This is a genomic window from Paenibacillus sp. FSL K6-1122, from assembly GCF_037977015.1.
In the GTDB taxonomy this organism is placed as follows: Bacteria; Bacillota; Bacilli; order Paenibacillales; family Paenibacillaceae; genus Paenibacillus; species Paenibacillus amylolyticus.
Map to the genome: position 1 here is coordinate 3,105,623 of NZ_CP150272.1, position 115,343 is coordinate 3,220,965.

Consider the following 115,343-nt stretch of genomic DNA (forward strand, 5'->3'; position numbering starts at 1 on the left):
CAAACAGGATGAGATTTGAATTGACCCTCCGTGAAGACAACGGTTAGAGGGATGAATAGGTATATAAGATGAACTGAACATTTACACGAGAACGAAGAGTGCAGAACCGATCTGAAGAAGCGGAGCGTTCGCCTGAAAGCTTTCTGCAAGAAAGCTGCATCGGAAGATGGTACTGCAATTGGAGTGATCTAGTGTAAATTTTATTGGTTCAACTTATATAGATAGAGATAAATGGAATATGAATGGGCGATAGAATGAGAGACAGGAGGAACCAATGATGTATACGGACAAACAGGAATATTCGTTCTCAACATGTTGGAATATCAAACGTCATACGAACGGACAAGGCATGATCGAAGAGATCAAGTCTCTTGGATTCAAACAAGTTGAACTGAATTATAACGTTACGGAAGAGATGCTGCAGACGATAGAACCGATGATTGAACGTGGCGAGATCGGTGTATCCAGTGTGCATAATACATTCCCGCATGTGGCTGATCCCGATTACGGGACGGATTCCGTACTGCTTGGGTTCGATGATGAACCGCGCCGCAAACGGGCGATTGAGCTGTTACTTCGCTCAGCCGAGTACGCACATCGTTATGGGGCCAAGGCTGTCGTTGTACATCCGGGTGAGGTTCCGTTTGAATACAATATAGATGAAGTATTGAAAAAGATATACCACGATCAAGGACCGGATTCACCGGCATATCAATCTTTATGGCAAGAGATGCTGGAGAAGCGGGAAGATGGCAGCGCACATTACCTGAGCCTTATTCAGGAGAGTCTGGAAGAGGTATGTAACTTGTCGGAGCAGCGGGGATACGGGGTGAATTTCGGTATTGAGACCCGTTCACGCTGTTATCAGATGCCGACTTTGAACGAAGCGGGAACGATTATTGGACAAATGAAGGGCGCACCGCTTGGTCTTTGGTACGATATTGGTCACGGCATGATGATGGATCGAATGGGGCTGTACGATAATGTACGTGAGGCTAACACGTTGATTGATCACGTGGTTGGCGTGCATATTCATGAAACCGTAGGGTTGGCAGATCATTGGTGTCCATACATTCATAGCAAAGACATGACATTTTTTGATTCGTTTTTGGATATTATCGACCGTTCTCCGGTGAAAGTATATGAGCTGAAAGCCGCGTGCACACCGGAAGAGATTGATGAAAGTCACGGAATGATTAAGTCTCGCATTGCTGAACGTCAAGCGGCACGTCAGCGCGGGTAAAGGAGCAGACGTATCAAGCATGAATGCTCCTTATAGGAAAACCTCATAGTAAAGTAAATCAACAAATAGAGCGGTTCAGAACAAACCTCAGGTTGCGTTAGAGGGTGTTCTACTGCTCTTTTGTTGTTCTTTTAAACGGGTACATGTTTTTACCGTTTCTCAGGGAGTGTTACGTCACCGAGAATCCCTGCCTGATAGCCTTTGACTACAGCACCAATTCTGGACTTCACACCAAATTTCTGCGTAATAGAGGTTATATGATACTCCACTGTACGTTGACTGATCGCCAGATCCTGTGCGATCTCCTTATTGGTCATCTCCAGTGCAATGCGGTTAAGCACTTCCCGTTCAGTTGCTGTGAGTGATTCCTCCAGATTAGGGGATAACATGGTCTCTGGAATAAGAACATGTCCCAACATACTTTGGTGAATGGCGTTGATAATCTGTCCATACGTTGCTTGTTTCGACAAGTAGGCATGAACGCCCAGATCATAAGCTTTTAACTGGAATTCGTGATAGTTGTATCCGGATAACAATATAATTTTGACGGATAACCCGTATTGATCTTTCAATCTTCTCACAACCTCGAACCCGTCAAGCTGGGGCATGCGGATATCCATCACAACGACATCTGGTCGCAACGCCTCTACTTCGGATAAAAAAAGCAATGGATCGCTGAATGTTTTCATTACCTGTATGCCGGGTTCGCGGTTTAAGCGGTTGTTGAGACCTTCCATGACCAGGGGGTGATCATCAAGTAGTACGACTGTAATGGGTTCGCTCATTGTTCAGTTGCTCCTTTGGTTAAAGGCAAACGGATGTTGATTGAGGTTCCTTTGCCAAGGCTGGAATGTATGGTGAATTCTCCACCGAGATGTTGAATGCTGCTCTGTATGGATATCAAACCGAAGTGCCCTGTTGCAGTATCAAATGTGGTATGAACATTAAACCCCAAGCCGTCATCCTCTACTTGTAGAATCAAGTCAGTATCCCTTGTATGTACCTGAATGGAGCAAAACGACGCCTGTGCATGCTTCATCACATTCATAATGAGTTCGCGGATCGTCCGAAAGACGGTGGACTTCAGAGGTTCGTGCTTCAACTCTTCAGAGAGGGCGTTGTAGTTTAGTTCCATTCTGATGCCACTTTGTATTTGAAGTGTACGGATGAGCCATTGCAACGCTTCCTCGAGATCACTTCGATCCATAATATGAGGGTAGAGATCATCACATAATTGACGTATATCTCTCTGGGAAGCATACAGGCACTCCAGCCAAACAGCCGTTTGATCCTTATGCGTCTCTCCGGTATCGTGTAATTCCTCCAAATCACGAGACAGGAAAATCAGGTTTTGAAGCAGTTGGTCATGAAGGAAATAAGAGGTTTTCATACGCTCTGCCTGTTGGGCTTCCATCATAATATCATTGAACTGCCGATGACGGCGTATCTGGTGTTCATGAAGAGCTGTCTGGTCTACACGGTATTCATATCGCTTCTGCAGATCGGATAAGAGTCTGCCATTGACGAGCATTCGAATTGCTTCCAGCCTGCCTTTATCAATGATATCCTGTTCCTCTGCTGAAAAAAGGGTGCGATTTTCTTTGTGACCAATGCCCAGAAATCCTATCGTCTCCGTAGTGGGCTCACCCGACAGCTCCCAAACCTGTGCCAAATCAACTTTCTGTCGTAAAACTTCAATATCCAACGCCTGGTTATCTATATTCTGAATGGAAGCAAAAACCCCTGTACCTTCCTGAGAATATCTGTGCTTATCATCAATCCATATGACAATTACACCTTCAATATCCAGCATCTTGTGGAACATCTCGGCAAACACGTGAATCATGTCCCGCATGTTTTGCTGCTCAGCCATTCGCACAGTCAACCGAAGTTGCTGGTGTTCCAACCAGTCTTTGTTAAGTTTGTTTTTCTTGCGTGAGCGTGTGAGCATGTACTGATATACCCAAGTGATCAGCAAAAACGAGACAAACAGTAAGCTGATATGAATTAACGAATGCAGGTGAGAGGCGGCCAGAAACAGTAAAAAAACGATTAAAACATATTGTCCATGAATCATCAATCTTGGAATAACCAGTTTCAAGTCAAGCATACTCCGTTGTACAAGTACATAAGTGAACATCCATGATAAAGGCAGAAATCCAATTAATGTGTACTCTACAGGCAATAATGGTTCACCTTGAAGCAGGGTTGGAATAGCAAAACATATGATGAAGGGAATCAGGCTAACAAGTATTCCTGTTAACATGAGCAATAGCTGGTTCTGCTCCTTGCGATTGTAGCTTTTACGATAAACCCATGTCATCCAGATTAAGATCAGAAGGGTTGCACAAAGTATAAAGTTAAGCAGATTGGTTGGACCAGACGGCGCAATAGGAGTACTGACGGTGGTAATGCCTTGGTTGATCTGAACATAGGTCATCATCCACTGCTTGATGTACAAAAATACTAGGCCTGCAGAATAAGCAACTGCAATACCTCTGCTGATAAATAGTAACCACCGGAAACGATGCAGACGGGTACGGAATACAAAAGACACATAAAAAGCAGTTAGACAGTAAGGTAACCATGCCGCACAAAAGGCCAGAATATAATTGGATAAAGGCAACTGGGATGTGTATATCGTCAGTATACATATGGCCATGGACAGGTTAAGGAGGTAGAACAGGCGCATCACTCGTGAACCGGGTTGGTTAAAGAAGGCATAGGTTCCGGTCAACAATAGCAATAATTCTACTATGGATGAGAAGCCGATGTTGAACCATTCACGTGGTCCAGGCTTCATGGTATGTTCGGATGCCTGACCGTGAGAATTCTCAACGCCGATGGTGTAGGCTTCAGTCACTAAGAATACACCTTTTTGATGGAGTAACCGGACTTCTCTTTTGGGTTCCAAGGAGATAACTGTGTCACCTGATCTAATCCCGGATGCATATGCTAAACCTTGCGAATCTACATCATGTACTGCCCAAGAATTGGAGGCATTTGGTGTCAACGAAAGTCCGATATAAGGATTCATAAATGAAGAGATATGGATATACGTGGCTGTCACTATAAAGCACAACATTGTTACAAACCACACGATATTAAATTTAGTTTTCATGAATCTATGTAATGAGAGTCCTAGTCGCATGGTAAAATCATCCGTTCTTATAAAATGTATCATTGGTAAAATGAAGTGGAAAAACAAGCCATGTAGCAATGACATGGCTTGCCGAGCATCACTCTATGTTAATGTAGCAGAGTGCCTAACATTTTGTACATCAAAACTGATGATTCCTGCCTGAGCATAGGTTGCTTCGATCTATAATCCACAGCACCGGTGCTAGATACAGATACTTCCGGACCGTATAGACCTAGAGCAACCACAAACTGGACACCTTCTTCAGCCCAACGATCCTGTGAACCGATGAGATCGGCAGTTACGGCAGGTGCGCCAAGGAGTTGTTGTGCCGTTCTTGATATGATCACCGCGGCCTCTTGCCTTGTTATGGCTTGCTCGGGATGGAACAATCCACGAGTATTACCTTGTACAATGCCCAGTTCAAGGGCAGTTTGAATGTAGGCGGCGTAGGGACTTGATTGGGTATCTTTAAATTTTGGTGGTTGAGCTGAAATGGACATCCCGCTTATGCCCACAACCTGTGTTACAAACTCCCCACGACTTACAGGCTTCTCTGGTTCAAATAGGGATTGATCCTGGGGATACAGGCCAATCTGTGTTAAGCGATAGATGTACGGAGCATAGGGATGGTCTTCTGGCACATCTTCATAAGGTCTGGCTTCTGGCAATTTCTCGGACCAGCTATCTGACTTGTTGTAATAGAAATACGTGATTTCACCTGACTGATTTTTTTTGAAACCAGCAAGCTTGCCGTCCTCATCCATGAACAGCATGTCCTTAACGGGGGTTAAGGTGTGAGTGCCATAAGCATCTATAACCTGAAGACCTTTCTCTGTTGCTGAAATATCATACAACCATGCGGGCAAGCGGATATCCCGATATAGTCCCTCATAGGTACGAAGTGAAGACTTGGGTACGCTATAATCACTATAATGCGTCTTGTTGTTTGGATAAAAATGATCCATAAATGCTTGGAAAAGCGCTTCTCTCACATCTGGTCCATCACTGTTGGAGACGATAAATAGTCCAGTCTTCTCGTTAGGCAACAGCCACAGATTGGAGTGGAATCCGTCAAGATCACCTGCTTTACTCACCACTTTACGTCCATGATTATACTGCGAATAGGTGGATTCGAATCCGTAACCTGTGCCAGGTATATCCGGGTGTATGGAGACATCCAACGTTTGCATCGCTTGGACGGATGACGGTTCGAGTATACGTGCACCCTGGTACGAACCTTGATTGAGTTGCGCAAGCATAAAGTGAGCCATATCCCGTCCAGTTGTGATTAATCCGCCCTCAGGGGAGCTGTCCGGTATATTGGGATATTGCGGAAGCTCCTGTCCTTCAGCGCCATAAGGAGTTGCGAGTTTACTCAGTGTGTCTTTGCTTAGTGTAAAATGGCTATCCGACATATCAAGAGGGTTGAATATATGCTGTTGTACATAAGTCTCAAACGGAAGTTTGGACTGTTTCTGAACAATGTAGCCCAAGAGTGCATAGCCGTAATTGTCGTAACGGAAAACTTCTCCTGGATTGCGAACAACGGACGGTTTGTTGTCCTGGATGAATTGCTCAAGCGGATAAGAATGATTCAACTCCCTGGGTATAGCTGCTGCATCTGTAAAATCAAACCCGCTGGTGTGGGTCATCAGATGATCCAATGTTAACGCTGTTCCGGTATGGTTGGTCAGATGCAAAGCGTCTGTGTATGCGCTGATATCCTGATTAAGTTTTACTTTACCTTGCTCTGCCAATTGCATAATAGCGGTTGCTGTCAGCGTTTTGGAGATGGAGGCTACACGGAATAGAGTAGAGTCGGCGTCGACTGGGATTTGTTTTTCCACATTGGCATAACCATATCCTTTATTCAAAACGATCTGTTGATCGTGAACAACGGTAACTACGGCACCTTTCAGAGCAGACTTCACTTCAGGTTGGGCGAAGAATTGATTGATGAACGATTCAGTTTCCTGAGGACTTACCTGAGGAAGAGGGAGACTGCTCTCTGCCGATACACTGGTTATTGTGGTGAAACTTAGAGATGTCACCAGGAGGATGTTGGCTACGGCACGTTTCCAATTAGGATTTGATTTGTAGCTGTGTTGTTGTTGTCGAGTTGGACATGTTGCTACGTGAGATTTCATGAAATTCTCCTTTGAGTTGAGATATGTTCGTTCTCTTACATTTAAGTACATCTATAATTTATCAGTTCGAATGTAATGGCGATTCCGTAGTACGCACTTATTACGGCAGGACTTCCGCAAACCTTTTTGCGTGATCCCGCAATTGTGGAGGATGAAGAGTGAGTTTGGAATGATCTTAAATATATGAAAAGAGGTATTTGTCATGATGGACCCAACGGGGATCTCGACAAATACCTCTTTTTGTTTCGTCTTTTATTTTCCATGCAAAGCGACATAGTGCAAAGGAATTGGGAAGTAGATTTTATAAAACTACTCGTACATCCGTCGTTCAAGTTCAGCATAGGCAATCGCAGGATCATCACTGGAATTATCAATATAAGCGACGGATGAAGCAGGGAGAGGCCAGGCTATTTCTTTACGGACGAGAGAAGCTGTGAAGGCATCCCAGTTGGCTAACTTCCATTCATCTAGTGGGGATTGTCTTGCTGAGATTCGTTTGTGATACAACGCTTCATTCTCAAGATAAATATAGGCCACACGCACATCCGTATCATCCAGGGTATGTCTAATTCGAGCGAGTTCCTGCTCGATCCAGTCAGGGGTACCGATTTCTTTGGTAAATGGCCCCACAACAATCGTATCGATACCCAACTGAACGTTATCCAGAGCGGCGTCCATCGTAATGCGGTACCCAAGATCACGGCACAACCTTTTGTATTCAGGCGAATCTCGGTCGGAAGGATCAAGTCCCTGAAGGGTCATGATCGCCTCAGCCGCGGGACGAAGCAAAATATCCATATCAAAGAAAGCCGCTTTATGTTTACGGGAAAGGGCTTTGGCAAGGGTGGTCTTGCCACTTCCGGCCCCGCCGAGAAAGAAAATTAGTTTGCTCATGAATGTAATGCCTCCTTAGTATGGTGCAAGTGCGTGTAAGATGTGAGCTAATATCATTTGCTTATTTTAGCACAATCCATAACAATCTCACTTCATCACCTGCGAAGGAAACCAGATATGACGCAGGTTTACCCAGCCCTGGCTGTTGAAAGATAGACCACGCACGGAAGGCAGATAAGCGGTTTCTACCGGTTTTTCGGATAAATGGAACAGTAAATTCTGACCAACCAAAAATTGCTCAATTCGATCTAATTCACAAGTTCGATCCGCAGCGATGGGAGAGGCGATGATGGTTTGCAAGATCTCATGGATCGTTATACGAGTAGAATCTTCCAGATGCTCAGACAACGTGGAGTAAAGATCATACCTGCGCAGTTCTTCGTCCCTGTCCCGAATGAGAGAGAAGAGAATCAGATCAGATTCCAGCCGCAGATTTCCTTTGAACTGCTCCATCGTAGCGGTTCGGACGGTACAGGAGAAACCGCACAGCTCCAGTATGGACGCCAGATGTTGGGCATCCCTGCGATACTGTGGGATGGTCGCAATTTGCAGTGAGATGGGAGTGGACGAAGTAAGTCGTTTAGTAATATCTCTAAATCCCTCTGGGTCAACCATCCCGGTATTCACCGCACTAAAATCAGTCTCCACGACTTCAGAGTCAACTGCATGTCCGTCATCTCTATACATTCCAGCAAGGCATGACTGAAGGTGTGCTCTTACTTCCGGATCGTTTAACGGTCCGGTTTTTTGTGTATTACACGTGAGTAATTTATGAACCATTACACCTGCACTAATCTGTGTCCATTCTGCACCCGCAGATGAAGACGGATTATGAACAAGATGAAAGAACGGAGTTTCGATATCTTGGCTATCGTCCATTTTTGCCGAGGCACTCCACGGAATCTGCAGGATATCTACCCGGTCCATATGTGCTCTACCCTGAAAATACGATGAAAAGGCTTCAAGTCTGCACAAGTGATCATCCCAAGCGGTGACCTTGAACGGTCCCGTCCCAACAGGTTTTTGCATCCCATGCACATCACCCGAATGCTTCATCTTATGTTCGTTTGTTCCTGGTGAGGGTACAATCGCCGCGCGACTTGTTGTCAGGAAGGACAAAAACAATTCATGAGGATCTTTAAGCTGGAAACACACGGTTAAGGAATCGACCGCTTCAATAGATAGAATCTGTTTACTTACATCACGGTACAGTGTCCGGCGATCTGTAGATTGCAGCCGTTCAAACGTATGAACAATATCATGGGCTGTCAACAACTGACCATCGTGAAATGTAATACCTTTTCGCAAATAAAAGATCCAGGTCTTTCGGTCTGCACTGACATCCCAGGTATGAGCGAGACATGGGAGGATCTCTCCCTGTTCACCCCGCTGAACCAACCCGTCAAAGACATGGCTGGTAACAAAGGATTCAGCTAATAGATTAATGAACAGCGGATCAAGCGCATGAAGCTGTTGGCGCAGGGGCAACCGAAGCGTATCAATCTGCTCATTATTGGTGCCGGCTTCCGTATGATGTCCTGAATATCCAAGCAACCACTGGTTTAGATGATCCTGCATGATTGTTGAACTGGAGAATGCGCTCACCTGCTCGGCAGCTTCCTGTAACTCCCGGCGATTCATGGCCTGCATCATATATTCTGCGGCGATTTGATCAGCCGGAACAAGCAAGGTCAGTGAAGAACGTCGACCCCGGCCACGCTGGGAAACCCAACGAATCCAATCATGGGCAACCATCTTTTTGACAATCGTTAACGTATTGCGGTGTGTACAATTTAGCAACTCAGCGAGATCGGCGAGTGTAAGTTCATGTTCTGTGTGGTGACCGTAATGACGATGTAACAGCAGATATTGCTGATGTAATTTCAAGTGTTGATTCCCTCCTGGAGGTGAACTCTGACGTATTCCTCTAAAATAAGAAGTTTTGTCGATTTTAATTTCTATTTATATTCCTATTTTATCATCTAGAATATAGCATAGAAAGGTTAATGGAGGTTTTTCCCATGATTGATAAAATAATGGCTTCACCGCAACGCGCTCTAATCACGCTACTGTCTGCATGGATGCTGGCGATCATTCACCAGTATTTATTCTATGGTAATGAGATTGGCGTATCGTATCCTATCTTTGTAATTCTCTTTTATGTGTTCATGTATCTGTTTGCAAGGGATCGCATGAGGTCTTTCAAGTTCATTGATGCTTTTGTAGCGGCTGTAGTGCTATTGTTGTCGCTAACGTTCCTGTTATACGACAATGAACTGCTGTATGTTCTTAATTTTCTGGTTGTACCCGGCGTAGTTATTTTACATATGACGTATCTGATGGGCAGAAAACAGAAGCAGTGGTGGGAGATTGGTTTGATTGGTACGGCTATTGACCACTTGCTGCCTCAAGCCATACGTCATTGGGGGACTGTTGCTGCTATTGCTGTGAGAGCAGGCGGGCGTGGCATGGGCAAATCCCAGAAAACAGTTGTTTTCAAAGTGCTCATTGGTCTTGTGGCGTCCTTGCCTATCCTCATTGTAGTCGTTGCATTACTGTCCTCCGCTGACGGGGTCTTTGATCAGTATTTAGCCGGTTTTCCGGAGTGGCTGAATCAATTGGCTTTTACTCCAGGGATACCGAGAATCATCTGGATTGTCATCGCAGGTGTATTGCTGTTCGGTTATGTATGGGGATTTGTACAGCCAATGCAATATGAGGCAGAGAAGAGAGCGAACGCACATTGGAAAAATGGAGTAGCATCCACGGTTGATAAGCGTGATCACACCTATATATTCTCTCCTGTGGACCCGGCCACTGAAGGTAAGGTTACAAATAAGATTACACCCGAGCCCGAACGCACTCCGATTCAGCGGGAACCATTCAGATTGGACCCCATCATTGTGGGGACGATGCTGATTGTCATTAACTGTGTGTACGTTTTGTTTGTACTTGTACAGTTTTCGTATCTGTTTGGTGCAGGAGAGGGGCATCTTCCGGTAGATCTGTCTTACGCAGATTATGCTAGAAGTGGATTCGCAGAGTTAATTCTCGTCACAGGTATTAACTTCTTTATTCTTATTGTTGCTTTGCAGTATACCCGTTCGAGTGGCAAAACGGGTTCCATCGTGCATCAGGTACTTCTCTTGATTCTGGTCAGTTGTTCAGCAATTATGTTGTATTCCGCGTTTATGCGCCTAAATCTGTATGAGCAGGCATATGGATATACGTACATCCGCTTCCTGGTACACGCATTCATGATCTTCCTCGCACTCCTGTTGCTGATTGCTGGCCTTCGTATACGGTACACATCAATACCGCTGATCCGCTGGTATATCGTGCTGGCGCTCACAGCTTATGTTGCAGTCAACTATGTGGGCATGGATAAACGGATTGCCGAGCTGAATATTGAACGTTATCATCAGACTGGCAATATTGATGCAACCTATCTGGCAAGTCTGTCGGCAGATGCAGTTCCGTTACTTCGAGAGTTTGCTCAGGAGGAGTATCCGGATCTTAAGAGGGAAATGCTGGAACGTCAAGCCTACCTGGACGAGGATGCATCAGATCGTTCATGGCCTTCTTATAACGTGGCGAGACACCGAGCTGAGCTAGAAATGTCCAAAATGAGAACGGAATAGCTGAATAGTCGTTGTTTTCACGTACGGATTTATGCAAAAACAATATGTAAGTGTTATAATATAAAAACTAACCTATAAAGGGGGTGAATCCCTTGTTTGAACTGCAGGAGTTATTACCATATTTATTCTCAATTGGACTCATCTTCACCGTCAGTTATGCCTATATTGCCCATCTTCACTGTGGCATGACGGAGTACTGGATGGAAGGTGGCGCCGGTGGTGGACTTGAACCTGTTCTTCCCGCCCTGTGTTTGGACAGACAGCATAGACAGGAAGACTGGAGCCGCATGATTAGACGAAGAGAAGCGCCCGATGAAGATGAACCAGATTGTCATTCCTCGTTGAACGATTGGTCAACAAATCAACGAGGAGGATATATATGGAACATAAGACTAACAAGGGATTCACTTTTACTTCGGGCAAGGGACGGATCTATGGCCTGATTGTCATTTTGTTTGCAGTCATGCTGCTTGCCGGATGCAGCAACAACGTGTCGGAGATTACTTCATCGACACCGGGATTTTTTAATCACTACATTGTATTTCCACTGTCGTATCTGATTCAGCATATTGCTACCATATTTAACGGAAGCTACGGGGTCGCGATTATTGTAATTACGCTGGTCATTCGTTTAGCACTGTTGCCCTTGATGATGCGTCAAGCCAAGTCCCAGCAGGGAACACGAGTCATCATGAACGCCATGAAACCCGAGATGGATGCGCTCAAGAAAAAATATGAAGGCAAAAATGATCCTGCTGATAAGCAAAAGCTGTCTCAGGAAACGATGGAGCTATACAAGAAACATAAGTTCAATCCGCTGAACATTGGTTGCTTGCCGATGCTCATTCAGTTGCCTATACTTTCAGGTATTTACACAGCCATCCGACTTACACCGGAGTTGTCCTCCCACTCGTTCCTGTGGTTCAAACTGGGAGCGCCGGACTACGTACTCGCTGTGGTGGTCGCGGTCATATATCTGATTCAAGCCAAGGTATCACAAGTCAATATGGCGCCTGAGCAGCGAAAACAGTTCGCCATTATGGGTTATCTCTCCCCATTGATGATGGCATTCTTTTCTCTTACAGCTCCGGCAGCGATGCCGCTCTACTGGACAGTTGGGGGTTCATTCCTGGTACTACAGACATTATTGTTCCGTAAAATGTACCCGGTGGAACATCCACAGGAGCCTGTGGTTGTGGAAGTAAGTAAGAAAAAGAATAAAAAATCCAGCTCCGCCAAACCTTCTCGGAAACCTGCAAAGTCTTAATAAATTTGGTCGCAGGTGACAAGAGAAACATGGTGACTACGTAATCTTGTTAAATACAATAAACATAATGAAGAAGCCTGATCCATATGGATCAGGCTTCTTTTTTGTACTATCAGGTGTTCCTTTTTAGTTTTTTACGAAAACGGATGGAAAGCATAACGTCCACTGCCTGTTCCCCAATATCACTTAATGATATATACTTACCTGATCAAATGTGATATTGATAATCAATATCAATTATTGAGTGATGTATACATTGGAAAAAGTGAAACGAGGAGTGCGGATAGATGCAAGAGGAAGAAGCAAGACAGGGATTTACACCGGAGATGATTGATATGATGGCCAGTATCTGGACACGTTCGATTATTACATTAATAGATGTACGCTTTCAGAATGTAGCGTCACAATACCCGTTGGAGCAATATAAAATGCCTAGTAGCATGTTTATCTATGCATATGGGGGTGAAGCGCAAATCCAACTGAATGAAACCACATTTGCACTGGAACGCTTCGGTTTAGTTCACGGCGGGAAGGGGAGCCTGCTCAGTATTACACCTAAAGAGGAGATGGTGAAGACCTTTATGGTGTTTTATAGAGCAGAATCACCTCTCTTTTTCAAGAAACATCTGCAACAATTACTGGAGCAAGTAAATCCATTTGTTCAACAGTTTGGTTATACGCCAAGTAATCCCATCTTGTTACGTGATTGGTTCCAACGAATGATGAATGGCTGGAAACGTGGCAAGGCGATGGATCAGCTACAGGCCAAAAGTTTTCTATATCAATTGATTCATGAGGTGTATAGGGATTTGGAGGGTGGTGAGATTCGGTATCTCCAGCCAGACCCAGCTTGTTCTGCCAAGATATATCTCGATAAACATTACAGGGAGCCGATTATGTTTCAACAAATTGCCGATATGTTTGGGATCAGTGGTGGACAATTGACGCGTTTGTTCAAAAAAAGGGAAGGGATGAACTTACAGGAGTATCTCATTCAGAGAAGGATTGAAGCAGCCTGTCATGACTTGAAACATACAGAAGCGACGGTTAAAGAAATCGCAACTGGAGCTGGTTTCGCAGATGAGAAAAACCTGTTCCGCATGTTTAAGAAGCATTACAAGATGACGCCAAGTGATTATCGGAAAATAAACGCACTATCCATGCAGGTTGATGGTATTGATAATGATTCTCATCTCCCTTACGATGAGAGGGAACTAGCGAGTCTAGTCAAGTCTTATAGAGATGGGGAATCAACGATGTTTGGAACATTAAGAAGTAAAGAAATGATTTTGGCGGCGGCGATAAGCATGATGCTCTTATTGACGGCATGTACGTCGGGGACGCCAGCGAATAATGGGGGAACGGCAAATACAACACCTGCGCAGACACAGCAGGCGACACAACAAGAAGGGTCGGAGACAAAAGCTTCAGAAGCAGTCTCGCAGACCAGAACGATATCCACAGTTAAGGGTGATGTTGAGGTACCTAATAACCCTCAGCGAGTTGTAGTCGATTATTTGGTTGGTGATGTGGTAGCCCTAGGTGTAACTCCTTTAGGTGTGGCTAGAGCTGCACGGGGAGAGACAGAGCCTGTTTATGCTAACCAGATTACAGACTCCATAAAAGTAGCCATGGAGCCGGAAGATATCATGACGCTTGAGCCGGATCTTATCATTTTGGCATGGAGTGATGAGTCGTATGATGATTTATCCAAAATTGCCCCCACCATTTATGTTCCCTATGGTGATATGACTACAGAAGAGCGGATACAATTTATTAGCGATGTTTTGAACAAACAGGAAGAGGCTAAGGATGTTTTGAATGCTTATACCGGAAAAATTGAAGAAGCAAAGCTAGCTTTTCAGAATGCGGGCCTATCCGATGTAACCATTACGGTTGGAGAATTCAGTGATAAAAGTAACTACATAGCTGGAGCCAAGCATGCCGTTGGCGAGCTTGTTTACGATGAACTTCAATTGCAGGCACCTTCAAAAGTCCAAACGGATATTATCGATGCAGATAAATATTGGGGCGATGTCTCCATGGAAGTATTACCCGCTTACTCTGGGGATTATATGATCTTCTTAGGAGATGGAAACGTTGCTTCTGATAATGCAGTGTGGAATGCCATACCTGCTGTGCAACATGATCGGATCGTAAAGGTAGATTCTTCGCTATCTTGGTCCACCGACGTAATGACTTCCAGTGCATTGATTGATTATATTGTTAGTCAATTGCTGGCATTAGCTAAATAAGAGTTAAAATGAAATTTTAATTGAGCACTCCAAATTTTCAAACATGACCAGTCGAATTTATGGACGTTACTATCCATATTCGTTTGGATTGTAAATAGGTGATGAAAGGGAAACGAGATGAAAAGCAAGCCTGAACAAAAACGCCGTGGGGCGATGAACTTCACCATGTACATGGTAGTAGGGCTTGGATTAACGGTTCTCATGTCGGCGGCATCAATTATGTTTGGTGCTGCTGATATGAGGTTAGCAACGGTATGGGAGGCTATTTTCCGATTTGATCCAATGCTCACTGAACATCAAATTATTCAAACCATGCGTCTTCCGCGTACCGTAGCTGATCTGATCGTTGGGTGCAGCCTTGCGGTATGTGGCGCTATCATGCAGGGGACAACGCGTAATCCGCTGGCCGACTCCGGGCTGATGGGGATTAGCTCTGGCGCAGCATTTGCAATTGCACTATGCCTGGCCTTTCTGCCGGGTTATTCGTATTGGCAGATGATGATGTTCGCTTGTCTGGGAGCAGCGATCGCCACCGGTATGACTTACTTTACCGCGTCATTGGGCAATCGCGGAATGACGCCTCAGCGACTTGTACTGGCAGGTCTGTCTATTTCAATGTTGTTTGGCGCACTCAGTCAGTACTTGGCGATCAATTATAACCTGGGCCGAGCATTGACATTCTGGACAGCGGGTAGTACAGCGGGGGTCAAATGGGGAGAATTGCTGATTATCTCACCGCTCTTTGTTGGTGGTATACTGCTGGCACTGGCGCTGTCCCCTTCCGTTACATTGCTCAGTTTGGGAGATGATGTGGCAAGTGGACTCGGCATTCGTAGCGGACTGGTCAAGATTTTGTCGACAATTATTGTACTTGTGCTGACTGGATTGGCTGTTGTTGTTGTTGGCCCTGTTGGTTTTGTGGGTCTGATCACCCCGCATATTGTGCGATATATGGTAGGTGTCGACTATCGATACATTATTCCGGCAGCGGCTTTATATGGTGCGTTGCTGACCGTATCGGCTGATTTGGCTGGACGTTTGATCAATAAACCGTTCGAAACGCCGATTGCCATTATATTTTCTATCATTGGTGTGCCGTATTTTCTCTTCTTGGCTCGAAGACAAAGGAGGGAATATGAATGATCAAGCGGCGTTATACGATGAAACGAGGCATTATCATCAATGTAGTGCTTATGGTGCTCATCCTTGTGTTTGCGATCATTAGCATGAATTCTGGCAAAATGAATCTTTCACCGCTAGAAGTGCTGAACGTTCTCATAGGAAACGGTACCGATAAGCAAAATCTGATTGTGTTTGATTTTCGTTTGCCACGAATTGTACTTTCGATCTTGGTAGGTCTGGGAATGGGAGCGGCGGGGGTCGTGATGCAGAGTTTGCTGCGTAATGACATGGCTAGTCCGGGAACACTGGGAATTAGTTCGGGATCGGGTTTGTTTGTCCTGTTCTTCGTTGTATTCATTGCATCCACAGGCAAGAGTTCCTTTATTGCTCTGCCTCTGTTGGCTTTTGTTGGCGGACTATTGGCAGCGGGTTTGATCTTCTTATTATCGTATCGCCGCGGACGAGACATCTCGCCAATCGGTTTGATCTTGACCGGGGTCGCGTTAGGAAGCGGGTACGGGGCGCTGACGACCTTCTTGACACTCAAGCTGGATGATTCGCAGATGAACTTCATGCTGTATTGGCTGGCGGGAAGCCTATGGGGCGATGATTGGGGTTATATTTCCATACTGACACCATGGGTCTTGATCTTACTCGGCTATATTTTTTACAAGGCTCGCATACTGAATGCCCTCCATTTGGGCAATCAGACAGCACAGGGGCTTGGTGTTTCCGTGAAGCGACAGTTCTTGGGGTTGTCAATCGCTGCTGTTGCTTTATCCTCTGGCAGTGTAGCTGTGGGAGGCAGCTTCTTTTTCGTTGGATTGATCGCTCCGCATATGGCCAGAAAACTGGTCGGTCCCGATCACAAATTGCTCATTCCGGCTGCCAGCTTGGCTGGGGGACTAGTCGTGGTGTTGGCTGACACGATTACGCGCACGGTTAGCCTCGTAGGAGATGTGCCAACAGGAATCGTTATTACAGTTATTAGTGTTCCATATTTTCTTTATTTACTAGCAAAAGCCAAATAACACAATCAATGATATAAAGTTACCCTGTATTACCGTTATGCTTCTTAATCAATAGCATATAAAAAAGGATGCCATTACGAAGATATCGTATTGGCATCTTTTGATTTTTTCTTATTTGATAGTCAAGTGGATTACTAGAAAATTACATCAGGATTTATATGGCAGGTTCATCCGACAGCTGAAAACGGGAAACGAAATACCAGATGAGCTCGCGACGTGAGGATACCTTGGTTTTGGCGAAAATGGATTTTAAATGATCCTGAACCGTGTAGACGGAAATATGCATCGCAGCAGCAATTTCCTTGGACGAATAGCTGCGTAGCACATATCCGAGCAGTTCCCGCTCTCGACTGGATAATCCATGGCTTTCAGCGAGCAAGGGCAGTAAATCCTGTGGCATCGCCTGCTCCAAACGGATAGCAATCTGATCCGGCCCTGTAAGCTGTTGCATGAGACTAGCATGAAGTATGAGGTAACGCCCATCCGGAAGTTGGATGCAAACTTTGGAGGGTGATTCGGGAGCGATCTGAGTATCCACGACCAGTTCTGCCCGATTCTTGCGCTGCAGGTGGGAACTCACTGCACGTACCGGACGGGGCAGAACATCAGGCCCTACATGTTCCAGCTTGCGCAATTGGGACAGCCAATATTGAGCGGAGGCGTTCAGGGATAAGAGCTGGAACGTGTCTGAGGTGATCAAAATTCCGGGTTCCTCGGGACTTTCACTCGTGATCTCATCGATCAGTGTCAAGCTCGTGGACCGCAGCATCGATGCAATAGAAGCGGTCCAGGACTGAATCATCCACCGCTCCTCCTCTGTAAAGACAGCACTTTCTGTCTTACGATACAGGGTCAGATATCCCCAGCAAGCGTCTCCACTAACCAATACAGCACGTAGTTCATCACCGAACCCCGCTGGCTGAAGAATGTTGATATAACGTTGGCTTTGTTCAAGCTGTGAGTTCATAGACGTATGAAGTGTAGCTGTATGCTCACCGCTGCGAATTAATTCAGCGTATTTATGTATATCTTCTTCCATGTATTCATTGATGAATAACCGATCATGAATGGCCTCAATGCCATCTTCTGTCACAGCTCCTGTGGAGAGAAGAGTCAGAGGATCAACGGTAGTGAAACAGTATGCGTCGTAATGTACAACCGTATGGATCTGCTTGAGAACAGCTTCCCGATAGGTATGTGAGGTCCAGGTTCCTTTTTCAAGAGAAGTGATAAGTCTGTGGTTCCGATCAATACGTGATGTCAACAAGATTACTCCTCTCTCTGTGCGCATATCCCAATGTTCTGGGATTGTAGGCTCGCCGTATCCTTCTATAATGAAATTAGACGAACAACGAGTCAAGTCTAACTTCAATTCAAGAGGAGTGCGGTGTCCATGAATCACAATCTATCACCGATGAGCTGGGAAACAGCAGATGTTCATCGTTACGAACAATCGATAGCCCTGAAAATTCCGGGTTATTCTCATATGCATGATCTAATGGAACGGCTGCTTTCAGCATCTTTCGCGAATAACAACGATATTCATATCCTTGTTGCCGGTGCGGGAGGGGGAAAAGAAATTGCTCTGCTCGGATCACGTCATGCCGGTTGGACATTGACTGGAGTAGATCCATCACAGCCCATGCTGCAACTTGCTGAGAAACGAGTCACGGAAGCGGGCATCGGTTCCAGAGTGAAACTGCAACCTGTCACGGTTGAAGAATTGCCGGAGGATATTGTATATGATGGGGCGACAAGCATGCTCATGTTACATTTCCTTCAGGGGATGGAGACCAAGAGAACGTTTCTGACCAGCCTCGCAGCTAGACTTAAACCGGGTGCACCACTGATCATTGCGGCTGTAAATGCCGATCTTCGTTCACCTGCACATCCAATCATGATGCAAGCTTGGAAGGATCACATGTTGAGTGTGGGCGTCCTTCCTGAAGAGTGGGAGCGCTTTGCTGCTTCCCTGGGCCGTGAATCCGATCCAATATCCTCTGAAGAGATGACTCAGCTACTGACCGAATGCGGTTTCTCACATATTACACGTTACTTCGGGGCGTTCTGGGTGGAGGGGTATTATGCAATTCGAAACTAACGTGAAGCCTATGAAAGATCAGATCTGGGTGGTTGGTGGTTATGGTCAAGTGGGGCAGATGATATGTACTCAACTGGGGAAATTGTTCCCGGGTAAAGTATGGGCTGCGGGTACACGCATGAACCGTGCGGAAGAGTTCAGCAGGTCTACAGGTGGTGCTGTGCTACCACTTCAACTGGATGTAACACGACCTGTAGAGCCATCCATGTTAAGGCCTGTGAAGCTGGTCATCATGTGTGTGGATCAGAGCGATACCCGGTTTGTTGAAGCCTGCGCACAAGCCGGAACCGACTATATTGATATTTCTGCAAAATATGATTTTCTCGCCCAGGTGGAACAACTGCACACCAAAATGCAACGTTCCAAATCGACCGCGATCCTCAGCGTTGGATTATCACCTGGAGTGACTAATTTGCTTGTGCGCGAAGCGACCATGCATATGGATCAGGTGGAGGAAGCAGACATTACCGTAATGCTGGGACTTGGAGAGAAGCACGGAAAAGCTGCCGTGGAGTGGACCGTTGATCAGATGAATGCCACCTACCAAGTGATGCAAAAGGGCAAACCTGCTGAGGTACAAAGTTTCGGAGATGGCAAACGTATTGATTTTGGAGCAAAACTTGGGCAGCGGAAGGCCTATCGATTTAACTTTTCGGATCAGCATGTGGTTGCTCGGACGTTACGTATTCCAACCGTATCTACCAGACTCTGTCTGGACTCCCGCTGGATCACAAGATCCATGGCAATCTCCAAACGTGCAGGGTTGTTTGCATTGTTGCGTATCCCGTCTATTCGGAATGGAACGGTTAAGGCATTTGGCTTTATTCCTGGAGGAGAGCCAATGTACGCGGTCAAGGTCGATGCCCTAGGTTGGGAAAATGGTGAGCAAATCCGCGTCGAACAACTACTGGTCGGCGCAAAGGAAGCAGATGCAACAGCGGCCGTGGCAGCAGCCGTGGCGGAACGCGTATATAGAACGGAGTCAGAGTTGCCTCATGGTGTGTTTCATATTGAACAGTGTCTCTCTTTGCAGGACATTCAGGATGCACTTCATACGCCACTAAAGGTGACGACCAAGATCACCTAGTTTCATGTTCTTTTGCTGGGAACCTCCGATCTGCTATGATGGAACAATAATCATGGCATGAATGGAGGGAGATCATGAACTGCGTTGCTGTATTACCTTATTACAAAGTACAGAGAGAAGTGACGGGTCTCGCCCAAGAGATTGAGATGAATGCCCGCTCCATGATTCTGTATTCCGATAAAATTGTGACCAAATACCGCGAGTTCAACATCACGGAAGTGTTTGATATGTCATTTCGCCGTATGGGTGATGAAGGTGGATTTTTCTATTTGCACACAAGCACAGGAGTATATCCATATATGGTCGAAATCGACCCGAAACCGTTTATACAACATTTCAGAAAGATGACGATCCAAAAATTAAAATGACTTGACCTTGCCGTTACGTGAAGGCTTACCCTCGGATATGGCAAGAACCATAACCAATTCAGAGGAGCCGTGAATGTAATGAGTATACTGATTCAGCAAGCTACGATCCTAACGATGAAAGATGCCGATGCCCCCTTTACGGGGGATATTCGTGTTGAGGGTGATCGCATTACTCATATTGCTGATCACATTCTGCCTCACCCGCAAGATGAGATTATCGATGGACGTAATAAGGTTGCCATGCCAGGACTAATTAATGCCCACCAACATACACCAATGAGTCTGCTCCGGGGATTTTCGGATGATCTGAAGCTGATGGACTGGCTCGAACGCAAAATGCTGCCCGCCGAAGCACGGATGAACCCGGAAGATATCTATTGGGGTGCCAAGTTATCCATCGCGGAGATGATCCGTTCGGGTACCACTGCTTTTGCGGATATGTATATCCATATGAACGAAATTGCAGAAGCGGTTAAACAAACGGGTATGCGGGCATCGCTTACACGTGGGATGGTATTCATGGAGGAGGATGGGGGACGCAGGTTGCAGGAGGCGATTGATCTTGTAGAGCGCTGGTCTGGAGCGGCCGATGGGCGGATAACAACCATGTATGGGCCCCACTCACCCTACACTTGTCCCATGGAGCCGCTACGTGAACTCATTGCTCTGGCAGTCACGGAGGATATTCCGCTACATATTCATCTGGCTGAGACAAAGGAAGAAGTTGTGAAGATTCGTGAGCGCTATGGCATGACACCGACAGAGTATTTGGAAGAGGCGGGGATGTTCGAACAGGCACATGTGTTGCTTGCACATGGTGTGTACCTCAATCGAAGGGACATCGGCAGATTGAAGGGCATGCGCGGCGGTGTAGCACACAATCCAGTCAGCAATCTGAAGCTGGGCTGTGGAATTGCTCCAATTACCGAGATGTTGGCTCAGGGAATTAACGTTGGAATCGGAACGGATGGAGCGGGAAGTGCCACAACCGTGGATATGTTCGAGGAGATCAAAGCCGCGACCTGGCTGCAAAAGCTGGATTATGGCGACCCAACTCGCTTGCCAGCCAAGGACGTACTAAGCATGGCTACACGCGGAAGTGCTAGTCTGCTTGGTCTACAGGATGACGTAGGGATGCTTGAGGTGGGGTGCAAAGCTGATCTGATCCTGATCGATCTGGCGAAACCACATCTTCAACCGGTACATGAGGTAGAATCGTTACTGGCTTACAGCGTAAATGGGGCGGACGTGGACACCATGATCGTGAATGGTCAGATCCTCATGAGAGGCAGAAAGCTGCTCACGATCGATGAGGATGAACTTTACCGTGAGGTGAAGGTTAGAGCCAAACGGATTGTTGAGGGAATTTAATTTTAGGTGAATATGATCCGAACTGGAAAATGATTTGTGTTCAAAACGCTATGGAGGCATACTCCATAGCGTTTTTTGTCGAATTACAACTGGAAATAGTTCCATAGTCCTGTTCAGAATCGGTTCAGAATGACTCGTTATACTGAGCATGTAGTTGTTCAAATTTGAAATGTATACGAGGAGGAACATGAATTGAAGGGGATACAAAACAAAAAACGGCTTAAGCCGATATTGAAAAAAAGCATGTTGACTGCACTCGGGCTGGGCATTGCGTTGCCTATAGGTGGAGCGCTTCCACAAGCTAACGCAGGAGAAATTGGTCCAGAGATTAACATTTCACGGCCTGTGCTCAACGACGGCATCCATTGGTTAAATTATTCATCGGAACAAAACGATCCTTCTTTTGTGTCCGGTGTACCCATCGAGGTAACGAACAATAGAGTTAGAATTGATTTGAGTACCCATTTACGATCTGATGAGTTTAGTATGCTCACAGCCAACTCAAGTGATAACAGTATAGCTAGGGTGTACGTAGAAACGATAGAAAATGAAAATACATTGGTTGTTATTCCTTACAAGAGCGGCAAGATCAATATTGAATTGAAAGCTCAATATACTGTATCTGATGTACCGGAAACGGTTACGGATAACTTTGAACTTAACATTAGTAAAAAAGGGGATGTAAATGCAGACGGAAAAGTGAATTCTGCGGATGCAGCAGAACTTTTGACTTATCTTCGTAATATGGTCAGTCGCCGCGGTTATTCTTATGTAGAGATGAACCGAATGGACGTGGATCGTAATGCAGAACCCACTTTGGGGGATATGAATGCGTTGTTAAACGGATATGCCAATAAAACACTTGGCGCGAAAAACAATGACTATGTGTTGACCTTTCAACAAGTGGACGATGCGCCGTATGTGCTGAATGGTCAATTGAAGAATTACATGGAGAACACAATTGCCACAGATTATTATTTAGTGGATGTTGATGGTGATGATATTGATTACATTATTACTCCATCTTATCAGTGGTACCGCTCAACAGACCCTTCAGGAGAAGATATGGTTCTAATAGAAGGGGAGACACGAGAACAGCATACCGTTACATCTGAGGACGAAGGTTATTATCTTGTGCTCGAAGTGACTGCTCATTCCACTTCGGATACGAATACGGAGTCTAGACGAGTATACATTGTTGGAAAAGAAAAAATACAACGCCCTGATTAATTCATATTTTTTAATTTAAATAACGAATAACAATATTCTTTCTATCGTCACCATACGATCTATCAATTGATACAGACATGGAGGCTATCACATGTTTCAACCGAAAAAGAAACGTCCTAGAATCAGAAAAACAATGTCAGGTCTCATTGCACTGACGCTACTCTCGTCTATCGTATTCCCGAGTATAGCTGGGGCAGAGCCGGCAGAACCATCACAAGTACAATTTGCAAATGTGAGCGTACAGGCAGGGCAGACCGTTCATGTACCTGTTGCATTGAAGAAGTCCTATTTCGGGGTGAAAGCTTATAATATGCAGATTGATTATGATACGTCTGCACTGGAAATTGTTCGGATCACGCCTAAATCTGTCAACGTCATCAGCACATCCCCAAATGAAGATGGTGTAGCAGACTTCCAGTACCAAATTAATAATGCGGAAGGCTGGGTACGGATCATCTGGGTTGATTTTACTGGGGGTGACCACTCAATTGTAGATGAAACCCAATTATTTGATATGGAAATCAAAGCCAAAAGCAATGCGGCGCCTGGAACGAAACAGCTATCCGTAGATCAAACTGATTCAGAACATTGGCATTTTACAAATGTAGAACACAATAGTGGTGCTCAGTTGTCTGGTGGAACAATCACAATTACAGCAGCAAACTCAGGTGGCGACAATTCCGGCTCGACACCTACACCGAATCCTGGTAACTCTTCGGGTGGAGGAGGAGGTAGCGTATCGCCAACTTCACCAGTCGTTACCCCAGTTCCATCGACTCCGGCGGTAACTAAAGGTGTAGACATCTATGTGAACGGTCAGAAACAGGAACAGTCTGCTACGGCTAGCACATCAACGGTAAACAATCAGGTTACCACCACGGTTCATGTGGATAATGACAAAGTCATCAATCAGATTGGAAGTGGACTAAAAACGCTTCTGCTGCCTATTACAGGTACTGGCAAGGGTGCGGTCGTTGGTGAACTGAACGGCAAGCTGGTCAAAACGATGGAAGGAAGTAATGCCGAAGTTGTCATTCAGACTGATAGCGGTACGTACACACTTCCAGCTAACCAGATTCAAATGGATCAGATTCTGAACCAATTCGGAAGCACGGTTCCATTGGAAGATATCACAATCCAAATCGCTATTGTGCCTAGTGCCACATCTAAACAAACAGCAATTCAGGCTGCAGCGGATAAGCTGGAGAACACAACGGTGATCGCAGCTCCGATTGATTTTGAAGTAAAAGCGATCTGGAATGGACAGCAAGTTAATGTAGATCGTTTCAACTCTTATGTAGAGCGCTCCATTACTTTGCCAGAAGGTGTCGATGGTTCAAAGATCACGACAGGAGTTGTGCTTCAGCCAGATGGCAGCCTTCTGCATGTACCGACAAAGGTTATCAAAGGTAACGTGCAAGATTCTGCTATTATTAACAGCTTGACGAACAGCACTTACGCCCTGATCTATCATCCGGCAACATTCAGCGATGTATCAAGTCACTGGAGTCGTGATGACGTACAGGATCTGGCATCCCGTCTGATCGTACAAGGTACCGGTGAGAACGTGTTTGCGCCAGACCGGAGTATTACACGGGCAGAGTTTACGGCTGTTCTGTTAAGAGGTTTGGGGCTGCACTCCCCGCGCAGTACAGAAGCGGCATCGTTCACAGATGTGAAGACTGGCAGCTGGTATGAGGATGAGGTTCAGACGGCTGTGTCCTACGGCCTAATCTCAGGTTATGCTGACGACAGCTTCCGTCCGAATAGCGAAATTTCTCGTGCTGAAGCGCTGACTATTGTGTCACGTGCGATGAAACTGGTCGGTCTGGCACAGGCCGACGCGTCAGAGACAACAAGTCTGCTTAGCACATACAGCGATAGCGCTAAAGTACAGGCTTGGGCAACAGAGCCAGTTGCATCGGCGATTAAACAAGAGCTGGTACAAGGTACCGATGGCAAACTGATGTCAGATGCAGACATTAGTCGTGCGCAGTCGGCAGCGATTGTGAAAAGGCTGCTGGCAAAAGCGGGATTAATCTAAACTTTATAAGTTGAACTAAAGATTATTTACACTGACACTACGACGACAGAATAACCTTCCAATCGCTGTTATCCCCAGATTTTTTGAATCCCTTTTCCAAAGGTGAAAATCCGGGGATAAAGGCGAACGCTTCGCTTTTTCAGGTTTTTTCTGTCTTCTCCGTTATCGTGTAAATGATTAGTTTAACTTATATTATCAAATGCAATAACGAAATAAGACAACCCGAGTCCTTATATCTAAGGATTCGGTTTTTTTGTATATAGTTCTTTTGAACAACCTCTTGTAGGTGCGATGGTCCAGTTCATTATCAGTTCATACTGATTTGTTACGATATGAACATCAAATAGATAGATATCGTGCATGATCAGGAGAGGAAGAGATCCATATGAAAATACTAGAAGTTAAAAATGTGAAGAAATCATACACCTTATATGGAAAAGAAAGAGTTCCGGTACTCCACGGTTTGAACTTAAGTTTTGAGACAGGGGAATTTGTCTCCATCCTCGGCGAATCTGGCTGTGGTAAGTCGACACTGATGAATATCATTGGTGGCATGGACTCCGATTATGAAGGGGACGTCGTTGTTCGTGGCAAGAACTTAAGTGCCATGACAGAGAAGGAAATGGATGATTATCGGAAGAATAATATCGGCTTTGTCTTTCAAAATTTCAATCTGATCCCGCATCTGTCTGTCCTCGAAAATGTGACGATTGCGATGCAAATGACGGATACGAATGAGAAGGATCGCAACCAACGTGCCGTAGATATATTGACAGAGGTGGGACTGAAGGATCATCTGAACAAACGTCCCAACCAGTTATCTGGCGGTCAGAAGCAACGGGTTTCCATCGCACGGGCGTTATCCAACAATCCCGATATTATTCTTGCAGATGAACCGACGGGTGCTCTGGATAGGGAAAACGGAGATCAAATCCTCGCTCTGCTCGACAGTATAGCCAAAAAGGGAATGCTGGTGATTGCCGTTACTCACTCGCAGAAAGTCGCTGACTCCGGTACACGTATTGTGAAGGTTGAAGAGGGGCGCATTAGTGATGATATTCACCTGAAAGATCCTTCTACGGCTGTTTACGAGAGTGGTCAGGATTCTTCCCGGAGCCTGAGCTTGCTTGCTTCATTCAAGATGGCACTTAAAAATATGAAACTCAACGGCAAGCGTAATGTACTGGTAGCATTGGGTGGATCTATAGGTATACTAAGTGTACTCCTGATGCTCTCCTTGGGGAATGGAATAACGACGTATATGAATGACGAAATCAATTCAAGTATGGACCCTTTGCTCGTGGATATAACAAAGCCGAGTGAAGAAGCCAAGGATATGCAAGGTCCCGAGGCCTTGATGGCACCAGGTGAACCGTTCACCGAAGCTGATGTTGAGACGATTCGCAATTTTCCTAATGTGGATCATGTAGAGACAATTACGACCATTACAGGCCAATCGACTATGGTGAATGAAAAACAAAGTGTAGGACTCACACAGTTAACAACGTTAACGGATGCTTTTGATCCAGCACTGATGACAACTGGTGTTCTGCCGGTAGAAAATCAGATGCTGTTACCTCTCGATACAGCGAAACAATTAAGCGGAAATGATCAAGCTGAAACCATGATCGGCAAGTCCGTGTTCCTATATATCAATGAGATGGATAGTAATAATAAACCAGTGACTTTGGAAAAAGAAGTAACCATCTCAGGGATCTACGAAGCGGCAGATCCACGATCTCCAATGCAACAATCCCCGGGATACATTTCATCAGAGACGTTGGAGCAAATGTATGCGGACGAAGGAATAACGATTGGGCCAATTCAAGTTAATGCCTATGCAACCGATATGAAATATGTAAATGATATCAATGAAGCTGCTGTAGACGCTGGTTTCGCAGGCTCCCAAATGGCCAAGGTCATGGAGAATATCACCACATATGTAAGTATGGCTTCCATTGTACTCGCGGGTATTGCAGGTATTTCGTTGATTGTATCCGGTATTATGATACTGGTAGTACTCTACATTAGTGTCGTGGAACGGACAAAGGAGATCGGCATTCTTCGGGCGATTGGAGCAAGAAAGAAAGATATCAAGCGGATATTCTTCTCCGAATCTGCCTTATTAGGCGTATTTAGTGGTATTATTGCGGTAATCTTTGCAGTGATCATTAGTTATGTATTAAACATTCTTTTGGACAATGCGTTTGGAGCCAAACTCATTAATCTTTCGGGATATTATATCTTGTTTGGTATCGTGGTAAGTACAGCGATTAGTATTGTTGCCGGTTTGATGCCATCATCAAAAGCGGCGAAGCTGGACCCGATGGAATCCTTACGATATGAATAAATATCAATTTTGGAAAGGATAATGGCTACATGAACACAATTCTGGTGGTGGACGATGATTCCCATATCCGCAAATTAATCCGAATCTATCTTGAAAAGAATCAATTCTCCGTGCTGGAAGCACCAGACGGTCAAGAAGCGTTAGATATCCTCTCTCATACGAAAGTTGATCTGGCGATTGTGGATGTGATGATGCCGCGAATAGACGGTATTGAACTGACGGAAGATATCCGGTCTTATCTGGATATTCCCATCCTGATGGTGACTGCCAAGGGAGAATCCAAGGACAAAGTCAGAGGATTTAATGCCGGGTCAGACGATTACCTGGTTAAACCATTTGATCCTGTGGAGTTAATCCTGCGTGTAAAATCATTACTGAAACGATATAACAAAAGTTCATCAAACATGATTCAGATCAGCGGTGTAACGATTGATTTGGGCAATCTGATGGTTGTTTCGGATGGACAAACTATCGAATTGAAAAAGAAGGAATGTGAATTGTTATTTTCTCTGGCGAGTTCGCCAGGGAAAATATTCACACGTACACAGCTTATAGATGACATATGGGGCATCGATTACGAAGGAGATGAGCGTACGGTTGATGTACATATCAAACGGTTAAGGGAACGCCTTGAACATGTTCCTGAGTTAGTGATCTCAACGATAAGAGGACTCGGTTATCGGCTGGAGCGGGTATGAAAATGTTTAGGAAAAGCCTGCGACTTCGTATCGTAGCTACGTTTATCGGGATTGTTCTGGTGAGTTTAATTCTCTCCTTTATGATAAATAACGGGTCCCAGGAAAAGACACCGAATCGTTTTATGGTTACTTTTGCTCAAGATCTCGCTACACTGATTAACCTGATCGATGATCCGGAAAAAGTGAAATCAAGCTTGGATATTTTTGCTCGCTACGGCTTAAATATCACTCCTGTGAATGAACAAAGTGAAGTGTTATCTTCCTTGCCAGAGGACAAAGTTCATTCGTTATTTGAGGAAGGTACAACGGATGCCATTTTTCTGTCCAGTAAAGATGGAATCGCGACCATAGGTGTTCCCGGAACAAACGAGGGGATCGGCACATTTCTGATTCAAAGCGATTTCTCCTCTCTTTTTCATACACTGCGAAACACGCTCTTAACCTCACTGTTAACGGTTCTGGTGATTGGCAGCTTATTAATCCTGTTCATGTCCGGGTACATTGTGAAACCGATTAAGAGATTAACGATTGCAGCGAAGGATATGTCCTCAGGTGACCTGTCGGTCCGCTTGAAACATAATAATCAGGATGAGTTTGGCGAACTGATGGAGAGCTTTAATCATATGGCCAGTGAGTTGCAAAAAATCGATTCGGTTCGTGATGACTTTGTCAGCAACGTCTCTCATGAAATGCAGTCTCCGCTCACATCAATTAGAGGATTCACCAGAGCACTTCAAGATGGTGTTATTCCATTAGAAGAGCAGAAAGAGCATTTGGATATTATCTATGAGGAAACGCTGCGCTTATCGAGGCTCAGTGATAATCTGCTTCGGCTAGCCTCGCTGGATTCGGAGCATCATCCGGTTCATTTCACCACATTCCAGGTAGATGAACAATTAAGAAGGGCGATTTTACTGGCAGAGCCGCAGTGGTCACAGAAGGACATACAGATCGAACTGGACTTGTTGCCCTGCGAGATCACAGTGGACAAAGATTTGTTTGATCAGGTCTGGCAAAATTTAATAAACAATGCGATCAAATACACCGGTCCACAAGGTACCATTCATGTTGAAATTGAGACGTCATCTTCATTTGTGAAGGTATTGATTAGAGATTCTGGACAAGGAATACCTGAGGAAGCTCTCCCGTATATCTTTGATCGATTCTACATGGTGGACAAAGCGCGAAGCAGCTCGCTTCGAGGGAATGGATTGGGTTTGTCCATTGTCATTAAAATATTGAAATTGCATCAATGTACAATTGATGCAGAGAGCGAAATGGGAAAAGGTACACAGTTTATTGTCACGATCCCCAGATCGACCATTACACCTTAAGGCAACCCAGAACAGAGAGAGAGCAGTATGGAAACAATCGGTCCCTGTGCGTTCAGGATTCAGATTGCTGCCATATTGCTTTTTTGATATCTGTATTCGCGACAAAATTTCACATATAGTTTTGTTTAGCAGTGGATCATTTGATAAAATAGAAGAGACGTTATGTGAATCTATGAACTTAATTAATTTAATCATACAGAGAATGGAGCCATCCAATGAAATATCGCAATATGGAAGATTGTATTAACGATCTGGAGCAGCATGGTCATTTGATTCGGGTCAAAGAAGAGGTTGATCCTCATCTTGAGATGGCAGCGATCCACATGAAAGTGCACGAGGCTAAAGGCCCGGCGTTGTTATTCGAAAATGTAAAAGGCTCAAAGTTCCAGGCCGTATCCAATCTGTTCGGCACGGTGGAACGAAGCAAGTTCATGTTCCGCGGTACGCTGGAAGGCGTACAACGGGTCATGGCAGTTCGTGACGATCCCATGAAGGCGCTTAAGACACCATTTCAGCATGTCCAAACAGGTCTTGCTGCGTGGCAGGCGCTGCCAAAACAGAAGTCTATTAGTCTACCCGTGTCCGCGCAAGAGATTCAAATCTCGGACTTGCCTCTCATCAAGCACTGGCCTATGGACGGTGGGGCATTTGTGACTCTACCGCAGGTTTATTCGGAAGATCCGGACAAACCAGGAATCATGAATTCAAACTTGGGGATGTACCGGGTTCAACTGGATGGCAATGATTTTGAAATGAACAAGGAAATAGGGTTACACTATCAGATTCATCGCGGAATCGGTATACATCAAGCCAAAGCTGTCAAAAAGGGAGAACCACTGAAAGTTAGTATTTTCATTGGGGGTCCACCTGCACATACACTTTCAGCGGTTATGCCTTTGCCTGAAGGACTAAGTGAGATTACATTTGCCGGTTTGCTCGCCGGACGTCGCTTCCGGTACAGTTACAAGGACGGGTATTGCATTAGCAATGATGCCGATTTTGTCATCACGGGTGATATCTACCCAGGCGAGACAAAACCCGAAGGTCCGTTCGGTGATCATCTGGGTTATTACAGTCTGACCCATGAATTCCCGTTAATGCGTGTGCATAAAGTCTATGCCAAACCTAATGCGATCTGGCCGTTTACAGTTGTTGGTCGTCCACCGCAAGAGGATACGGCTTTTGGCGATTTGATTCATGAGATTACTGGAGACGCGATCAAACAGGAGGTTCCAGGTGTCAAAGAAGTGCATGCGGTCGATGCAGCAGGGGTTCATCCATTGCTGTTTGCCATCGGCAGTGAACGTTACACCCCATATCAGGCGGTGAAGCAGCCGACAGAGTTGCTTACGATTGCCAACCGTATTTTGGGTACGGGTCAGCTGAGTCTGGCGAAGTACCTGTTTATTACTGCTGAGGATCAGCAACCTCTGGATACCCACAAGGAAGTTGAATTCCTGACCTATATCTTGGAGCGTATGGATATGCAGCGGGATATTCATTTCCATACCCATACAACGATTGATACACTCGATTATTCGGGTACAGGACTGAACAGCGGAAGCAAGGTCGTTTTTGCAGCATATGGCGACAAGGTTCGAGAGTTGTGTACGGAAGTTCCGGAGTCTTTGAAAAACATTCGTGGTTATGAGAATCCGCAGCTCATCATGCCGGGTATCGTTTCGATCCAGACATCGGCCTTTACGAGTTATGCAGATACAGCACAGGAGATGCAAGCATTCACGTCTCTATTGAAAGAACAGGGAGGTCTGGACTCGTGTCCGATGATCATTCTATGTGACGACAGTTCGTTCCTGAGTGCTAACCTCAGCAACTTCTTATGGGCAACCTTTACTCGCAGCAACCCTTCACATGACATGTACGGGGTTAATAGCGGATATGACCACAAGCATTGGGGCTGTGATCAGGTGATTATTGATGCACGTACCAAACCTCACCAGGCACCGCCACTGATTCCCGATCCTTCGGTGGAGAAAAGCATTGAACGTTTATTTGTTAAAGGGGCTAGTCTGGGTTCGATCAAAATCTAATTTGAGATGTCTTGAAGAAGTTCAAACGGAGCGTTTGAACTTCTTTGGCTTACTCTGATACGGCGATGAGGCACAAAAGTGTGTAAAAGTTTAAAACCGGGACTAATTTGGATATTGGAGTGAGGATAAAGTCTTAGGCGTTCGTATTTACCATTGTGATTAAGGTCGTTTGAACTATGTATGAAATGAAGAATTATAACGATATAAAGAAGTATAGGTATTTTTGTGGCCCCGTTCCGTTGGGTGCTGTTACTATAATGAATTGTTCAGGGGGAATACCGATTTGAGAATCCATATTATGAACCTGCAAGACGGAGACCGTCTAACTGCGGATACATTCAGCGATGCAGGATTACACGTTCTCGGGAAGGGAACTGTGATCAAAGGTGAGGATATCACCTTGCTTATGCAGCACCGTGTAGATTATGTAGATATTGAATCACGCGAAGAGGAAATCACTGAAGCAGAATTTTTTGCAGCAGCCGCAAAGCATGCTTCGGGGATAACTACGAAGGAAGAACCGCCTGAAGAAGAGCTGAAGTCCCAATTTATTCAGACTGTACATAATTATCAAAATGCTTTTCTCGAAGCTCTGACCGTTGGCAAGTTCAACGCCACCATGGTGGATGATGCACTGCAACCGATGGTTGAAGGACTGGATGAGCAGAAAGATGTCGTTCATCTCCTGATGATGCTGGAGCGGGATGATGTCAATAACTATACACATTCAATCCAGGTAGGATTGTTGTCCTTCTACCTTGCGAATTGGCTTGGATATTCTCAGAAGGAGAGTTATCAGATTAGTCGCGGTGGTTATCTGCATGACATTGGAAAGTGCAAAGTTTCCCACCGGATTCGGAACAAAACAGAACCGTTGACGGCTGATGAGCAGCTTGAAATGCGGCGTCACACTATATATGGCCATGAAATTATCAAAAATTCGATGACGGATGAAGCGACAGCACTGGTTGCTCTGCAACATCACGAGCGGGAAGATGGGTCGGGTTATCCGATGCAACTTGAGAAAAGTGAAATTCATCCATATACACAGATTGTATCTGTAGCGGATATCTATATAGGCATGAGATCCGGGAACCACGGAGGAAGCAATCCAAACCTGATCAACAACCTTAGAGATATCTATGGAATGGGATTTGGTAAATTGAATGAAAAACCGGTTCAGGCATTGATGCAACATTTGCTTCCTAATTTCATCGGGAAACAGGTACTGCTCAGCAATGGAGAAAAGGGTGTTATTGTCATGAACAATACATCTGATATTTTCAAACCACTCATCAAAGTGGAGTCTGAAGAATATCGCGATCTCTCCAAAGAGCGTACGCTTGCCATTGATGAATTGCTTATTTAATCTAAGTATTATCTGTATTCCTTATTTATATTGAGAACGGGCCTCCTGTACGAAGACAGGGGACCCGTTTTTTGTTATAGCATCCTAGATGTGTTGTTCGACCAAGGAAGCAAGCGTATACTTTGCAAAGACCTTATTTTTCCTGCCAAGGAGCGATCGCCATGATTGAAGTGACAACCGAGATTAGGATACATGCCTCGATTGAACGATGCTTTGACTATGCCCGGGATATTGATGTACATACTCAGACCGTCTGGCAACATACAAGAGAGCGAGCAGTTGCAGGAGTAACCACAGGAAGAATTGGAGCAGGGGATACCGTTACATTTCAGGCTACTCATTTTGGGGTCAGACAGAAGTTGAAGTCCCGAATTGTGCAGTTTGAACGACCTTTCCTCTTTGTGGATCAGATGGAGAAAGGGGCTTTCAAGAGCATGCGACATGAACATCATTTCAGCGTAATTGGGGATCAGATGACTTGCATGAGAGACACACTTCGATTCGAAGCTCCACTTGGATTGCTGGGATGGGCAACCGAACGACTTGTGCTGAAGAGATACATGCAGGCATTTCTGGAGGATCGTAATCGTAAGCTCAAAGATATGCTTGAGCAGTAGCCAGAATTAAATGGATAGAGGAGAGAAGACATTTGATGGATAATGAATATTTTGTAGGTTGGGGCACACTTGCCTTGATTAATGCCGGACTGGCTCAGGGAAAAAACAGAAGTGGTCGGAACTGGTTTCTGATTTCCCTGTTATTTGGTCCGTTGGCAACTCTTTTTATTGTGGTGTGGAATAAACTGGACTAATTCAACGATCGATATTCCGATGCATACAACGATCGATCATCCAGAATACAAGGGCTGCTGCACTAACGCCAGCACCTAACCAGCAAACGGCTGTCCAGCCTGCCCATGCATACACTTGGGTAGAAACGATGGAGCCAGTTGCACTGCCGATGGAATAAAAGATCATATAAGCTGCCGTCAGGCGGCTCTGCGCTTCGGGGCGAACTTCGTAGATCAGGCTCTGGTTGGTAACATGTACGGCCTGCACGGCGAGATCGAGCAGGATAACACCCAGGATCAGAAACCAGAGAGAATGATGGACATAACCGATGGGCAGCCAGGACAAGAGCAGAATGACAAGGGCGACACCGGTTGTTTTCTGCCCAAGGCCCCGGTCGGCAAGTTTACCTGCACGGGCAGCAGCCAATGCTCCCGCCGCTCCTGCGAGACCGAATGCACCTATGACTGTATGAGACAGGGACAGTGGAGGGCTACTTAGTGGCAGTACCATAGAAGTCCATAAGATGCTGAAGGCTGTAAAAATCAGCATGGCCAGCACACCTCGTACTCGTAACACACGCAACTCACGGTACAGTTGCAAGACGGAACCGAGTAATTGGGTATAGCTTTGTTTTACCTGTGGGGACTGCTGCTTTGGGAGAACAAGATATAAGGCGACAACTCCGAGTAATGTAAGGCTGGCGGAGAAGAGATACACCGATCTCCACCCGAGCCAATCGTTCAGCGTACCTGCAACCGTTCGTGCAAGTAAAATGCCAATGACGATTCCGCTGGTTACCAACCCGACAATGCGACCACGTTCGGAAGGGGCTGCCAAGTGTGCAGCAAAGGCAACGAGCGTTTGCGTAATGACGGCTAATAAACCAACGACAGCCATGCCCGTGAATAAAAGTGAGCTGGATTGTGCGGTTCCTACGAGAACCAGTGCAAGCACGGATAAGAGCATTTGAATGATGATCAACTTGCGACGATTTAAGAGGTCACCAAGCGGAACAAGAAGGAACAGCCCCAAGGCATAACATATTTGAGTCACTGTGATGACAATCCCTATGGATGATGGAGAGAGGCTGAATTCTTGAGCGATGGAGTCCAGCAAAGGCTGAGCATAATAGATATTGGCGACCGCAAGTCCGCTGCACACGGCAAAGAGAAGAGCAACTAACCGTGACATGGCAGGACGATCCTTATTGGATAATTGTGCATCTGGAGAAGAAGTTTGCATGAGTATTTGTCACCTTTCTATTCTGTACTGAACGGTATGTTATGTTTCGGGATAACCATACTTTATTTGCGTGAATTTTGTCAACAGAGAAATGGGTGAGGGTTAAATTGAAGATTATTTACCAGAGAATACGACGATAAATAACGATGCGATCGCTTCTATTCCAGATTTTTTGATTCATTTATAGCTAATATAGCTAAAAACTCCTTTTCGGTTATTAGGTTTTGACTTTGTAATAAGAGTGAGGTTAAAATATATAAACATACTGATCAATACATAAAGAGGTGAATTGTATGGTTAGACAACGGGAATTTGATACGGATAAAGCACTCGATGCAGCGATGCATACGTTTTGGGACAAAGGGTTCGAAGCGGCATCTTTGAATGATTTGACGACCGCAATGGGCATACAACGTCCCAGTCTGTATGCGGCTTTTGGAGATAAAAAGGAATTATTTGAAACAGCACTTCGCAGGTATACCACTCAGCACGCGGCTCAAGTCAGAGCCAGACTTCAACAGGGCTCCTCCGTGCGGGAAGCCTTTCGTGGATTGTTTGAACATATTGGAGCAGAGGGGAGTGTGACCGAGCCTAGTCATGGCTGTTTTTGTATTAATACGATGGTTGAGCTGGCTCCACATGATCCCAAATTCGCTGTCCTTACACGGGAGCATCAGATGTACTTGGGTGTTCTTTTCGAAGAAACGATAGAACGAGGGCAACAGAGCGGGGAGTTGTCCACTGACATGAACGCGAGTGCGGTCGCACAGTCTCTGGTTGTATCCATGATTGGACTGACTGTACTGATGAAATCAGGACCGGACCGCTTATTTGTAGAGCAGAGCATCCAAGTTACGCTGTCTTTGCTGCAGTAATAGGGATTTATTCTGTTTAAAGTGATGCGGAGTTGCTACAATATAGACAAGAATTGAGCAGATATAGGAGGAGATCAGAAATGAATACGAAGTTGCGCTGTGCCGTTTTGGATGATTATCAGAACGTTGCGCTGACGTCGGCGGACTGGGGTCCGTTGATGGATCAGGTGGAGATTCAGACATTCAACAACTATATGGGCTCGGAAGAAAAAGTCATTCAGGAATTGCAGGATTTTGATATTGTAGTCCTGATGCGGGAACGTACACCGTTTCCAGAGAAGGTCATTTCGCAGCTCCCTAAGCTAAAACTTCTGATTACAAGTGGTATGCGCAACGCATCGATAGATCTCAAGGCTGCAGAGAAGAACGGGATTATTGTGTGTGGAACCGAGGGAAGCTCTAATCCGCCGACGGAGCTTACATGGGCACTGATTCTAGGGCTGTCCAGACAACTGGTTACGGAAAATAATGCACTTCGCTCCAATCGAAACTGGCAGAGCACTGTAGGGTTGGATTTGCATGGGAGAACACTTGGATTGCTCGGTTTGGGCAAGATAGGAACTCGCATGGCTGAGATCGCACAAGCATTTGGCATGAATGTGATGGCCTGGAGCGAGAATCTAACACGTGAGAAAACCGAAAAACATGGTGTGATCTGGTGCGAGACCAAGGAGCAACTGCTTGCACAGAGCGACATTGTATCCATTCATCTGGTATTGAGTGATCGTACGCGGAATTTGATCGGACAAGCCGAATTTCAACAAATGAAATCGAGTGCGCTATTAATAAATACGTCGCGAGCGGGCATTGTCGATCAGGAAGCTATGGTGGAGGCATTGCAGCGTGGTGTGATTGCTGGTGCAGGTCTGGATGTATATGAGCAGGAACCGCTACCTGTTAACCATGTGATGCGAACATTGCCCAACGTTCTGGCCACACCGCATCTGGGTTATGTGACTCGTGGCAATTATGAGATCTATTATAATCATACCGTAGAGAATATAGCGATGTTCCTGAAGGGAACACCGATCAGGCAACTGCATTCTTAGAATGAACGTATGCGGAGTATGACTCTGCTATAGTTATATAGAATCAACGACAAATAAGGTGCTGCCAGGAAAGAGTTAGACCTGAGCAACACCTTTTTAGTATATCTGTGTAGAAAACAAATGAAGGGACGGATGTAAAATACATTTTATCCCAGTGACCCATCCCCCTCACCAAATTTAACTGTGTGGTCCTCGCTGGGAAGAATGAATCATGGCGAGGCTTGATTCACGAACGATTAAGCGCGGTTCAAATTGGATGTGTTCGTAATCGGTCGTACTCATCTCCCGAATTCGTTTTAACAACAGCTCGGTAGCAAGTCTGGCGACTTCTTCGCCCATAATAGACACGGAACTAATCTGAGGAGACGTGACGGTTGTCCATTGATTGTTATCCACACCCACAACAGCCACATCTTCAGGTACACGAACCCCTAACTCCTTGAACCGATTAACCAATCCGATGGCAACCATATCATTAATGGCATAGACGGCATCTGGCATATGCGTAAGTCCGTAAAAATAATCTGCAGCATTGGCACCTGTATTTAATGAAAAGTCCTCACCAAAGTAGACGAGAGAAATGTCCACGTGACCTACGGCTTGCTCATACGCACGAAAGCGTTCTTCAATAATGTCCTTCGGTGCTCCCGCATAAGCGATTCGAGTCCGGCCGATTTTGAACAGATGTTCCATCACCAGTTTGCCTTCAGGTTGAGACAGAGAGACGATATCTGCCTTCATGCCCGGTTCCAGTTTTTTGCCGTAATTAATCATGGAGATAGGGAGCGGCGCTTTATCAATCAGTCCGGACAACGTTTTGGGGTACGCCAGAGGCATGAAGATTAGTCCGTCCACATGCAATTTCTTGACATTACGAATGGTTTCAAGCTCCGTTCTGGCATTGCCTGCCGTATTGATCTGCACGACATGGTACCCATGCTGCTTCGCCGTTTGCTCTACAGACCAGGAGATTTCCGGAATGATGGCGTTACGTATGTCGGGTACAACAAGAGCGATCTGGTGCGTTTGCCGGATTTTCAGACTCTGTGCCGAGGTGTTGGGTACAAAACCCAGTTCTTCAATGGCCTGCATCACCTTATCCCGTGTTTTACTGCTGATGCCTTCTGAATTGTTGATGGCCCGGGATACGGTAGCGATGCCCACGCCGGCACGCTCTGCAACGTCCTTGATCGTAAGTTTCTGTTCTTTCCTCAATGTACGGTTACCTCACTTTATCGGAAACGATTCCGAATTATTAGGAATATGTATGAACTTCACGATAGTTATATAACTTGATTATAACATTTGAACAATGAAGTATCCCGTGAATGGGCCAGATTTATGGCGAGGCCTGATTAAATTTCGATGGGACTGCAATAATATTTGTCATAATATATGTTAATAACAAGGATTACATCGTTTGTAATACCGTTAAGATCACTTGAATTAAAGTATAAGCATTCTAAAGTGAACTTGATATGATCATGAAATAGCCATATTAATGGAGAAATATGTTTGACAGCGTATCTAAAATGTGACATATTTAATTTACGGAAACGTTTCCGATTATATCACAAATTATGATCTGGGAGATGAAATGAATGAAAGCATTACGTTGGCATGGAGTCAAAGATTTACGTCTCGAAAATATTAATGAACCTCAGCCTGAAGAAGGAAAGGTCAAAATAAAAGTAGAATGGTGCGGTATCTGTGGCAGTGATTTACACGAGTACACAGCAGGTCCAATCTTCATTCCCGCTCAAGCACCGCATCCGCTAACAGGGGAACAAGCGCCTATAGTTATGGGGCATGAATTCTCAGGACAGGTGGTTGAAGTAGGGGAAGGTGTTACACGTTTCAAGGCGGGCGATCGTGTTGTGGTAGAACCCATCTATGCATGCGGACACTGCGAAGCTTGTAAACAGGGTAGATACAATCTGTGCGATCAGATGGGTTTCCTTGGACTCGCTGGAGGCGGAGGAGGATTCTCCGAGTATGTAACTGCTGCAGAAAACATGGTACATGCCATTCCCGATTCAATCTCGTATGAGCAAGGTGCGTTGGTTGAACCTTCAGCTGTAGCACTTCACGCTGTGCGCCAAAGCAAGCTGAAAGTGGGAGATACAGCAGCTGTGTTTGGTGCAGGCCCAATCGGACTACTGGTCATCGAAGCGCTTAAAGCTTCGGGAGCATCGGATATTTATGTGGTGGAGTTATCGGATGAACGGAAAGCAAAAGCCGAAGAGCTCGGTGGCATTGTGATTGATCCAACGCAGTTTAATGTCGTGGAAGAGATCCATCAACGTACACAAGGTGGCGTTAACGTAGCCTATGAAGTAACCGGTGTTCCACGTGTTCTGCAACAAGCCATCGATTCAACACGTATTGGTGGAGAGTTGATGATCGTCAGCATTTTTGAACAGGAAGCACCGATTCACCCGAACTCAATTGTCATGAAAGAACGTACAGTTAATGGCATTATTGGTTATCGCGATGTGTTCCCGGCTGTTATCAGTCTGATGGATAAAGGTTTCTTCCCGGCTGACAAGCTGGTGACCAAACGAATTTCGTTGGATGAAGTGGTAGAGCATGGATTTGAAGCACTGTTGAAAGAGAAAAATCAGGTTAAGATTTTGGTAAAAGCTGAATAGAAATCACAGACAGTAAGAACAAGTAGACAGCACATCAACAGATGTGATTGTCTACTTTTTTTGTATAAATAGGGCGGAATTTGTTGCATGTGCGGGTGGTTTTACATAGTATAAAAAGATACAAATTGTATCATCTTGGTGTGAAGGTAATGATGATGAAAAAATGAAGGAGGAAGCGGACATGCAGAGACATACAAAATGGACAGCCGTAATTTTGACCATTGTCGCAGGAATGAGCTGGATGCTTATGGGGAACTCCAAGCCGAAAAACTCAACAACACAACCCCCTGCGACGGAACGTGGGCTTGCCAAGGTGTCGAATGCACCGATCAGTTCAGCGGATGTAACATCGAAGATCGAACTGCTAGGCAGACCTTTTACCAAAACACCATATGCTAATAACGTCTGGGACATGCAACTGTACAACGGCAAGATATATTTGGGCCACGGAAATAGCAGCAATCTGGGCGTAGCTCCTAATTCAGGCCCTATCCCAGTCATTTATTATGATACAGCGAATGCAAAATTCAAGACCCAGTCGGTGACGAACAGCAACCCGGGCATCTTGCCATCAACGAAAATGTATGTGGATGAGGAACAGATTGATATCTACAGAGTACTAAACGATAAATTATATATTCCTGGCAATGATTCTGATAGTGAACAGTGGGAGCTGGGTAACTTCTATCGTCTGGATGGAGAGGTGTGGACCAAATATCGCAATCTGCCGCTGGGTGTACACGTATACGATTTGGCATCTTATCAGGGCAAGATGTTTGCCGCGCTGGGTACAGAGTCCAAACCAACCATTCTAATCTCTCATAATGAAGGTGAAACTTGGCAAAAATATGCGACTATTAATACGTTTGGTTTCCGGGCTTATACCATGTTCCATCTTAATGGCAAGTTATATGCATCTGGCATGATGTATCCTGCCAATAAAATATGGAATGACAAAACTAATATTCTGGAGATTAATGAAAAACTTGAGAAACGAGATGTTGTCATCTATGGTAACAAAATGCTGCCTGGACTAACCTATCAAACGGGCACGATTCCTTATAATAAAATAGGCAAAAATGTTAACTTCAATAACAAGTTGCTCTATATAGCAGGTGGCGTGTTTAATGATGGGCAGCTGCTGCCCAAATCTTTGAATGTCATGACCGACATCAATCAGGCAAGGCGAGTTAATCTCCCGGATGCCAAGGCGCTCCCAACCGATGTGCTGTTGCGTGATGGCAAGGTGTATGTGCTTACGTACACTCGCCAAAGTGCCAATCTGTATATCAATCGGGTCTACCAATCAACGGATCTGACCACATGGAATGAGATTTTACGTTTTAACCAGGACACCTATGCCAAGTCTTTCGAAGAGAACGAGGGTGACTTCTACTTTGGTCTGGGTACTGATCCGGATGTGTTATCAAATTCATCAGGGAAATTGCTTCGAGTGAACCGCAGCGATATCCCCGTGAATGCTAATTAAATTGGAAGGAAGATTATGGATTATATACTATGCTACATCCACATTATTGGTGACCGGGAAAATACTTTAAGATGTAGTAGAGTGCATGTCAGACTGCTTCGGTAGTGTGATCCAACAGAGGCTGCCGTAAGGTAGCTTTCTTTTTTTTCTATAAGAGTAGTTTGAATGCCCAACTTCGAAAATTTGAAAATAAAATTAAGAAACTATAAAATGGATAGAGAAATAATCCTAAACCAGTCAACTGGATTACACGTGTTACAATATACGAAAGCATGTCGCATTTCATGTGGATGCGGAGTTCCACACTTCCAATTGCAAAGGAGCAATGTACTATGAACGTACCTTCAGCATTATTCAAACCTTTCACCTCGGACAAGCTAACATTGTCTAATCGAATCGTTATGGCACCCATGACTCGCGGATTCTCACCAGAGGGCGTACCTGGACCAGAAGTTGCTGAATACTATCGTCGCAGAGCAGCAGGTGGAGTGGGGCTCATCATAACGGAAGGTACAGGCATTAATCATCCATCTTCGGTTAGTGGAGCGAGTATTCCATTATTCCATGGTGAAGATTCGTTGCAAGGATGGGCTAATGTAGTGAAAGCAGTACATGAAGTGGGTGGCAAAATCATGCCACAATTGTGGCATGTGGGTACAGCACGTCGTTCCGGTGACTTGCCTAACGCAGAAGCTGAGCCTGTAAGTCCGTCAGGGGTTAGCATGGCAGGTGAACCATCACGTGAACCATTAACGGAAGAGGAGATTCAAGGTCTTGTACAGGCATTTGCCCAAGCGGCAGCGGATGCACAGCGAATCGGGTTTGACGGCATTGAATTGCACGGAGCCCATGGATACCTGATTGACCAATTCTTCTGGGAGCAGACGAATCGACGGACCGACAATTATGGTGGTGATTTGGTACGGCGAACCCAATTTGCGGTTGAAGTGATTGAAGCTTGTCGTGCGGCGGTTGGTCCTGATTTCCCAATTGTGCTCCGGTTCTCCCAATGGAAGATGGGGAATTATGAGGCACGTCTGGTGGAGACGCCAGAACAATTGGAGCAATTCCTGGCACCACTTAGTGCTGCTGGCGTGGATATATTCCATTGCTCTACACGCCGGTTCTGGTTACCGGAATTCGAAGGATCTGAGCTGAATCTTGCGGGTTGGACGCAAAAAATAACGGGTAAACCAGCTATTTCAGTTGGATCGGTAGGTCTTGAAGCTGAATTCGTAGACAGAGCAACCGAGAACCAGGGAACAGGGGATGCCCATTTGGATCAATTAAATGAGAAGTTGGAGAACAATGAATTTGACCTGATCGCCTTGGGTCGTGTTCTGCTTAGTGATCCCGAATGGCCTGCCAAAGTTCGTGAAGGTCGCATATCCGAAATCATTCCATTTACAACGGAAGTGTTGCAAACACTCCATTAATAGAAGCCTAAGAACGTTTGGTGAAAGGTGAACTAACGCTGAACGGCAACGATTTACAACAAAAAGTAAAACAAAAACGAACAAATAGGCCGCCTTTGGGCGGCTTTTTGATCTTACTATACTAATAATTTCAACATATGAAAAATTCACAATAGAAATTCATTCCTGCACCGTTACTCCTTTTTACTCTCCACATACATCGCACACGCGCCTAGTCACAACACCATTAAGTTCCACATCTCAGGTTCCAGTGCAACCACTTTTTTTACCGCTTAAGTGTCTAAACAACGATTCAATCTTCAGTACGACTTATTTTGAAAATCCACCACCTTATGATAAGGTTAGGCCTGAACCCAAGGGTTGCCAAGATGACATTACATAAGGAGGATGAATATCCTTGCACAACTATAGGTACAACTCGAACAATAAATGGAGAAAACCACTGCAGATGCTGTGTCTTCTGCTGGGGATCGTACTGCTTTTATCGGCATGTGGCCAAGCACAGAAACCTTCCTCCGCAACGGACTCGAACACCGGATCGAATGCTGGCTCCAACTCAGGGCAATCTTCTTCATCGCCGGAGCAGAATACCGCTCCACCGCAGGAAGAAGTACCAGAGGAACCGCAAGAAGAAGTCGATCCGGTGCAGGAGCAGCTTAGTTCATTAACGTTAGAAGAGAAGATTGGACAGATGATACTGGCCGGTGTTCAAGGGACAACGTTGGATGATCAAGCCAAACAGATGATCACCGATCAAAAGGTAGGGGGGATTATTTTCTATGCCAACAATGTATCAACACTCGAGGGAACAGCCAAGTTTGTGAAGTCCATCAAGGAAGCGAATCAGTCCAACCCGGTACCGATCTTCATGAGTGTGGATCAGGAGGGCGGCAAAGTCAGTCGTATGCCAGAGACGGTGGAATCCATTCCTTCCAGTAGAAAAGTAGGCGAGACGAAAGACAGCGCGCTTGCTGAAACGATGGGCGAATTGTTGGCGAGACAGGTTCAGCTTGCGGGTTTTAATGTGGACTTTGCCCCTGTGCTGGATGTGAATAGTAACCCGAAGAACCCGGTAATTGGAGATCGTTCATTCGGCAGCTCGGCAGAACTGGTGTCACGTATGGGGATTGCAGAGATGAAGGGACTACGTAATGAAGGCATTATTCCGGTAGTGAAACATTTTCCGGGTCATGGTGATACGTCCGTGGACTCCCATCTCGATCTCCCTGTCGTGAATAAAACGGAAAAACAACTGGCCGAGCTTGAATGGATTCCGTTCCAGGCCGCAGTGAAGGAGCAGGTAGAGGCGGTCATGGTTGCACACATTTTGTTCCCGAAGCTGGACCCGGATCATCCGGCTTCCTTATCGGATGTCATTATAGGTGAACATTTGCGCGGGAAGTTCAATTATGATGGTGTCGTCATCACAGATGACCTGAGTATGGGTGCAATCGCAAAGAACTACAAGTTGGACCAGGCAACCCTAGCAACTGTTAAAGCAGGAAGTGACATTCTGTTGGTAGCTCACAGTTATGAGAGTGCCAAGACGATTTTTGATACGCTAATAAGTGCAGTAAAGTCAGGCAAAATCACCGAGTCCCGAATTGATGAAAGTGTATATCGTATCCTGGCATTGAAGCAACAATACAAGTTATCCGATGATCAGAAAGCTTCCGGAGACCTGAAGCAATTGAATGCAGATATTGTGGATTGGCGTAAGCAAATCGATGCTAGATAATAAATCCTGTGTTATGATTTTGCCAGAGGTGAGATCCAATAATGTATACCATTATGATAATAGAGGACGATCCCAAGATTGCGGGATTATTGAAATCTCATATTGAACGCTACGGGGACCGGGCCGTTCTGGTCGAGGATTTTGAGATGATTGTGCAACAGTTTGAGCAGGTACAGCCACATGTGGTACTTCTGGATATCAACTTGCCGAGTTACGATGGTTTCTATTGGTGCCGCCAGATTCGTACGCTGTCCACATGCCCCATTTTGTTTATCTCCGCGCGGAGTGGGAAGATGGATCAGGTCATGGCACTGGAGAACGGGGCGGATGATTATATTACGAAGCCATTTGAGCATGAGATTGTTATAGCAAAAATTCGAAGTCAGCTGCGCCGGGTATATGGGGACTATGCTGCACGTGATGAAGAACGCAAGGTGGAACTGGACGGTTTGGTCGTGTACTTGGAAAGACTGGAGATTCAGCTTGGTGATCGCAAAGTGCAGCTGACGAAGAAGGAAACGATTCTGCTGGAAACGTTACTGCGCCGCAGTCCAAAGCTTGTGAGCAGAGAGACAATCTTGGAGAAGCTGTGGGATGACTCTTTTGTGGATGATAATACACTCAGCGTTAACGTTACTCGGGTGCGTAAACGATTAGCCGAACTTGGTATTACGGACGCACTGGAAACGGTCAGAGGTTCGGGTTACCGATTGAACAATACCTGGAAGGCCTCTTCACCATCATGAGATTGTTTATACGAGAACATCTCGCTTTAACGTGCTGGGTTGTTGCCATCTTGTTCACCGTTGTTGCAGTGTTCTGGTATGACGGTTACAACGATTGGGTCACGGCTGCTTATGCCGTAGCGTTGGGATTATTTTTATACATCGGATATTTGGTGTATCGTTATTATTCACATCGTTCCTTTTATACCCGGATGTCACGGTCGATGGATTCGCTGAAGGAATTTGTACCATTGAACGAAACAAGTCCTTTATCACTGGCGCTGGAGAAGTTGTTGGATTCACAATACGGCCAGTATCATGCTCATCTTCATCGGCTGGAACAACGGCAGCAAGAATATCTGACATTCATGAACCAGTGGGTCCATCAGATGAAGACACCGTTATCCGTTATTGAGTTGACCGTGGAAGGTCAGGAAGATGATGATCCTCGGCTCGTAAGCATTCGGGAGGAAGCGGACCAGATGAGGCGAGGTTTGGAGACTGTGCTGTATGTGGCCAGGTTGGATACCTTCGAACAGGATTTCAGTGTGGAACCTGTGATACTGAGGACCGCTGGGGGAGAGGCGATCCATGAGCTGAAACGGTTCTTCATCCGCAATCACGTCTATCCAGAGATACATATCGATTCTGCGCTGGTTGTGCAATCCGATGCCAAGTGGATTCGTTTTGTCTTGGTACAGTTACTGTCCAATGCAATCAAATATTCCGCGGGCAGCGGGCAAAAGATCTATGTGCGTGCGTATGAAGCCGAACGCTCCATCATACTGGAAGTGCAGGATCAGGGCATCGGAATTCCGAAGTCTGATCTAAACCGGGTATTCCAGCCTTTCTTCACCGGGGAGAACGGGCGGCATTTCAAAGAGTCCACAGGCATGGGGCTGTATATTGCCAAAGAAGTGTTAACACGGATGAATCATAGGATTGATCTTGAATCTGTGTACGGCGAAGGAACGACTGTCCGAATTACATTCAACTCTTGAAGTGACAGGTTGAAGATAAGATTGGGACGTGAGTTCTGTATTTTTGTTGAAGAAGTGTGAGTGGAGTATATATTACAGTGTAAGTGTAAGTATAGACGTCTATTGCCTGATCGGGGCGAAGGCGTCTTTTTGATTTTTATGATGCAACCTTACAACATTGTCATGTTGATGAAAGGTTAAACCATAGGAGAATGGCCGAAACTTCGATAGACTATAGTCATAAGAGTACAGGAAAGGCCACGCACAATACGCATGCACACAGCATGAAAAGTAACTTGATTTTGAATTCATATATCACTAAGGAGTTGTAACCATGGAGATTTGTTCTGTGAAACAGATCAGTAAAATCTACAAAGGCATCGTATCTTATGAAGCGTTATCAGGTATTGACCTCAGTATTCAGGAAGGTGAGTTTGTTGGCATCATGGGACCATCCGGTAGTGGCAAAACAACACTGCTGAACATGATCTCAACCATTGATCATCCAACATCAGGCGAACTGCGGATTGCAGGGAAGAATCCGTTTGAATTGAATCAGGACGAACTCGCGCTGTTCCGGCGCAAAGAGCTTGGATTCGTTTTTCAATCGTTCAATCTGTTAAATACCCTGACAGTCAAGGAAAACATTGTGTTGCCACTGACTCTTGACGGTGTTTCGCTAGCAGAGATGAACACTCATGTTGAACATCTGGCAAGCAAGCTGGGGATCGAGGGTATTCTGAACAAACGGACATATGAGATATCAGGAGGACAGGCACAGCGTACGGCCATTGCCAGAGCGCTTATCCATTCCCCGAAGCTGATTCTGGCTGATGAGCCAACAGGCAACCTGGATTCGAAGGCGGCAAGAGATGTCATGGAGATTCTCGAAACGCGCAATCAGGAGGATCAGGCTACGATGCTGCTGGTCACTCATGATGCAGTAGCTGCAAGTTATTGCAGTCGGGTTGTCTTTATCAAGGATGGCAAACTGTATAATGAAATTCACTACGGCGATAATCGCGCAGCCTTTTACCAGAAGATTATTAATGTATTATCCCTAATGGGAGGTTCAGGACATGAATTTTCGCCAGTTCGCCATTAATAACGTTGTTCGCAACAAACGAATTTATCTGGCTCATTTTCTGAGCAGTACATTTTCCGTTATGATCTTTTTTACTTACGCATTGCTCCTGTTCCATCCTGATTTGAAAGCGGGGTTAAAGGGATCAAGTGGAACGGTTACGTTGCTTGCAAATCAGGGGTTTGTGATTGCAGAGATCATTATATTCATCTTTTCATTCCTGTTCCTGCTCTACTCCGTTGGTTCATTTCTGAAGACGCGCAAGAAGGAATTTGGTATTTTCCTGATCATAGGCATGACACGTAAGCAGATGAACAGACTTCTGTTTATGGAGAACATGTGTATCGGATTAGCTTCCATCATTACCGGGATTGGACTCGGAATTATTTTCGGCAAATTGATTCTGCTGATCTGTGGCTCCATGCTGGCTGTTGAGAACAGTCTTCGATTCTATTTTCCGCTAAAAAGCATTGCCCTGACGGCAGGTGCATTTCTGCTGCTGTTTGTTGTGATCGCGATGTCCTCATCCTTGCTCATTCGCAAAGGAACTCTCATTGACCTTGTGAAATCAGAGGAAAAACCGAAACCGGAACCCAAAGCCTCACGTCTACTCGCCTTGTTATCCGTATTGTTGATTGGTGGGGGTTATGCAGGAGTATTCACTTTTGTATGGATAAGCTTCTCCTTTCCGTTATTACTCGCAAGTGTCGTGGTTGTTATTGCAGGTACGTACTTTCTGTTCACGCAGCTCAGTGTATACATCATTCGGGCACTGAAAAGAAATCCAAGGTTGTTTTTCCGTAAAACCAATCTGCTCTTCCTATCTGAACTTACCTATCGAATGAAAGATAACGCCATCATGTTTTTCATGGTAAGTATCATCTCGGCTTCTTCATTTACGGGAATTGGAACCATGCTTGCTATTGCTGACCCGGGGTTGTCGTCCATGTCGAATCCGTACGCATTCAGTTATATGAATAACTGGTATACTCCCAACTCCGAGCGACATATTCGGCAGATTGAAGAAACGTTGATTGATCATCAAGTTCCCTACGTGAAGGGCAGTTATGCTCCTATAGGTGAAAATAATAATGGGAATATTATCAAACTGAGTGATTATAACCGTCTTGCGAAGGCACTGGGGTATGAAGAACGTACGTTGAAACAAATCGATGAGTCATTTATGACACCAAGCAATTTGGCGATGCGCAAGGAGTACCGTGAACAGGTTGAAAAAGGAGCCTCGGGAGGAAAGATCAATCTGGAGGTTGATAATCAGCACATACCTGTCCAGCTATCGACACCTGGTACCGATATTGTGATTCCTTTTCAATATGAAATTTATCTCTACGTCGTAACCGACGAATTGTTTAATAAGATGAGACCTGCGTACAACGAGGAAGTTGGCATGCCTGAAGGTTTCTATTCGAGTCGAACGATACAATTTATCGTGAAAGATTGGATGGGTACACGCAGCTTTGCTCCTGAATTGATCAAATCCATTCAAGATGATCATTCCGAAAAAGGTTATTACGAGGTCAGCGCGCTTGTGGTGGACTGGCTTAATTCCAAGCAGACCAATGGCATCATTCTAATTTTGAGCGGTCTGATCGGCATTGTTTTCTTCACCTTTGCAGCAAGTTTCACGTATTTCAGACTTTACGCAGATCTAGAACGGGATGAAGCGCAGTATCGCATGATTGGCAAAATGGGACTGAGTCGTCCCGAACTCCGTAAGATCGTAACAAGGCAGCTATTGCTTATGTTCTTCCTGCCGATTCTGGTGGCGGTCATCCACAGTTCGGTTGCCTTTGTGGCGTTGCAGCAACTGGTTGATTTCTCGGTCTTTGGATATAGCCTGCGCATCTTCTTGGTGTTTGCTTCCATGCAGATTTTGTATTTTGCACTCGTGCGCTGGCGGTATCTGCGTCACATGTATTCCAAATTAGTCTAAAATAGCATGGCCTAACAGACACCGGACTCTTCGCTCGGTGTCTGTTGACTTTTCTATCCCTGGCACAGTACTATTTTGTTAGATACAGAATGTATCATTACATAGTTTCTCAAGCAGTTAGAAGGATGGAGTTACAGAAATGTCAGGCCGGTGCCTGAGAGGGAGGACATATCATGAGTATCACGATGTCTCGTGGACAAGCTTACATTCAACGTTTGAATGATGAGCGGAATGTATGGCTGGACGGAGAACGTATCCAGGTAACTGGGCATCAGGCCTTTCAGGGAACACTTCAAACCATAGAAGGATTGTTCAATCTGGTGGATGACCCGGAGACAAGGGAAACCGTGGCCTATTGGGACGAACAGACGGGAAGTTACGTGCATCGCTCTTTTCTTGTGCCTCGTTCACTTCCTGACGTAAACAGCAGGGCGGATGCTTTTCGGCTCTGGGCCGATCGGACGTACGGGGTGATGAGCCGATTGTCTGATTATGCCCGATCCCGGCTGACAGGTTGGTATGCAACACGACAAGAGATGACAGCGCATGACCCGGCATTTGCAGACAAAATATCCGCTTATTTTGAACAAGCCAAACGAAAAGATGCATTCCTGACGATTGTCCAGCGGGACCCGCAGATTAATCGTTCCTTGCCTGTTGGTGAAGATGAGGATGCCATGCTACGGATTATCAAAAGTAATACGGAGGGCGTAGTCATTCGCGGGGCCAAAATGGTGGCAACAGCAGCGCCTTATGCCGATGATATCATTGCTTATCCCGTTCAACGAATTCCAGGCCACCTGCCAGAGCTGGCCCATATGGTAATTGTACCCGCGGACAGTCCGGGCTTGCACATGATGTGTCGTGAATCTTTTGCCACAAAAGATACAGATAAATCACATCCACTCAGTGCGCAGTATGATGAGATGGATGCTGTATTATTTTTTGATGATGTATTTGTGCCCTGGGAACGTGTATTACTGCACAATAACCCTGAAGCCGTATGGCAGATTCGCTGCAATACAGCTTCGGCCAGTCTGGCCTACCATCAGAGTGTCATTCGATTACACTCGAAACTGGAGTTCATTACAGCCGTGACCTCATCCATTGCCAAGGAGATTGGGGTGGACTCTTTCCTGAATGTGCAGGAACAACTTGGAGAGCTGATCAGTCAGATGCAGACTATCGAGGGACTGATTATTGCTGCTGAAGCACAGTCCAAGCCGGACACATTTGGCAACTGGCTGCCGGAATTCAAATATATTGAAACTGCACGTAATCTGGGCAATCGCTATTACCCCCGCGCGGTGGAGATTTTGAAGACGATTGCTGCGGGTGGTCTGATTCAGATTCCTTCAGGTACGTTTGAGATGAATGAAATGATGGGTTCCATGATAGGCAAATATCTTGGTGGAGTAACGATGCAAGCCCCGGAGAAGATTCGACTCTTTCAACTCGCATGGGAGCTGACCGGAAGTCCGCTCGGAGCAAGGCATGATCTATATGAACGGTTCTACGCGGGTGATCCCGTGCGCAATCGAGCGAACCAATATGTGCAGTATGACAAGGAAAGCTTATTGGGGAAAGTGGAGCCGTGGCTACGCTCGCTTAAGGACTGATCTGATGATCTAATACAAATGGTCCGAATGAAGATTGAAAAGCCTGAATGAAGAACGAAAAGCTTGAATGTAGGCTGAAAACAGCCCTTTTTTAGTTGATGCCTTGGCATGAGCCAGGGCTCTATTTCTATTTATTTAGATTATCTTTAGAAATGATTTAGGTTGAATTAAGAGACGTAGTATATAGTAATAATGTAGAGATAGGCATAGAGTATAGGAAATGAGAGGAATAACATGAGATACACCGTATTAATTGCGGATGACGAACCAGAGATTGTTGAACTGCTTCAACTATATCTGGAGAAGGACTATACCATTAAAACTGCGGTGAATGGAGCCGAGGCATTACAATGCATACGTTCAACACAGATAGATCTGGTCATACTGGACATCATGATGCCTGTAATGGATGGATTGCAGTTGATCAAACAGATCAGAGCTACATATCACATGCCTGTACTGTTCCTATCCGCTAAAAGTCAGGATCACGATAAAATCCTTGGACTTGGACTTGGGGCAGACGATTATATAGCGAAGCCGTTCAACCCGCTTGAGATTGTTGCCAGAGTAGAGGCGTTGCTCAGAAGAGTTAATCAATTTGATGCAGCGGAGATCCCCGAAGCGAAAGAACAGAATCTGGTATTAGGTGATCTGAGGCTGGATCGATCCCAATGTATCCTTTTTCGTTCAGGAAATCCTGTAACATTAACCTCTACAGAGTATAAAATTATGGAATTGTTGCTCGATCAACCTGGCCGAGTGTTCACCCGTAAAAAAATATACGAAGCAGTCTGGGGTGATTATTATGCGCACGAGGACAGCACGATCATGGTACATATCAGCAATATTCGGGAGAAGATCGAGCGTGACTCCAGACAACCGGAATATCTCAAAACGATAAGGGGACTGGGATACAAAATTGAAGCGCCCATGGAAAGCTAGAGAAAAGCGACTGTTGCAGACATCCCTGACTTTGGACTTCTTGCTGTTCAACTTCTTTTTACTGTTACTGGTATTGATTGTGTATCTTATGGTTTCACTTGATGTCGTGGATTTTCGCATTTCGGATCAGGTGGTAGACCCGAATCTGAATGTTGAAGCCCATGTATATGTGGAGGAGCTGGAAAACGAATTTTATTCCGGTGGAGGTTCGGTGTCGAAAGGCAAAGACACAGAGATTCAACGTCTCAAGGATAGCGGGGGCTGGATTGAAATTCTGGATGGGAATCGCAATGTCATTCATCATGTGGGAGACAAGCAAGATGCGTTCACACAATACAGCGAAGCTGATCTGTATGATGGACTGGAAAATCGGAGTGACCAGGAATACTATTATTCGATCACTCCTCTCTCGACAGAAGGAGCGGCAGCGTATGTATTGCTCAAAATCCCGCGTGATCTGGTCAGCGTGCGAATTAATGATAATCAGTTGATTACCAATCTGAAACATCCACTATCCTTTTACATTATGATTGGCATCGGTTTGGTTTTATTATTGATCTTTGTCTATAGCTATTGGGTCGCACGGAGAATCAAAAAACCACTCAGTATTCTCTCCTCGGGTCTTACGCAGATGATACAAGGAAATTATAGTACGCGGATGTCGATCTCAGCCGAGAGGGAATTTGTCCAGATTGGTGAGACCTTTAACTACATGGCGGATGTCATTGAAAATACCTCTGCGGAGAAACGTTACGCGGAAGAGAGCAAACAGCGACTGATTGTAGACTTATCACATGATCTGAAGACACCGATAACATCCATACAGGGATATGCGCAGGCATTGGTGGAAGGACGTGGGGAGGACAAGGATAGGCAGCAAAGATATCTGGGATACATCTATAACAAGTCTGTTCAAGTTGCACGCATGATACAGAATATGCTGGAGCTGCTCAAGGTGGATTCGCCCGATTTTCGCATGCATATTCAGAGAAGAGAGATTGGAGAATTCCTGCGCGAGATTATGGCAGATACCTATGGGGAGATTGAACAGAAACAGTTTGTCCTTCATGTACTTGTTCCTGATGAGGTGATCTACGCGAGGTACGATCCGGAGCTGTTATCCAGAGTCATCCAGAATCTGATTACCAATGCTCTGTCTTATAATCCAATCGGGACCGAACTGCGCGTCGAACTCATTCCGCTTCATACCCATGTGGTGATAGAGGTGGCAGATAACGGAGTGGGCATACCACAAGAACTGTGGTCAACGATCTTTGACCCGTTTGTACGAGGGGATGAGGCGCGGACAGCGACCGGAGGCACCGGACTTGGTTTGTCCATCGCACGAAGTAATACGGAGAAAATGGGCGGACGGCTGATCCTTTCCCGGCGTGGGCGAGAAACCACCGTGTTTAGCATTGAGATTCCAAATTAAATAAGAGAAGAAATGTCCATGTGGGGGGAAATATTTTGTTCAAAGTAAATACGTTTGTCCGGTTCAGTATTGCACTGGCGCTGATATTGGTTAATATCTATTTATTATCACGTGTAAGCTTCATCTTTCAGCCGCTCGTCACCATGATCACGGTCATTACCGTGCCGATGATGTTGTCGGTGTTCTTTTATTATCTGCTAAGGCCGCTTGTGAATTATATGGAGAAAAAGAAAATAAATCGCACGCTAAGTATTTTGCTAATCTATCTGGTTATTGCTATTCTGGGAGTGTTCTTCATCATTGGTTTATGGCCATCGTTACGTGAGCAACTGATCAATCTGGTCGATAACGCACCAAGTTTAATTAATTCATTAAGTGAACAGCTGAGAGAGCTGGAGCAAAATGGTGCCATTCAGGCCTTGTTCCCTGAGGGCTCGACACCTTTCTCCCAGATCACGGAGTATATCAACAAAGGATTTAACTTTGTAACCAACTATGTAAGTGGATTCTTCTCACTTGTTTCCAGTTTTGCGATCATCTTGTTTACACTACCGATCCTTTTGTTCTATATGCTGTTACAAGGCGAGAAATTTGGTCGTAAATTGGCACATATCGCTCCAAAACGTTTCCAAAATGACAGCCGTGATGTTGTAATTGAGATTGATCAGGCGTTGAGTGGTTTTATCGTGGGAAGAGTTTTGGTCAATCTGGCGCTGGGTGTACTGATGTATATCGGTTTCTTGATCATTGGACTGCCGTACGCATTACTGCTCACGGTAATTGCGGTCATCATGAACTTTGTTCCGTTTATCGGAGCGATTGTGTCATCCGTACCTATTGTGATCATGGGTCTCGTGGTATCACCATCAGTTGCCATCTGGTCTCTGATTATTATTCTTGTTGCTCAGCAGATTCAGGACAACCTGGTTGCACCGTACGTATTCGGCAAAAAGCTGGATATTCACCCGCTCACGACCATCATTCTGGTGTTGGGTGCAGGCGACCTGGGTGGGATTATTGCCATCCTGATTATTATCCCGGTTTATATGATCGTTAAAATTCTTTTGGTTCGAATCTATAACATGTTCTTTAAGGACAAATGGCAGAATGCATAGAATTTAATTATTCGAAGGAGTGGAGCACATGTCTGAAATTATCGAAAAACAATACAATGAACCTGAATATATCGCACCTCAATCTGTTCAAATGGGTACCATTCACATCTCGAACGATGTGTTATCCAAGATCGTGGGAATGGCCGCTCAATCAACGGCTGGTGTATCCTCCATGTCCGTTGGACTGACTGAAGGCATTGCCAAGAGCATCAGCGGCAAGAGTCTGCAAAAAGGGATTGACGTACACGTCAAAGACGATCAGGCAACCATCCAGCTGCGCATCAACATTCAATATGGTAACAAGATGCACGAGGTCTGCCGTGAACTTCAACATAATGTTCAACAGGCTGTAGAGCAATTGGCCGGTGTTATGGTCGATGAAATCAAAGTGCAAGTTGTTGGCGTATCCATGCCGGAGACGGTATAAACCAATGAAAAGAATGTAAGGAATAACGATTGGCACAAACAGCACCTTCCCAATTAACAACTTAACTGGGAGGGTGCTGTTTTATGTTTGCGGTAATAGGTGGGAGCTTCGCCCATCACTTTTTTGAACATTTTGGAGAAAAGCAATTGATCGTTATAGCCCACAGAACGGGCAATATCACCAATGGTCAGACCGGGATCAAGCGTCAGTTCGGCTGCCCTGCGCATCCGGTAATGAACCAGATACGACTGGATGCTGCTTCCCATCTGATCCTTGAAGAGAGAGCACAGGTAACTGCGCTGTAAACCGACATGGGCCGCGATGGATTGCACGGTAATGGCATTGGCATAGTTCATTTCAATGAAGTCCATCACTTGCGTCACATACGTTTCCTTCGAATAATCCGGCATGGGTTGAAGGTGCTCTGAATTGGCCTGATCAATTAAAATGGAGAAGAACTGATACAGCAAACCAGTCATGCTAATCTCCCAGCCTTTGTGGGTATTGCGGGAATTGATCATTCGGTGCAGGCAGGATCGCATCTCGTCATCCTCATTACCCAGCTCAAAAATCGGGTGATGCTCGGACAGACATGCTTGCTGTAAAAAGGAAGAACTATTGCTGCCTTGAAAAGCAACCCAGCTGTATTCCCATGGGTCATCCTGATCTGCTTCGTAATGCACGACGGAATGTGGAACGATCAGAAATCCTTGACCTTTGTGCAGGGTGTACGTTTTGCCACCAACTTCGAAGGTGCCTTTGCCATTCAAAATATAATGAATTTTATAATAGTCTCGCATGGCAGGGCCAAAGTGGTGACCTGGTGTACAGGCTTCGGTTCCATAATGAAGGAGCTGAAGCTCCTGAAAATGATTATTTTTGAACATATACGTAATCAAGGGTATTCACTCCTGTACGATTTCGTCTCATCTTGCATTTTAACATACTAAATAGCTTAAAAGATTAATTATTTAAGATTAGTATATATAGATAACAATCATTATTCCATATGTTCAAAGTGAAATGCCATATCGTTTATCCAGGAAAATGTCTAAGATGAAAAGGAATTCAACAAACCTTACAGGAAAGTGAGAATAACGATGCCCTATACTGCGAGTGAACAACGATATGATGAGATGAAATATGTACGTTCCGGCAAATCCGGAATCAGACTTCCGCAAATTGCGCTGGGTTTATGGCAGAACTTTGGTGGTAACCGCACATTGGATATTCAGGAAGAGATGATTTTGCGTGCCTTTGACCTCGGAATTAACCATTTTGATCTGGCGAATAACTATGGTCCACCTCCAGGATCAGCGGAAGAGAACTTTGGCGTGATTTACAAAAAACATCTTCGTCCTTACCGGGATGAACTGCTTATCTCATCGAAGGCAGGCTACCATATGTGGAGTGGACCTTACGGCGAATGGGGTTCCCGCAAAAACCTGATTGCCAGTCTCGATCAAAGTCTTGGTCGGATGGGACTGGATTATGTAGACATTTTCTATCATCACCGTCCAGATCCGGACACGCCATTGGAAGAAACGATGACGGCGCTGGATCATATCGTGCGGCAAGGTAAAGCTCTGTATGTGGGCTTGTCCAATTATAATGCAGAACAGACACAAGAAGCGGTAACCATTCTGCGTCGTCTGGGTACGCCATGTCTGGTTCATCAACCAAACTACTCGATGCTGAATCGCTGGATTGAAGACGGTTTGCAGGACGTACTGGATGAGCAGGGCGTAGGTTCCATTGCATTCTGTCCACTTGGCCGCGGTCAGTTGACGAATAAATATGTCGATAAGATCAAGGAGGAACGAGCCAATCCAACAGGCAATTTGAAAAAAGAAGCTTACACGGACGAACGGATTGCCAAGTTCGATGCGCTTCAGGCGGTTGCTGAACGAAGAGGTCAGACGATCTCTCAACTGGCTCTGAACTGGATTTTGCGTGGTAACCGTGTAACCTCTGCACTGATTGGTGCAAGCCGTGTGTCCCAGATTGAAGAAAATGTAGCTTCGCTCAGCGCACCTGACCTGACAACGGAAGAGTTGAATGAGATCGAAAGCATTTTGGACGGAATGGGTAATTATCCGTGGTAACATACACAGTACAGCTGTGTGAAAATTATAGTTAGGTAAAACTAATGTAATATAAATGAAGAATGAAAATGGCGCCTACCTGATCAATCAGGAAGGCGCCATTTTGTATATGTCATTTTCATTATAGGATAAGATCTATTATAATAGTTCATTAATTGACCTATGTTTATTTTTTTCAGAATGAACCTAGTTCATAGCACCTGGTCCTAGGATTTAGGGTATAATATATAGAAGCTATACAATTGAACTACGAAGGAGAGGCTCCATTTGAACTTTGAACAGTGGATTTCGCCTGAAAGCTATAACCTGACATCCGAGATGGAGAATCATCCATCAGACCGGATTGCACTTAGATGGCTCAGCGATCAACGAGAATTGGAAGAGATCACGTATGGTGATTTGTTCAAGCAGGCGAACCGTCTTGCTGGAGGTCTGCGTGAACTTGGACTAGAGAAGGGTGATCGGGTGTTGGTCATGGTACCACGCCGTATTATTGCCTATGTCATTTATATTGCTTGTCTGAAATTGGGGATTGCCGTTATTCCTTCCTCCGAGATGTTACGGGCAAAAGATCTGGAATATCGTCTGCGTCACTCTGAGGCGCGGGCTGTTATAGTATGGTCCGAGACGACCTCGGAAGTGGAAAAGATGGACGCGGATCTGCCGTCACTGGCACATCGCATCGTGGCATCACCGAATGAAGAAGTTAGCGTACCTGCTGAAGGTTGGGTCAGTGTGCATCAGTTAATGCAGAATCAACTTGAAGAGATGGCTGCGGTGGAAACTCACCGTGATGATACGGCTATTCTTGCTTACACTTCGGGCACAACTGGTAATCCCAAAGGAGTTGTACATAGCCACGGTTGGGGATATGCCCACCTGCGGATCGCTTCTTCATTATGGCTGGATATTCAACCTTCAGATACCGTATGGGCAACGGCTGCACCTGGCTGGCAAAAATGGATCTGGAGTCCGTTCCTGTCGGTACTCGGAAGAGGCGCGACCGGACTGGTCTACAATGGATCATTCCAGCCCAAGCGTTACCTGGAACTGATGCAAGAACATCAAATTAATGTCCTTTGCTGTACACCAACGGAATATCGGTTGATGGCCAAAGCCGATGATCTTGGACATTATGACCTGTCTCATCTGCGCAGTGCTGTTTCAGCGGGTGAACCGCTCAATCAGGAAGTCATTGAAATCTTCCAGCGTCACTTTGACCTGACTATTCGGGACGGATATGGACAGACCGAGAGCACGTTGTTAATCGGCAGTCTCAAAGATGCGCCTGTACGTATTGGCTCGATGGGTCAGTCGATTACACCTGGGTTGATTGAAATCATCGATGAAGAGGGACAACCTGTGCCTGCGGGTGAAGTAGGAGATATCGCGGTACACAAAGAGATGCCAGCTTTGTTCCGGTCCTATTATCAGGATGAGGGACGGAAGGAAGCGAGTCAGCGCGGCGATTATTTTGTAACAGGGGACCGTGCACGCAAAGACGAAGAAGGATACTTCTGGTTTGAAGGTCGCAGTGACGACATCATCATCAGTTCGGGTTACACGATTGGACCATTTGAAGTGGAAGAAGCACTCATGAAACACGCCAGTGTGAAGGAATGTGCGGTGGTTGCAAGTCCGGATGAGATCCGTGGCAATATTGTCAAAGCTTTTGTTGTGTTGAGAGACGATTCACTGGCTTCACCGGAACTGATGCGTGAACTGCAACACCACGTCAAGGAAATTACAGCACCTTATAAATATCCACGCAAGGTCGAATTTGTTACGGATCTGCCAAAGACCAACTCTGGTAAAATCCGCCGGATCGAACTGCGCGAACAAGAAAAACGTAATAGTTAGATCATTTTGTATAGATGAAATTTTGGGGAGTGTGCCTGCGTAGTGAAAGAGAAGGAATCGATTCTGCAGAAGCGAAAGCGGTCGTACAATATATGAAACAGGAGTGAACACAACCATGAGTCAATTTGAACAAACCTTTGAAAAGTCATTGGAACAATACGCAGAACTTGTTGTTAAAGTTGGCGTGAATATTCAAAAAGGACAGGATCTGCTCGTTACTGCACCGATCGAAACGCTTGAATTCACACGTCTTATTGTGCAAAAAGCCTATGCGGCTGGTGCAAACTATGTACAAGTGGACTTTGATGACGACAACATTACCCGCAGTCGTTTTGAGCATGGTTCCAATGACAGCTTCGACTATTATCCAGCGTGGAAAGCGGATATGATGGAAAAGTTTGCGGAAGCAGGCGGCGCTACCTTGACGATCAAAGTTCCAGATCCTGAACTGTATAACGGAATTGACTCCGACAGCGTTTCCCGTGCTACCAAGGCAGCCGCACACGCACGTCGCGGATATGCCAAATACACACGCAACCATGAAATTAGCTGGTGTCTGATCAAGGCCCCAACCAAAGCTTGGGCGAACAAGGTATTTGCCGACATCCCGGAAGAAGACCGAATCAACGTGATGTGGGAAACGATCTTCAAAATGAACCGTGTAGATGGCGGAGACGCCGTACAAAATTGGAGAGAACATCTGGATACCCTGAATACCATGAGTGATCTCCTGAATAAAAAGAACTATAAGAGCCTGCATTACCGTGCGCCAGGTACAGACTTGAAAATTGAATTGGTCCACAACCACATCTGGGGTGGCGGTGGTAGCGAAAATAAACAAGGTGTATACACGGTTGCCAATATGCCGACTGAAGAAGTATTCACCATGCCTAAGCGCAGTGGAGTGAATGGATATGTCAGCAGTACCATGCCTTTGAACCTGAACGGGCAACTGGTAGACCAGATGAGAATCACATTCAAGGATGGACAGGTTGTAGCGTTTACGGCAGCATCCGGTGAAGAGCATTTGAAGAACCTGTTTGCCACCGATGAAGGAGCACGTTATCTGGGTGAGGTCGCACTCGTACCACATGACTCCCCAATCTCCAACCTGAATCGTATTTTCTACAATACGGGTATTGATGAAAATGCATCTTGCCACTTGGCTGTGGGAAGTGCGTATCCTTTCAATATGAAAGATGGCACAACCATGTCGAACGAAGAGTTGCTGAAGCATGAGTGCAATGTGAGCTTGACTCACGTTGATTTCATGATCGGTTCCGCTGAACTGGATATTGATGGTGAGTTACAAGACGGCACAATCGAGCCGGTATTCCGTAAAGGCAACTGGGCATTTTAATTTCTAATATGTGTAATGAAAAAGGAGAAGAGCAATCTCTAATGAGGTTGCTCTTCTCCTTTTGGTCATAATCTTAGCAGCATAGTTGAAGACTTGAATTTATGAAATGATGAAGTTGGAATCAATGCTTTGTTTGATTGCCAATTCGTAGCGCTTATTTACCTCGCTCCAATTGATTACATTCCAAAATGCGCTAATATAATCTGGGCGCTTATTCTGGTATTTCAAATAGTAGGCATGTTCCCAGACATCCAGACCAATAATCGGAGTTTCCCCCTCCATCAAAGGACTATCTTGATTAGGAAGACTATCGACTTTCAATTTTCCATTCGCAACGGAAAGGAACGCCCATCCACTACCAAACCGAGTAGTTGCCGCTTTCGTAAATTTCGCTTTAAATTCTTCAAATCCGCCCAGTTCATTATCGATCGCTTTTGCCAATGCTCCTGTTGGATTTCCTCCCCCGTTGGGGCCAATGATTTTCCAAAACAAGCTGTGATTGGCGTGCCCGCCTCCGTTATTTCGAACAGCTGCGCGAAGTTCCTGTGGAACACTGTCCAGATTGGAGATCAAAGCTTCAATAGATTTTCCTTGCAGCTCAGGCAAATGCTCCAGAGCAGCATTCAGATTCGTAATGTAAGTATTATGATGACGATCATGATGGATCATCATCGTTTGCTCATCAATATGTGGTTCGAGTGCGTTATTTGCATAGGGTAATGCAGGTAATTGATATGTCATGTGTTATTCCTCCAATGTAATATAATGATCTTTCTAAATTGATCATACTTCATTTTATATACTTAATCAACATTTATGTATATAAAGTTTAGTTTGTTATTCTCGTATTTATATGATCACAATTAATAGTTTGGGTTATTTTCCATTTATTAGAGTTTGAACTAACACGTATATTATATATAATAAATATAAAATTAGTTATATCGGTTGTTTAAGGATATAATGTATCTGAGAACATGAGATGATGTAAACAACGAGAGCGATATACATGGATTGTATACACGAAATCGAAGGTGTTAAAAATTGTTTATTCGTAAGGAGGTTGAATCATAAATGACTAATCCTGATCTGGTGAATAGTCTTCCAACCAGAGAAATTATATTACATCTCCTCAAAACCAAAGGAGACATGACTACTAAAGATCTTACCGATGAGCTTGGGATCACCACCATGGCGGTTCGGCGTCATATCCAATCGCTAGAACGAGATAATTTAATTACGTCTAAGATACAGCGACAATCTATTGGAAGACCAACAACAGTGTATTGTTTAACTGAACAGTCTGTAGGATATTTTCCTAATAAATATCATTCACTAACATTGGATATATTGACTGAGCTTGAAGAACAATTAGGACCGGAAGCTGTTGAGAAAATTTTTGAAAGTCGCAAAAATAAAATGATCGAAAAATATGATCAAAGTATGAAAGCGAAAAATATCTCGGAGCGTGTTGAGACACTTGCGAACATTCAGAATGAGAATGGCTATATGGTGGGACTTGAGAAGATTAGCGATGATGAATTTATTTTAAAGGAAAATAACTGCCCAATTAGTCACGTCGCCATGAAATATAAGAAGGTTTGTCAATGTGAATTAAGTATGTTTAAATCATTGCTTGGGGATGCTGAAGTCAAAAGAATGGAGTGTTTGGCTGACGGCGGCCAACGTTGCACATATTCCATAAAAGTAAAAAAAGAGTAATTGAACGTATTAGATATGTAAAGATGCTTCCTAGCATAACGCTAGGAAGCATCTTTTTTTATATATTCATTTAACTTAACTTAAAGAAGTCGAGTGCCTTGCTTACATATATTTGATGATGATCAGGTAAATCTTCCTCATAATAAATAGCTCCAACAGGACAAGCTGTTTCACAGTTTCCACAATCTATGCATTGGTCAGGATTGATAAAATATTGGTCTTCTCCTTTTACAATGCAATCGACTGGACATACATCAAGACAATCGGCAGCTTGTTCATGAATGCAATGCTCTGTAATTACAAAGGGCATATTCCTCCACACCTCCCATCTTTTCATTTCTACTATTCTCAACTCTTTAACATATACATAATATACACATAAGTATAAAAATATCAAATCTATCGTTTATGTTTGATTTTAATAAAGAGTTTTATTTGATATTTATATATTTTATATATTATAGTATATTATGTTGTGTATTATAAAAACATAAAGAGAGGGAGAGCTCCCATTGTCACTAGAACTTACTCCATCAATTACTGATATCACAATTATTGGTGGTGGGTCAACTGGAATGTTTGCCGCTTTTTATGCTGGTATGCGTCAAGCAAGTGTCAAAATTATTGATAGTATGCCGCAATTAGGTGGTCAAGCGATTGCCCTATACCCTGAGAAATATATCTATGATATTGCTGGATTTCCAAGGGTTACAGCTGCTCAACTCGTTGAAAATTTACTGGAGCAGATGCAATTATTTCCGGTTGATGTCTATTTAGAGGAGAAGGTACAACAGGTATTAAAAAAAGGGGAACATCATTTCGAAATTATTACAGATAAATCTATTCATTACAGTAAGTCGGTTATTATTGCCGCAGGTATAGGGGCATTCGAACCACGCCGATTGGAACTGGAGAACGCGAGTCAGTTTGAACAATCTAACCTTCATTATTTTGTTGAAGATTTGCAGCAGTTCTCCAATCAACACGTGATTATTAACGGTGGTGGAGATTCAGCAGTCGATTGGGCACTTATGCTTGAGCCCATTGCCAAACAAGTCACTTTACTTCACAGACGAGATAAATTTCGTGCTCACGAACATAGCGTTGAAAAATTGAGGGCATCTTCAGTTAATATCGTCACTCCGTCTGAGATTACCGGATTAACTGGTGATGAACGGATAACCGAGATTACAGTCACTATTGCGAAAACGGGGGAGAAAAGAATCATTCCTTGTGATGCTCTTATCGTGAATTTTGGTTTTGTTTCTTCTTTGGGTCCCATTGCTGAGTGGGGATTGGACGTTGATAACGGCTCTATTGTTGTTGATACGCGGATGCAAACCAATATTCCAGGAGTATTTGCAGCTGGAGACGTTACGTCCTACCCAGGGAAAATTAAGCTGATCGCTGTAGGCTTCGGAGAGGCTCCAACTGCAATCAACAATGCTAAGGTTTATATTGATCCTACTGCCAAATTATCACCAGGTCATAGCAGTAACATGAAGCTCTGATATGCTTAGCAAGGTAAATGACGCAAGATTTCAAAGAAAATCATGGTTTGATAAAGGTCAGCCTCCTACAGTTCATGCCATTGGATTTGAAGGACAACTACGAAGAATAATGAACTAGGGGGGCCTAATATGAATAGTGAGCTAAGTGTTGTCATATACATTCTCATTATCCTTAGTTCACATAAGAATGAGAAACTAACCAGTGCTCAGATCTCAGAAAAGATTAGTGTAAACCCTGTTAGGATACGCCGTATCCTTAGCTCATTTAAAAAAGTGGGATATGTTAAGACAAAAGAGGGTATTGATGGTGGTTATGTGTTGTCTGTGGAGCCGCATGATATAACCTTGCAAGATATATATAAATTGGTGTCGTCTAAGCCTTTACAGATTCCTAAACCATCTATGAGCAGTAAGGGACATCTAACAGCAGAGATAGATATGCAACTCACAAGTATTTTTATAGAGTGTGAACAACAACTGATGAGGCAGTTAGGAAAAATCAACTTGGGTAGTATGCTCAAATTAATGACTGACTGTCAATTAGAACGAACGGAATAGTTCAAATACAGATAAGCGATTAGGAGGACCAGTTATGAAATTAATAGGTTTGTCTGGGTCATTGATTGGATCAAAGACTGCAATTGGTGTGGATACTGTACTACAATTCGTGAAAAAAAATCATCCGGAAATTGAAATTGAACTAATAGACTTGAGAGAATACAAAAACATCGAATTTTGCGATGGCCGCAAGTTAGAGGATTATAATGAACACACCCGGTCAGTAATCCAAAAAATGATTGATGCTGATTTTTTCGTTATCGGCACACCTATATATCAATCCTCTTTGACAGGTGTACTGAAAAATGTGTTCGATCTACTCCCTGTACAGAGTTTTTATAATAAAGTGATAGGCTTTATTGCAACTGGGGGCACATATCAGCATTATTTGGTTGTCGAAAATCAATTAAAACCGATCGCGGGCTTTTTTCGTTCATATGTAGCGCCAAGATATGTTTATCTAAATAGTGATCATTTTGGTGCTGATAATAAAATCGAAGATGCTGATGCGCTGAGTCGGTTGGAGAAATTGGCCGAAGAAATAGTCTTCATGCAGATTCAATTGAAGACGCGATAAGATATCATTCTAATACGAAAAGGAGATTGGAAGAAATGCCTTTTGTAATTACCGAAGCATGTATTTCAGAAAAAGCAGCTGATTGTTTAGACGTTTGTCCAGTTGAAGCGATCTACTATGAAGAGGATTTACCTTCGCAATACTTGAAATACGTGAATAAAGCAACTGAATTTTTTGAAAAACAATAATGCAACAATCTACATTTGCTTCGGTAGAGTTGCTCCAATGCTTTTTACCAAGATACTCAACGCACTGAAAGTGTAATACAATTCAGTAAAAAATCTTCTTCTAAGCTTGATTAGCAATAGCAGGGAGCCGAGTGAAGAGATTAGTGGTTCAGTGGTCTTTGTTGAAACCCAAAGCAAAAAAGTGACTTCATTGACTAAAGTCACTTTTTTTGCAACTAAACAAGCCTGATTGGAACACATATCTCGCAAAAATCAAGGTTAACAAGATGGCCTGTATACCTTTCCATAACTGGCTTGTTATCCAGAGTATAACCGCTACTCTGCAAACGCGGGAAAATTTCAGTCCATGCTTGCTGAACAGCCTCTGTAGTATGTTTGACTTTGCAAACCAGATATTGCCCGCCTGGAAGTTCAGTTTCGTTTAGATCGGGGGTCAATTCATCCATAGGAAAATCTTTCGAAATGACAATACAAGCATCGTATCGGCAATCTTCGGGAATCGTGCTTTCCGGGTTATCCTGGGGGATACCAAATAAAACGGTCGATGCAGTAAGCAGATTTTTGGCTCTAGCCCAACTCTTTAACATTTCCATAGCTTGACTGTTGGCAGGCCCATACGAACCAACTTGTCGCACATAGGCGATACGATACGACGGGAGGTTTTCGATAACCATTTCCATGAAAATCTTCCTCTCTGTATGATTTCTCTTACATGTTGGATGCTAACATGGTATAAAAGAATTTGCTTAGGTAATTGTTGAATCCCGGCGACGAAACTCATAGAATAGTGATAATATGTTGGAAGACTGTTCCAATAGAGCAAAACGAGAGGGGGAGGGGTTATACATGGATATTACTTATGCCTTCACGGATGAACATTTCAGGCAAGTTGTGTTGGATCGTTTTTGTGAGCAGCGGGATTTCATCCAGGAGAGTGACGTTTGTGAGGCTGAGATATTAGAACTCTCAAATCACAATATTAGCAATCTTGATGGAATCGAGTATTTCTGGGGTCTTCAAGAGCTGGATTGTGCCTATAATCAATTGACCAGTTTGGATCTGGCTCAGAATCACAAGCTGAGGACGTTACGTTGCAGAGAGAATCAGCTTCTTACACTGGACCTCCGTTCCAATTCGGATTTGCAGGTGCTGGATTGCAGTTTTAATCGACTTCGCAAATTGGATCTTTCTCATAATTCCAAACTTATAACGGTGGAGTGTCATTGGAATATGTTGTCGGAGCTGGCTTCAGAGCCCCTTGAGCAGTTGGAGGAACTTAGTTGCAGTTATAACGCTCTTTTCTCACTTGAACTTGAACACAATAAACAACTGCGGCGACTTGATTGCGCCAACAATTACATGTTGGAACTTGATGTAAAAGGTTGTCCAAACTTGATTGAACTTCGTTGTAACCATAACCATATCAAACAGTTGGATTTTCGTTCAAATATGGTTTTAGAGAGTGTCCGGTGTTTTAACAATCACATTAGCGAGCTGGATATTCGCCATAACGTACAACTAAAAGAGTTGTACTGTTCCGAGAACAAATTGACCGAGTTGGATTATAGCGCTAATCCCAAGCTGGAGAGACTGCAGTATGCAGACAATCTGATTTTTGAATCCAATCATGAAGTTCAGGGGATGGGTGTGTTTCAGTATGACGTCTCGATGTCCAACTATCAGATGAGCTTACTTATTCAGGATAAAGAACTGGTAGTCACTGCACAGGTTTCAACCAAGACAGAGATGGAAGCCTTATCCTCATATATGGAAGAGACGTGGAAACGGTGGGACATGCTTGGTGAGCAGGCACTTAAAACCATTGCCGAGGCTCATCCGGACGAAGATATCAATACATTGATTTTGGCTGATGCAGAATTTCAGGGAGATCAATATTTCCGATTGGGTTATGATGCGGGGGATACACCTGCTGGCCGATTATACATATATGCGGAGTTTGACGATGAATTTCACATGTTGGATACGTTGATCTATGAAACGTATTAAAGCCACGAGATCGTGGCTTTTTTGTTGTGTTGAACTAAAGATTATTTACACTGACACTACGATGACAGAACAACCTTCCAATCGCTGTTATCCCCAGATTTTATTTCCATTCCTTTTCTAAAGGGGAAATCCGGGGATAGCGTATGCTTCCGATGCAGCTTTCTTTCAGAAAGCTTTTAGGCGAGCGCTTCGCTTTTTCAGGTTTTTTCTGTCCTCTCCGTTATCGTGTAAATGTTAGTTCAACTTATATTATATGTTATTCAGCGTGCATTTTGTTAAAGCTAACATATTCGTTAATCGGTTTACGGTAACCGCGTGGGCGCTGTTTGGCTTCCGACTTTTTGCCGATGGTGATCAGCATAACGGGTACGTAATGGTTAGGGATTTCCAGACTCCGTTGCAGTTCTTCCGAGTCAAAGCCAATCATTGGACAAGTGTCCCAACCGCGATCCTGAGCGATCAGCATCAATTGCATGGCAGACAGGCTGGCATTGCGAATCGCATCCTCACGTTGGAAGAATCTGCCGCGAGATTCGTAAAATTCGGTGACGCTTTGGGATTCCTGCTCGTATTGGAACGGAGTAAGAGCGCCCAGGTTCAGCAGGCCTTCGTTAATAGTGCGGATATGATGATGCGCGTTGACGTCGCCCAATACCACGATGACTGCAGAAGCTGTTTTTACCTTATATTGCTGGGAAGCCTCATAGACTTTCTCTTTCTGTTCCTCGTCTTTAATCACAAGATAGTGCGTGTGTTGCAGGTTAAAGGCAGATGGTGCAAATTTGTTCAGGGCAAACATTTCTTGCAGTTCCAAATCCGAAATTTCAATTCCTTCTTCAAAAATAACGGCCGATCTACGGTTTTTGACTAGATTCTCCAACTCACTCATGGTAGTTTCCCTCGCTTATGTATGATTTATAAACTGACTATAACACACTTAGTTACTTTATGTAAGTATTATTTTAGAATAAGACAAGGATCGTCTGCCATACGCTAAAATAAAACACTAGAGGTGATTCATGAAAGCATTGATCGCAAAGTATATGGGAGGACATGACCCTCATGAATTTCGGGTATATGTGATCCAATCTTCGACGTTAAAACGTTTTGTAGTCGTGGAGATTATTCTAGGCCCTATCGTGTACAATGTCGCACTTTATTTGTGCCATAATGTAATACTTGCTGGAGTAGGCTCTTGGGCTGGAACAGAAGGTCTGAAGAGACTGCCACTGGTCTTTAGAAAAATCGTTGGGACATGATGAAGTGTGTAAATGAAAAATTGAAGCAGAAGAGGGCCAGTTGCGGCCCCATCTTCTCCTTCAGTCATGTTATCTATAGTCACGCTTCTTTTATCTAAACACATAATTATAACTGTCTAAGCTTTTGGTTCAAACTTGCCTTATTTGGCACGTTCCAAATACTGCTCCAGCGTAAGTTTCGGGTTGGTAATCTCACCAGCAATATATACTCCGACATAACGTACATGCCATGGCTCATAGGAGTAACCAGTCAATTTCTCCTGATCTTTGCCATAACGGATGATGAAACCGTACTTGTGGGCATTGGCTTTCAGCCATTTGCCTTCTTTGGTGTTGCCAAAGCTTTGCTGAAGATCGTAACCGGCCGAAGCGCTGGAGATATCCATGGCTAGACCCGTTTGATGTTCGCTTTGTCCTGGTCGAGCACTTGTTTTATTGGCAACAGCTTCACCTTTGATGCTGGCATTACGGTCAAAGATCGATTTCTGGGTCGCATAAGAGCGATAGCCAGACACCGCTTTGATATCGATGCCGTCTTTTTTGGCAGCCGCAAATAATTTTTCAATCGCGGTTGCAGCCACTTTACGCATTTGTTTCTTCGGACTGGAACCTGAGAAGCTAAAAGGAATATTAGGTACAACCAAATCTTGAGGTGCATAAGTTGAAGGCAGATTTCTCTTTTTATTGACAAGTACAACCGTACTGGACACATTGGTCACAGTTGCGACATTTTTAATCGTTTTGATCGTACGACCAGGTGCATTATCATGCAGAAATTGAGTGAAGCTAGAGCTTGCAGCAGACGCGACGGGATTCAGGCTTGAAGTGATGGGAAACGTAGTAAAAGCAGAACCTGCTACAACAGAGCCTATGAGAATTGTAGATATGATGGATTTACGAGTAAAAGATTTCATGATGTGTGTTCCTCCTCGGAATATATGAATCTATATACCGAGTATACTAGAGGATTATATCCATAGGTTCTCCAATTGTTTCCGAGTTGTAAACAAAGTTTGCTATATAAGTTGAACCAAAGATATTTACACTGGACACTACGATGACAGAACAACCTTCCAATCGCTGTTATCCCCTGATTTTTTTGATTCAATTTTATAATGGTGAAAATCTTGGGATAGCGTATGCTTACGAAGCAGCTTTCTTTCAGAAAGCTTTTAGGCGAACACTTCGTTTCTTCAGGTTTTTTCTGTCCTCTCCGTTTCATGTAAATGTTTAGTTCATCTTTTATAGAGTCTTTTTTGCAACTCTGATAGAGGCATATAAAACAAAAACACGTTAAAAAAGCCGTTGCATTAGATGCAACGGCTTTTGATGTGAAGAGAGATAATGCTAGATTACTTCAAATATGCTGGAGACTGTGTTACAACATGCAGGCGTCAGATCCACCGGAGCTTCCCGCAGTTACAGCACGGGTGTCACGAACGCGAACGTTGGCGCTGAGCACACCAGAATCACTGCTTAATTTGAAAGAAGGATAATTCTCTTCTGTATCCAGCTTCATGTGTTGTTCAAGGTTCAGCTGCTGCTTCGGATCAACATAGAACGGAACCAGATTGGTTTCAATCTGCGCGTCGAGAGCCGCAAGTTCATCAACAATGATAATAGCGATAACTCCGTTACATCCGCAACCTTCCAAGTCATAGATCACTTTGAAATATCCAGGTTGGTCATTCAGGCTTTCCGTCAATCGTTTTGAAGCCAAATCTGTAATTTGAATATACATATAGGTACACTCCTTTATATGTGGTCATGGTTGGTAAATGGTAAAAGAATTCATTCAGCTTCTATTCCCATTATACCACTTTGGCAAAAATCAAAGCATTTATTTTCTTGACTGATCAGTCTGGAAAAGGTATTCTTTAGTTAATGAATAGGGAGGTGAGGTCTTAAATTGGGAAGAGCCAAGGAGTTCGACACGGAGACTGTTCTAAGAAAAGCAACGTCTGTATTTGGAGCGTACGGTTATGAAGGTACATCTTTGAGCTTACTGCTGAGTGAACTTGGCATTGCGCGGCAAAGCCTGTATGACACCTACGGAACTAAACATGATTTATTTGTCTCTGCTCTTAAATTCTATATTCAGCAGAAGACAGAGGCGGGGATCAAACTATTAAACGAATGCACAAGTGTGAGGCAAGGCGTGACCGAGTTGTTCAATGAAGCGGTTAACGTGTTGACAGACAACGAACGTCGTAATGAATGTTTCATCATTAATAGCGCGGTTGAACAGGCACCACAAAATCACGAAATCGCCGTCTTTATTCAAACCACTAACCAACAAATGGAAGATGTTTTTCATACTGCGCTGTTACGAGGCCAGAGGAGCGGCGAATTGAAGCACGCAGAGGAAGAATTGCCCGGGCTTGCCCGTTTTCTGAATTATTCCCGACTCTCATTGACCTTTACGGCTAAGAGCGGTGCAAGCACAGAAGCGCTGCGGGATTTTGTACAGATGACCCTAAGGGCTATGGATTAACGTTTTACATGATTTGAGTAAGAATTCTTTACGTTTTCTTGAAAATGGACGCTTAGGGCGTTTATTTTTTGACTATTATAGACCGATTGGTCTGGAAAAAAACACCAAACAAACTGAAGGAGGAAATAAGGATGACACAATCTCAGCAGTTGGAAGCGGGCAATAATATACCGTATCGGATCATGCATGGATTTACTCAATTGCTACTGGAGGGAAAACTGGAACAATGGTTGGAGTTATATACATCTGACGCTATTTTCGAATTCCCATATGCACCAGCAGGATATCCTCAGAAACTGGAAGGCAAAGCCGCAATTACGAATCATCTTCATAATCTACTGGGGATGATTGAAATTCAGCAGTTTTCTGAACCGGTGATCTTGGCTGATTCCACGAAACAACAGTTTGTGGCTGAATTTACTTGTAAAGGGCGTTCATTAGTTACAGGCAAGCCATACAACCAAACGTACATCTCTGTAGTGAGCCACTCTAATGGAAAAATTACACATTATAAAGACTATTGGAATCCGATGGTCGTACTCGAATCGGACTTAGGAGGAAACAAGCATGATCAATGATAAACCGTTGACACTTATTACCGGAGCTAATGGAAAGACAGGAAGCCGTGTTGCGGCCATACTTCAAAAGCATCATTATCCGGTGCGTTTGGCAGGAAGAACTAAACCATCTCTTTCTGGTTCTGCCGATAATTATGTCTATTTTGATTGGTATGATTCCGAGACATATGCGCTGGCGCTGAAAAATGTGAATCAGGTATACCTTGTCATGCCAGTCATGGATATGAACCCAGAAGACGTCATCATTCCGTTCATCAAGGAAGCATTGTGGAACGGCGTTAAGCGATTCGTTTTACTTGGCAGTGCTTCAATTGATGAAGAGGGTCCTATATTTGGCAAAGTACATCAGTATATAAAAGCCCATGCTCCTGAGTGGGCTGTATTGCAGCCTTCCTATTTTATGGAGAACTTTACGGAGGGACCGCATCGGGAGACAACGAAACAACTCGGAAAAATTTACAGTGCTACGGGTGACGGGAAAATTGGATTTGTTAGTGCAGATGATATCGCGGCAGTTGCGTTCCATGCTCTGACAGATGTTGTTCCTCATAATACGGAGCATATCATTACAGGGCCGGAGACGTTGTCCTATGGACAGGTTGCAGACGTCTTGAGCCATGTACTGGGTCAGTCCATTCAACATGAATCTTTGTCCGATGATGAACTGAGGAATAGCATGATTCGCGCAGGAATGTCAGAAGAATACGCTGCTGCCCTCGCAGGACTGGATGTGCCTATCCGGGAGGAGGGGAGAGAAGATCAAACGACGGATACGGGGAAAAAATTAACGGGGAATAACCCGATTTCATTCGAGCAATTTATTCAGAATCATATGGAAGTATGGAAATAATGGAAGAAACATTTTCATATTATGAGAAGACGGTGCCTAGTGCCCGTCTTTTTGCATGTCTAGCAGCATGTTGACATCGTTGATTCAGCTATGAATCTCTCCCTAACCAGGGACACTAAGGAAAGCAGTGATTATACGAACACACTTTTGGGGAAATAGATGAAGATGAATGTTAGGGCGTGTCTGAGACACGCCCTAGATAAAGGGGCGAAGAGAGCGAATGATTCAGTTCGAAAATGTATCAAAACAATATCCTGATGGAACAACGGCTTTGCGTCAGGTTAACCTCAACATTAACAAGGGAGAATTGTTCGTCATGATTGGTCCGAGTGGATGTGGCAAAACCACCATGCTCAAAATGATCAATCGCCTGATTGAGCGAACAGATGGAACAGTGCGCATTAATGAACGCCCAATCGATGAATACAACATTCACGAATTGCGCTGGAATATAGGATATGTGCTGCAACAGATTGCACTATTCCCGCATATGACAATTGCCGAAAATATTGCAGTTGTTCCTGAACTCCGAAAATGGAAGTCAGATCAAATCAAGGAGCGTGTACATACGTTACTGGATATGGTGGGTTTGCACGGAGATACGTACAGTGAGCGTAAACCGTCCGAGTTATCCGGAGGACAACAGCAGAGAATTGGTGTGTTGCGTGCACTCGCTGCCGATCCCGAGATAGTTTTGATGGATGAACCGTTCAGTGCACTCGATCCAATGAGTCGGGAGAAATTACAGGATGATATTTTGGATATCCAGCGTCAGATGAAAAAAACAATTGTGTTTGTCACCCATGATATTCAGGAAGCGATGAAGCTGGGGGATCGCATCTGCATTATGAAGGATGGACAGGTTTTGCAGGTAGGTACCCCGGAAGAACTGATCCGACAGCCAGCTAATGATTTCGTACGTGAATTTGTTGGAAGTCCTAACACCGATACGAGTTCACAATCTGATTTTGATCTCGAATCCATCATGTCACCACTCTCACCGGGTCAGGTGCCAAAATCAGCTAAAACTGCCGTTCCTGCATCCATTACGTTAACGGAATTAGTTGATATCATGGCTTCCCATGACCATCTGCTGGTTGAACGTAACCGCCAGATTATTGGCGAGATCAGTCGAGTTGATCTGATGAAATACTGGTCTGGTCAGTTACAGGAACGAGGTGAAGAACATGAGTAGATTCACGGAGGTGTTCAGTGAGCGCAAAGGTCAGTTGTTGTCTGCTCTGCTGGAACATATTCAGATCTCATTTATCGCATTGTTCTTTGCTGTCCTCATCGCTATTCCGCTAGGTGTATACCTGACACGCAAGCCAAAAGTCGCTGAACCGATTATTGGGGTTACGGCTGTGTTGCAGACGATACCTTCCTTGGCGCTTCTCGGATTGCTCATCCCGTTATTCGGCATAGGCACACTTCCTGCAATCATTGCACTGGTGGTGTATGCGCTGCTTCCGGTACTCCGCAACACGTACACAGGCATATCCGAAGTTGATCCTTCCATGGTGGAAGCGGCGAATGCGATGGGCATGAATAGTTGGCAACGTCTAATCAAAGTGGAACTGCCACTGGCGATGCCTGTCATTATGGCCGGAATTCGGACCGCGATGGTGCTTATTGTAGGAACGGCGACACTTGCTGCCTTGATCGGCGCAGGAGGTTTGGGTGCATTAATTTTGCTGGGCATTGATCGGAACGATACCGCATTGATCATCCTTGGAGCCATTCCGGCCGCATTGCTGGCGATTTTGTTTGATGTACTATTACGTCAGTTCCAGCGGTTATCCTTCAAGAAAACATTGGTTACCCTTGGTTCGCTGGCAATAATCGCGATACTTGTGATTACCATTCCCTTCGTGGCACGTGGTGGACAGAAGGATCTCGTCATTTCCGGGAAATTGGGGGCCGAACCCGAAATTCTCATTAATATGTACAAATTGTTAATCGAAAAAGACACAGACCTGACCGTTGAACTAAAACCCGGATTGGGCAAAACGCCATTCCTTTTCAATGCACTCAAGTCGGGTGATATTGACATCTATCCCGAATTCACGGGGACAGCGATCTCCGAATTTATGAAGGAAACGGCTGTGAGTACGGATCGAACAGAGGTCTACGAACAAGCAAGAGACGGAATGTTAAGCCAGTTCAACATGGTGCTGCTGAACCCAATGGATTACAACAATACGTATACGTTGGCCGTTCCAAAGAGCATCGCAGATCAATACAATCTCAAGACCATTTCGGATCTCAAACCGGTTGAGAAGCAGATCAAAGCAGGATTCACACTTGAATTCTCGGATCGGGAAGACGGATACCTTGGCATACAGAAAAAGTATGGGATTGAATTCCCAAACGTTGCAACAATGGAACCCAAGCTTCGCTATGGTGCTCTTCAGCGCGGAGATATTAATCTCGTTGATGCTTACTCCACAGACAGTGAGTTGAGACAGTATGAACTCGTTGTGCTGGAGGATGACCAGGAATTGTTCCCGCCGTATCAAGGTGCGCCGATGCTTCGTCAAGAAACGGCAGATCAATATCCACAACTGGTTGAGGTGCTGAGTCAGCTTGCTGGAAAAATTACGGATGACGAGATGCGTCAGATGAACTATGACGTGAACGTAGAGGGAGAGAATCCTGAACAGGTTGCAGCAGAGTACCTTAAACAGGCTGGATTGCTGTAACTTCAGGCATCCCTGCAATAGATGCACCAAAAGGATGAGGAGGAACCATGATGACACAAGAAACGTATGACTTGATTGCAATTGGAACAGGAAGCGCGGCAAGCTCTGTTATCACCCGTTGCGCTGAAGCTGGCTGGAGAGTTGCTGTAATTGATGAACGTGAGTTCGGCGGAACGTGTGCACTGCGTGGCTGTGATCCCAAGAAAGTGCTGGCTGGAGCGGCTGAGCTGATTGACTGGAATGAACGGATGCAAGGGAAAGGAATTCAGGGACAGGCGACCATCAACTGGTCTGAACTTATGGCCTTTAAACGCACCTTTACCGAGAGCATACCTAGAGCAAGTGAAGATCAATTCAAACAGGCCGGAATGGATACGTTCCATGGTAAAGCTTCATTTGTCGATGAAAATCATATTCAAATTGGAGAAGAAGTGCTCCATGGTAAACACATTCTGATTGCTACCGGTGCAAGGCCTGCACCACTTGAGATTGAAGGCTCAGAGCATCTTATATATAGTGATGACTTTCTGGATCTGGAACAGTTGCCGGATCGTTTAGTTCTGGTAGGCGGTGGATACATTGCATTTGAGTTTGCGCATATTGCGGCCAGAGCCGGGACGGAAGTCCATATCCTGCATCGGAGTGAACAGCCTCTGAAGTCGTTTGATGTGGAGCTGGTAGAATCTTTGTTGCAAAAATCAAAAGAGATCGGCATTCATGTTCACTTGAACGCGGAGGTGAAGTCCATACGGCAAGAGGGGAACGCCTATGTTGTTCATGGCACACGTAATGGTGCAGAACACCAGTGGCAGTGCGGACTTGTCGTTCATGGAGCGGGGCGTATTCCTAATGTGGATGGGCTGGAATTGGAGAAAGCCAACGTCAGCTACAGCAAAAAGGGGATTACGGTGAACGAGTACTTGCAAAGTGAAAGTAATCCGAGAGTGTATGCTGCTGGCGATGTGACTGACACGCAAGGGTTGCCTTTGACCCCGTTAGCAGGTCAGGAATCCCGGGCTGTATCGTTCAATTTGTTGGAGGGAAATCAACACAAACCTAATTATAAAGTGATGCCTTCCATTGTGTTTACTGTCCCTGCCCTTGGAGCTGTTGGTATGAGCACGGAACAAGCCAAAAAAGAGGGCTACGAGGTGCAGGTAAATGATATGTCGAAATGGTATACTTACAAGCGAACTCATGAAAAATTTGCCATGGCCAAAGTGGTGATCGATAAATCAACCGGGCGTATTCTGGGCGCGCATGTGCTCGGGAGCAAAACAGAAGAATTGATTAACCTTTTTGCAATGGCGATTCAGTTCAATCTGACTATCGATCAGTTAAACACCATGAATTTTGCATATCCTACTGCTGCATCGGATATGGGTTCTTTAATTTAGAAGTGATGAAGTGAGGATGACCCCCCCTTTGGGACGGAAGAAAGGATGAAAATAACGATGTCATCGGATTTTATCGGGCTTCATGAAGGCAAGTGGACTAAGGAACCCGTTGCTGCACGGATGGATGGGGATCGTTTCGTTGTGGAAGCCCGGGAAGGCAGTGACTTCTGGGAGAACACATTCTACGGGTTCTGTCATCGGGATGGACATGCCATGCTTGCTCCATGGGACGGAACGGAAGCGATTGAGGTATCGTTTGATCTAAGCTCATTCACCGAATTATATGATCAGGCGGGATTGATGTTATGGTATGGAGAAGACCAATGGATCAAGGCCGGAGTTGAGGTCAATGATGGCGTGGCACATGTTGGAGCCGTCGTGACGGATACATATTCCGATTGGTCACTCTCTCCTGTGCCAGAGTGGGGTGGACGAATCGTAACAATCAGAGCCTCCTACAGTAATGAGGCCGTTGTCATTCGTGCTCGCACAGATGAGCATCCTTGGCGTACGATTCGGGTTGCACGGTTTGCCTATCCGACGAACAAACACGCAGGTCCATTTCTGTGTTCACCAAAGCGTGCAGGGTTCGAGGTAGCCTTTACCAAGTGGAGATCCACGACACCCGATCAAGACTTGCATACAGATCCGCCGATTACAGATTAAAACAAGTTAAGATGCACGATAAACCATGAAACATGAACACGTGTACCTGGCTTAGAAAGCAAGACAACAAAAATAAGCAAGTCTTCCATTGACGGAGGACTTGCTTATTTTTGTGTTTAAACTTTGGACTGTGAAAAGTCTCCAGTTACTCATTTCATCATTCACCGGGGTCAGTGAGTTCTTTTTGCACATACAATATAGTGCTTGCGAACATTACTTGAGTTTAACGTTTATTTACTCGTGCCCGTATCCAGGGACTGGGGTTCGGTCTCTTTTTCAACCTCATCATCATTGGACTTATTGAACTCAAGCATACGCTCCTCGTAATCGTCCAGGAACCATAACGGGTCCATACTGTCTTCCTCACCGTTGTAATTGATTACGATTTCGTCGCCAGCCTTGATGTCTGTATAAGCGTAGAAGTCAAAGGTATGGTTATCAAAATTGATATCGTAAGTAGCGTTAGGTTCATAAGAGTGGTTGATCAGACTGCCGTAACCGAGCAGAATGGCGGTATGATTCGCCCCATATTCGAACACGTAATCTTCCAAAATCGTCTTTTCGACATGCTCATGATCTTCATTTGGGTAAGGCACAACGGGTGCCTGATGGATAAGCGTTCCTTTGGCAATATCAACGGTAGCAAATACCCCGCGGTTAAACTCACCACCATCACCTAACTTGGATTGTTTCACTTCGATCATAATCTTCACCTGATGCTCTTCGAAGAGCTCCGTTCTATATAGTAGTAATTCGTTAAGGCAAAATTTTAACCCATACTTTCATATAAGGCAAATTTCAGACAAAAAGGTGCAATATTTTTTAATAGGGCGTTGAGTTGTGCAGGATATAACGCTTATAATATACAAAGAATTAAGTCTATATAGAAAAGGTGTCATGAATGAGCATATTAAATGTAGAAAAATTAAGTCACGGTTTTGGTGACCGTGCTATCTTTAACGACGTTTCATTCCGCCTCTTGAAGGGCGAACATATTGGTCTGATCGGGGCCAATGGTGAAGGTAAATCCACCTTCATGAACATTATTACAGGAAAACTTCAGCCGGATGAAGGCAAGGTGGAGTGGTCCAAACGGATGCGTGTTGGTTATCTGGACCAGCATGCTGTATTGAACAAAGGCCAATCGATCCGTGACGTACTTCGCGGCGCGTTCCAGTATTTGTTTGACATGGAACAGGAAATGAATGATATGTATGGCAAAATGGGCGATGTTACACCGGAGGAGCTTGAACAACTTCTTGAAGACGTGGGTACGATTCAGGATACGCTGACAAACCAGGATTTCTACATGATCGATGCCAAAGTGGATGAAACCGCACGTGGTCTGGGTCTGACGGATATCGGTCTGGATAAGGACGTCAATGACCTGAGTGGTGGACAACGTACCAAAGTCCTGCTTGCCAAGCTGCTGCTGGAAAAACCCGATATTTTGCTGCTGGATGAGCCTACGAACTATCTAGATGAATTGCATATCGAATGGCTGAAACGTTATTTGCAGGAATATGAGAATGCATTTATCCTCATTTCTCACGATATTCCGTTCCTGAACAGTGTTATCAACTTGATCTATCACATGGAGAACCAGAATCTAACTCGTTATGTGGGCGATTATGATCATTTCCAGGAAGTTCATGAGATGAGAAAACAGCAGCTGGAGTCGGCGTACAAGCGCCAACAACAAGAGATTGCTGACCTCAAGGATTTTGTAGCGCGTAACAAAGCAAGTGTAGCTACACGTAATATGGCGATGTCCAGACAGAAGAAACTCGACAAGATGGATGTCATCGAGATCGCCAAGGAGAAACCGAAACCGCAGTTCAACTTCCGTGATGCAAGAACATCCGGCAAGCTCATTTTCGAAACCAAAGGTCTTGTAATTGGATACAACGAACCGTTGTCCAGACCACTGGATCTGCGTATGGAGCGTGGGCAGAAGATTGCCCTTGTTGGTGCGAACGGAATCGGTAAAACAACCCTGATGCGCAGTATTCTGGGTGAAATTCAAGCTCTGGAAGGAACCGTTCAACGCGGTGAACATCTGGAGATTGGTTACTTCCAGCAAGAGATGAAGGATGCCAACTACAATACATGTATTGAAGAGATCTGGCAGGAGTTCCCTTCCTATACCCAATTCGAGGTGCGTGCTGCACTTGCAAAATGTGGTTTGACTACAAAACACATTGAGAGCAAGGTAGCTGTACTAAGTGGTGGGGAGAAAGCTAAAGTGCGTCTCTGTAAGCTGATCAATAATGAAACCAACCTGCTTGTGCTCGATGAGCCGACGAACCATCTGGACGTTGATGCCAAGGAAGAGTTGAAACGTGCGCTCAAGGCCTACAAAGGCAGTATTCTTCTGATTTCCCACGAACCGGAATTCTACCGTGATGTCGTTACGGAGACGTGGAACTGTGAGTCGTGGACCACGAAAGTATTCTAAATAGAGGTTGTTCAAAAAGTCCGCTTTTGATTACGAATCACGTGCGAGCTTGCGAACAAGCTCGAAGCGTGAGAAAAGGCGCGAATTTTGCTTGCAAAACAGGCAGAACTCGCGCCTTTTTTGCGTGGTTTTAACGAAAAATGTTTGAGCCCAATTCACAGTTGACAGCTTGAATAAGGCAATAATATAATTCAGGAAAGCGATTACATTTATATGTTAAAAACCTGTTTCACTGCATAGGGGCAAAGAAAACACGGTATTCCGTATGGGTATCATTGCACTTAGAAGGGAAGACGGGTCTTTTTTTGCACTCCAATGAAACCGGTTTCATTAAAATAAGGAGGTGAACAAAAGCTCGTTACTGACCACTGGTTGCTGAGTATAGGCTGAACAACAACACCGCGCATACAAGAACCATGCTTTCATCTTTCACGCCAAAGGAGAGAATGAACATTGGATAAACTCAGGAAACCCATGATATTTATGTTATCAGCAACACTTGCGCTGTCTTCGGGACCGTTGATGCTGCCGAGTAAGGCGTATGCCGATCTGAGCAGTATACCCGCCACATTGTTGCAGGACGATTTTTCGGATGGGAATTTCACGGAATCACCCGCGTGGAACGTAAGCTCAGGCAACTGGGAAGTGTTCGCTGACCCGACAGATGCGTCCAACTTTACGCTTTTCCAGAGCGATACCAATGAAGGCATCATCTTTACTGGAGACTCCATGTCGGACATGACCGTGTCCATGCGCTTTTACACGGGAGCCGGTCAAGGATATCCGGGAATATTGCCGCGGTTTCAGGATAAGAGCAACTATTATTATTTTCAAATGCAGGTACCTAACAACAAATTGGTCTTCAGCAAAAAGGTGAATAACGGCGATACAACGTTGAAAACGGTGGACTATGCGTTTGCCAAAGATACGTGGTACACACTCAAAATAGTGCTGTCGGGTGCCACCATTCGAGGATATATCGCCGAAAATGGCTCCGATCGGTTGGTATTTGATTTAAACGATTCTTCCATTGGGTCAGGTGTTGTTGGCATTCGAAATAAGTGGCAGTCGGTACATATGGATGACGTGATCATTGCCGAGCAACTGGCTGGGAACGATATTCAGCTCTCCATTGCTGAGCAGACGGCGTCTTCGGTTTCACTGCAATGGTCTGAAATCGCGGGTGCATCAGCCTATCGCTTGTACCGTTCCTCTACGCCTGAAGGCGGTTATTCCCTGGTAACCAATACCGGGACTTTGGGACACACGGATGAAGGATTAAGCGGGGATACGGTGTATTATTACAAGATTGCTTATGAATATGGAGGTCTAACCGAGTCATTATGGACTGCTCCTCTGGAAGTTCGGACGATTGCGGCGGCACCACAGGCTCCTGGCGAATTAAAGGCCGAAGCACCTAATGCCACAAGCGTGAAGCTATCTTGGTCCACTGTGGACAAGTCAACTGGTTATCGCGTGGTTCGGGCCGAAGCTGGAAGTGAGCAATACGAGCAAATCTATGAAGGTAAAGGGCTCACATTCACGGATAATGCACTTGAGCCGGGCACCAGCTACAGCTATCGTGTGACGGCCTATAATGCAGCAGGTGAGTCAGCATTCACTGTTGCAGAAGCCACGACGTACTCCATTGACTCTCCAGCAGAGTTCGCCGCCACAGCTGTGACGGATACATCAATCTCTCTGGGGTGGAATGTCCTGCCTGGATCTGATGTAACATATACCGTGTCCCGTGCAACCAGCGCTACGGGTACATATCAGCAGGTCTATAGTGGCAAAGAAAACACGTATAACGATAGCGGTCTAACGATGGGCACAGGATATTTTTACATCATTCAGGCGACCGTGGACGGTGTAACTTCTCCAGCATCCGCACCGCGTGGTGTTGCGACGATTCGTACAAGCATTACACCGGGGCAATTGTGGCCAGATCTGGACGGGAAGCCGATTGATGCTCATGGGGCTGGCTTTTTCTATGATGAACAGACGGAGACCTATTACTGGTATGGCGAATATCATAAGGGCGGCTGGCCAGCTGTTGGTGTGCGTGTGTATTCATCCAAGGATCTGATGAATTGGAAGGATGAAGGCATGGCTTTAACAACACTTCAATCCATGGATGATTTTGACAATGACCCGTTGATCTCCAAATTGTATGCGGGGCGTGAAGACCGCGTGGATATCTGGGCAGATATCCGCAAAGGACGGATTATTGAACGACCAAAGGTCATCTACAACGACAAAACGAAGAAATACGTGATGTGGGCCCACATGGACGGCGACAAAGACCCCTATAACGATAATGCGAATTATGGTAAGGCACGGGCCGGTTATGCGATCAGCGACTCTCCAACAGGGCCTTTTGTGTATCAGAAGAGTTACCGGATGGACAGAGCTCCCGAAGGGGAGAAAGATTTCTTCCCAACCGATAAGGGTATGGCACGTGATATGACGTTGTTCAAGGACGATGACGGCACTGGCTATCTGATCTATTCCAGTGAGGAAAACCTGACGCTGTATATCTCCAAACTGAATGAAGACTACAGTGACGTAACAGGGTGGCATAAGGAAGGACGAACGGATGACAAAGGCAATCCGGTACGAGATTCCACCTATCAGGCGGAATACGGCGTCGATTACGTGCGTGTGTTCCCGGGAGGGCAACGTGAAGCACCGGCGATGTTCAAGTATCAGGGGAAATATTATATTTTGACTTCCGGAGCTTCCGGTTGGGCCCCTAACGAAAACAAAGTGACGGTGGCGGACAACATCTTTGGCCCGTGGTCAACGCAGACCAATCCGTTCGTGCGCACGTTGCCGAGTGATCCCGATCCAGGAAAAGCATTTGGCACACAGACCACTTCCGTCATTCCGGTCGATCCGGAAAAAGGAAAATTCATTTACGTGGGGGATACGTGGAATGGTGGTAATTTCTCGAATGATGCTGCAAAATATGTGTTCTTGCCAATTGAGTTTGGAATAGGCTCCGACATCGCGATCAAGTGGTATAACAGCTGGACACCTGATCTGCTGAATTCGATGGGAAAGGTAGATATTGCTGATCCGTTGCCAGAAGCCGTGGCGTTAGGCAAAGTACCGTCCCTGCCAACAACATTGAATGTGCGCGACGGTGGAGCACTGGTATCAACGCCAGCAGTATGGACGATTGATAACCGGACCATGACGGCAGAGGATTTTGCCAAGCCAGGACCGCTCACATTACAGGTAACGACACCGGAATATAACAACAAAAAGCAGGCAGTTCGCGTAAATGTCATTCCGGAGAATACACTGTATTTCGTGAACAGCGGAGGTTACGAAACGGCTGATTACAGTCTCATGGGTGCTTATATGAAGGGAACGCTTGCGAACCCGGGAACGGCGGACCAGATGTACGCTCCGGCTGAGGGACACAATTGGGGTTATGTCAGCGCAGATGCACTGGCATCCGGTTCGAATGGCGGGGATATATTCTCGACCGTACGTTATCTGAACGGTGGTAATGTCAGCAATTCTCCTAAAGGCACGGACTTAACCTATAGATTTGATGTGCCAAACGGGACATACGATGTCTACGCCGGATTCAACGATCCGTGGACCAATACATCGCGCAGGGCGAATTTCATCATCAATGGCGCCAATACCGGTGCAGTTACTTTTACGCCTGCCAGTGTTAGAGCCAACAAAGGCATCAGCGTGTCGGACAACAAGCTGGAGTTGACCGTGCGTAATACGGCATCACAGGACCCGATGATTAGCTGGATTATGATCGTTAAACCTGACGCCGCGCCACCTGCAAATGATAGTGCTGGCCTTATTGCTGATGCGATAGATTCAACGAGCGCAACGCTTCGCTGGGATGCTCATCTTGGTGCAGCAAGCTACAAGCTTTACCGCTCAGATCGTGAGCAAGGAGAGTATAAGGTGGTCTACAGCGGCAATGGACGGGAGTACACGGACAGTGAACTGAACCCTGGCACGGAATATTATTACAAAGTGGAAGCTTTTGATGCGACGGGGCAATCCTTGAGAGGTGTATCTTCCGCTTATCAGGTGCACACGGCTCAGCAGAGCGCTGCCGATGAAGCTACAGGCATCACAGCATTGGAACAGCCTTCCGCAGGTGCAAAAAAACTGAAGTTACCATCCGTGCCGCAAGGTTTCACGGTGAAGATCGCTTCCAGTTCGGTACCGTCGGTCATTCAAACCGATGGAACGATTGTCCCACCATCCAAGGAAACAACAGTAACACTGGAGTTGGAAATTACTCGAACTTCTGACGACAGTAGAGCCCTGACTATACCGTTGACAGTGAAGGTGCCGACATCTGTTCCTTCCCCTGGAGGCACGGACCCTGGTTCGGGCGGTAGTCCAGGCGGCAATTCCGGTGGAAATCCAGGCGGCAATTCCGGTGGAAATCCAGGAGATGGTTCTGGTTCATCCAGCAATGGCGGACAATCCGGAAGTGGTAACTCAAGTGCAGAGAATGCGGTACCACAACCTAAACCGGAGAAGGACCGTTCTGTTCTGGAGTTGCAGGGACAGTCTGATCAGAAGGGTGTAGTGCAGTCCAACGTGGATGTTTCAACGATTAAAGATGCTTTTAAAGTTGCCCCCTCAACAGATGCGGGTCAGCGCTTGGTCGAACTTCGGCTGAAGCCGGTTTCGGGAGCAACGGTATATGAAGTATCTCTGCCTGCCTCTGCGTTAATAGATCAGGGCGAGTCACATGTGTTCAACATTGTTACAGAGCTGGGAATGTTGGAGCTTCCCGCGACACTGTTAACAAAGGATATAGTTGGTGATGGGATTGCATCAATCCGATTGGTCAGAACGGAGCTGCCAAAAACAGTCGCAGATCAGCTCGGCACGAAATATGGAGTCCAGCTTGAACTTCGACTGGATGGTCAACCTTGGCCATCGGAAAGCGAGTTAATACTTCGTCTGCCTTTCCAATCCTCACAAAATGCTCAGCAGGATCGGATTGTAGCATTTGCCATTGGCGCGAACGGTGTGGCAACCCCATTGCCGCAAAGTTACTACGATCCAAACAGCGGGCAGCTTGTATTTTCTGTAACATCACTCACAGGAAATTATGCTGTTGTGTCTGTGGAGCAGACATTCGCAGATCTTGCAGAAGTGCAGTGGGCCAAGAAAGCAATGGAGGCTTTGGCTGTCCGAGGTGTAATTGATGCTGAGGCAAGCGGTGATTCCACGCAGTTACATCCAAAAGAGGAGATGACCCGCGGCCAATACATGCAATGGTTGATGACTGCGCTGGGTTTGAATGCTGCATCCGGGAATGCGTTCTCTGATGTAAACGAAAATGCTCCGTACTACGAAGCAGTTACAGCTGCGCGTTCGCTAGGTATCACGAGTGGTACCGGTGACGGGCGCTTCTTGCCAGAGTCCACGATCACTCGTCAAGAGATGATGACGTTGACAGTGAGGGCACTTGCGGCGGCTGGACTGGTTGACTCCGAGACGGCTGTAACAGATAACCTTACTCGTTTCCGCGACGCTTCCGAGATTCGCTCCTATGCCCGGGATAGTGTGGCATTACTTGTGTATCTGGGCATCGCTCACGGGTACAACGGTGAGGTGAAACCACTTGCCGAAGCGACCAGAGCCGAATCGGCTACGTTGTTATATGCGATGATGAGCAAACTGGTATGGAATAAATGATGATACACCAGAATCGTAGCGTGTGAAAAAGAAGGTTTACTTTGACCTGGAACTCAGGTTGGAGTAAGCCTTCTTGATTGTACGCCAGCCATAGGCGAAAAGTCATTTACTCAACGAACGAGTAACCTCCTATCGTTCTTCAGTTGTTATCTGTAATGTCTTCGAATTGTTAATTGTAATGTTTGCCGATTTGATACGCTTGTTCCAACAAGCCTTCGATATGTTCTTTGGATTCTGATATGGTTTCATAGAGGAATTCGACTCGGGATTCCTGCATTCTTGCATAACCCGCGATCCCGTTATTCAGATAATTGGAAATCATGTTGTAATAGTCGTATTTATGGAATGAAGCCTCCGTCCCCCCAGCTAGTGCAATCCACAGTGCCTTTTTGGAGTTTGCCTTGTTCAGCAGACCCATGTTCCATACCTTGTCCAGATAAGCTTTAAGCATGGAGGGAACGTTGTACCACCAGATCGGGAAAACAAATACAATGGCATCAGCCGCAAGCACACGATCCAGCTCTTTGCGAATCACAGGGGCATGCTGTTTATCGGGATTTTGCCAGTCTCGCTCATCTTCTACACGATATAGGGGATCGAATCCGTCATGATATAGATCGAGGATATCGATTTCATGGGAATTCTCCTGCATACCTTCTATAAAACGATTCATCACGGCAAATGTTAGGGAATCCTGTCTTGGGTGAGTAACGACCAGTTTAACTTTCATGTAGGAGTAACCATCCTTTTTTCTTTTTATTTTGGTTAAACATTCTGACCAATGTTATTATAAGTTTCATGACATCTTATTGAGAAGTACGCACCTGAAAGTGCTGTAGATACCTTGGGGTTCTTCGGTTACTTTTAATAACGGATATACATATATGTGAATTATGGGGGAGTACAAGTGGAACAAGGAATGAAAAAATATGAGAGTGGTGTGCAGGCCATGCTGGAACTGGTCGGTGGAAAATGGAGGATTCTTATTCTGCACCAGCTGATATCAGGTAAAAAACGAACAAGCGAACTTCGCAGAGCCATTCCTGGCATTACCCAGAAGGTCTTAACCCAGCAGCTGCGTGAACTGGAAAAGAATGAAATCATCCATCGGATCATTCATCCCCAGATTCCGCCCAAGGTAGAGTATGAGATGACAGAGTACGGCTTGACACTGCAGGACATCATTGACCGCATATGTCTATGGGGAGAGAATCACTTGGACAAAGTATACGGAGATAAAAGCAGAGTGCTGGGAAATCATTTTAGTGACTATACTCCACTTTCAACTTCAACTTGAGCTGGCTGCCAAATTTAAAAATATAACAAAACCGTCCTTGATTTAAAAAGGAGGGTTTTTGTTGTTTTTTGTCCTTTATCAGCGAAACTGATAAATGCTATAAAATCATTGAAATTGACCCTCAACACCCGGTGTGTTAGGTTTTAGAGAGAAGAAATTAAATTAATGTGATGATTTTAGTCGGAATTAAAATCGAAGCAATGCGCGAGGTGGCAAACAGTGGAACTTCAAGTGACAAACAGCCCTTTTAATCAAGAACAAGTTGAACTGCTTAATCGTCTTATTCCTACATTGACCGATGGACAACGTACTTGGTTGAGCGGATATATTGCAGCAATTCAGGCAAGCGCGACAATAGCGGCTCCTGCTAACCTGGTACAGGCTGCACCAGCTACAGGTATTGCACCTGTCAGTGCTCCGCCAGTATCCCGGGAAGTTACCGTGCTTTTTGGTTCACAAACCGGGAATTCCAGTGGCCTATCGAAAAAGCTGGCCAAGAAACTTGAAGAGCAAGGTCTTCAGGTAACGTTGTCATCGATGGGAGATTTCAAACCGAACGGACTCAAGAAAATTGAAAATCTCCTCATCATCGTCAGTACGCATGGCGAAGGCGAACCACCGGATAATGCGATTCCGCTGCATGAATTCCTGAACAGCAAACGGGCTCCGAAGCTTGAAGGACTTCGTTACTCGGTGTTGGCTCTGGGAGATACCTCCTATGAGTTCTTCTGTCAGACAGGTAAGGACTTCGATAAACGATTGCAGGAGTTGGGTGGTACAGCGCTTGTACCGCGTGTGGACTGTGATGTTGATTTTGATGAAGCAGCTGCAGAGTGGATGAATGAAGTACTGGCATCCTTAAGCAGTACATCTGCTGGTGCGAGTACGGTAACCACTGAGGCTGTCACAGCAGCGGTGAGCGGCGGGGAATCCGAATATGATCGCACGAATCCATTCAAGGCTGAAGTGTTGGAAAATCTCAATCTGAATGGCAGAGGATCAGATCGTGAAACACGCCACATTGAGTTGTCTTTGGAAGGCTCCAGTCTGGACTACGAGCCAGGTGACAGCCTTGGGATATTCCCTGAGAATCATCCGCGCCTTGTGGAGGAATTGATTGCAGCCATGGGATGGAATGCCGATGAACGCGTGACCGTGAATAAAAACGGCGATCAGGCATCTGTGCAAGAAGCGTTGCTGCGTTATTTTGAAATTACAGCTGTGACGAAACCGGTCGTGGAACAACTTGCGAAACTGAATCCTGGGAGTGGCCTGACAGCGTTACTCGCAGATGATTCCCAATTCCGCACGGTCATGAATAGCTGTGATCTGCTGGATCTGGTTCATGATTATAATCTGAAAGGGATTCCTGCCGGAGAATTCGTAGCTGCTCTTCGCAAAATTCCGGCACGTCTATACTCCATAGCGAGTAGTTCGAAGTCTTTCCCGGATGAAGTTCATCTAACCGTTCGCTCGGTACGTTATGAAGCGCGTGGCAGAGAACGTTACGGTGTATGCTCGGTACATCTGGCTGAACGAATCGAAGCTGGCGACACCCTGCCTGTATATATACAGCATAACCCGAATTTCAAGCTGCCTGAGAACCCGGATACACCGATCATCATGGTTGGCCCAGGTACAGGTGTAGCGCCGTTCAGATCTTTTCTTGGTGAGCGTGAAGAAACAGGAGCAGAGGGCAAGACATGGCTGTTCTACGGAGATCAGCATTTCGCCACGGACTTCTTGTACCAGACGGAATGGCAACGTTGGCTCAAAGATGGTGTGCTTACTAAGATGGATGTAGCCTTCTCACGTGATACGGAACAGAAAGTATATGTACAACATCGCATGCTGGAACACAGCAAAGAACTGTACCAGTGGCTTCAGGAAGGTGCAAGCGTATATATCTGTGGTGACGAGAAAAAAATGGCACATGATGTGCATGCTGCGCTCACCACGATTCTTGTACAAGAAGGCGGTTTAACGCCTGAGCAGGCATCGGAATATCTGACACGGTTACAGCAGGAGAAACGTTATCAGCGGGACGTCTATTAATCACCGGCCCAGCCGGATTGCACCATCCCGCAGAGACGAGAGGAGAAAGCAGCATGGTTTATAATAACTTACTTAACCCACAGCGCACGAATAGTGATGTGGAAGATATAAAGATCAAAAGCGATTACTTGCGCGGAAGTCTGACCGAAACGTTGGCTGATCGTATCACGGGGGCTATTCCAGAGGACGACAACCGTCTGATGAAACACCACGGTAGTTATATGCAGGATGACCGTGACCTGCGTAACGAGCGTCACAAATCCAAGCTGGAGCCTGCATACCAATTCATGTTACGTGTGCGTGCTTCCGGTGGGATTGTAACCCCGGAGCAGTGGTTGATGATGGATCGGGTAGCGCATAAATATGCGAATGAGACGATTCGTCTGACCACACGTCAGTCTTTCCAACTGCATGGCGTACTGAAGTGGGATCTTAAAAACACCATTCGCGAAGTGAACGATTCGTTGTTAAGCACACTGGCTGCATGTGGTGACGTAAACCGTAACGTGATGTGTAACCCGAATCCGAATCAATCTGATGTGCATGCTGAAGTGTATGAGTGGGCATGTCAGGTGAGCAATCATTTGGACCCTCGGACCCGGGCTTATCATGAGCTGTGGCTGGACGGAGAGAAAGTGGTTGATTCCCAGGACTCGGACGAAGAAGTTGAACCAATCTATGGCAAAGTGTATTTGCCACGGAAGTTCAAAATCGGTATTGCTGTACCACCATCCAATGATGTGGACGTCTATTCACAGGATCTTGGCTTTATTGCTATTGTGGAGAACGGCAAGTTGCAAGGCTTCAACGTTTCCGTAGGAGGCGGCATGGGGATGTCTCATGGTGACGCCAAAACCTATCCTCAGGTGTCCAAAGTCATTGGTTTCTGTAAGCCGGAGCAAATGATTGATGTTGCAGAGAAAACAGTTATGATTCAGCGTGATTATGGAGATCGTGCAGTTCGTAAACATGCTCGTTTCAAATATACGCTGGATGATCGTGGTGTGGAGTGGTTTGTCGAAGAGCTGACCACCCGTCTGGGATGGAAACTGGATGCGGCACGTCCATATCATTTTGAGACTAACGGAGATCGATATGGTTGGGTAAAAGGTAATAATGGCAGATGGCACTACACGCTGTTCATTCAGAATGGTCGTGTAAAGGATGTTGATGGATATCCTCTCATGACGGGTTTACGTGAAATTGCCAAAGTGCATACGGGTGATTTCCGTCTGACTGCGAACCAAAATCTAATCATCGGTAATATTAGCAGCCAGAAAAAGAAAAAGATTGAAGCACTCATTCAGCAATATAACCTGACTGATGGTGCACATTACTCAGCGCTGCGCAGAAGTTCAATGGCTTGTGTTGCGTTTCCGACCTGCGGCCTTGCGATGGCTGAGTCCGAACGTTACTTGCCGTCCCTGATCGACAAACTGGAGCCTGTATTGGACGAAGCTGGGCTGAGAGACAAAGAAATTGTCATTCGGATGACCGGTTGCCCGAACGGATGCGCAAGACCGATGCTGGCAGAGATTTCATTTATCGGTAAAGCACCAGGGAAATACAATATGTATCTCGGTGGCAGCTTCACTGGACATCGCTTGAATAAGCTGTACAAAGAAAACATTGGTGAAACTGAGATTCTGGACACGTTAACTCCAATGGTGAATCAGTATGCCAAGGAGCGCAATGAAGGGGAACATTTCGGAGACTTTGTCATTCGTGCGGGTTATGTTCCTGAAGTGTTGGATGGTCGACAATTTCACGCTTAATTGACCGAGTAAGATAACTGAAATTAGGACTGATTTAGGGCGGAAGCATTCCTTTATGGGGTGCTTCTTGTCTGCTATATATGGAGTGAATAGAGGTAACGTTAGTTGCTGCTGAGAGATTTATGAGAGGATAAACTGAGGTTAATCTTCAAATGGAGATGGATAATCACCGCAGTTATTCCCATTATTTCGTGTGTATTAACTTGTTGAAGTACGCTCAACAAGATATAATGGCATAGTAGAAAGCAGATTAAATGTTGAAAGTGAGCGGAAACGATATGGGTCGTAAGTGGAATAATATCAAGGAAAAGAAAGCTTCAAAAGATGCAAACACGAGCCGGGTCTACGCTAAATTCGGCGTTGAGATCTATGTAGCTGCCAAGAAGGGCGAACCGGACCCGGAAGCGAACCGTGCACTGAAAGTCGTGCTGGAACGTGCCAAAACGTATAATGTACCCAAAGCCATCATTGATCGTGCGATGGAAAAAGCAAAAGGTAGCGGGGATGAGAACTATGAAGAGCTGCGTTATGAAGGCTTCGGACCGAATGGTGCGATGGTCATCGTAGATGCACTCACCAACAATGTGAATCGTACAGCGCCGGAAGTGCGCTCTGCGTTTAACAAAAACGCTGGCAACATGGGTGTCAGTGGTTCAGTTGCTTACATGTTTGATCCAACAGCGGTTATCGGTATAGAAGGCAAAAACTCCGAGGAAGTACTGGAACTTCTGCTTGAAGCAGATGTGGATGTACGTGATATCGTGGACGAAGACGAAGCTGTAATTGTATATGCAGAACCGGATCAATTCCACGCTGTACAGGAAGCATTCAAAGCTGCGGGTGTTACTGAGTTCACAGTAGCCGAGCTGACCATGCTTGCGCAAAACCATATTGAACTTCCAGAGGATGCACAAGCTCAGTTCGAGAAACTGATCGATGCGCTTGAGGACCTTGAAGATGTTCAGCAAGTTTACCATAACGTAGAGTTCGTATAAGAGAACGAAACGATATGTGGTTTGATTGTATAAAAAGAGTGTCTGACCAATCTGCGGGATTGGACGGACACTCTTTTTTGTTCGTTTACGATTCAGACTGCAACGATCCAGGGGACTGATCTGATTTTTCCGATTTACTTCCACCGAACTTGAACAACACAATTCCGCCAACAATGACAAGTACACCAAGCAGCTGATTCCATGAAAAAGGAATTTGCTCCAGACCGAGCCACCCCATGGAATCAAACAATAGAGCAAAGCTAAGTTGGGATGTTAGCACGATCGAGATGGCATATGTGGGACCAAGCAACTTCATGCCTTGCACGAGACAGAAGACCACGCCAACGCCGATGGCTCCACTGAGCCAGTACCAGGGTTGCATATGCTGGAAGCTGAATGTATTTTTGCCCTCCACTAGCAGGGAGATGAGGAAAGAAGCAATGAATCCGGTGAAAAGCACCATCGTTGTTGTAGACCATGAACCGGTGCGTTCATTGACTTTACTATTAAAAATCGTTTGCAGACTGACAAGTGCACCTGCCAGTAGCGCAAGCGAAATACCTGTGATTAACATGGTTGTCGAACTCCTTATTCATAAATGTTGTGGCCTGTTATTTCACGTAGACCCGCCCGGTCCTTGATCATAATCAATCCCTGATGTCGTTCAATTAACCCGTCTGCACAGAGCTTCTGGATGACCCGGTTCAGGTGTCGGTAACTGGTGCCGATCAGATTCGCGATGTCGGTCAGATTGAACGCGTCCAGCTCTTCATGAACGACGTTGCCCGCTTCTTCTGTTGAGATGGAGAGCAGGTAGCTTACTAGACGAACCTCAACGGGATACATCAGGTTGAAATTGGAAAAGTTCGAGTCAATGTAGAATTTGTGTGAGATGATTTTGAGCAAAAATTTAAGCAAAGGTGCATAATCGCTGGCAAGCTCAGCGAGCCATTGATAATGAATGCGAAGCATCACCACAGGTGACACGGCCTGAACCGTATTAACAATATCGCTTTCACGGACATACTCTATGTCACCGACAACTTCAAGCGGTGTTTTGAAACAAAGCACCAGCGTTTTGTCCTGTGCGGAGGTGGTGAAAATCTTGATTTTACCTTCGACCAGTACGTACAAATATTCGGAAGTTTCCCCTTCACGACAGATCAGTTCACACTTCTCAAAGTGGCATAATGTCATATGTGTACGCAGGGGCTCGTGAAATACAGTTTCGAGTTGATATTGCTTCAGATACTGCATTAATTGTTGCTCGTTATGGATCTCTTGCACGCTGTGATTCACCCCCGACGATATGTTTCAATCCTTCTCCAAAAACTATAGTTTCATAATAATGACACCAGTCACCATTAAGGCAATGCCTAGAAATTGCGGCAGTTTCATCTTTTGTTTCACCACGCCGAACCATCCGTTACTATCCACCAGAAAAGTCAGGAACAGCTGAGCAATGAGCAGAGCCGAGATCGTGAATGTAACCCCAATTTGCTGAATGGCCGTCACTTCGCTGAAAATAATGACGGCGCCAAAAGCACCTCCAGCCAAGTACATAGGTTTTACTTGTTTGAGTCCTTGAAGGTTGGTGTCTCTAACAAACATTAGGATCAGCGCCGCTAAGATGAATCCCGTCAGTTGTGTAATCGTAGCGGCCTGCCACGTGCCCATGTCGGTGCTAATCCGAGTATTGGCAACCCCTTGGAGCGTGATACACGCGCCGCCCAGTAATGCAAAAATAATTCCTCTCATATGTACGCTCCTTATTCAATCACTTCGACTTCTATTATTAAATGATAAATTAACTCTGAACGCCAAGGACAAATGTCCTGAGCTTTGAAGTCACAGCATCTAGAGTACAATAAAGAACTCGGGAAATCCAGATGGGGCATGAAAAGATGCGTGGCATATGTGCTCAGTACTCATTTTTCATCATAATCTAACGAACCAGTGAAACCTTATTGTACTGATCCGATTGAATTGAGAAATCTAACGAATCTCAGCAACGTTAATTGGGTTATGTTGGGTAGAAATGGGCGGTAAAACAGGGGGGATGGAGGAATAGGGTGTCTACGATTCGTTACTCTTGAAAATCGGCAAATATTCGCTAAATAGAGTGTGTCAGGTTCGGTAGCTATCCAAGAAATGAAACGAGAGTCTGCCCAGCGCACCCCGGAGAATAGAAAGTATCCAAAGCTCCGGGGTAGGACAGGCAATGAGAACAGAAGCATACAGCTAGAAGATCCTCTCCGTACACATCAAATCCATATCATTAAATCACAGTGTACACAGGCTTCTCGTTTACAAAACGAACAGACAATTCGGGAAAACGTTCTGCCAACCTGTCTGCTAATAGCTTCATTCCCGAAGCCTCGCTCTCGGCATGCCCCATCATGATCAGTGCCTTGGACTTGCCTTGTTGCACAGCATCACGGATATATTCCGGTGTCTCCCATTCGAATCCTTCTCCAGCGATGATGAGATCCAATTGCTCATTCTGAATCAAAGGAATCGTCACATGTCCATTACCACGAAAACCTACCAGTACCGCTGCGCGTCTACAGACTATTTCCGCGTTGCCTGCAACGCGTACATAATCGATGCCTAGGGAACTTTTCACATGGTGAGCAATAGCTTCAACGGTGCTTCCTTCCGGAAAAGAAAGGACGTCTGCTTCCGGTAGTCGTTGCTCCACATAAGAGGACCACCCCAAGGCCTGAATCAGTCCTTCAGTAATGCCATCCGGTTGGAAGCGGTGGATGATATCATGACATCGATAGATGGAAATGCCTGCTTCGTCGATCAACTTTCTTTTGTCCACATAAACCGAATCATTTGCAAGCCAATCCGTATAACTGTGATGGTTGTAGAAGGGGGATTCATGCGCAATGATCAAGTTTGCACCTTCCTGTATGGCTTGTTCAATAACATAATGTGTGGGCATAAAAGCAATGATAATGCCTTTGACCTTACGATCAAGTGAGCCCGTAATGAGCTGATCTACCGTGTTTTCCGGCAGTTCAATGTTATCTGTGAGATGAAGTACAACGTCTTGAACTGTAAGATCCATAGAATGCATTCCTCCAATGACAGGATATAAAGTTAGTGTACCATGTTGACATCTGAAATCTACTGCTTTCCAGATTATAGGGTCGTTTTTATTGTTTTCGGTTAATACTAAAACATACAGATTACAGTCAGTTAAAATAACAACGGAGAAATGTATTGGCTGTGTACGGATGTGGATTCATATAGTTTTCTCAAACAAGAATAAGTATACTTACATAGAGTCTTTGCTTGTAACAGATTGTGAAAGGGGATAACTACGATGACAGCAACAACTATTATGGAACGTCTGAAGAGCGAGACAGCTCATTATCACAGACAAGTAGAACAGAACCCTTATGCAAAAGCCATTATGAATCAAACTGTGACAATAGAAGAATATAGAACATATTTAGAGAAATTTTATGGATTCCTGAAACCGCTGGAAGATCAGGCTTTACAACAGCCTTTCTGGGGAAGTACGGGATTGGATATCGAGATTAGAGGCAAGGCTGGACTGTTGGAGAAAGATTTACGAAATCTGGGTGCCAGTGAAGAAGAGATCAGCCAACTTCCGCTCTGTGAAGAACTGCCGGATATTTCAACACCTGCCCGTTTGTTTGGATACCTGTATGTAATTGAGGGGTCCACGAACGGTGGACAAATCATGACCAAGCGTTTGTCCCAGTTCCTGCCCATTGAGGCTGATCGTGGTTTGGAATATTTCAATGCTTACGGCTCAGAGACAAGAACAAGATGGAGCGAGTTTACGGGGTTGCTGCAGCAGTCCATCAGTGCTCCAGAAGATCATGACAATATGGTGCATAGTGCATCAGAGACTTTCCGACTACTGGACCAGTGGATTAATACGGACAAGTAACATCCCTTTCATCAACCCAAACGCCTGTCGGGCAGATTTTTTCACATTTAAAAGGTATCTATATAAGTTGAAATAATACATTTACACCTAACGGAGAGGACAGAAAAAAGCTGGAAAAGCGAAGCGTTCGCCCAAAGCTTTCTGAAAGAAAGCTGCATCGGAAGCATACGCTTATAACCGGATTTTTCCTTTAAAAAAGGGAATCGATAAAATCTGGGGATAACAGCGATTGGAAGATTATTCTGTCATCGTAGTGCAATGTAAATAATCATTATTTCAACTTATATAACATCATGAGAGGGGATTTTCCTGGCCATGGCCGAACCGAAGTCCAAGAAAGAACAAAATTTGTTAAACCGCACACTGCTTCATCAGGGGACTTACACGAATGATCCTATAGATCTGAATAACTGTGATAAAGAACCGATTCATATCCCCGGCTTTATTCAACCTCATGGTGTTCTTTTGGCCATCAATACCAGTCATACGCCAACCATAGTTCAGTGTAGCCAAAATACGGAGGACCATCTGGGTATTGCCTATGAAGACGTTCTGGGCATGCCTTTGGAAAATCTGATCGGCGAGGAAGATGTACGCAAACTGTTGGCTAGCAGCTTCAATGCAGCTGTAACCTCTGATTTGCATTACATGGATCTGACCATTAAGGTATCCGGTGAAGACCGAATCTTTTCTTCTGTTCTTCATGAAAGTGAAGGTCTGCTTATTCTGGAAATTGAGCCTTTTTATGAAAAAGAGGACATGGAGACTACCGACTTTGAATGGATATCCCGTTTCTTTGGTCGGATCAAAAGTACAGATAGTCGCGTGGAAGCAAGTCAGATTGCGGCTGAACAGGTGAAGGGAATGCTCGGTTATGACCGGGTGATGATCTATGAGTTTGACGAGCAATGGAACGGTAAAGTAATTGCTGAAGCACGTGAACAAGAACTCGAACCATTCCTTGGACACCACTATCCGGCTTCGGATATTCCAAAACAGGCTCGGGAATTGTATCTTCGCAATTGGCTGCGAACCATTGTGAATGTCGATTATAAACCCGTCGAGATTGTGCCTATGCTCCAACCGCTCACAGGCAAACCGCTAAATTTGAGTCTTTCGGTCCTGCGCAGCGTATCTCCTCTTCATATCGAATATTTGCATAATATGGGTGTAGGTGCGACCGTCACGATCTCGCTTATTCATAACAATCAACTGTGGGGACTCATCACATGCCATCATTATTCTGCCAGATATGTACCCCATCGCGTACGGAATCTGTGCAATTTTCTGGGTGCGTTCTTCTCGAATGAATTGTTCCAGCGTCAGCAACTCGATGATTATCAAGCAGAGATCCAATCACGTGAAGCCGCTTCACGAATTGCCAACATATTTATCGGTAACACAAGTCCTGCCCGAGTACTTGAGGAATTACAGGGAGAAGAAGAGACGGTGTTAAATCTGATGGGTGCTGCCGGAGCAGCAATCTGTTACCAGGACAAGTTGTTGTTGTATGGTGAAACTCCGAACAGCGGACAGATTCGTGAACTGGCAGGTTGGCTTGCAGGAAAGTCTGAGGATTATAGTTATTACACGTCGAAACTGAGTTCTGAGTATGAAACATCCAAAGCTTATCAGGATAAGGCTTCCGGGGTTATTTATGTTGCCATTTCGCCTGGACAGCATAACTATATGCTCTGGTTCCGACCTGAGGTCGTACAGGTTGTTGATTGGGCGGGTGACCCAGCCAAAGCAGTGCTCAAGACGGATGATGGCATGCGATTATCTCCGCGTAAATCATTCGAGAAATGGCGTGAGGTTGTAAAATCAACTTCGTATCCATGGACATCCAAAGAGTTGAGCGTGTTACCTTTACTCAAAACCATTGTACGTCGGCAGACAGAGAACCAGTTGGTTCAGGCTGAAGAACAAGCGCTGCAGAATGCTCGTATTTTGCGACAGAATGAACAGCGTTATTTGCAGTTAATGGATTACTCGCCCGTGGCATTTTTTACTTTGACTGACGGTCAGATTATCTACTGTAATACTAAGGCTGCTGAGCTGCTCGGGTTCGAGAGTGCCAAAAACCTGATGGGCAAGGACTTCAGGGCGTTTGTACCTGAGCAAACGAGAGTGACGTTGCAACAGAATTTTGAGGAATTAAAGCACAATAACACAAGTTTGATTACCAGCCAGTCCTATTTCACCACAGCAGCAGGTACCTCATTGTTGCTTGAAATTACACTTGCTTCTGTTACGCATGCGGGTAAGCCATCTGTTATGGTCCTACTGCACAGTGGAACGTCTCACCATGAACAGGACAATTACACCGAAACGACGAGCCAGCTGCAGAGTTATCTGACGACAGATCCGCTAACGGATATGCCAATTCAGACGGTGTTCAAGTCACAGCTTCAAGATGACTGGGATGACTGTTTACAGGAAAAATGCAGTCTGGGACTGCTCATTATAGATATTGATGATTTCCGTTCGTATAATGCAGCATACGGCCTTCAAGGAGGCGACTTGTGTCTGCAATGGATCGGTGAGGTGCTTACGGTGGTTAGCGAACAGCATGAGGCGCAGATCTCTCGTCTTCGCGGAGGCACATTTATACTGAAATTGAAGAGCACAACGTCACAATATTCAGCTAAACTTGCAGAAGAGATCAGACAACATGTGTTGGCTCTACAGATTCAAAGGGAATCATCCGGTCCGAGTGGAGTCGTCACTGTTAGTGTCGGTGGTGCAGTACAGGTACCAGATGAGAATTCCAATGCATCCGAACTGATCGAAAAAGCGAGTCGAGCGCTGGCTCAAGCCAAAAGTGAAGGCAAAAATCGCGCAATTGTCGTGTGATTACGCCTGTGTAACGTTCGTTTTGAAACGATACAATCATTATTTGAAAAGAGTTAAATAGACATGATGAAAAGAGGGCAGAAATGCCTTCTTTTTTGTGTCCAGGAATGTCTAAATTTCGTCACCGCAGACACAGGACAAGTGATATAATGATCCCTATGGATACACTTGTTCGTATTCTGTCTTGGAGGAGGGTGAGATAACGTTCTATGAAAGACAACTCAAGACAATTGGAATTTATGGAGATAGATCTGAGTGAGGAACCTGAAACAGCAGCGGTTCCGGTTCCCGATCGTTCAACCATTGTGCAGTCTGCACATGATACGATGCCGCATCGTGGAGGGATATTGTCCTCAGAGAAACGTTTTGTAGAGGAAGCAAAGCAGTGGGCAGAGGTGGAGGGGGATGTATCCCCGTGGGTTCCCTTTATGAGTTACTGGCCAACGTATGGCGTGATGAATGAAGCCCAGCGCAAGTGGTATTTGTTTTGGAGGAAGGAAGTACGTCAGGGGAGATACCCGGATACCGATCTGTCCTATCTATTTGTTCATATCTACGAGTTAATTAACGGCATTGGCTGGCAGAATCCTCAGGATGGTTATGATCAATTGAAGCAGCTATGGGTGAACTACCGTGAACGGTTGCCCCAATTAAATATATATATGCAAGAGTGGATGGTCGATTATGTGCTGGTCCATCAGATGGAAATGTCCTTATCCGAGGTCATGGGCCTTTCGGGCGGATACCTGCCAGCAGAGATGCTGGATAGGGAGCTGCAACGCATTTTACAGGATAAGGTATCGGATATATCGCTGAATATGCTGCAAAGATACTATGATTACGATATTACGCTCAGTAAATTCTACAGAGATGGCGGCAAAGAAGTGATGGAGCAGTACATCCCGCGGGTCATGGCCTTGGTTGATTCGTACCTGAAACGTACGCGACAAGTTGGACTGTTGCCTGAGTGTGATCCTAACGATGAACGCACGATGGAGCGCATTCTGTTTCGCAAAGCAGTCTATGATGATTCGATCTATGGAAGATCGGTATCGTTCAGATATATGCCCATAGGTGAACAGGCTGAATTTGTGCAGATGGTTACGCGGATCTATCGATGTACTGAAAATAAACTTCGTGAACTGCTCGGATTCAGAGGCAGATTGCGAGGACAGACTCTTGAACCCGAACTTGCAAATCTGATTGAACGTTACCTGGACAAAACATACGCGATCGAACAGGTGAAGTCCGTGGAACAACCGATGATTCGTATTGATTCAGAGAAACTGGCGTCTTTACAGCAGGAAAGTGAGTACGTGCGATTGGCGCTTACAATTGAGGATGATCACCCTTCTGAAGTGAAGGATCAAGAGGTTAATAGCGCAAATGTTACAAGTAATCCATTCGATGTACTGGAAGCAAGGAATGAGATCACTCCAACTGAAGGTTCCATGGAGTCGGAGCCATCCGCAGAAGAGATTGCAACAGGAGCGCAAGTAGAATCGATTAGGTTGCAGTGGGACGAGTCTGCTGAGGCTGATCTGGATGAAGAATGGCTGCTCTTTGCCAATGAACTCTCCCCTCAGCAGGTACAGACGATTCATGTTCTACTTGGCGCAAGTCCAGATACGGAGCTGATGCGTCTGGCTGAGCAATATGGAACGATGCCTACGCTTCTGTTGGATGAAATTAATGATGTGGCTATGGAAACGATTGGTGATCTTCTGATTGATGGTGATCGGATTGTTCCTGATTATATAGATGTGTTCGAACATGTGAAGAGGTGATACGCAGTGACAGAACTTAAAATACCAAAGCGGCTGACCACCGCACTTGTAAATTCATTGACGGCGGGTGTTGTCCCACGAATTGGGCTGGAGCAGATTGCTGTTGGTCGGAAACCGGAAGTGGAAGCCATTTTGCGGGATATGGACAATATCGCTGAGGGCGGCGCAGCGTTTAAACTCATTACGGGTCGTTACGGCAGCGGTAAAAGCTTTCTTTTGCAGATGATTCGTAACTATGCGATGGATCGTGACTTCGTTGTTGCGGATGCGGATCTGTCACCTGAGCGTCGATTGGTGGGAACCAAAGGGCAGGGACTTGCGACATATCGCGAACTGATGACTCGTCTGTCTACACGCACACGTCCGGATGGGGGAGCGCTGGAGCCGATTTTGCAAAAATGGATCGCAGGGTTGCAACAATCCACGATGCAGAGTCAGAACCTGCGCCCGGATGATCCCGCTCTGCCACTGGAAGTAGAGAAGCAGATCTATGCGGTGACGGGGGAGATGCAGAATCTGGTTCACGGCTTTGATTTTGCCAAAGTACTGGCGTCATACTGGAACGGGTACAAGCTGGCTGATGATGATCGCAAACAGGCGGCCCTTCGCTGGCTTCGAGGAGAATTTGCAACCAAAACGGAAGCGAAAAAAGAACTGGCTGTTGGCGTTATCATTGACGATGACAACTGGTACGACTACTTCAAATTGTGGTCTGAATTCACAGCGCACATTGGTTACAAAGGATTGTTGTTGTTCATTGATGAAGCGGTGAATCTGTACAAAATTACAAACAGTGTCTCCCGCCAAAGCAACTATGAGAAATTGCTGACCATGTTCAATGATACGATGCAGGGCAAGGCAGAGCACCTGGGCATATTTGTAGGCGGTACACCGCAATTTGTAGAGGATGAACGGCGCGGATTATACAGCTATGAAGCGCTTCGCTCCAGGCTTATTGATGGTCGTTATGCAGCCAAAGCGTATGCGAATTACACAGGTCCGATCCTGAAGCTGGCGATGTTATCGCATGAAGAGATTCTGATTCTGCTCCAGAAGCTGCGACAGATTCATGCCTTGCATTTTGGATACAGCGCAAGTCTGACGGATGAACAATTGGTTGATTTTATGCAAACGGCGGTGAACCGGCTGGGTGCGGATGAATTGCTGACCACGCGTGAAGTGGTACGAGACTTTATGGATGTTCTGCATACGTTACACCAGAATCCTGAAGTGACTTATACTCAATTACTTGGCGAGCGGGTTGCCAAATCTCAGGAAACGGGTAAAGGGACAGATGCTTCCGCGAATACAGATGATCTGGACGACTTTCTGGCGGAGTTTGAATTATGAGTGATAATCCGTTCTATCGGCTGGCTCCGTTTGTTCAGGAATTTATATATAAAAAAAGATGGGAATCGCTTCGTCCTGCTCAGATTGAGGCCTGCAATATCTGTTTTCATACCCCACATCATATGCTGATTGCGGCGGGAACGGCCTCCGGCAAAACGGAGGCGGCTTTTTTTCCTGCATTGACCGAGCTGTATGAACGGCCTTCCAAGTCGGTTGGTATTTTGTACATTGGACCTCTGAAAGCTCTGATTAATGATCAATTCGAACGTCTTAAGGATCTGTTATCCGAAGGAAATATTCCGGTTTGGCATTGGCACGGGGACGTACCTCAGGCGGAGAAAACAAAACTGATGAAAAATCCGTCTGGTGTGCTCCAGATAACGCCAGAATCGTTGGAAGGTCTGCTCATGAATCGACCGAATGCAATCCCGGCGCTGTTTCATGACTTGCGATATGTCATCATCGATGAGGTGCATGCCTTTATGGGAGCGGATCGGGGCATTCAAGTACTCAGCGAGCTTGCCAGAATCGAGCGTATGGCTGGCTGTGCACCGCGAAGAGTGGGCTTGTCCGCCACACTTAGTGACTATGATGCGGCTACATCTTGGCTTGCTGCGGGAACGCAGCAGGGGGTGGATGTGGTCTCTTCCCCGGGCGGTCGCAAGTTGCGACTGCGGGTGGAACATTTCTCCTTTCCAGATGCACAGGACGAGGAGCAGGCGGAGCAGCTTCATAACGCACGTAAAGCGTACTACGACTTCATCTATGAGAGCACACATCGTAAAAAAGCGCTGATCTTCACCAACAGCCGAACGGATGCTGAAGTCACCATTCTTGAGATGCGGCGGGTCGCGGCTCGCAGGCAAGAGCGTGATGTGTTCCATGTGCATCATGGAAGTATCTCGGCCATGCTGAGGGAAGAAACGGAAGCTGCCCTACGCACAGGATCGGGGCCCGCGGTTGCTGCGGCAACGGTCACGCTTGAACTGGGCATCGATCTGGGCGAACTGGAACGTGTGGTTCAGCTCGGTGCACCGTATAGTGCGTCCAGCTTTGTACAGCGTCTGGGACGTTCAGGGAGACGAGAGGACATGGCATCAGAGATGCTTTTTGTATGTCCGGAGGAAGAGGATGAGGAAGCGCAATTGCCAGCGCGGATGCCGTGGACGTTGATGCGTGCGATTGCTGTTATCGAACTGTATGTAAAAACGAAGTGGGTCGAGCCGCTTGAAGCCCGCAAAATGCCCATAGGTGTGCTCTACCATCAGACGATGAGCATGTTGAAAAGTATGGGGGAGGCGGAGCCGAGAGATCTTGCGGAATCCATCCTTTCGCTGGCGCCATTTGCGTTGATTAGACCTGATCAATATCAGGTATTCCTGAATTACCTCATTGAGACGGATCATCTGCAATGGACAGAGGATCGAACATTGATCATCGGTCTGACAGGTGAGAAAATTGTGAATAATTATCGCTTCTACGCCGTGTTTAAAGACGATGAGGAACATAAAGTACTAAACGGCTCGGAAGAGATTGGTTCGATTACAACCGTGCCCCCACCTGGCTATTGCTTCTCGCTCGCAGGCAAACTGTGGAAAGTGGAAGAGGTCGATCACAAGCACAAGGCTGTGTATGTGAAGTCTGCAAAAGGTAAAGTAGATACATTATGGCTTGGCGCGGGAGGAGATATTCATACGTCGGTCGTACAGAAAATGCGTGAAGTGTTGTCCGACTCGACCATCTATCCCTATCTGTCACCACAAGCCGTCAATCGACTTGAACGGGCGCGCCGCCTAGCTCGTGAAAGCGGACTGTTGAAGCAGGTCGTGATTCCGGCAGGGGGAGATTCGATGTATGTTCTTCCTTGGGTAGGAAGTAAATCATTCCGTACATTGGAGCGCCTGATGAAGCATAATCTGTCCAAGAAACTTGCCTTGCGTTCGGTTGTGCCCATGGAGCCATATTATTTTGTAGTGTCCGGCAAGGTCGACGAACGAACATTGTTAGCCGAGATCATGAGTGAGTGTCGAACGGCTGAAGACGCATCTGCGTTACTGGCTGAAGATGAAGCGCCTTATCTGGGCAAGTATGATGAATTTGTCGCGCCGCCTTTGATCCGTGAGGCTTTTGCTGTGGATGGGTTAGATTTAGATGGATTGAAGGCAGGTTTACAACAAACATTGGAGTGGGACTCCTCAAGCTCCAATCGAACATGACGTTTTTACGTAATCAGAATACTCGAAGTATAGTACAGCGATCAAAGCGACTCGGTGTAATAATTTAGTTCAACTTTTTATACGGAATAGGGTTGACACCATCTCACCTCCCATGTAATATATGAAAAGTCGTCACACACGAATTACATCAAATTGCATATATCATTTCGTATAACCTCGCAGGCCGAAAGTGTACACAGGGCGAGGGTCTCTACGGGAAGCCTATACTTCCTAACTACGATGCCAAGGAATCATTGTATTCCTTGCTCGTAGTTAGGATTTTTTGCATTTAGATGGTGTCTGTGACCTTGGCATGAACCAACATGCGGGCGTATTTTTCTTATCATCAGGAGGTTTATTCACAATGAAATATTATCTGTCCGTTCTCGCGGGAGCGATGAGCTATGGCATATTATCCACGATTGTGGTTCTGGCGTACGGCGAAGGATATAAACTTGGAGAGGTTGTGGGAGCACAGCTGATCACGGGTTTCCTTCTATCCTGGATGCTGGCGCTATACACAAAATTTAGAACAAAACGTAAGTCACAGGCAAATGGCAAAGCATCAGGAGCCGTGGCACAGGTATTCAAGCGGTTGACGTGGAAACAACGTCTGATATTGATGGCTGCTGGAACACCAACGGTAATTACAGGTCTCGTGTATTATCAGTCTTTGCGTTACATTCCGGCTTCACTTGCCATTATCCTGTTGTTCCAGTTCACATGGATTAGCGTATTGATTCAGGCGATAAGCAAACGGCAACGTCCAGACAAAGTCACGTTCCTGACGTTGATCATTCTGTTTGGTGGAACTTTGCTGGCAGCGGGTTTCCTGGAACAAGGATTGGGTGAGTTCAACGGTCTGGGTATTGCTCTTGGACTAATGGCAGCCGTAAGTTATTCCCTGTTTGTCTTGTTCAGCGGCAAAGCGGTTCCTTCAGCGCATCCAGCCTTCCGCAGTGCGTGGATGGTTACAGGCGGATTGATCCTGCTGTGCATTTTGTTCCCGCCGACATTCCTCTTTAACGGATTGATCTGGAGCCAGTTGCTTGTATTTGGATTGCTGCTTGGATTCTTCGGGGCATTCATTCCACCAGTACTGTTCGCTATCGGCGTTCCGCATATTGGTGGTGACATGGCCGGAATCCTGGGTGCAGTGGAGCTTCCAATTGCAGTATTGTTATCCTCAATCGTGCTCCATGAGCATGTCAGCGGATTGCAATGGTTCGGAGTTATTATTGTACTCATTGGTGTAGCCCTGCCAGAGTTGTATAAATTACGCATGAGACGAAGTCGGAATACACCGATCTATTCCTGAGTTATACCAAAAGGGATATAGCAAAGCATGAACGGGAATACCCGTAGATAAGCCTGAGAAATCAGGCTTTTTCTATTGAAATATTTTTGCTCAATCGCAATAGCCCAGAGGGGTCATTTTCATTGTCATGCGAATCAGGTATGCTTAATGAATACATCCGTCTGTTGATTGAATATTGATGGGACATCGAATGAGGAGTGTTTATATGAAAAGCTGGTTTGGAAAAACATGGCCTTGGTTAACGCTGGGTCTGACCGTTGTTGTACTGCTTGGATCATTTTTGGTTTATTTTATGGGCAAAGACGTATCCCCGGGATCGGGAAGTGCAGTAACTGCACAAGCTGAGACTCCGGAGGATTTGAAGGGATATGAAGTCATTGATGTGGACGTGAGCAACGATGGTTTTGGACCAGACGTTATCGAGGTGAAAGCTGGCGTACCGACCAAAATCAACTTTATTCTGACCCGGTCGGTGACACATGTGAAATCAGTGGGATCACAAAAGCTTGGCATGGATCTATACATGCAAAAGGGACCCAATTATTATACGGTTGACAAAGATCTGCCCAAGGGAGAATATGAGATCCATTGCGGCATGTACATGATATATGCAACGATTAAGGTCGTATAAGCAGAAGGAGCAAGGTTTCGGGTCACCGAGCTTTGCTCCTTTTTTTGGTGCGTGATATCATGAGAAAGTGGGTAAAATCGATCAGGAGGTGGCGAAATGAAAGCGCTATTTATTGGAGGGACAGGCACGATCAGTACGGCCATTACGGAGATGCTTGCACAGCAAGGCTGTGAACTTTATTTAATTAATCGCGGCAATCGGAACGATGAGTTGCCAGCAGAAGTCAAGGTACTTCAAGCTGATATTAATGACGAGGCACGTGTAGCGGAACTGATAGCTGATCTGGAATTTGATGTTGTGGCAGACTTTATCGCTTTTGTACCGTCTCAATTGGAGCGAGATTACCGTTTGTTCAAGGATAAAACCAAGCAGTTTATATTTATAAGTTCAGCATCAGCGTATCAGACTCCTCTGGCCGATTACCGGATCACGGAAGGCACGCCCTTATCGAATCCATACTGGGAGTATTCTCGCAACAAGATTGCCTGTGAAGACTATCTGATGAAACAATACCGCGAGCATGGATTCCCTGTGACCATCGTGCGTCCGAGCCATACGTATGGCGACAAATCGGTACCTCTCGGTGTTCATGGTGCTCAAGGCAGCTGGCAGGTTCTCAAGCGTATCCGTGAAGGAAAACCCGTTATCATCCACGGAGATGGCACCTCACTGTGGACCATTACGCACAATACTGATTTTGCCAAAGGGTTTATCGGGCTTATGGGAAATATCCATGCCATTGGTGAATCGGTACATATCACCTCGGATGAATCCGTCACCTGGAATCAGATTCATGAGATTATAGCTGGCGTGTTGGGTGTTAAGCTTCATGCGGTACATGTACCCTCTGAGTTCTTGGCCGCATGCAGTGATCAGGATCTTCGCGGCGGATTGCTGGGTGACAAAGCCAATACCGTTGTGTTTGATAACAGTAAGCTGAAGCGGCTTGTTCCGGAATTTGTAGCAACGACAAGAGCCGATCAGGGCATTCGAAGTACGATTGAACACATTCTGGAGCATCCTGAGTTACAGACCGAAGATCCGGAATTTGATGTATGGTGTGACAAGGTCGTTGGCGCATTGGACGAAGCGTTATTAAAGATCAGAGATGAGAAATGAGAAGTAAGGCGTTCATGATCAAGTGTTTACATTCATGCGCTTAATCGTTATAATCAAGAAAAAATGACACTTGTTAGGGGAGGCACCCCAACTTAGGACATCGTTCCTTTGTTGGGGTGCCTCCTTTTTTTTGTGCCAAAAAGGAGAGTAGACGTTGAAGAAATCAGGAAAACGTGTGAAGAAACAAGCGGAACAATTAACCAAAGTGGTGCTGGCATTTGCGTTATTATCACCTCAAGCCCTGTTGCTTGAATGGGGTGCAGCCACGGTAATGGCTGAAACGGTTGAAACCATCGGGATTGTATCCGATACGTCCAGCATGAAGGCTGTACAGTCCTCCAAGGTGAAAGTGGAGATGAACAGTGACGGTAAATACAGAATTGTATTACTACCAAACACAAATGTATTTTACGGTGGTGATACAGGGAATGTATCCACCATTATCGACCATAATGGATCACCCGTGAACTTCAAAACATTGCCGCTTAATTATTACCGAATTAACAATAATGTGATTGAAATGTCCCGGCAAAAGGACAATGTCGAATATATTTTGCGTGTATCTATCGTTAATGCTACCTCACAAGGTGGATACATGAAGGTTGAACTGGAAGCCATCAACCGCAGTGGATCGGCACTGAATTTGGGTGGAACATTTTATTGGGATACGATGGTGAATGGCAATGATGCATCTCCGTTTGAAGTCATCGAGAATGGATGGCGCAATTACAGCGGCGGCGTTCAGGTCACGGCTTTTTATGCGAATACGTACAATGTTGTGAATGCAGATCGCATATACATGGGACAGTACAGCGGTCCGGACAATGCGCAGCTAACAGGGGGTTCTTCACCTTCGTCATTCACTACAGGGCAGACCGTTACGGCGAGTGATACAGCTGCGCAATTCTGGTGGAATGCCAAAGCAACAGCGAATCAGGCTTCACGCAAATTTTCAACGATCGTGGGAATCGGCCCTCAGAACGTTCCGCCTTCATTTACACTAACGGCTCCTTCTTCGGGGCAAACGTATTACAAAGGCGAGCAACTTCAGATCTCTGGTACAACGCGAGATACGGATGTAGGAGACCTATTGACCGTGAAATGGTCCATTGATGGTGGGTCTGAGAACATTTTGACCCAGATGACCGCGACGGGTTCAAATCAGTCTTTCAACACTAACTACACATTGCCTGACACCCTGCCAGATGGTACGCACACATTGCAAGTATGGGTCATGGATGACAAAGGTGGAGTGTCCTCAGCAGGAACCGTTAACTTTACGGTTAGAAGTTTTGTTGTGCCTGGAACGCCGACTTATACACTGGTTAACCCTAATAACTTGACGGTCAACTGGGATAAGAAGGCCAATGACGCCTCTGTTACATATGAGCTGAAGAATATGACCACGAATCAGATCGTGGATACAGGTGCGTCAAACAGTCGGCAGGTGACAGGGCTCACTCCGAATACCAGTTATTCTTTTGCTGTACGTGCCAAAAATTCAAGTGGTTCCTTCACGGGGTACTCCAGTCCATCCACCAAATATACATTGGCGAATCCACCCGCTGCTGCGGCTGTGACACAATCAGGCAACTCTGTTACAGCGAGTTGGAATAATAATGGAAATCCTGCGGGCGCTCATTACAAAACGGAAATACGCAGTCCAGGTGGGCAAGTCCTCGCAACGGGAACAACAACTTCCACACGTACAGAATTTGCCCTGACCGGACTCGCGGACGGAAAATATGAAGTTTTTGTGGCGGCACTGAATGGTGAAGGGATACAGACCCCATTTATATCCGCTGGAGAGATGATTAAAGATACAACGGGTCCAACTGCTCCTTCCGTTACAGTCACTCCATCCTCATGGACCAAGGAAGATGTTCTCATCACGGTTGAAGAAGGAAAGGATGCCTTGAGCGGAACTCAGAAGACTGAAGTAAAAGTTGGTCCGGCAGGAGAATGGCGTGAATACAGCGCTCCGTTTACCGTAAGCAGTGAAGGAAACACAACTGTTATGGCACGCAGTATTGATGCGTTTGGTAATACAGGACAGGAAACGGCTGTGACAGCCAGAGTAGATCGGACGGCACCAACGCCACCTGTCATCTCGCTGAATCCGCCCGATTGGACAAAAGCGGCGGTAATCGTGACATTAACGGAGGGTACGGACGAAGCGAGTGGCATTGGTCTGACACAATATAAGCTGGGAAGTGAGGGAGAATGGATCGACTATAAGGCTCCTCTTACACTAAGTGAAGAAGGGATAACTGAGATTTACGCACGAAGTGTTGATCGGGCCGCCAATGTCAGTGCTTCCACTTCGGCAACAGCCAGAATCGACAAGACTGGGCCTGAGCAACCAACGATTGCGTTAAGTGAAGAGGATTGGACGAATGAGGATGTAACTTTTGCAATAAACAGTGGTGAAGATGCGGGCAGTGGGCTTGCCAAGAGCCAATATCGACTTAACAAAGAAGGTCCCTGGATCGATTACACGGGCGAAGTGACGGTTACCGATGAGGGAGAAACGATCGTATATGCACGCTCACTTGACCGTGTAGGCAATATAAGCACGTCCGCTCAGGCTACAGTTCGAATTGACACGACAGCTCCAACCGAGCCGGTGATTAGTTTAAGCCCTTCTGGATGGAGTAAAGAACATGTGCAATTCACTATCGCTGGAAGTGTGGATGAACAAGCGATATCCTATGAATACAGCATGAACGATGCTCCTTATATTGCAGGCAATACGGGTACAGTAAGCACAAACGGCGCTACCACCATTCGGGCTAGAGCAAGGGATACTGTTGGCAATGTAAGCAAGGAAGTGAGTCGAATCGCCTATGTGGATCAGATGGCTCCAACGATTACATTTGCACCGAACGGACATGCTTGGACGGATATAGATATATCCACTACCATTCAGTATGCCGATGACCACTCAGGCATTCAGGACCGGGAACGATTCTATCAAGTTACGAACAGTGCAGAATCACCGGAGCATTGGCTTGAAGCTCGCTCTGACCAGCATAAAATATCCATCGAATCGGAAGGTATATGGTACATCCATGCGAAAACCATGGACAGAGCAGGGAATACATATGAGACAACATCATCACCTTACCTTATTCAACGCAAGCCCCAGCAACCGACTCATGTGAAAACGACACAGATCGCTGAGACTTCAGCTGAACTTACAGTGGATTTGCCAACTGGGGAAAGGTATACCGATGGATATCAGTATGAGATAACGAATAAAACGACAGGACAGTCATGGACACTGGATTATCCTAACCACAGTATAATCGATAACTCCCTAAGCGGTGGTCAGGTCTATGAATATGAAGTTAGAGTGAGAAACCATACCGGAGTAAGTGATGCAGTAAGTGTTCAAGTATTAACTACCCCGGCAGCTCCCGGAACGTTGCACGTTAGAAAAGTAGATTCACAGCCCAATTTGGCCGAAATTCATTTTGATTCAGTACGAGGAGCAGATGCTTACCGCATCATCGCGACTACTTCGGACGGTGCCACCGTATTTGATCAGACGGTATCTGATCCTGGCAGCCTTCCCTATGTTAGCAACCTCGTTCCAGGAACCATTCATAACATTTCGGTAACGGCAATGAATGAAAGTGGAGCAGGTGGTAGCAGTAGAACCGGATTTCTCACACTGCCGGCAATGCCCGGAGAATTTATGGCCGTTCAAATTCAGGAGCATGATATTTCATTAGAATGGCAGGCAGTGACTTCTGCAACGTATTATGGTCTTTCACGTGATGGAGCAGCCATATATGAAGGAGAGCAGACGGAGTATCTGGACTCGGGTCTGGATAGCGGAACGGAGTACAGCTATACGTTAATTGCCGGAAATGAGACAGGAACAGGACCGTTGGCAGGATTACCTTTGCTCAAGACTTTACCTGGGCAAGTGTCCGGCTTACAGGTATCCGATGCTTCCACAGCGAGCCTTCGTCTGAATTGGGAAGCAGTACGAGGAGCCGATCGTTATGAGTTATGGTTGAATGGAGAGATGTCGGGAACGGTTTCTGCCGGAACCCAAGAATGGGTCTATGCGGGACTGAGTTCAGGAACATCTTATCAACTGGATGTACAAGCAGTGAACGGAAGTGGACAGGGGATACGCAGTTCGGTATCAGGAACAACACTACCGGAGAGCCCGTCGGGAATTCACGTTGTTCAAGTAACTGAACAGGGAGCAATCTTGAGCTGGGAGCCTGTAGCTGGGGCAACGAAATATCGGGTGGTCATCGATGGACAGAGCCATGAGATATCAGATACACAACTCGCAGTTCACCACCTGTCAAGCAGTCATGAGTATACCTATGAAGTACAGGCGGGCAATGCTGCCGGGTACGGTGTATCTACCAGTAGTACAATTCTTACGCTACCTAGCAGGCCGGAAGGACTTAATGTCACATCGACTGGTGAGACAAGTATGGGACTTGCATGGCAAGCTGTAGATACGGCGAATCTCTATATTGTGAAAATCAATGGAACAGAAATGGGCAGAACATCAGAACTGGCCTACATGCTTGAGGGATTGTTGCCAGGTACAGAGTACGCTTTGGAAGTTCAGGCTGTGAATGCTTCTGGATCAGGTGAAACAGCTCAGCTCATCCGATTGTCCAAACCTGTGTCGCCTGCCGAAGTACTTGTTGATTCAGGAGTACATCATGCAAAAGTTTCCTGGTCTGTCGTGGAAGGTGCCGCTGAATACGTGATTGAGCAGAATGGCAAGGAGATCTATAGAGGAATGGAGAATGAAGCAACGATTACAGGGCTCCAGGATGGGACGTGGCATCACTATCAACTATGGGCGGTCAACAGACAGGGAACTCGTTCTGAAGGGACGGATGTATCTCTGCTGACTTTGCCTGAGAAACCCGTTAAGGTTGCAGTATATGATGTGGCAAAAAACAGCCTAAGTCTGGATTTCAGTAACACTGGTGTCCAAGGGGCAGATCATTATGTCATTGAACGGGATGGAAGAGAGATCGCTCAGATGGATTCAAGTGAACCCCAATTTGTAGACAAGGATCTGTCGCCAGGAACGAAATACACTTATGTAATTCGGGCAGTCAATGCGAGTGGAACGAGTGCGCCGCTTACTTTCAGTGTAATGACTCAAACGTTGCCATTGGTTGCAGAAAGTATCACAGTGAAAGCCGGAACACATGCGGTGGATCTGGCTTGGGATGTTGTTCAGGGAGCGGCTGCATATGAGATTCGTAATCAGGTAACGGGAGATGTACAGAGCGTGTCTGAACCGTCTGTACATCTCAATAGCATGCAGGATGGCACAGCATATGAATTCGAACTTGTTGCGATTAATGAAGATGGTCATCGGTCAGAGGCTATTCAGATTCAGGTTTTAACGAAACCCATCTCACCTCAGACGGCAGGCATAACACACATCACAGATAAGACTGCGGTATTGGACCTGACTGGAAGCTCAACACGGGGAGCAGAGCAATTCATCATTATGCGGGATGGTGTTGAAGTCGCTAAGGTTCCAGCAGATCAAGCTTCATTTGAAGATGATGGACTGACACCAGGAGAGCATTACACGTATACCATCAAAACATCCAATGCAACGGGAGAGAGTGATTCCGGTTTCGAAGTTCACTTGCGAACGTTGCCTGCGATCATTCATGAACCTTTACATGCAAGCAAGATTGGGGAAAAAGAGGGATTGATCTCTTGGCCAAAGGTACAAGGTGCGGAGGGATATACCATACGTATCGGAGATCAGATGTTCACCACGATTGAAGAAGGGGATATCACAGAGGTGAGATTAACTCATCTGGAGAGTGCAACCCGATATGATCAGATACAGATTATTCCTTATAATACGGCTGGTTCAGGAAGTCCAATGATCGTGACTCCTTTTTACACCTTGCCTCATGTGGATTCACTGGAAATGAAGATATATCCGGAGACAGATCACGCCAAACTGGAATGGGACTTCCCTTATGGGAAAGAAACTTTCGTTATATTACTGGATGGTACAGAAGTATACCGAGGCAAACAAAAAGAGTTTATTGTTGATCAACTGGATGCAGGCAAACAGTACTCGATTGAAATCTACACAGAGAATGATCAAGGAGATGCATCGGAGAAGCTGGCGTATTCCGTTCTGACCAAACCAGTAGCTCCTGTCAAAGTAGAGTTTAATTCAGCGAAGGATCACATTCGTCTTCTATTGGAACAGAGCCGGATCGAAGGTGCCGAGCAGTTTATCATTGAGCGTGACGGTGTAGAGATTGCTCGTGTTCCTGCAGACGAACTGTTCTATGACGACAAGGAACTCGAACCGGGCGTGAACTATATCTATACAGTGAAGGCCATGAATGCCTCCGGCAGTAGTGATGGTGGTTATTACCTTCATGCAATGACTTTGCCTGGTAGTGCTGCTTCATCTCCTGTAGTAGAGGGGCGTTCCATGTATGGTGCAGACATTGTATGGGAACTGATTCCTGGTGCTGGGGGTTATCGAGTTTATCGAAACGAAGAGCTTGTGGGAACAACAACGGAGACATCCATACATGTGTCTGAATTAAACAGTGCCGAGCGTTATACTGACTTTGCAATCGTTCCATTTAATGAGGCAGGTGAGGGTGAGGCGCTCCAGGTTCCGGAATTCGAGACGTTGCCTTCCGAGGATCTGACAGTTGCAGCCGTAGCGCAAGGCACAAGTGCGATTAAGCTAACTTGGGAACTGGATTCAATAAATGAGGTGATTGTGATCACCCATAAAGATCGTGAGATCTACCGTGGCACGCAGCGCAGTCATGTATGGACAGGACTGAATGCCGAGCAGCATTATGAGGTGGAAGTATGGACGGAGAATTCAGCAGGTGAAAAAAGTGAAAGAAAACGGGCAGCAGCCATGACTTTTCCGTATCCACCATCCTCCTGGAGCGGTGGCGGTGCAACCCCGAGTCCAAACGGTACATCGGAACAAGCCGATGAGGTGAGTTCACAACCAGAACCGTCTGAGCAGCCTGATGTACCTGTGAAAAAAATTATCAAATTTATTGATATCAGCCAAACATTCAATAAAGATCAGATCACCTGGCTGGCGGAACAAAATATCATTCAAGGTGTAAGTGAAACTCGCTTCGAGCCACGCCGTCCGATCACCCGTGCGGAGTTCACTGCATTAATCGTGCGTCTGATGGGTGTGGACACAACGGTTAATGAACAACATGGATTTCAGGATGTGAACGATGAGGATTGGTTTGCTCCTGAGATTAAGGCAGCCGTTCATCATGAGATGGTTCAAGGCATGGGGAACGGCAAATTCGCTCCACATGCGCTGGTGACACGGGAACAGGCATCCAAGATTATAGCAAATGTTGTTCGTAAAATCAGACCGGAACCGCTGACTTCCCCAAGAGCGTTTACCGACCAGACTGATGTATCTGATTGGGCCAAAGAAGAAGTGCAGGAACTTGCAGGTTTGTACATGATTACCGGATATGAAGACGGCAGCTTCCGTCCCATGCAGCACTTAAGCAGATCCGAAGCTGCAGCGCTGATCTTCCGTTTAAATAAGCTGATTCAAGTTATGGATGCGAACCGTACAGATCAAGTGGAGAAAGCGTCAGCGTTTGATCGTCATATCTAGATTGAATTGATTCTTACATGTGATACTGCAATCATCGGCAGTAACGACATTACCGCTTGATTGGTTTTTAATGCTATAATGGTTGCCAATATGATAAAAAAAGGGTAATGAACAATGGTGATGAATAATGAATAATAAATTTATCCGGATATATGAAGATATTGCAGATCGTATTCGGACCGGAGAGATTGAGGCAGGGACGTTACTTCAATCGGAACTGGATCTATCGGAAAGTTATCAAACGTCTCGAGAGACTATTCGCAAAGCATTGAAAATGTTGTATGAAGAAGGTTATATTCAGAAGATTCAAGGCAAGGGCTCGATTGTACTGGATATACGCAAGATCGATTTTCCCATCTCAGGTCTGGTTAGCTTCAAGGAATTGGCCAAAAAAATGGGACATCGTGCTCAAACGTATGTGAAGGTTTTTGAGGAGCAACAGGTGGATCAGGCGTTGCACAAAAAAATTAACTTTGGCCTGAATGAACAGGTCTGGGAGATCAGACGTGTGCGCAAAGTGGATGGAGAGCATGTCATACTGGACAAAGATTATATTAGCCAGCGGCTTGTTCCTGGGCTCAGCAAAGAGATCTGTAATGATTCCATCTATCAGTACATTGAGCAAGAGCTGGGGCTTTCGATTTCGTTTGCCAAAAAAGAGATTTTGGTGGAAGAACCCACCGCAGAGGACAGGGAACTACTTGACCTTGAAGGTTTCCACAATGTAGTTGTGGTGAGGAGCCAGGTGTACCTGGAGGATGCCAGTCAATTTCAGTATACGGAGTCGAGGCACAGACCGGACAAGTTCAGATTTGTGGATTTTGCACGTCGCAGATAAGTTAATCAAGATCGATTAGAGAGTACCTTTCACTGCTTTATTGAGTGGATAGGTGCTCTCTTTGGTTATGGGGGAATCCGAAGATCGTCCATCAAGAACCGCTTAATGTCAATGTTCTTCCTGCATGTCGGAGCGTATGATCACAATATATACGAGGCCGAGGAGTGAGGGAATTGAATCACGTGACAGCGAAATCAAATGTTCGCATATGGGAAGAAACCAGAGATATTCCAACCTATGGTACAGGTAAACCGGACAAAAATCCGATGTTTCTTGAAAAGAGAATCTACCAGGGGAGTTCGGGTAAGGTGTACCCGCATCCCGTGATCGACAGCATTGAAGATGAGGCCAAAATGAAGTCGTATCGATTAGTTATTCTCGAAAATGAATATGTACGTATCGAGATGATGCCCGAACTGGGTGGACGGATCTATCGTGCGCTGGATCGGACCAACAACTACGATTTTGTATATTATAACCGGGTGATTAAACCTGCGCTCGTGGGTCTGGCAGGGCCATGGATTTCCGGAGGAATTGAATTCAACTGGCCACAGCATCATCGGCCCAACACGTTTGGTCCAGTCGATTATACATTTGGCAGTAATCAAGATGGAAGCGCTACCGTGTGGGTGGGTGAGATTGACCGCATGTATGGTACCAAAATGACCGCTGGCTTCACATTACATCCCGGCAAAGCCTATCTTGAAATCCATGCTGAGGTATACAATCGTACCAGCGCACCTCAAACTTTTCTATGGTGGGCCAACCCGGCTGTAGCTGTCAACGATCATACGCAATCCGTGTTTCCACCTGATGTAACGGCTGTGCTGGACCATGGAAAACGGGACGTATCCCGCTTTCCCATCGCAACCGGTACCTATTACAAGATGGACTATTCTGAAGGTGTGGATATCTCGCGATACAAAAACATACCGGTTCCAACATCCTATATGGCGTATAAGTCGGATTATAATTTTGTAGGGGGTTATGACCACGGGGTTCAGGCGGGTTTGTTGCATGTAGCCAATCATCATATTTCTCCGGGCAAGAAGCAATGGACCTGGGGGAACGGGGAATTCGGGCAAGCCTGGGATCGTCAGTTAACGGACGAGGATGGACCTTATATTGAATTAATGACCGGGATCTATACCGATAATCAGCCTGATTTTACGTGGTTACAGCCTTATGAAGCGAAATCATTCTCGCAGTATTTTATGCCGTATAAA

At 45.5% G+C, this 115,343-nt stretch carries 91 protein-coding genes and 1 riboswitch (2 of these 92 running past the window's edge); of the genes, 70 read left to right on the forward strand and 21 right to left on the reverse strand.

Annotated elements, in window-relative coordinates; all coding sequences use genetic code 11:
- Nucleotides 1-47, forward strand: partial view of a hypothetical protein gene (locus NSQ20_RS14380; protein WP_340032810.1) — the final stretch only. The gene continues 1,660 nt to the left of window position 1, outside the view; the window shows 47 of its 1,707 coding nt (coding positions 1,661-1,707); the start codon falls outside the window, past its left edge; its stop codon occupies nucleotides 45-47.
- 230 nt (nucleotides 48-277) lie between these two features.
- The gene (locus NSQ20_RS14385) at nucleotides 278-1,243 is read left to right on the forward strand and encodes a TIM barrel protein (protein WP_340033027.1); all 966 of its coding nucleotides are present in this window, start codon (nucleotides 278-280) and stop codon (nucleotides 1,241-1,243) included.
- A 149-nt stretch (nucleotides 1,244-1,392) separates the two neighbouring features.
- On the opposite strand, the gene NSQ20_RS14390 is transcribed toward NSQ20_RS14385, so the two are convergent.
- The 5 genes from NSQ20_RS14390 to NSQ20_RS14410 form a co-directional block, all read right to left on the reverse strand.
- Nucleotides 1,393-2,028 (reverse strand): response regulator transcription factor, encoded by a 636-nt coding sequence (locus NSQ20_RS14390; RefSeq protein WP_339187879.1) that lies wholly within the window; start codon nucleotides 2,026-2,028, stop codon nucleotides 1,393-1,395.
- Nucleotides 2,025-4,106, reverse strand: coding sequence for an ATP-binding protein (locus NSQ20_RS14395; protein WP_340032811.1), 2,082 nt, complete (start codon nucleotides 4,104-4,106; stop codon nucleotides 2,025-2,027). Before NSQ20_RS14395 ends, NSQ20_RS14390 begins: the two co-directional genes overlap by 4 nt.
- A 386-nt stretch (nucleotides 4,107-4,492) precedes the next feature.
- Nucleotides 4,493-6,532 (reverse strand): serine hydrolase, encoded by a 2,040-nt coding sequence (locus NSQ20_RS14400; RefSeq protein WP_340032812.1) that lies wholly within the window; start codon nucleotides 6,530-6,532, stop codon nucleotides 4,493-4,495.
- A gap of 309 nt (nucleotides 6,533-6,841) precedes the next feature.
- Nucleotides 6,842-7,426 carry an AAA family ATPase gene (locus NSQ20_RS14405; RefSeq protein WP_076327850.1) on the reverse strand — a complete coding sequence of 195 codons (585 nt, stop codon included), beginning with the start codon at nucleotides 7,424-7,426 and terminating at the stop codon, nucleotides 6,842-6,844.
- Nucleotides 7,427-7,513: 87 nt separating this feature from the next.
- Nucleotides 7,514-9,313 (reverse strand): ABC transporter substrate-binding protein, encoded by a 1,800-nt coding sequence (locus tag NSQ20_RS14410; protein WP_340032813.1) that lies wholly within the window; start codon nucleotides 9,311-9,313, stop codon nucleotides 7,514-7,516.
- A 134-nt stretch (nucleotides 9,314-9,447) separates the two neighbouring features.
- On the opposite strand from NSQ20_RS14410, the gene NSQ20_RS14415 reads away from it, so the two are divergent.
- From NSQ20_RS14415 to NSQ20_RS14440, 6 genes are all read left to right on the forward strand, one after another.
- Nucleotides 9,448-11,067: a DUF4173 domain-containing protein gene (locus tag NSQ20_RS14415; protein ID WP_340032814.1), complete on the forward strand. Its 1,620-nt coding sequence runs from the start codon at nucleotides 9,448-9,450 to the stop codon at nucleotides 11,065-11,067.
- A 92-nt stretch (nucleotides 11,068-11,159) separates the two neighbouring features.
- Complete coding sequence (locus tag NSQ20_RS14420; protein WP_241230758.1) at nucleotides 11,160-11,510, forward strand: hypothetical protein; 351 nt, start codon at nucleotides 11,160-11,162, stop codon at nucleotides 11,508-11,510.
- On the forward strand, nucleotides 11,447-12,334 hold the full coding sequence (gene yidC, locus NSQ20_RS14425) for a membrane protein insertase YidC (RefSeq protein WP_340032815.1): 888 nt from the start codon (nucleotides 11,447-11,449) through the stop codon (nucleotides 12,332-12,334). The genes NSQ20_RS14420 and yidC overlap by 64 nt, the downstream gene beginning before the upstream one ends.
- Nucleotides 12,335-12,621: 287 nt before the next feature.
- Nucleotides 12,622-14,589, forward strand: a complete 1,968-nt coding sequence (locus tag NSQ20_RS14430) for an AraC family transcriptional regulator (RefSeq protein WP_101313964.1) — start codon at nucleotides 12,622-12,624, stop codon at nucleotides 14,587-14,589.
- 117 nt (nucleotides 14,590-14,706) lie between these two features.
- Nucleotides 14,707-15,732, forward strand: a complete 1,026-nt coding sequence (locus NSQ20_RS14435; protein WP_076249543.1) for an iron ABC transporter permease — start codon at nucleotides 14,707-14,709, stop codon at nucleotides 15,730-15,732.
- Nucleotides 15,729-16,742, forward strand: a complete 1,014-nt coding sequence (locus tag NSQ20_RS14440; RefSeq protein ID WP_017688818.1) for an iron ABC transporter permease — start codon at nucleotides 15,729-15,731, stop codon at nucleotides 16,740-16,742. Before NSQ20_RS14435 ends, NSQ20_RS14440 begins: the two co-directional genes overlap by 4 nt.
- 154 nt (nucleotides 16,743-16,896) lie before the next feature.
- Here NSQ20_RS14440 and NSQ20_RS14445 read toward each other — a convergent pair whose 3' ends face one another.
- Nucleotides 16,897-18,006 (reverse strand): LuxR C-terminal-related transcriptional regulator, encoded by a 1,110-nt coding sequence (locus tag NSQ20_RS14445; RefSeq protein WP_340032816.1) that lies wholly within the window; start codon nucleotides 18,004-18,006, stop codon nucleotides 16,897-16,899.
- A 129-nt stretch (nucleotides 18,007-18,135) separates the two neighbouring features.
- Here NSQ20_RS14445 and NSQ20_RS14450 point away from each other — a divergent pair, with 129 nt between their 5' ends.
- From NSQ20_RS14450 to NSQ20_RS14510, 13 genes are all read left to right on the forward strand, one after another.
- Nucleotides 18,136-18,843: a class I SAM-dependent methyltransferase gene (locus NSQ20_RS14450; RefSeq protein WP_340032817.1), complete on the forward strand. Its 708-nt coding sequence runs from the start codon at nucleotides 18,136-18,138 to the stop codon at nucleotides 18,841-18,843.
- A complete protein-coding gene (locus NSQ20_RS14455; RefSeq protein ID WP_340032818.1) occupies nucleotides 18,827-19,930 on the forward strand; it encodes a saccharopine dehydrogenase NADP-binding domain-containing protein in 1,104 nt (367 codons plus the stop codon). The genes NSQ20_RS14450 and NSQ20_RS14455 overlap by 17 nt, the downstream gene beginning before the upstream one ends.
- Before the next feature lie 74 nt (nucleotides 19,931-20,004).
- The gene (locus tag NSQ20_RS14460) at nucleotides 20,005-20,298 is read left to right on the forward strand and encodes a hypothetical protein (RefSeq protein WP_036608638.1); all 294 of its coding nucleotides are present in this window, start codon (nucleotides 20,005-20,007) and stop codon (nucleotides 20,296-20,298) included.
- A gap of 78 nt (nucleotides 20,299-20,376) precedes the next feature.
- The gene (locus tag NSQ20_RS14465; RefSeq protein WP_340032819.1) at nucleotides 20,377-21,669 is read left to right on the forward strand and encodes an amidohydrolase; all 1,293 of its coding nucleotides are present in this window, start codon (nucleotides 20,377-20,379) and stop codon (nucleotides 21,667-21,669) included.
- 192 nt (nucleotides 21,670-21,861) lie between these two features.
- Nucleotides 21,862-22,899, forward strand: coding sequence for a dockerin type I domain-containing protein (locus NSQ20_RS14470; RefSeq protein ID WP_340032820.1), 1,038 nt, complete (start codon nucleotides 21,862-21,864; stop codon nucleotides 22,897-22,899).
- A gap of 91 nt (nucleotides 22,900-22,990) precedes the next feature.
- The gene (locus NSQ20_RS14475) at nucleotides 22,991-24,943 is read left to right on the forward strand and encodes an S-layer homology domain-containing protein (RefSeq protein ID WP_340032821.1); all 1,953 of its coding nucleotides are present in this window, start codon (nucleotides 22,991-22,993) and stop codon (nucleotides 24,941-24,943) included.
- A 385-nt stretch (nucleotides 24,944-25,328) separates the two neighbouring features.
- A complete protein-coding gene (locus tag NSQ20_RS14480; RefSeq protein WP_340032822.1) occupies nucleotides 25,329-27,293 on the forward strand; it encodes an ATP-binding cassette domain-containing protein in 1,965 nt (654 codons plus the stop codon).
- Between the two features lie 29 nt (nucleotides 27,294-27,322).
- A complete protein-coding gene (locus tag NSQ20_RS14485) occupies nucleotides 27,323-27,991 on the forward strand; it encodes a response regulator transcription factor (protein ID WP_340032823.1) in 669 nt (222 codons plus the stop codon).
- Nucleotides 27,992-27,993: 2 nt separating this feature from the next.
- Complete coding sequence (locus NSQ20_RS14490) at nucleotides 27,994-29,325, forward strand: HAMP domain-containing sensor histidine kinase (protein WP_340032824.1); 1,332 nt, start codon at nucleotides 27,994-27,996, stop codon at nucleotides 29,323-29,325.
- Nucleotides 29,326-29,540: 215 nt separating this feature from the next.
- On the forward strand, nucleotides 29,541-31,376 hold the full coding sequence (locus NSQ20_RS14495) for a UbiD family decarboxylase (RefSeq protein ID WP_340032825.1): 1,836 nt from the start codon (nucleotides 29,541-29,543) through the stop codon (nucleotides 31,374-31,376).
- A gap of 283 nt (nucleotides 31,377-31,659) precedes the next feature.
- Nucleotides 31,660-32,745, forward strand: a complete 1,086-nt coding sequence (locus tag NSQ20_RS14500) for an HD domain-containing protein (protein WP_036608620.1) — start codon at nucleotides 31,660-31,662, stop codon at nucleotides 32,743-32,745.
- Between the two features lie 161 nt (nucleotides 32,746-32,906).
- The gene (locus tag NSQ20_RS14505) at nucleotides 32,907-33,362 is read left to right on the forward strand and encodes an SRPBCC family protein (RefSeq protein ID WP_100528889.1); all 456 of its coding nucleotides are present in this window, start codon (nucleotides 32,907-32,909) and stop codon (nucleotides 33,360-33,362) included.
- A gap of 32 nt (nucleotides 33,363-33,394) precedes the next feature.
- Nucleotides 33,395-33,556, forward strand: coding sequence for a hypothetical protein (locus NSQ20_RS14510; protein WP_155985038.1), 162 nt, complete (start codon nucleotides 33,395-33,397; stop codon nucleotides 33,554-33,556).
- A 1-nt stretch (nucleotide 33,557) separates the two neighbouring features.
- On the opposite strand, the gene NSQ20_RS14515 is transcribed toward NSQ20_RS14510, so the two are convergent.
- Nucleotides 33,558-34,778, reverse strand: a complete 1,221-nt coding sequence (locus NSQ20_RS14515; RefSeq protein WP_340032826.1) for an MFS transporter — start codon at nucleotides 34,776-34,778, stop codon at nucleotides 33,558-33,560.
- A 293-nt stretch (nucleotides 34,779-35,071) separates the two neighbouring features.
- On the opposite strand from NSQ20_RS14515, the gene NSQ20_RS14520 reads away from it, so the two are divergent.
- Nucleotides 35,072-35,653, forward strand: a complete 582-nt coding sequence (locus NSQ20_RS14520) for a TetR/AcrR family transcriptional regulator (RefSeq protein WP_340032827.1) — start codon at nucleotides 35,072-35,074, stop codon at nucleotides 35,651-35,653.
- Between the two features lie 80 nt (nucleotides 35,654-35,733).
- On the forward strand, nucleotides 35,734-36,702 hold the full coding sequence (locus NSQ20_RS14525) for a D-2-hydroxyacid dehydrogenase family protein (RefSeq protein ID WP_340032828.1): 969 nt from the start codon (nucleotides 35,734-35,736) through the stop codon (nucleotides 36,700-36,702).
- Nucleotides 36,703-36,879: 177 nt separating this feature from the next.
- Here NSQ20_RS14525 and NSQ20_RS14530 read toward each other — a convergent pair whose 3' ends face one another.
- Nucleotides 36,880-37,917: a LacI family DNA-binding transcriptional regulator gene (locus NSQ20_RS14530; protein WP_340032829.1), complete on the reverse strand. Its 1,038-nt coding sequence runs from the start codon at nucleotides 37,915-37,917 to the stop codon at nucleotides 36,880-36,882.
- 386 nt (nucleotides 37,918-38,303) lie between these two features.
- Between NSQ20_RS14530 and NSQ20_RS14535 the strand changes: the two genes are divergently transcribed.
- The 13 genes from NSQ20_RS14535 (at nucleotide 38,304) to NSQ20_RS14595 (ending at nucleotide 54,297) form a co-directional block, all read left to right on the forward strand.
- Nucleotides 38,304-39,353 (forward strand): 2,3-butanediol dehydrogenase, encoded by a 1,050-nt coding sequence (locus NSQ20_RS14535; RefSeq protein WP_340032830.1) that lies wholly within the window; start codon nucleotides 38,304-38,306, stop codon nucleotides 39,351-39,353.
- Nucleotides 39,354-39,534: 181 nt separating this feature from the next.
- Entirely contained in the window at nucleotides 39,535-40,842 is a 1,308-nt protein-coding gene (locus NSQ20_RS14540; protein ID WP_340032831.1) for a hypothetical protein, read from the forward strand.
- A gap of 332 nt (nucleotides 40,843-41,174) precedes the next feature.
- Entirely contained in the window at nucleotides 41,175-42,278 is a 1,104-nt protein-coding gene (locus NSQ20_RS14545) for an NADH:flavin oxidoreductase (protein WP_036608606.1), read from the forward strand.
- Between the two features lie 397 nt (nucleotides 42,279-42,675).
- The gene (gene nagZ / locus NSQ20_RS14550; RefSeq protein ID WP_340032832.1) at nucleotides 42,676-44,016 is read left to right on the forward strand and encodes a beta-N-acetylhexosaminidase; all 1,341 of its coding nucleotides are present in this window, start codon (nucleotides 42,676-42,678) and stop codon (nucleotides 44,014-44,016) included.
- 41 nt (nucleotides 44,017-44,057) lie between these two features.
- Nucleotides 44,058-44,762 carry a response regulator transcription factor gene (locus NSQ20_RS14555; RefSeq protein ID WP_047842720.1) on the forward strand — a complete coding sequence of 235 codons (705 nt, stop codon included), beginning with the start codon at nucleotides 44,058-44,060 and terminating at the stop codon, nucleotides 44,760-44,762.
- Entirely contained in the window at nucleotides 44,759-45,742 is a 984-nt protein-coding gene (locus tag NSQ20_RS14560; RefSeq protein WP_339286618.1) for a sensor histidine kinase, read from the forward strand. The genes NSQ20_RS14555 and NSQ20_RS14560 overlap by 4 nt, the downstream gene beginning before the upstream one ends.
- A gap of 313 nt (nucleotides 45,743-46,055) precedes the next feature.
- On the forward strand, nucleotides 46,056-46,826 hold the full coding sequence (locus tag NSQ20_RS14565) for an ABC transporter ATP-binding protein (RefSeq protein WP_340032833.1): 771 nt from the start codon (nucleotides 46,056-46,058) through the stop codon (nucleotides 46,824-46,826).
- Nucleotides 46,801-48,759 carry an ABC transporter permease gene (locus tag NSQ20_RS14570; RefSeq protein WP_340032834.1) on the forward strand — a complete coding sequence of 653 codons (1,959 nt, stop codon included), beginning with the start codon at nucleotides 46,801-46,803 and terminating at the stop codon, nucleotides 48,757-48,759. Before NSQ20_RS14565 ends, NSQ20_RS14570 begins: the two co-directional genes overlap by 26 nt.
- A 173-nt stretch (nucleotides 48,760-48,932) precedes the next feature.
- A complete protein-coding gene (locus tag NSQ20_RS14575) occupies nucleotides 48,933-50,378 on the forward strand; it encodes a 4-hydroxyphenylacetate 3-hydroxylase N-terminal domain-containing protein (protein WP_340032835.1) in 1,446 nt (481 codons plus the stop codon).
- Nucleotides 50,379-50,612: 234 nt separating this feature from the next.
- Nucleotides 50,613-51,320: a response regulator transcription factor gene (locus NSQ20_RS14580; protein ID WP_340032836.1), complete on the forward strand. Its 708-nt coding sequence runs from the start codon at nucleotides 50,613-50,615 to the stop codon at nucleotides 51,318-51,320.
- Nucleotides 51,298-52,755: a HAMP domain-containing sensor histidine kinase gene (locus NSQ20_RS14585; protein WP_340032837.1), complete on the forward strand. Its 1,458-nt coding sequence runs from the start codon at nucleotides 51,298-51,300 to the stop codon at nucleotides 52,753-52,755. Before NSQ20_RS14580 ends, NSQ20_RS14585 begins: the two co-directional genes overlap by 23 nt.
- A gap of 35 nt (nucleotides 52,756-52,790) precedes the next feature.
- Nucleotides 52,791-53,870, forward strand: coding sequence for an AI-2E family transporter (locus NSQ20_RS14590; protein WP_047842724.1), 1,080 nt, complete (start codon nucleotides 52,791-52,793; stop codon nucleotides 53,868-53,870).
- Between the two features lie 28 nt (nucleotides 53,871-53,898).
- Nucleotides 53,899-54,297, forward strand: coding sequence for an Asp23/Gls24 family envelope stress response protein (locus tag NSQ20_RS14595; RefSeq protein ID WP_340032838.1), 399 nt, complete (start codon nucleotides 53,899-53,901; stop codon nucleotides 54,295-54,297).
- 53 nt (nucleotides 54,298-54,350) lie between these two features.
- On the opposite strand, the gene NSQ20_RS14600 is transcribed toward NSQ20_RS14595, so the two are convergent.
- A complete protein-coding gene (locus NSQ20_RS14600; protein ID WP_340032839.1) occupies nucleotides 54,351-55,196 on the reverse strand; it encodes an AraC family transcriptional regulator in 846 nt (281 codons plus the stop codon).
- Between the two features lie 201 nt (nucleotides 55,197-55,397).
- On the opposite strand from NSQ20_RS14600, the gene NSQ20_RS14605 reads away from it, so the two are divergent.
- From NSQ20_RS14605 to NSQ20_RS14615, 3 genes are all read left to right on the forward strand, one after another.
- The gene (locus NSQ20_RS14605; protein WP_340032840.1) at nucleotides 55,398-56,402 is read left to right on the forward strand and encodes an aldo/keto reductase; all 1,005 of its coding nucleotides are present in this window, start codon (nucleotides 55,398-55,400) and stop codon (nucleotides 56,400-56,402) included.
- A 318-nt stretch (nucleotides 56,403-56,720) separates the two neighbouring features.
- Nucleotides 56,721-58,262: an acyl--CoA ligase gene (locus NSQ20_RS14610; RefSeq protein WP_340033028.1), complete on the forward strand. Its 1,542-nt coding sequence runs from the start codon at nucleotides 56,721-56,723 to the stop codon at nucleotides 58,260-58,262.
- A gap of 115 nt (nucleotides 58,263-58,377) precedes the next feature.
- Nucleotides 58,378-59,622: an aminopeptidase gene (locus NSQ20_RS14615; RefSeq protein ID WP_036608587.1), complete on the forward strand. Its 1,245-nt coding sequence runs from the start codon at nucleotides 58,378-58,380 to the stop codon at nucleotides 59,620-59,622.
- A 99-nt stretch (nucleotides 59,623-59,721) separates the two neighbouring features.
- Here the strand turns inward: NSQ20_RS14615 and NSQ20_RS14620 are convergent, their stop codons facing one another.
- Nucleotides 59,722-60,363, reverse strand: a complete 642-nt coding sequence (locus NSQ20_RS14620; protein ID WP_315935132.1) for a superoxide dismutase — start codon at nucleotides 60,361-60,363, stop codon at nucleotides 59,722-59,724.
- Between the two features lie 333 nt (nucleotides 60,364-60,696).
- Between NSQ20_RS14620 and NSQ20_RS14625 the strand changes: the two genes are divergently transcribed.
- Nucleotides 60,697-61,344: a metalloregulator ArsR/SmtB family transcription factor gene (locus NSQ20_RS14625; protein WP_315935133.1), complete on the forward strand. Its 648-nt coding sequence runs from the start codon at nucleotides 60,697-60,699 to the stop codon at nucleotides 61,342-61,344.
- A 70-nt stretch (nucleotides 61,345-61,414) separates the two neighbouring features.
- Here NSQ20_RS14625 and NSQ20_RS14630 read toward each other — a convergent pair whose 3' ends face one another.
- Nucleotides 61,415-61,654: a 4Fe-4S binding protein gene (locus NSQ20_RS14630; RefSeq protein WP_036608584.1), complete on the reverse strand. Its 240-nt coding sequence runs from the start codon at nucleotides 61,652-61,654 to the stop codon at nucleotides 61,415-61,417.
- Nucleotides 61,655-61,856: 202 nt separating this feature from the next.
- Here NSQ20_RS14630 and NSQ20_RS14635 point away from each other — a divergent pair, with 202 nt between their 5' ends.
- The 4 genes from NSQ20_RS14635 to NSQ20_RS14650 all read left to right on the forward strand — a co-directional run bounded on the left by NSQ20_RS14635 (nucleotide 61,857) and on the right by NSQ20_RS14650 (nucleotide 64,178).
- Nucleotides 61,857-62,855 (forward strand): NAD(P)/FAD-dependent oxidoreductase, encoded by a 999-nt coding sequence (locus NSQ20_RS14635; RefSeq protein WP_340032841.1) that lies wholly within the window; start codon nucleotides 61,857-61,859, stop codon nucleotides 62,853-62,855.
- A 129-nt stretch (nucleotides 62,856-62,984) separates the two neighbouring features.
- Nucleotides 62,985-63,413, forward strand: coding sequence for an Rrf2 family transcriptional regulator (locus NSQ20_RS14640; RefSeq protein ID WP_036608578.1), 429 nt, complete (start codon nucleotides 62,985-62,987; stop codon nucleotides 63,411-63,413).
- 34 nt (nucleotides 63,414-63,447) lie between these two features.
- Nucleotides 63,448-63,990, forward strand: coding sequence for an NAD(P)H-dependent oxidoreductase (locus NSQ20_RS14645; RefSeq protein ID WP_340032842.1), 543 nt, complete (start codon nucleotides 63,448-63,450; stop codon nucleotides 63,988-63,990).
- Between the two features lie 35 nt (nucleotides 63,991-64,025).
- Entirely contained in the window at nucleotides 64,026-64,178 is a 153-nt protein-coding gene (locus NSQ20_RS14650) for a hypothetical protein (RefSeq protein WP_200868493.1), read from the forward strand.
- Nucleotides 64,179-64,393: 215 nt separating this feature from the next.
- On the opposite strand, the gene NSQ20_RS14655 is transcribed toward NSQ20_RS14650, so the two are convergent.
- A complete protein-coding gene (locus tag NSQ20_RS14655) occupies nucleotides 64,394-64,858 on the reverse strand; it encodes a GyrI-like domain-containing protein (protein WP_036608575.1) in 465 nt (154 codons plus the stop codon).
- A 166-nt stretch (nucleotides 64,859-65,024) separates the two neighbouring features.
- On the opposite strand from NSQ20_RS14655, the gene NSQ20_RS14660 reads away from it, so the two are divergent.
- Nucleotides 65,025-66,185: a leucine-rich repeat domain-containing protein gene (locus NSQ20_RS14660; RefSeq protein WP_340032843.1), complete on the forward strand. Its 1,161-nt coding sequence runs from the start codon at nucleotides 65,025-65,027 to the stop codon at nucleotides 66,183-66,185.
- 256 nt (nucleotides 66,186-66,441) lie between these two features.
- Here NSQ20_RS14660 and NSQ20_RS14665 read toward each other — a convergent pair whose 3' ends face one another.
- Nucleotides 66,442-67,074 carry a nitroreductase family protein gene (locus NSQ20_RS14665; RefSeq protein ID WP_047842731.1) on the reverse strand — a complete coding sequence of 211 codons (633 nt, stop codon included), beginning with the start codon at nucleotides 67,072-67,074 and terminating at the stop codon, nucleotides 66,442-66,444.
- 130 nt (nucleotides 67,075-67,204) lie between these two features.
- On the opposite strand from NSQ20_RS14665, the gene NSQ20_RS14670 reads away from it, so the two are divergent.
- On the forward strand, nucleotides 67,205-67,444 hold the full coding sequence (locus NSQ20_RS14670) for a hypothetical protein (RefSeq protein ID WP_243391427.1): 240 nt from the start codon (nucleotides 67,205-67,207) through the stop codon (nucleotides 67,442-67,444).
- Nucleotides 67,445-67,584: 140 nt separating this feature from the next.
- Here the strand turns inward: NSQ20_RS14670 and NSQ20_RS14675 are convergent, their stop codons facing one another.
- Entirely contained in the window at nucleotides 67,585-68,358 is a 774-nt protein-coding gene (locus NSQ20_RS14675) for a M15 family metallopeptidase (RefSeq protein WP_340032844.1), read from the reverse strand.
- Between the two features lie 464 nt (nucleotides 68,359-68,822).
- Nucleotides 68,823-69,185, reverse strand: coding sequence for an iron-sulfur cluster biosynthesis family protein (locus NSQ20_RS14680; protein WP_036608559.1), 363 nt, complete (start codon nucleotides 69,183-69,185; stop codon nucleotides 68,823-68,825).
- 168 nt (nucleotides 69,186-69,353) lie between these two features.
- Between NSQ20_RS14680 and NSQ20_RS14685 the strand changes: the two genes are divergently transcribed.
- The 7 genes from NSQ20_RS14685 (at nucleotide 69,354) to NSQ20_RS14715 (ending at nucleotide 76,131) form a co-directional block, all read left to right on the forward strand.
- Nucleotides 69,354-69,938 carry a TetR/AcrR family transcriptional regulator gene (locus NSQ20_RS14685; RefSeq protein WP_340032845.1) on the forward strand — a complete coding sequence of 195 codons (585 nt, stop codon included), beginning with the start codon at nucleotides 69,354-69,356 and terminating at the stop codon, nucleotides 69,936-69,938.
- 131 nt (nucleotides 69,939-70,069) lie between these two features.
- Nucleotides 70,070-70,516: a nuclear transport factor 2 family protein gene (locus NSQ20_RS14690; protein WP_051447078.1), complete on the forward strand. Its 447-nt coding sequence runs from the start codon at nucleotides 70,070-70,072 to the stop codon at nucleotides 70,514-70,516.
- Nucleotides 70,506-71,366, forward strand: a complete 861-nt coding sequence (locus NSQ20_RS14695; protein ID WP_340032846.1) for an ergot alkaloid biosynthesis protein — start codon at nucleotides 70,506-70,508, stop codon at nucleotides 71,364-71,366. The genes NSQ20_RS14690 and NSQ20_RS14695 overlap by 11 nt, the downstream gene beginning before the upstream one ends.
- A 220-nt stretch (nucleotides 71,367-71,586) precedes the next feature.
- Nucleotides 71,587-72,561, forward strand: a complete 975-nt coding sequence (locus NSQ20_RS14700) for an ABC transporter ATP-binding protein (RefSeq protein WP_076318059.1) — start codon at nucleotides 71,587-71,589, stop codon at nucleotides 72,559-72,561.
- Entirely contained in the window at nucleotides 72,554-74,068 is a 1,515-nt protein-coding gene (gene opuFB / locus NSQ20_RS14705; RefSeq protein ID WP_340032847.1) for an osmoprotectant update ABC transporter permease/substrate-binding subunit OpuFB, read from the forward strand. Before NSQ20_RS14700 ends, opuFB begins: the two co-directional genes overlap by 8 nt.
- Nucleotides 74,069-74,118: 50 nt before the next feature.
- Nucleotides 74,119-75,465: an NAD(P)/FAD-dependent oxidoreductase gene (locus NSQ20_RS14710; RefSeq protein WP_340033029.1), complete on the forward strand. Its 1,347-nt coding sequence runs from the start codon at nucleotides 74,119-74,121 to the stop codon at nucleotides 75,463-75,465.
- Nucleotides 75,466-75,522: 57 nt separating this feature from the next.
- Nucleotides 75,523-76,131 carry a DUF1349 domain-containing protein gene (locus NSQ20_RS14715; protein WP_036608539.1) on the forward strand — a complete coding sequence of 203 codons (609 nt, stop codon included), beginning with the start codon at nucleotides 75,523-75,525 and terminating at the stop codon, nucleotides 76,129-76,131.
- A gap of 230 nt (nucleotides 76,132-76,361) precedes the next feature.
- Here the strand turns inward: NSQ20_RS14715 and NSQ20_RS14720 are convergent, their stop codons facing one another.
- Nucleotides 76,362-76,835: an SET domain-containing protein gene (locus NSQ20_RS14720; RefSeq protein ID WP_340032848.1), complete on the reverse strand. Its 474-nt coding sequence runs from the start codon at nucleotides 76,833-76,835 to the stop codon at nucleotides 76,362-76,364.
- Between the two features lie 197 nt (nucleotides 76,836-77,032).
- On the opposite strand from NSQ20_RS14720, the gene NSQ20_RS14725 reads away from it, so the two are divergent.
- The gene (locus tag NSQ20_RS14725) at nucleotides 77,033-78,589 is read left to right on the forward strand and encodes an ABC-F family ATP-binding cassette domain-containing protein (protein WP_017688769.1); all 1,557 of its coding nucleotides are present in this window, start codon (nucleotides 77,033-77,035) and stop codon (nucleotides 78,587-78,589) included.
- Nucleotides 78,590-79,042: 453 nt separating this feature from the next.
- Entirely contained in the window at nucleotides 79,043-84,292 is a 5,250-nt protein-coding gene (locus tag NSQ20_RS14730) for an S-layer homology domain-containing protein (RefSeq protein ID WP_340032849.1), read from the forward strand.
- A 169-nt stretch (nucleotides 84,293-84,461) separates the two neighbouring features.
- On the opposite strand, the gene NSQ20_RS14735 is transcribed toward NSQ20_RS14730, so the two are convergent.
- A complete protein-coding gene (locus NSQ20_RS14735) occupies nucleotides 84,462-85,022 on the reverse strand; it encodes an NAD(P)H oxidoreductase (RefSeq protein WP_036608534.1) in 561 nt (186 codons plus the stop codon).
- 189 nt (nucleotides 85,023-85,211) lie between these two features.
- Here NSQ20_RS14735 and NSQ20_RS14740 point away from each other — a divergent pair, with 189 nt between their 5' ends.
- The 4 genes from NSQ20_RS14740 to NSQ20_RS14755 all read left to right on the forward strand — a co-directional run bounded on the left by NSQ20_RS14740 (nucleotide 85,212) and on the right by NSQ20_RS14755 (nucleotide 90,414).
- Entirely contained in the window at nucleotides 85,212-85,589 is a 378-nt protein-coding gene (locus tag NSQ20_RS14740) for a winged helix-turn-helix transcriptional regulator (RefSeq protein WP_051449752.1), read from the forward strand.
- Nucleotides 85,590-85,808: 219 nt separating this feature from the next.
- Entirely contained in the window at nucleotides 85,809-87,644 is a 1,836-nt protein-coding gene (locus NSQ20_RS14745; RefSeq protein WP_340032850.1) for an assimilatory sulfite reductase (NADPH) flavoprotein subunit, read from the forward strand.
- A gap of 53 nt (nucleotides 87,645-87,697) precedes the next feature.
- A complete protein-coding gene (gene cysI / locus NSQ20_RS14750; RefSeq protein ID WP_340032851.1) occupies nucleotides 87,698-89,419 on the forward strand; it encodes an assimilatory sulfite reductase (NADPH) hemoprotein subunit in 1,722 nt (573 codons plus the stop codon).
- A gap of 278 nt (nucleotides 89,420-89,697) precedes the next feature.
- Nucleotides 89,698-90,414, forward strand: a complete 717-nt coding sequence (locus NSQ20_RS14755; protein ID WP_100528999.1) for a YebC/PmpR family DNA-binding transcriptional regulator — start codon at nucleotides 89,698-89,700, stop codon at nucleotides 90,412-90,414.
- Nucleotides 90,415-90,499: 85 nt separating this feature from the next.
- Here NSQ20_RS14755 and NSQ20_RS14760 read toward each other — a convergent pair whose 3' ends face one another.
- From NSQ20_RS14760 to NSQ20_RS14775, 4 genes are all read right to left on the reverse strand, one after another.
- Nucleotides 90,500-90,988: a DMT family transporter gene (locus NSQ20_RS14760; RefSeq protein ID WP_340032852.1), complete on the reverse strand. Its 489-nt coding sequence runs from the start codon at nucleotides 90,986-90,988 to the stop codon at nucleotides 90,500-90,502.
- Between the two features lie 14 nt (nucleotides 90,989-91,002).
- Nucleotides 91,003-91,701 carry a cyclic nucleotide-binding domain-containing protein gene (locus tag NSQ20_RS14765; protein WP_076327894.1) on the reverse strand — a complete coding sequence of 233 codons (699 nt, stop codon included), beginning with the start codon at nucleotides 91,699-91,701 and terminating at the stop codon, nucleotides 91,003-91,005.
- 45 nt (nucleotides 91,702-91,746) lie between these two features.
- The gene (locus NSQ20_RS14770) at nucleotides 91,747-92,172 is read right to left on the reverse strand and encodes a DMT family transporter (protein ID WP_036608521.1); all 426 of its coding nucleotides are present in this window, start codon (nucleotides 92,170-92,172) and stop codon (nucleotides 91,747-91,749) included.
- Between the two features lie 520 nt (nucleotides 92,173-92,692).
- Nucleotides 92,693-93,490, reverse strand: coding sequence for a Nif3-like dinuclear metal center hexameric protein (locus NSQ20_RS14775; protein ID WP_340032853.1), 798 nt, complete (start codon nucleotides 93,488-93,490; stop codon nucleotides 92,693-92,695).
- A 258-nt stretch (nucleotides 93,491-93,748) separates the two neighbouring features.
- Here NSQ20_RS14775 and NSQ20_RS14780 point away from each other — a divergent pair, with 258 nt between their 5' ends.
- From NSQ20_RS14780 to NSQ20_RS14830, 11 genes are all read left to right on the forward strand, one after another.
- Nucleotides 93,749-94,345, forward strand: coding sequence for a biliverdin-producing heme oxygenase (locus NSQ20_RS14780; RefSeq protein WP_100528920.1), 597 nt, complete (start codon nucleotides 93,749-93,751; stop codon nucleotides 94,343-94,345).
- Nucleotides 94,346-94,660: 315 nt separating this feature from the next.
- On the forward strand, nucleotides 94,661-97,201 hold the full coding sequence (locus NSQ20_RS14785) for a diguanylate cyclase (RefSeq protein WP_340032854.1): 2,541 nt from the start codon (nucleotides 94,661-94,663) through the stop codon (nucleotides 97,199-97,201).
- 209 nt (nucleotides 97,202-97,410) lie between these two features.
- Nucleotides 97,411-98,988 (forward strand): TerB N-terminal domain-containing protein, encoded by a 1,578-nt coding sequence (locus NSQ20_RS14790; protein WP_340032855.1) that lies wholly within the window; start codon nucleotides 97,411-97,413, stop codon nucleotides 98,986-98,988.
- A gap of 6 nt (nucleotides 98,989-98,994) precedes the next feature.
- On the forward strand, nucleotides 98,995-100,338 hold the full coding sequence (locus tag NSQ20_RS14795; protein WP_340032856.1) for an ATP-binding protein: 1,344 nt from the start codon (nucleotides 98,995-98,997) through the stop codon (nucleotides 100,336-100,338).
- A complete protein-coding gene (locus tag NSQ20_RS14800) occupies nucleotides 100,335-102,554 on the forward strand; it encodes a DEAD/DEAH box helicase (RefSeq protein ID WP_036608507.1) in 2,220 nt (739 codons plus the stop codon). Before NSQ20_RS14795 ends, NSQ20_RS14800 begins: the two co-directional genes overlap by 4 nt.
- A gap of 147 nt (nucleotides 102,555-102,701) precedes the next feature.
- A riboswitch (purine riboswitch) is annotated at nucleotides 102,702-102,812 on the forward strand.
- A 106-nt stretch (nucleotides 102,813-102,918) separates the two neighbouring features.
- The gene (locus NSQ20_RS14805; RefSeq protein ID WP_017688752.1) at nucleotides 102,919-103,872 is read left to right on the forward strand and encodes a DMT family transporter; all 954 of its coding nucleotides are present in this window, start codon (nucleotides 102,919-102,921) and stop codon (nucleotides 103,870-103,872) included.
- 205 nt (nucleotides 103,873-104,077) lie between these two features.
- The gene (locus NSQ20_RS14810; protein ID WP_017688751.1) at nucleotides 104,078-104,503 is read left to right on the forward strand and encodes a cupredoxin domain-containing protein; all 426 of its coding nucleotides are present in this window, start codon (nucleotides 104,078-104,080) and stop codon (nucleotides 104,501-104,503) included.
- A gap of 96 nt (nucleotides 104,504-104,599) precedes the next feature.
- Nucleotides 104,600-105,622, forward strand: a complete 1,023-nt coding sequence (locus NSQ20_RS14815; RefSeq protein ID WP_036608497.1) for an SDR family oxidoreductase — start codon at nucleotides 104,600-104,602, stop codon at nucleotides 105,620-105,622.
- 154 nt (nucleotides 105,623-105,776) lie between these two features.
- A complete protein-coding gene (locus NSQ20_RS14820) occupies nucleotides 105,777-113,279 on the forward strand; it encodes a fibronectin type III domain-containing protein (protein WP_340032857.1) in 7,503 nt (2,500 codons plus the stop codon).
- A 127-nt stretch (nucleotides 113,280-113,406) separates the two neighbouring features.
- Nucleotides 113,407-114,117 (forward strand): trehalose operon repressor, encoded by a 711-nt coding sequence (gene treR / locus NSQ20_RS14825; protein ID WP_076249494.1) that lies wholly within the window; start codon nucleotides 113,407-113,409, stop codon nucleotides 114,115-114,117.
- A 173-nt stretch (nucleotides 114,118-114,290) separates the two neighbouring features.
- Nucleotides 114,291-115,343 carry the start of a DUF5107 domain-containing protein gene (locus NSQ20_RS14830; RefSeq protein ID WP_340032858.1) on the forward strand. 2,286 nt of this gene lie beyond the right edge of the window, so only the first 1,053 of its 3,339 coding nucleotides appear in the window; it begins with the start codon at nucleotides 114,291-114,293; the stop codon falls past the right edge of the window.

Excerpts from the sequence above, each read along its gene's own strand:
- NSQ20_RS14605 (WP_340032840.1), top strand. The coding sequence starts at position 55,398 with ATGCCCTATACTGCGAGTGAACAACGATATGATGAGATGAAATATGTA.
- NSQ20_RS14400 (WP_340032812.1), bottom strand. The coding sequence starts at position 6,532 with ATGAAATCTCACGTAGCAACATGTCCAACTCGACAACAACAACACAGC.
- NSQ20_RS14615 (WP_036608587.1), top strand. The coding sequence starts at position 58,378 with ATGAGTCAATTTGAACAAACCTTTGAAAAGTCATTGGAACAATACGCA.
- NSQ20_RS14710 (WP_340033029.1), top strand. The coding sequence starts at position 74,119 with ATGACACAAGAAACGTATGACTTGATTGCAATTGGAACAGGAAGCGCG.
- NSQ20_RS14490 (WP_340032824.1), top strand. The coding sequence starts at position 27,994 with ATGTTTAGGAAAAGCCTGCGACTTCGTATCGTAGCTACGTTTATCGGG.
- NSQ20_RS14790 (WP_340032855.1), top strand. The coding sequence starts at position 97,411 with ATGAAAGACAACTCAAGACAATTGGAATTTATGGAGATAGATCTGAGT.
- NSQ20_RS14385 (WP_340033027.1), top strand. The coding sequence starts at position 278 with ATGTATACGGACAAACAGGAATATTCGTTCTCAACATGTTGGAATATC.
- NSQ20_RS14545 (WP_036608606.1), top strand. The coding sequence starts at position 41,175 with ATGAACGTACCTTCAGCATTATTCAAACCTTTCACCTCGGACAAGCTA.
- NSQ20_RS14450 (WP_340032817.1), top strand. The coding sequence starts at position 18,136 with ATGAATCACAATCTATCACCGATGAGCTGGGAAACAGCAGATGTTCAT.
- NSQ20_RS14415 (WP_340032814.1), top strand. The coding sequence starts at position 9,448 with ATGATTGATAAAATAATGGCTTCACCGCAACGCGCTCTAATCACGCTA.
- NSQ20_RS14440 (WP_017688818.1), top strand. The coding sequence starts at position 15,729 with ATGATCAAGCGGCGTTATACGATGAAACGAGGCATTATCATCAATGTA.
- NSQ20_RS14475 (WP_340032821.1), top strand. The coding sequence starts at position 22,991 with ATGTTTCAACCGAAAAAGAAACGTCCTAGAATCAGAAAAACAATGTCA.
- NSQ20_RS14595 (WP_340032838.1), top strand. The coding sequence starts at position 53,899 with ATGTCTGAAATTATCGAAAAACAATACAATGAACCTGAATATATCGCA.
- NSQ20_RS14645 (WP_340032842.1), top strand. The coding sequence starts at position 63,448 with ATGAAATTAATAGGTTTGTCTGGGTCATTGATTGGATCAAAGACTGCA.
- NSQ20_RS14785 (WP_340032854.1), top strand. The coding sequence starts at position 94,661 with ATGGCCGAACCGAAGTCCAAGAAAGAACAAAATTTGTTAAACCGCACA.
- NSQ20_RS14525 (WP_340032828.1), top strand. The coding sequence starts at position 35,734 with ATGAATACGAAGTTGCGCTGTGCCGTTTTGGATGATTATCAGAACGTT.
- NSQ20_RS14405 (WP_076327850.1), bottom strand. The coding sequence starts at position 7,426 with ATGAGCAAACTAATTTTCTTTCTCGGCGGGGCCGGAAGTGGCAAGACC.
- NSQ20_RS14740 (WP_051449752.1), top strand. The coding sequence starts at position 85,212 with ATGAAAAAATATGAGAGTGGTGTGCAGGCCATGCTGGAACTGGTCGGT.
- NSQ20_RS14725 (WP_017688769.1), top strand. The coding sequence starts at position 77,033 with ATGAGCATATTAAATGTAGAAAAATTAAGTCACGGTTTTGGTGACCGT.
- NSQ20_RS14515 (WP_340032826.1), bottom strand. The coding sequence starts at position 34,778 with ATGCAAACTTCTTCTCCAGATGCACAATTATCCAATAAGGATCGTCCT.
- cysI (WP_340032851.1), top strand. The coding sequence starts at position 87,698 with ATGGTTTATAATAACTTACTTAACCCACAGCGCACGAATAGTGATGTG.
- NSQ20_RS14640 (WP_036608578.1), top strand. The coding sequence starts at position 62,985 with ATGAATAGTGAGCTAAGTGTTGTCATATACATTCTCATTATCCTTAGT.
- NSQ20_RS14675 (WP_340032844.1), bottom strand. The coding sequence starts at position 68,358 with ATGAAATCTTTTACTCGTAAATCCATCATATCTACAATTCTCATAGGC.
- NSQ20_RS14690 (WP_051447078.1), top strand. The coding sequence starts at position 70,070 with ATGACACAATCTCAGCAGTTGGAAGCGGGCAATAATATACCGTATCGG.
- NSQ20_RS14650 (WP_200868493.1), top strand. The coding sequence starts at position 64,026 with ATGCCTTTTGTAATTACCGAAGCATGTATTTCAGAAAAAGCAGCTGAT.
- NSQ20_RS14715 (WP_036608539.1), top strand. The coding sequence starts at position 75,523 with ATGTCATCGGATTTTATCGGGCTTCATGAAGGCAAGTGGACTAAGGAA.
- NSQ20_RS14430 (WP_101313964.1), top strand. The coding sequence starts at position 12,622 with ATGCAAGAGGAAGAAGCAAGACAGGGATTTACACCGGAGATGATTGAT.
- NSQ20_RS14735 (WP_036608534.1), bottom strand. The coding sequence starts at position 85,022 with ATGAAAGTTAAACTGGTCGTTACTCACCCAAGACAGGATTCCCTAACA.
- NSQ20_RS14465 (WP_340032819.1), top strand. The coding sequence starts at position 20,377 with ATGAGTATACTGATTCAGCAAGCTACGATCCTAACGATGAAAGATGCC.
- NSQ20_RS14780 (WP_100528920.1), top strand. The coding sequence starts at position 93,749 with ATGACAGCAACAACTATTATGGAACGTCTGAAGAGCGAGACAGCTCAT.
- NSQ20_RS14495 (WP_340032825.1), top strand. The coding sequence starts at position 29,541 with ATGAAATATCGCAATATGGAAGATTGTATTAACGATCTGGAGCAGCAT.
- NSQ20_RS14800 (WP_036608507.1), top strand. The coding sequence starts at position 100,335 with ATGAGTGATAATCCGTTCTATCGGCTGGCTCCGTTTGTTCAGGAATTT.
- NSQ20_RS14755 (WP_100528999.1), top strand. The coding sequence starts at position 89,698 with ATGGGTCGTAAGTGGAATAATATCAAGGAAAAGAAAGCTTCAAAAGAT.
- NSQ20_RS14570 (WP_340032834.1), top strand. The coding sequence starts at position 46,801 with ATGAATTTTCGCCAGTTCGCCATTAATAACGTTGTTCGCAACAAACGA.
- NSQ20_RS14505 (WP_100528889.1), top strand. The coding sequence starts at position 32,907 with ATGATTGAAGTGACAACCGAGATTAGGATACATGCCTCGATTGAACGA.
- NSQ20_RS14630 (WP_036608584.1), bottom strand. The coding sequence starts at position 61,654 with ATGCCCTTTGTAATTACAGAGCATTGCATTCATGAACAAGCTGCCGAT.
- NSQ20_RS14435 (WP_076249543.1), top strand. The coding sequence starts at position 14,707 with ATGAAAAGCAAGCCTGAACAAAAACGCCGTGGGGCGATGAACTTCACC.
- yidC (WP_340032815.1), top strand. The coding sequence starts at position 11,447 with ATGGAACATAAGACTAACAAGGGATTCACTTTTACTTCGGGCAAGGGA.
- NSQ20_RS14700 (WP_076318059.1), top strand. The coding sequence starts at position 71,587 with ATGATTCAGTTCGAAAATGTATCAAAACAATATCCTGATGGAACAACG.
- NSQ20_RS14770 (WP_036608521.1), bottom strand. The coding sequence starts at position 92,172 with ATGAGAGGAATTATTTTTGCATTACTGGGCGGCGCGTGTATCACGCTC.
- NSQ20_RS14810 (WP_017688751.1), top strand. The coding sequence starts at position 104,078 with ATGAAAAGCTGGTTTGGAAAAACATGGCCTTGGTTAACGCTGGGTCTG.
- opuFB (WP_340032847.1), top strand. The coding sequence starts at position 72,554 with ATGAGTAGATTCACGGAGGTGTTCAGTGAGCGCAAAGGTCAGTTGTTG.
- NSQ20_RS14610 (WP_340033028.1), top strand. The coding sequence starts at position 56,721 with ATGGAGAATCATCCATCAGACCGGATTGCACTTAGATGGCTCAGCGAT.
- NSQ20_RS14775 (WP_340032853.1), bottom strand. The coding sequence starts at position 93,490 with ATGGATCTTACAGTTCAAGACGTTGTACTTCATCTCACAGATAACATT.
- NSQ20_RS14520 (WP_340032827.1), top strand. The coding sequence starts at position 35,072 with ATGGTTAGACAACGGGAATTTGATACGGATAAAGCACTCGATGCAGCG.
- NSQ20_RS14620 (WP_315935132.1), bottom strand. The coding sequence starts at position 60,363 with ATGACATATCAATTACCTGCATTACCCTATGCAAATAACGCACTCGAA.
- NSQ20_RS14660 (WP_340032843.1), top strand. The coding sequence starts at position 65,025 with ATGGATATTACTTATGCCTTCACGGATGAACATTTCAGGCAAGTTGTG.
- NSQ20_RS14455 (WP_340032818.1), top strand. The coding sequence starts at position 18,827 with ATGCAATTCGAAACTAACGTGAAGCCTATGAAAGATCAGATCTGGGTG.
- NSQ20_RS14575 (WP_340032835.1), top strand. The coding sequence starts at position 48,933 with ATGAGTATCACGATGTCTCGTGGACAAGCTTACATTCAACGTTTGAAT.
- NSQ20_RS14485 (WP_340032823.1), top strand. The coding sequence starts at position 27,323 with ATGAACACAATTCTGGTGGTGGACGATGATTCCCATATCCGCAAATTA.
- NSQ20_RS14625 (WP_315935133.1), top strand. The coding sequence starts at position 60,697 with ATGACTAATCCTGATCTGGTGAATAGTCTTCCAACCAGAGAAATTATA.
- NSQ20_RS14760 (WP_340032852.1), bottom strand. The coding sequence starts at position 90,988 with ATGTTAATCACAGGTATTTCGCTTGCGCTACTGGCAGGTGCACTTGTC.
- treR (WP_076249494.1), top strand. The coding sequence starts at position 113,407 with ATGAATAATAAATTTATCCGGATATATGAAGATATTGCAGATCGTATT.
- NSQ20_RS14720 (WP_340032848.1), bottom strand. The coding sequence starts at position 76,835 with ATGATCGAAGTGAAACAATCCAAGTTAGGTGATGGTGGTGAGTTTAAC.
- NSQ20_RS14565 (WP_340032833.1), top strand. The coding sequence starts at position 46,056 with ATGGAGATTTGTTCTGTGAAACAGATCAGTAAAATCTACAAAGGCATC.
- NSQ20_RS14695 (WP_340032846.1), top strand. The coding sequence starts at position 70,506 with ATGATCAATGATAAACCGTTGACACTTATTACCGGAGCTAATGGAAAG.
- NSQ20_RS14535 (WP_340032830.1), top strand. The coding sequence starts at position 38,304 with ATGAAAGCATTACGTTGGCATGGAGTCAAAGATTTACGTCTCGAAAAT.
- NSQ20_RS14560 (WP_339286618.1), top strand. The coding sequence starts at position 44,759 with ATGAGATTGTTTATACGAGAACATCTCGCTTTAACGTGCTGGGTTGTT.
- NSQ20_RS14480 (WP_340032822.1), top strand. The coding sequence starts at position 25,329 with ATGAAAATACTAGAAGTTAAAAATGTGAAGAAATCATACACCTTATAT.
- NSQ20_RS14805 (WP_017688752.1), top strand. The coding sequence starts at position 102,919 with ATGAAATATTATCTGTCCGTTCTCGCGGGAGCGATGAGCTATGGCATA.
- NSQ20_RS14390 (WP_339187879.1), bottom strand. The coding sequence starts at position 2,028 with ATGAGCGAACCCATTACAGTCGTACTACTTGATGATCACCCCCTGGTC.
- NSQ20_RS14540 (WP_340032831.1), top strand. The coding sequence starts at position 39,535 with ATGCAGAGACATACAAAATGGACAGCCGTAATTTTGACCATTGTCGCA.
- NSQ20_RS14665 (WP_047842731.1), bottom strand. The coding sequence starts at position 67,074 with ATGAGTGAGTTGGAGAATCTAGTCAAAAACCGTAGATCGGCCGTTATT.
- NSQ20_RS14555 (WP_047842720.1), top strand. The coding sequence starts at position 44,058 with ATGTATACCATTATGATAATAGAGGACGATCCCAAGATTGCGGGATTA.
- NSQ20_RS14680 (WP_036608559.1), bottom strand. The coding sequence starts at position 69,185 with ATGTATATTCAAATTACAGATTTGGCTTCAAAACGATTGACGGAAAGC.
- NSQ20_RS14670 (WP_243391427.1), top strand. The coding sequence starts at position 67,205 with ATGAAAGCATTGATCGCAAAGTATATGGGAGGACATGACCCTCATGAA.
- NSQ20_RS14655 (WP_036608575.1), bottom strand. The coding sequence starts at position 64,858 with ATGGAAATGGTTATCGAAAACCTCCCGTCGTATCGTATCGCCTATGTG.
- NSQ20_RS14580 (WP_340032836.1), top strand. The coding sequence starts at position 50,613 with ATGAGATACACCGTATTAATTGCGGATGACGAACCAGAGATTGTTGAA.
- NSQ20_RS14460 (WP_036608638.1), top strand. The coding sequence starts at position 20,005 with ATGAACTGCGTTGCTGTATTACCTTATTACAAAGTACAGAGAGAAGTG.
- NSQ20_RS14815 (WP_036608497.1), top strand. The coding sequence starts at position 104,600 with ATGAAAGCGCTATTTATTGGAGGGACAGGCACGATCAGTACGGCCATT.